The following is a 113,882-nucleotide window of genomic DNA, read 5'->3' as shown; positions in this document are numbered from 1 at the left end:
GGCGAACTGCGCTCCGAAGAGGAATTCCACGCGTCCGGCCAAGCGCACATCCCGCGCCCGCTGGACCCGAATGCCTGCACCGACGAGCAGTGGGGCGACTACATGTTCTTCCGCGATAACCCCCGTGGCCTGCACCACGAACTGTGGATTCACGCCGCCGGTTGCCGCCAGTACTTCAACGCGACCCGCGACACCGTGACCTACGAAATTCTTGAAACCTACAAGATCGGTGAGAAGCCTCAGTTCACCGCCAAGGCCTCTGGAGAGAAGGTATGAGCCAGATCAATCGCCTGTCCAACGGTGGCCGGATCGACCGTAACAAAGTCCTGACCTTCAGTTTCAATGGCCAGAGCTACAAAGGCTTCGAGGGCGACACCTTGGCCGCTGCTTTGCTGGCCAACGGCGTCGATATCATCGGCCGCAGCTTCAAGTACTCGCGCCCACGGGGCATCTTTGCCGCCGGCGCCGAAGAGCCAAACGCCGTGCTGCAGATCGGCGCTACCGAAGCCACGCAAATCCCTAACGTGCGCGCCACGCAACAGGCGCTGTACCAGGGCCTGGTCGCCACCAGCACCAACGGCTGGCCGAGCGTCAACAACGACATGATGGGCATCCTCGGCAAGGTCGGCGGCAAGCTGATGCCGCCGGGCTTCTACTACAAAACCTTCATGTACCCGCAATCGTTCTGGATGACCTACGAGAAGTACATCCGCAAGGCCGCCGGCCTGGGGCGCTCGCCGACCGAGAACGATCCGGACACCTACGACAACTTCAACCGTCATTGCGACGTGCTGGTGGTCGGCGCCGGCCCTGCCGGCCTCGCCGCTGCACTGGCTGCAGCACGCAGTGGTGCGCGGGTGATCATTGCCGATGAGCAGGAAGAGTTCGGTGGTTCGCTGCTCGACTCCCGCGAAAGCCTCGACGGCAAGCCGGCCACCGAGTGGGTCGCCAGTGTCATCGCCGAACTGAAAGCCCTGCCGGACGTGGTGCTGCTGCCCCGCGCCACCGTCAACGGCTACCACGACCATAACTTCCTGACCATCCACGAGCGCCTTACCGACCACCTCGGTGACCGTGCGCCGATTGGCGTGGTGCGCCAGCGTATCCACCGTGTACGTGCCAAGCGGGTGGTGCTGGCCACCGGTGCGTGCGAGCGTCCGCTGGTGTACGGCAACAACGACGTGCCGGGCAACATGCTGGCCGGTGCGGTGTCTACCTACGTGCGCCGCTACGGCGTGGCACCGGGCAAGAAACTGGTGCTGTCGACCAACAACGACCATGCCTACCGCGTTGCATTGGACTGGCTGGATGCGGGCCTGCAAGTGGTGGCAGTGGCCGATGTGCGCCACAACCCACGCGGTGCATTGGTTGAAGAAGCCCGCGCCAAAGGTATTCGTATCCTCACCGGCAGCGCCGTGATCGAGGCCCGTGGCACCAAGCGCGTGACCGCTGCGCGTATCGCCGCGATCGACGTCAAGGCGCATAAAGTCACCAGCCCCGGCGAATGGCTGGACTGCGACCTGGTGGCCAGCTCCGGCGGCTACAGCCCGGTGGTCCACCTGGCCTCGCACCTGGGCGGCAAGCCGACCTGGCGCGAAGACATCCTCGGCTTTGTACCGGGTGAAGCCCCGCAGAAACGCGTGTGCGTCGGTGGCATCAACGGCGTCTACGGCCTTGGCGATTCCCTGGCCGATGGCTTTGAAGGCGGCGTGCGCGCCGCCAGCGACGCCGGTTTTGCCCCGGTGGAAGGTACGCTGCCAAAAGCCTTGAGTCGTCTGGAAGAGCCGACCCTGGCGCTGTTCCAGGTGCCTCACGAGAAAGCGACCGCACGGGCGCCGAAGCAATTTGTCGACCTGCAAAACGACGTCACCGCCGCCGCCATCGAACTGGCCACCCGCGAAGGTTTCGAGTCGGTGGAACACGTCAAGCGCTACACCGCGCTGGGCTTCGGCACCGACCAGGGCAAGCTCGGTAACGTCAACGGCCTGGCGATTGCCGCGCGCTCGCTGAACGTGACCATCCCGCAGATGGGCACCACCATGTTCCGCCCCAACTACACGCCGGTGACCTTCGGCGCGGTGGCGGGCCGGCACTGTGGGCACATCTTCGAGCCGGTGCGCTACACCGCCCTGCAAGCCTGGCACGTGCAAAACGGCGCCGAGTTCGAAGACGTCGGCCAATGGAAACGCCCATGGTACTTCCCACGCAACGGTGAAGACCTGCACGCTGCGGTAAAACGCGAATGCCTGGCCGTGCGCGACAGCGTCGGCCTGCTGGATGCGTCCACCCTCGGCAAGATCGATATCCAGGGCCCGGATGCCCGTGAGTTCCTCAACCGCATCTACACCAACGCCTGGACCAAGCTCGACGTGGGCAAGGCGCGCTACGGCCTGATGTGCAAGGAAGACGGCATGGTCTTCGACGACGGCGTTACCGCCTGCCTCGCCGACAACCACTTCCTGATGACCACCACCACCGGCGGCGCCGCCCGTGTGCTGCAGTGGCTGGAAATCTACCAACAGACCGAATGGCCGGACCTCAAGGTGTACTTCACCTCGGTCACCGACCATTGGGCGACCATGACCCTGTCCGGCCCCAACAGCCGCAAGCTGCTGGCGGAAGTCACCGACATCGACCTGGACAAGGACGGCTTCCCGTTCATGACCTGGAAAGAAGGCCTGGTGGGTGGCGTACCGGCGCGGGTGTTCCGTATCTCGTTTACCGGTGAGCTGTCGTACGAAGTCAACGTGCAGGCCGACTACGCCATGGGCGTGCTGGAACAGATCGTCGCGGCCGGCAAGAAGTACAACCTGACCCCGTACGGCACCGAAACCATGCACGTACTGCGGGCCGAGAAGGGCTTCATCATCGTCGGCCAGGACACTGACGGCTCGATGACCCCGGACGACCTGAACATGGGCTGGTGTGTCGGTCGCACCAAGCCGTTCTCGTGGATCGGCTGGCGCGGCATGAACCGGGAAGACTGTGTGCGTGAAGAGCGCAAGCAACTGGTGGGCTTGAAGCCGATCGACCCGAACGTGTGGCTGCCGGAAGGCGCGCAACTGGTGTTCGATCCGAAGCAGACGATCCCGATGAAGATGGTCGGTCACGTCACCTCCAGCTACGCGCACAACTCCCTGGGTTATTCGTTTGCCATGGGCGTGGTCAAGGGTGGCTTGAAGCGCATCGGTGAGCGGGTGTTCTCGCCCCAGGCGGATGGCAGCGTGATCGAGGCGGAGATTGTGTCTTCGGTGTTCTTTGATCCTAAGGGTGATCGGCAGAACATCTGATAGACCGCGGCGCGGCCATCGGGAGCAAGTCGAATCGTCGCACCGCCCCTCCCACATTTTGATGTGTGAATACTTTCAAATGTGGGAGAGGGCTTGCTCCCGATGAGGCCATCAGCCTCACAACAGAATTCAGGAAAGGTGCTCCATGACAGCAGCCAATGTTTACCAGCAACGCCCCACCTCCGGTGCCAAGGCCGAGTCGTCGCTGCACCATGCCGACCTCGCCAGCCTGGTCGGCAAGGGCCGCAAGAACGCCGGCGTGACCGTGCGCGAAAAGAAATTGCTTGGTCATCTCACGATCCGTGGCGACGGCCATGACGCGGCCTTCGCCGCCGGTGTGCACAAGGCCCTGGGCATCGAACTGCCCGGCGCCCTGCAGGTCATCGTCAAAGGTGAAACCAGCCTGCAATGGCTCGGCCCGGATGAGTGGTTGCTGATCGTGCCAGGCGGTGAGGAATTCGCCGCCGAACAAAACCTGCGCGCCGCCCTGGGTGACCTGCATATCCAAGTCGTCAACGTCAGCGGCGGCCAGCAGATCCTCGAACTCAGCGGCCCGAACGTGCGCGATGTGCTGATGAAGTCCACCAGCTATGACGTGCACCCCAACAACTTCCCGGTGGGCAAGGCGGTGGGCACGGTGTTCGCCAAGTCGCAGCTGGTGATTCGCCATACCGCTGAAGACACCTGGGAGCTGGTGATTCGTCGCAGCTTCTCGGATTACTGGTGGTTGTGGTTGCAGGACGCCTCGGCCGAATTTGGCCTGAGCGTTCAAGCCTGATATGACCCTGTAGGAGCGAGCTTGCTCGCGAAAAACGTCAACGATAACGCGCGCATCCTGAATGAACGCGGCGCCCTTGGATTTTTCGCGAGCAAGCTCGCTCCTACAGTAAGCAGCATCGCTGTATGAGGAGTTAACTGTAATGAGCCGCGCACCCGATACATGGATTTTGACCGCCGACTGCCCCAGCGTGCTCGGCACGGTGGACGCGGTCACCCGCTACCTGTTCGAGCAGGGCTGTTACGTCACCGAGCACCACTCGTTCGATGACCGCCTCTCGGGCCGGTTTTTTATTCGCGTGGAATTCCGTCAGCCGGATGGCTTCGATGAGCAGGCGTTCCGCGATGGCCTGGCCTCGCGGGGTGAAGCCTTTGGCATGATCTTCGAGCTGACGGCGCCGAACTACCGGCCAAAAGTGGTGATCATGGTCTCCAAGGCCGATCACTGCCTCAACGACCTGCTGTACCGCCAGCGTATCGGGCAACTGTCGATGGACGTGGTCGCGGTGGTGTCCAACCATCCCGATCTCAAACCTTTGGCCGACTGGCATCAAATTCCCTACTACCATTTCCCCCTCGACCCTAACGACAAACCGTCCCAGGAGCGTCAGGTGTGGCAAGTGGTGGAAGAGACCGGCGCCGAACTGGTGATCCTTGCGCGTTACATGCAAGTGCTGTCGCCGGAGCTGTGCCGCAAGCTGGACGGCAAGGCCATCAATATCCACCACTCGTTGCTGCCGGGGTTCAAGGGCGCCAAGCCGTATCACCAGGCGTACAACAAGGGGGTGAAACTGGTCGGTGCCACGGCGCATTACATCAACAACGACCTGGACGAAGGCCCGATCATCGCCCAAGGTGTGGAGGTGGTGGATCACAGTCACTATCCCGAGGATTTGATTGCGAAGGGGCGGGACATCGAAGGGTTGACCTTGGCCCGGGCCGTTGGGTATCACATTGAGCGACGGGTGTTTTTGAACGCCAATAGGACTGTGGTGCTCTGACTGCTCCCGATGAGGCCCTTACAAACAACGCAATAACAGCATCTGTACCCGAGCACTTAAACGCGCTGCCCACCCAAAAGGGCAACGCAGTTCCATAAAAACAACAGCGAGGTGAAAGCATGTCTGGTAATCGTGGTGTCGTGTATCTCGGCAACGGCCAGGTCGAAGTACAGAAAATCGACTATCCCAAAATGCAGGACCCCCGTGGCAGGAAGATTGAGCACGGCGTCATCCTGCGCGTGGTCTCCACCAACATCTGCGGCTCCGACCAACACATGGTGCGCGGCCGCACTACTGCCCAGACCGGACTGGTGCTCGGTCACGAGATCACCGGTGAAGTGATCGAGAAGGGCAGCGACGTCGAAAACCTGAAGATCGGCGACCTGGTTTCCGTGCCCTTCAACGTCGCCTGCGGCCGCTGCCGCTCGTGCAAAGAGCAACACACCGGCGTGTGCCTCACCGTTAACCCGGCCCGTGCCGGTGGTGCCTACGGCTACGTCGACATGGGCGACTGGACCGGCGGCCAGGCCGAATACGTGCTGGTGCCGTACGCCGACTTCAACCTGCTGAAACTGCCGGACCGTGACAAGGCCATGGAGAAAATCCGTGACCTGACCTGCCTCTCCGACATTCTCCCCACCGGCTACCACGGCGCCGTCACTGCCGGCGTTGGCCCTGGCAGCACCGTGTACATCGCCGGTGCCGGTCCGGTCGGCCTGGCGGCTGCCGCGTCTGCACGCCTGCTGGGTGCCGCGGTGGTGATCATCGGCGACGTCAACCCGATCCGCCTGGCCCACGCCAAGGCCCAGGGTTTTGAAATTGCCGACCTGTCCACCGACACCCCCCTGCACGAACAAATCGCCGCGCTGCTCGGCGAGCCCGAAGTGGACAGCGCCGTCGACTGCGTAGGCTTTGAAGCCCGCGGCCACGGCCACGACGGCGTCAAGGCCGAAGCCCCGGCCACAGTGCTCAACTCACTGATGGGCGTGGTGCGCGTGGCGGGCAAGATCGGTATCCCTGGCTTGTACGTCACCGAAGATCCAGGTGCTGTGGATGCCGCCGCGAAAATGGGCAGCCTGAGCATCCGCTTCGGCCTGGGCTGGGCAAAATCCCACAGCTTCCACACTGGGCAAACGCCGGTGATGAAGTACAACCGCCAACTGATGCAGGCGATCATGTGGGACCGTATCAACATTGCCGAGATCGTCGGCGTGCAGGTGATCAGCCTGGATGACGCGCCACGTGGGTATGGCGAGTTCGATGCGGGCGTGCCGAAGAAGTTTGTGATTGATCCGCATAAGTTGTTTAGTGCGGCGTAAATCCCAGGCATACGAAAACCCAAATGTGGGAGGGGGCTTGCTCCCGATAGCGTTCAGTCAGTTACCTATTTGCTGGCTGACTCAACGCCATCGGGAGCAAGCCCCCTCCCACAGTGGGTTGTGGTGTTTGGAACATCAGCGGTTGGCCAAAGCCCCCTGATAGACGGTCGGTCCCGTCGGTTGCTTGCTCACTGAGCCGCCTTTGCTCTCCGCACTCACCATCAATTCCACCGGTTTGCTGATCGAGGCCTGCTGCCTCGGGTTCAAGCCGATGATGCCCTCGCCATCCTTTGGTATCAGTCCAAGTGACACGGGCTTGCCGCCGTCGGGTATCGCCCACAGTTCCAGGCTCTGGTCCGGCGCGGGTGCGGTGATGGCGATGGGTTGCACTTCCAGGTAATCCTTGTGCGCCATGATCTGCGCCGCCGGCTGTTGGGTGGTGGTGATCAGGGTGGCGGCGGACTTGACGTTGTCCTGGGTGTAAAACGCGCCGCCGAGGCCGGCGACTATGGCCACGCACACACCGATAAACAGACGGGGGCGGCTCCAGAAGGGGGGCTTGGGCTCAATCACTTGGGGACGGGTCGCGCTCATAGGGCTGTTTCCTGGCAAGTTTTTGACGTTGTTTCATGGACTCTGACCTGGCCATTGGGTTCCTGGGGCGCCCGGAACAATGCGCCGGATACCCAGTCAAACGCCTGCTTTCACCCCCTACACCCAGAGGTTGTCTCGATGAAGATTTCACGCGGTTTCGCCCTTTCCTGCCTGATGAGCCTGGCCGCCACCCCGGTGTTTGCCGCAGGGTTCAGCCTTGGCGACGCGGCCAATGCCATTTCCGGCATGCAAGGGGGCAATAACAAGGCCGCAGCTGCTGCACCGTCGTCCGAGACGGCCGGCCTGCTCAGCGCCCTGACCTCGCAACTGAACATCACTCCCGAGCAGGCCGTCGGCGGTACCGGCGCGATGCTGGGCCTGGCCAAGAACAAACTCAGCGGCAACGACTATTCGCAGCTGGGCAACAGCGTGCCGGGCCTCGACCAACTGTCGGGTAACAATGCATTGGGCAGCCTCGGGGCCTTGAGCGGGATGCTCGGCCAGGCCGGCGGCAGCAAGACCAGCGGCCTGGACGGCCTGCTGGGTAACGTGAAGAACACCAGCGACCTGAACACCGCGTTCAGCGCGCTGGGGATGGACAGTGGCATGGTCGGCCAGTTTGCCCCGGTGATCCTGCAATACCTGGGCGGGCAGGGTGCCAACAGCTCGCTGCTGGGTAAACTGGCCCAGGCCTGGGGCACCGGTAGCTAAATACGCTCCGCGCGCAGTTGTTCGATGCGCGCATCCTTCTGCGTCCAGAGCTGGTTGACCCAGTTCTGGACGGTCTGGCGAAACGCCGGATCATTCTCGTAATCCCCCTGCCACAACGCCGGGTCCAGCTCACGGGTCTGGATGTCGATGATCACCTTGGGCACCGCGCCGCTGATCAAATCCCAGAACCCCGGAATCTTTTGCTGCGGATAGACCACGGTTACGTCGAGCACCGCGTCCAGCTGTTCGCCCATTGCCGCCAGCACAAACGCCACGCCGCCCGCCTTGGGCTTGAGCAAGTGAGTGAATGGCGAAGCCTGCTGCTTGCGCTTGGCCTCGCTGAACCGCGTGCCTTCGAGGTAATTGACCACGGTCACCGGCTGGCGCTTGAACAGCTCGCACGCCTCCTTGGTGATCTTTAAATCCTGCCCTGCCAGCTCCGGGTGTTTGGCCAGGAACACCTTGGTGTAGCGTTTCATGAATGGGTAATCCAGTGCCCACCAGGCCAGGCCCAGGAAGGGCACCCAGATCAGTTCTTTTTTCAGGAAGAATTTGAAGAACGGTGTGCGGCGGTTGAGGGCCTGGATCAGCGCCGGGATGTCCACCCAGGATTGGTGGTTGCTGATCACCAGGTAGCTGGTGTCGCCGCGCAGCTCGTCGCCGCCGCGAATGTCCCATTGGGTGGGGATGCACAAGGCGAAAATAAGCTTGTCGATCTCGGCCCAGGTCTCGGCAATCCACATCACCGCCCATGAGGCGTAGTCCCGATAGCGCCCGGGCGCCACCAGTTTGAGCAGGGCAAACACCAGCAGCGGCCCGATCAGGACCAGAGTGTTGAGCAACAGCAGCAGTGAAACCAAACAGCCGGTGAGCAGGCGGCGCATAAGTAACTCTTGGAATCTTGTGGGCGGGCCATCATAAGCAAGCTGAGTCTAGAGGCCAAATCGCAAATGGCCGTACGAATGTTTCACAATGTGCCAGTTATGGTGGGCGTGACTAACTAAGTGCTGTCTTTGCGGTCTAGAATCCGCCTACTTCTTTCCGAGGAAATCACTTCGTGAAACTGCTTCTTGCCTCTCTCGCCCTGGTTGCCCTGCCTGTCATGGCCGCCGAGCCGACCCTTTACGGTCGCTACGAATACATCCAGTTGCCGGAGATCGGCGAAACCTTCAAGGCCAAAATGGACACCGGCGCGCTGACCGCCTCGCTGTCGGCCCGTGACATCGAGACCTTCACCCGTGACGGTGACGACTGGGTGCGCTTCCGCCTCGGCGGCAAGGACGCTACCAACAAGGTCTACGAGCACAAGGTCTCGCGCATCAGCAAGATCAAGAGCCGCGCCGACGAAGACGACGAAAAAGACGAAGCCTCTGTGACCAAGCGCCCGGTGATCGACCTGGAAATGTGCCTGGGCAACGTCAAGCGTACCGTCGAGGTCAACCTCACCGACCGCAGCAGCTTCAATTACCCGTTGCTGATCGGCGCCAAGGCCTTGCGTGAATTTGGCGCAGCAGTAAACCCGGCCCGTCGCTACACTGCCGACAAACCGGACTGCTGATTTGAACCCATGCCCCACATCCTGATTGTCGAAGACGAAGCGGCGATAGCCGACACGCTGATATTCGCCCTGCAAGGCGAGGGCTTTACCACCACTTGGCTGAGCCTCGGCCAGGAGGCGTTGGCCCATCAGCGCCAGACCCCCGCCGACCTGATCATCCTCGACATCGGCCTGCCGGACATCAGCGGTTTTGAAACCTGCAAGCAATTGCGCCGTTTCAGTGAAGTGCCGGTGATGTTCCTCAGCGCGCGGGATGGCGAGATCGACCGCGTGGTGGGGCTGGAGATCGGCGCCGACGATTATGTGGTCAAGCCGTTCAGCCCACGGGAAGTGGCGGCGCGGGTACGGGCGATCCTCAAGCGCGTCGGCCCTGGTGTGGCGCCGGCGCTGTTCCAGGTCGATCTGGAGCGCATGCAAATCAGCTATCGCGGCCAACCCCTGAGCCTGACCCGGCATGAATTCCGCCTGCTGCAAAGCCTGCTGGAGCAACCCGAGCGGGTGTTCAGCCGCGAGCAGTTGCTGGACGCGGTGGGCGTGGCGGCCGACGCCGGTTACGAGCGCAATATCGACAGCCACATCAAGAGCCTGCGCAGCAAGTTACGCAGCGTGGCCGCCGATGCCGAGCCGATCCAGACCCATCGCGGCCTCGGCTACAGCTACAGCCCGAGCAACAGCTGATGCGCCTGGGGCTGCGGATTTTCCTGGTGTATGCGCTGTTTATCGGCCTCACCGGTTACTTCGTGCTCAGCACGGTGATGAAGGAAATCCGCCCCGGCGTGCGCCAGTCCACTGAAGAAACCCTGGTGGACACCGCCAACCTGCTGGCCGAAATCCTGCGCGATGACGTGAAGCACGGCACCCTCGGCCAGAGCCACTGGCCCGAATTACTCAAGGCCTATGGCAACCGCCAGCCCGGCGCGACCATCTGGGGGCTGGCGAAAAACCAGGTCAACCACCGTATCTACGTGACCGACGCCAAAGGCACCGTGCTGCTCGACTCCACGGGCGAAGCCGTGGGCCAGGACTACTCGAAGTGGAACGACGTCTACCTGACCCTGCGCGGCGAATACGGCGCGCGCTCCACCCGTAGCGCAGCGGATGACCCCACCTCATCGGTGATGCACGTCGGCGCACCGATCCGTGATAACGGGCAGATCATCGGCGTGGTCACCGTGGCCAAGCCCAACAGCTCGTTGCAGCCGTATGTCGACCGCACTGAGCGCCGCCTGCTGTGGTACGGCGCGGGCCTGGTCATCCTCGGCCTGTTGCTCGGTGCGTTGCTGTCGTGGTGGCTGAGCGTTGCACTGCGTCGCCTGACCGCCTACGCCGAAGCCGTCAGTGAAGGCCGAAGGGCAGAGCTGCCGCATTATCGCGGCGGCGAGCTGAAGCAGCTGTCCACCGCCGTCGAGCACATGCGCACGCAACTGGAGGGCAAGGCCTACGTCGAACATTACGTGCACACCCTGACCCATGAATTGAAAAGCCCGCTGGCAGCGATTCGCGGCGCGGCCGAGCTGTTGCAGGGCGAGATGAGCCGCGAACAGCAGCAGCGCTTCGTCGGCAATATCGACAGCGAAAGCGCGCGCCTGCAGCAGTTGATCGAACGTCTGCTGAACCTGGCGCAGGTGGAGCAACGCCAGGGGTTGGAGGCGCAGGCGAGTATCCCGCTGGCGGCCTTGGTCGATGACGTACTCAACGCCCAATGTGCGCGAATCGAAGGCGCCGGGCTGCACGTCGAGCAAGGGATTGCGGCGGATGTGAAGGTGTTTGGCGAGCCCTTCCTGTTGCGCCAGGCACTGGGCAACTTGCTGGACAACGCGCTGGACTTCACACCGCCCGGTGGCGTGTTGAGATTCAGCGCACAGACGCTGCACAACGACGTGCAGGTGAGCCTGTTCAATCAGGCCGCGCCTATCCCCGACTATGCCCTGCCGCGCCTCAGCGAGCGCTTCTATTCCTTGCCGCGTCCCGTAAGCGGACGCAAGAGCACCGGCCTGGGCCTCAACTTTGTCGAGGAAGTCATGAAGCTGCACGGCGGCACCTTGCAGATCGGCAATGTGCCGGGCGGCGTGCACGTGGTGCTGCATCTCCACACAGTCTCCACATTGCCCTCATAAATCCCCCACACGGGCTGCCCAGACTCTCCCCCATCAAAACAGGGAGAGACCCATGAACCGCAGCCTGCTTTTCAAACTTGGCGCGATTGCGCTGCTGATCCTGCTGTTGCTGATTCCATTGCTGATGATCAACGGCATCATCAGTGACCGCCAGCAACTGCGCGACGGCGTCCTGATGGACATCGCCCGAAGTTCCAGCTACGCCCAGCGCCTCACCGGCCCGGTGATGGTGGTGCCGTATCGCAAGACCGTGCGCGAGTGGAAGCTCAATGAAAAGCTCAACAAGCGCTACGAGGTCACCCGTGAAGAGCGGGGGCGCCTGTATTTCCTGCCGGACCGTTTTGAGCTCGACGGCAAGGTGCAGACCGAACTGCGCGCACGGGGGATTTACCAGGCGCGGCTGTTCCATGCCGACAACCGTATCAGTGGGCGTTTCGAGCTGCCGGCACAGTTGGGCATCACCGAAGACTTTGCCGATTACCGCTTCGAACCGGCGTTTCTGGCGGTGGGGATAAGCGATATTCGCGGCATCGAAAATGCGCTGAAGCTGGAGCTGGGCAGCCAGCGCCTGGAGTTCGAGCCGGGCTCCCAAGTGGACTGGCTGGGGGAGGGCGTGCATGTGGCATTGCCGGAGCAGGACAGCAAGAAACCGGCTGTAGTGGACTTCGCCTTCGACCTGCGCCTGCAAGGCACCGAGCAACTGCAAGTGGTGCCGGTGGGCAAGACCAGTCAGGTGTCCCTGGCCTCCAACTGGCCGCACCCCAGTTTTATCGGCAACTTCCTGCCGGCCCAGCGCGAAGTGACTGACAACGGCTTCACGGCCAACTGGCAGACCTCATTCTTTTCCACCAACCTCGAACAGGCCCTGCAAACGTGCCTGGACGGCCAGGGCTGCAACGACTTCAACAACCGCAGCTTCGGCGTGAACTTCATCGACCCGGTGGACCAGTACCTCAAGAGCGACCGCGCGATCAAATACGCGCTGCTGTTTATCGCCCTGACCTTTGCCGGTTTCTTCCTGTTCGAAGTGCTCAAGAGCCTGGCGGTGCACCCCGTCCAGTACGCATTGGTGGGCGTTGCCCTGGCGTTCTTCTACCTGCTGTTGTTGTCGTTGTCCGAGCACCTGGGCTTTGCCTTGGCCTACCTGATTTCGGCGAGTGCCTGCGTGCTGTTGATCGGGTTCTACGTGTGCCACGTGCTGCGCAGCGTTGCCCATGGCCTGGGGTTTTCGGCGGGGCTGGCGGCGCTGTATGGCTTGCTGTACGGGCTGTTGAGTGCCGAGGACTACGCGCTGCTGATGGGCTCGCTGCTGCTGTTCGGGCTGCTGGGGACGGTGATGGTGCTGACGCGTAAGCTGGATTGGTACGGCGTGGGCAAGCGCAAGGCGGCCGAGCCGCTGCAGTTCGACCTGGAGGCAGTGCAATGATCGGGTTGCGCGAGGATCAGCAGGCGCGGGTGCTGTTGGTGGGCAAAATCAATGCGCTATTTCCAGTGTGGCGAAGTGCTGTTGTGGTGAGCGGGCTTGCCCCGCGCTGGGGCGCGAAGCGGCCCCATTCCAGGCAATGAGTTTCTCCCGATGGACCGCCATTGCAGGTTTTGGGGCGGCTTCGCCACCCAGCGCGGGGCAAGCCCGCTCACTACAACAGGCCCGCTAGGGCGGCGGCTGGGTCTGCTGCATCGAAGGCCGCTGGCTGACCTCGAGGTACCAGGCGGCAAGCTTGGGGTTATCCAAGCGCCATTGCATGTCGGGATGACGAAAGTCGAGGTAACCCAGGGCGCAGGCCACGCTGATCGAAGCGATATCGAAGTGGCTGGTCAGTTCGGCAATGGCGTCCTGTTCCAGCTCGGCGAGGGCGCGGCGGATCTTGTTGCGCTGTTCGTCGAGCCACTGCGCCCAGTGTTTTTCCACCGGGCGCAGGGCGGTCTCGTAGCGCACCAGCACGGCGGCATCCATGATGCCGTCGGCCATCGAAGCCAGGGTCAGGCGGCGCCAGCGGGCCGAGCCATCGCGGGGGATCAGCGGGTTGCCGACGTGCTGGTGGTCGAAGTAATCGAGGATCACCCGGCTGTCGTGCAGCACGCTGCCGTCGGCCAGGCGCAGGGCCGGGATCTTGCCCACGGGGTTGTCTTGCACCAGCTGCGCATCGGGGTTGACCGGGGTCGGCATGCAGCCATGCAGGGCGACGCGGTCCTGCTGGCCGGTCTCGGCCAGCAGCACGCGGACTTTACGCACGAACGGTGACGCGGGGTTGTGGAACAAGGTCATGCTGGGCGCAGACATGGGCTTTCCTCTGTAGGAGCGAGCTTGCTCGCGAAGAACGTTAACGATAACGCAGCGCGTCTGCTTTGACGCGGTGCTCTCTGGTTTTTCGCCGGCAAGCCGGCTCCTACAGGAGGGCCCATGCGCCGATCAACGCGGGGATGCCCAACCCCACCCAACTCAACGAATCCCACAGCCCATCCCCCAGCAACGCCGCAAACAACCCGGCGGCGCTGAGCAGGCCAATCCCCAGGGGAATGCCAAATACCCTCCAGAAACTTGACTGCCTTGGCTTCATGCCTTGCCCGCCTTGCGCCGCACGATCCACAAGTAAATCCCGCTCACCAGCACGATGATGGTCAGCACATCCAGCGCCGCCCAGAGGATCTTCATCGGCATGCCGCCGTAGTCGCCGAAGTGCAGTGGTTGCGACATGCCCATGGCGTCCATGTACCACGGCCGTTCGGCGATGGCGGTGACGGCCAGGGTGCCGGCGTCGATCAGGACCGGCGTGAGCAGGTGCGAGGTCAGGTGTGTGCTGCCCTTCATGAACACTGCGTAATGGTGCTCGCTGGAAAAGCGTGTGCCGGGGAAGGCGATAAAGTCCGGCTGCATGCCGGGCGCGGCCTTGGCGGCGATGCTCAGCAGCTCGCTCGCGGGGGCGCGTTGGGTCAGGGGCGGGGCGTTTTTGTAGGGTTCGATCATCGCGCTGAGGCTGTCTGTGCGCCAGGCGGCGATGATCAAATCGGCACAGGCGCTGATCACGCCGGTCACGCCCACCACCAGCGCCCAGGTCAGGGTGACCACGCCGATCAGGTTATGCAGGTCGAGCCAGCGCAGGCGCCTGGACTTGTCCTGGCGCACCGTGGCGAACTTCAAGCGGCGCATGAATGGCAGGTACAGCACCGTGCCCGAGACAATCGCGAGCACAAACAGAATGCCCATGAACGCCAGCAGCAACTTGCCCGGCAGGCCGGCGAACATATCCACATGCAGGCGCAGCAGGAACAGGGTGAAGCCGCCATTGGCCGAAGGCATCTCGACCGCGTCGCCGGTGCGCGCATCGAGCATGAAGGTGTGGGACGAGTTGGGCTCGGTGCCCGCTGTGGCGGCCATGATCGCGATCACGCCGTTCTTGTCATCTTCATCCCACGCCAGGTATTGCATGGCCTCGCCCGGGCGATGGGCTTGGGCCTTGCTCACCAGTTGCTCGAGGTCGAGTTGTGGCGTATCGGCGGGCATCTGCGCCAGCTGGGGCTCGTTGCCCAGCAGGTGGTCGATCTCGTGGTGAAACACCAGCGGCAGGCCGGTGAGGGCGAGCAGCAGCAGGAACACCGTGCAGATCAGGCTGGTCCAGGTGTGGATGAAGGACCAGCGGCGGATGGTTTTGCTTTTCATTTTCTAGCCTTGTAGCAGCTGACGAGCGCAAGCGAGGCTGCGTTTGCGTTATGCCTGACACACCGCAAACGCAGCCTCGCCAAGGCTCGACAGCTGCTACGCATTAGCCTATTGAAGTTGTGTAGAGACTCATGCTTCAAACACGCCAAAGCCGCCCACATAAGCGGTCGATTACCACTGGTAGGTGGCGCTGGCGACGACGCTGCGCTGGTCGCCGAAGTAGCAGTAGTTGCCATCACAGGTCGACAGGTAGTCCTTGTTGAACAGGTTGGTGGCGTTCAACTTGACCGATGCACCCTTGAGGCTGTTGTCCAGGCGGCCCAGGTCGTAATGCACCGCACCGTCAAACACGGTATAGGCGTTGGCCTTTCCCAGCCAGGTGTTGGCCTGGTCGCCATAGGTGTTGCCGGTGTAACGGGCGCCAAAGCCGATGCCGAAACCGTCAAGCACACCGGTGTGCCAGGTGTAGTCGGTCCACAGCGAGGCTTGCTGGTTGGGCATCAGTGTCAGGCGGTTGCCTTTGTAGATGCCTTTCTGCACTTCGGATTTTGCCAAGGTATAGGCGGCGATGACCTTAAGGTTCTCGGTCACATCGGACACGGCTTCCAACTCCAGGCCCTTGACCTTCACTTCGCCGGTCTGGCTGTTGATCTGCTGGCCCCCAGCGCCGAGGGTGGTCACCTGCACATTCTTCTGGGTCAGGTCGTAGACCGCTGCACTGAGCAACGTATTGGAGCCGGGCGGCTGATACTTGACCCCCATTTCCCACTGCTTGCCTTCGGTGGGCTTGAACGTCTTGAGCGCGTTTGTATCGGCGTTGCTCGCCGGTTGAAACGACTCGGCGTAGGACAAGTAGGGTACGAAGCCCGAGTCGAATACATAGCTCAGCGCCGCGTTGCCGCTGAAGTGTTTGATGCGGTCAGTGTTGGTCGCATCGCTGTCGTTGAAGTAGGTGGTGCCCTGATGCACCCAATCTTCACGCCCGCCCAGGGTCAGGCGCCACTTGTCCAGGGCCATCTGGTCCTGCACGTAGAGACCGGTCTGCACGGTTTTCTGGTTGTAGTCGTAAAAAGGTCGGACATCGGTCGGGCGCAGTGTTGGCTGGGTATTGATCGGGTTGAAAATATTGGTGCCCGAGGCCGTCCCGAATATCGCGCGATAGGAGGTATCGGTGCGCTGGTGGTCCAGGCCGAGCAGCAGGGTGTGGATGACATCGCCAGTGACAAAGTCTGCCTGGAAGTTGTTATCCACTGCGAACTGGCCGATGTCCTCGTCGACGTTGGTGGTCGAGCGGCTGATATTGCCCGCTGCATCCGCGGGGGAGAACGCGTAGGAACCCACGGTCAGTTGCTGGAACGACAGATCCGACTTGGTATAGCGCAGGTTTTGCTTGAACTGCCAGGTGTCGTTGAAACGATGCTCGAAGGCATAGCCCAGCGCGTAGTAGGTGCGATCATAGAACTCGTAGTCCGGGTCGCCCAGGTTCTTGTGGTGGGAGACCTCGCCCAGCGGCGATTTGATCTTGGTGCCCTGGATCGGCATGAACTGGCTGGTGGTCCCGGTATCGTCACGGGTGAACTGCGAGAGCAGGGTCAGCTTGGTGTCGGTATCGATGTTCCAGGTCAGGCTCGGCGCAATGTTGTAGCGCTTGTTGTCGATGTGATCGACCTGGGTGCCGGCATCGCGTACCACGCCGCTGAGGCCATAGAGGAATTGGCCTTCATCATCGATCTTGCCGGTGCTGGCGAAGTTGATCTGGCGGTAGTTGTCGCTGCCGTATTGCACCTGGATGGCGTTGCTCGACTCTGCGCTGGGGCGTCGGCTGACCATGTCCAGCAGGCCGCCCGGTGGGGTCTGGCCGTACACCGACGAGGCCGGGCCACGCAGCAGGGCGAGGCGGTCGAGGTTCCAGGTTTCCGCTTTGGGGTTGGCGTACACGCCGCGCGGCAATGGCAGGCCGTCGAGGAACTGGGTGGGCTCGAAGCCGCGCACGCGCATCCAGTCGTAGCGGGTGTCGCTGCCATAGCTGGCGGACACGATGCCGGGCATGTATTTGACCGCGTCGTCCAGGTTCTGCACGTTGCGATCCTGCATTTGCTCGCGGGTGGCCACGGAGATCGAACGCGGGGCTTCCACCAGGGCGGTGTCGGTCTTGGTGCCGGCGGCGGTGCGTGTGGCCAGGTAGCCTTGGACCGGACCCCAGGCACTTTCCTGGTTGCCATCTTGCCCTGTGATGTTAGTCACCGGCAGCGCCATCACCCCCTCCGGAACCGCCACCAGCGTGTACGTGCCCGCGCTGCTCTGCTCCAGCTGCAACCCGGTGCCACGCAAGGCTTCACGCAGTGCACCCGGTGCATCGAACTGGCCCTGGACCGGGGCCGAGGTCTTGCCCGAGGCCAACGCTGGGTTGAGGGTCAGTGCCAGGCCGGCCTGGCTGGCGATCTGGTTCAGGGTGCTGGTCAAGGGCGCGGCCGGCAGGTTGTAGGCGCGCACGCTGGAGGCTTGTTCGGCGGCAATCAGCGCAGTGCTGGCCAGCGGGGTGCTGAGGGCAATGGCCACGGCTAACAGGCTGGGGCGCAACAAGGTGTCTAGCGTGCGGGACATAGGGCGGCTCCTGAATGGAAGTAATTCGCAATTGCCTATGTGCCGAGCGAGATTTCAAAAGTGATAGGGCCGGTGGAAAATATTTTTTATTTGGCCTCAGGTGTCTTGGCGACCACTGTCACCCACCACGGCGTGTGCTGTTCGATCTGCACCGGCAGGGTCGGCAGCAGCGCGTTGAGCGCCAGGGTGGTGTCGTGCAGCGGGAAGCTGCCGGTGATGCGCAGGTCGGCCACGTCTTTATCCACCCCGAGATGGCCTGTACGGTAGCGGCTGAGTTCCTGCACCACATCGCCCAGGCGGACGTTGTCGACCACCAGCATGCCGCGCGTCCAGGCATCGGTGGCGGGCGTGACGGCCAGGGCAGGGCCGAGGCCGTCGCTGCGCATCAGCACTTGCTGGCCTGCCTTGAACACCTGTTCCTGCGCCAGCGCTTCGGGCTGGGCGCCCACCGCCGATTGCAGCACGCTCAGGCGCGTGGCGTCGTCTTCGCGCTTGACGATAAACCGCGTGCCCAGCGCGCGCAGGCTGCCGTCGCGGGTTTGCACATAAAACGGGCGCGCATCGTTGTGGCCGGTTTCGACGAGGATTTCGCCTTCCTGCAACACGATCAGCCGGCGCTTCTCATCGAAGCGCACGTCGATGGCGCTGTGGGTGTTGAGGTTGATCAACGTACCGTCCGCCAGTTTCAGCGTGCGCTGCTCGCCGGTGGCGGTGCGCTGGTCGGCGAGCCAATAGTGGATCGGCACGTAGCGCTCGCCGGCAAACAACGCCAGGCCGCACACCAGCGCAATGCTCGCCAGGCCGCTGCCGAGCTTGCGCACGCGCTGGCGAATGCCCTCGCGCGACTGTAACAACGCCGCCCGCGCCGGGCCCGAGGCCACGCTGAAACGCTGGTCGAGCATGCCCAGTTGGCGCCAGGCACGGGCGTGCTCTTCATCGCTGGCCAGCCATTTGTTGAATTCTTCGCGCTCCACCGCGCTGCCATCACCCGAATCGAGGGACAACTGCCAGGCAATCGCCGCATCCAGGACACGGGCCGACACGGGCTTGGAGCTGATCACGTTCACAGCGGCTCGCCATACAGGGCGATGTAGCACTGGCGAATGCCCTGGGCCAGGTACTGGCGCACACGCGGCACCGACACGCCCAGGCGCTGGGCGATTTCGGCGTGGCCCAGGCCGTCGAGGCGGTTATAGAGGAAGGCGGCGCGGGCCTTGCTCGACAGCTTGCCGAGCAGGCGGTCGATGGCCTTGAGGTCTTCGAGGATCAGTTGCTGTTCTTCCGGCGACGGGTGTTCGCTTTCCGGGATCAGCATCAGTTCGCTGAGGTAGGCCTGTTCGAGGGCCGCGCGCCGGAAGTAGTCGAACAGCAAGCCCTTGGCGATGGCCACCAGAAACGCCCGTGGCTCGCGGGGCTCGCGCAACTCGTCACGGCCGAGCAGGCGCATGAAGGTGTCCTGGCTCAGGTCTTCGGCACGGCTCGGGCAGGCCACATTGCGCCGCAGCCAGGCCAGCAGCCAGCCACGATGGTCGCGGTACAACGCGCCAACAAGCTCACTGTGTGGGTTCTGGACCGACGACAAGGCATCACCGAATAAACAAGAGGTTTAAACTAACGAGAATTATTCGCGATTGTGTCAGAGGCGTGGGGCGGGCGCAATTGGCGTCTGTCGGGAGATCACATTAAAACGATGGCGCGTGTTTACGCCGTTTCCATTGGCTCAAGCGCTCTTGCAGCGCCTGAGGCGTATCGATCTGCTGCTGACGCGCGCGGCTGAACAGGATCAGCATCAGCTCCGCCGTGGCCAGGGCATCGGCGCTGGCGTGATGGCGTTCGCCCACGTGCAGGTTGAAGTGGTTGACCCAGTCGTCCAACCCGGCTTCGCGGATATGCGCCTCGGGGCACAACAGCGGGGCGATGTCGGCCACATCGAGGAAAGTGTGGGCCAGTCGATACCCCAGGCTGTCCTTGAGCGCGCGGCCCAGCATGTGTTGATCGAATGGGGCGTGGAAGGCGAGCAGCGGGCTGTCGCCGACGAACTCCATGAAGTCCAGCAGGGCCTCGGCCGGGTCGCTGCCCGCCGCGATGGCGCTGGGGCCGAGGCCGTGGATCAGCACACTGGGGCTGAGTTTGGTGTCGGCGCGGTGCAGGGTGCGCTCGAACAGTTGGGAAAAATCCACCGCGCCGTCCTCGATCACCACCGCGCCGATGGACAGCACCTGGTCACGGTTGAGATTCAGGCCGCTGGTCTCCAGGTCCACCACTACCCAGCGTTGGCTGCGCAACGTGCTGTCGCCCAACACCGCGGGCTTGGAGAGTTGTTCCAGGCGCTGTTGTTGCGCGGTATCCAGTCTGGGCTTGGCTGTGCGCAGCCAGTCAAACAAGCTCACAGCTGATACCGCAAGGTCAGGCTGCTTTGCAGGCGCTGGGCCTGGCGCAGGGATTCGCGCAGGATGCGGCGGTCCAGGTGGTTGAGGCTGTCGGGGTCGACGCGGTTGGAGTACGGCTGGTTCTCGCGGGTCTGCAACTGATGCTGCTGCATGCGGGTTTGCTGGATAAAGTGATAGGCCTCTTCATAGGCGGCGCCGTCCAGGGGCTCGATCACTTCCTTGACCACCAGCTGGCGCAGGCGCTCCAGGGTGTTATTGGCGTGGATGCCGTTGGCCAGGGCCAACAGGCGTGCGCCGTCGACAAAGGGGGTAAGCCCCTGCACCTTGAGGTCGAGGGTGGCCTTTTCCCCGCCTTTACGCGTCAGCACAAAATCGCGAAAGCGTCCTACGGGCGGGCGCTGGCGCAAGGCGTTCTCGGCCAGCATGCGCTGGAACAGCCGGTTATCCCCGACCTGGTCGAGAATGCCCTGGCGCAGTTGCTCGCAGCCGCGCTCATCGCCCCACACCACGCGCAGGTCAAAATAGATACTCGAGCCCAGCAGGTTTTCCGGCGTCGCCTCGCGAATAAACGCCGCAAACCGCCGCGCCCATTCCGCCCGCGAGAGGCACAGCTCGGGATTACCGGCCATGATGTTGCCCTTGCACAGGCTGAACCCGCACAGCGCCAGGCTCTGGTTGATCTGCTGCGCCAGAGGCAGCAGCCGCCCGCGAATCTCGGCGGCCTCCACGGCGTCCTTGGCCTCGAACAGGATGCCGTTGTCCTGGTCGGTGTACAGCGTCTGCTCGCGCCGGCCTTCGCTGCCGAAACACAGCCAACTGAACGGTACGCCGGGATCGCCTTTTTCGGCCAGGGTCAACTCGATCACCCGGCACACGGTGTGATCGTTGAGCAGGGTAATGATGTGGGTGATCTGGGTAGACGACGCCCCATGGGCGAGCATGCGCTCCACCAGTTGGCCGATCTCGCCACGCAGCGCTACCAGGTTCTCCACCCGTGGCGCATTGCGGATGGTGCGGGCCAGGTGCACCAGGTCGACCCGTTGCAGGGAAAACAGGTCGCGCTCGGACACCACCCCGCACAGGCGCTGGTCCTTGACCAGGCAGACGTGGGCGATATGCCGCTCGGTCATGGCGATGGCCGCGTCGAAGGCGCTGTGGTCCGGCGTTAAAAAGAACGGCGCCTGGGTCATATGGCCTTCAATACCCTGGCTGAAGTCGCCGGTACCGTCGGCCACCACTTGGCGCAGGTCGCGCAGGGTGAAAATGCCCAGGGGCGCCTTGTGTTCATCGACAATCACAATGCTGCCCACCTGCTGCTCATGCATCAGCGTTACCGCTTCGCGCAACGGTGTCTGCGGGCTGCAGGTGACCGGATGGCGCATGGCCAATTCGCCCAGGCGGGTATTCAGGGAATATTGGGTGCCGAGGGTTTCCACGGCTTTTTGCTGCACTTGCTGGTTGACCTGGTCGAGCAGGCTGCTGACACCGCGCAGGGCGAAGTCGCGGAACGGGCTGGACAGCGCGAACAGCTTGATAAAGGCCGGTTTGTTCAGTTGCAGGCAGAAGGTGTCTTCAGCGGCCTTGTGTTCGGTGCGGGTGGCGCGCTCACCCAACAGCGCCGCGAGGGGGAAACACTCGCCGGTGGTGATTTCGAAGGTGGCTTGCGTGGCGTCCGGCCGTTCACCCACGACGCGGCCCTGCTTGACGATGTAGAAGTGTTCCACCGGCCCGCCCGACGGCTTGAGGATGCTCTCGCCGGGGCCGAAGAAGCGCAGTTGGCACTGTTCCACCAGAAACGCCAGGTGCGCGTTTTCCATCTGGTTGAACGGTGGGAAGCGTTGCAGGAACTGCAGGGTGCCGTGGATGTTCTGCAATACAGCAGTTTTTCCCGCCTGGGCGAAGGCATCAGCTTTACTCATAACCATGACCGCAATTTTTTTGTCGTTATCGTCCTGCATGGTCGACTCCTGAGCGGCGGGTGCCCATTGGACGTAAGTCTAGGTCGATGAAAACGCCGCAGAACTAGGGAAAAACCTTACACGACTATCGTCCAAACCCCGTAGAACACCCACTAGGCAAACTTTCCGACGAAGTGCACATTGAACGCCCTTCCGCAGATGTCTGACGAGTGTGCTGGAAGATTGTCGAAAACCGCTGAGAAACGTATGTCCGACCACGATATTTTGAGTGATGCCGAGCGCGAGGCGCTGAGCGCCGTGATGCTGGAGCCTGATTTACCGCCACAACGCGTGTTGATTGTTGATGACGACAAGGACGCGCGTGAACTGTTGGCGGAGATCCTGGGCTTGGACGGTATTCGCTGCATGACGGCCGACAGTGGCGAGGCCGCGTGGGATTTATTGAAGTCCAGCAGTTCCATCGGCTTGCTGATCACCGATCTGCGCATGAAACCCAGCAATGGTCTGGAGTTGATCAAGCAAGTGCGCGAATCCACCCGCGCGGCGTTGCCGATCATCATCATGTCGGGGGATGCCGAAGCGCCGGATGTGATTGATGCGATGCATTTGAGCGTGGTGGATTTTTTGCTCAAGCCGATCGACAGCGTGAAGTTGGCGAAGTTGGTCAAGCGGGAGTTGGGGATGGCTTCCTGATTTTTGCAGTGTCTGTACGGGCCTCATCGGGAGCAAGCCCCCTCCCACAGTTGACCGGGTACATCCACACCACAGCCCCAAAGAAAAAGCCCTGATCTCACGATCAGGGCTTTTTCATTTACAGGCCGTTTTTAGCCTTGAACTCCCGACGCCTGCGGTGCAACACCGGCTCGGTATAGCCATTGGGCTGTTTGGTCCCTTCAATCACCAACTCCACCGCTGCCTGGAACGCGATATTGCTGTCGAAATCCGGCGCCAGCGGACGGTACAGCGCATCCCCGGCATTCTGGCGGTCCACCACCGGCGCCATGCGCTTGAGGCTTTCCATCACCTGGGTTTCGTTGACGATGCCGTGGCGCAGCCAGTTGGCAATGTGCTGGCTGGAGATGCGCAGGGTGGCGCGGTCTTCCATCAGGCCGACGTCGTTGATGTCCGGCACTTTCGAGCAGCCCACGCCCTGGTCGATCCAGCGGACCACATAGCCGAGGATGCCCTGGGCGTTGTTGTCCAGTTCGTTGCGGATTTCTTCGTCGGACCAATCGGTATTGCTGGCCACGGGAATGGTGAGGATGTCGTCCACCGACGCGCGTTCGCGCTTGGCCAGTTCGGCCTGGCGTGCGAACACGTCGACCTTGTGGTAGTGCAGCGCGTGCAGTGCGGCGGCCGTCGGCGATGGCACCCAGGCGGTGTTGGCGCCGGCCAGTGGGTGGGCGATTTTCTGTTCGAGCATCGCCGCCATCAGGTCGGGCATCGCCCACATGCCTTTACCGATCTGCGCACGGCCTTGCAGGCCGGTGCTCAAGCCGATATCGACGTTCCAGTTCTCGTAGGCGCCGATCCATTTTTCCGCCTTCATCGCCGCCTTACGCACCATCGCACCGGCTTCCATGGAGGTGTGGATCTCGTCGCCGGTGCGGTCGAGGAAGCCGGTGTTGATAAACACCACGCGCTCGCTGGCGGCCTTGATGCAGGCCTTGAGGTTGACCGTGGTGCGGCGCTCCTCGTCCATGATCCCGACCTTGAGGGTGTTGCGCGGCAGGTTCAGCACGTCTTCGATGCGGCCGAACAGCTCGTTGGTGAACGCGGCTTCTTCAGGGCCGTGCATCTTCGGCTTCACGATGTAGACCGAGCCGGTACGGCTGTTCTTGCGTGTGTTGTTGCCGTTGAGGCTGTGGATCGCGGCCAGGCTGGTGAGCAGGCCGTCGAGGATGCCTTCCGGTACTTCGTTGCCGTGTTTGTCGAGGATCGCGTCGATGGTCATCAGGTGGCCAACGTTGCGCACGAACAGCAGCGAACGGCCGTGCAGCGTCACGTCCTGGCCGTCGACGCCGGTGTAGACGCGGTCGGCATTCATGGTGCGGGTGAAGGTCTTGCCGCCCTTGGCCACTTCTTCGGCCAGGTCGCCCTTCATCAGGCCGAGCCAGTTGCGGTAGATCACCACCTTGTCATCGGCATCGACGGCGGCGACGGAGTCTTCGCAGTCCATGATGGTGGTGAGTGCGGCTTCCATCAGCACGTCTTTGACACCGGCGGCATCGGTCTGGCCAACCGGGGTGCTGGCGTCGATCTGGATTTCGAAGTGCAGGCCGTTGTGTTTCAGCAGGATCGCGATCGGCTCGGCCGCAGGGCCCTGGAAACCAATCAACTGGGCGTCGTCACGCAGGCCGCTGTTGCTGCCGCCCTTGAGGCTGACGATCAGCTTGCCGTCGACGATCTTGTAGCCGGTGGAATCGACGTGGCTGCCGGCGCTCAGCGGCGCGGCTTCGTCGAGGAAGGCGCGGGCGAAGGCAATCACCTTGTCGCCACGCACTTTGTTGTAGCCCTTGCCCTTTTCGGCGCCGTCGGCTTCGCTGATGGCGTCGGTGCCATACAGGGCGTCGTACAGCGAGCCCCAACGCGCGTTGGACGCGTTGAGGGCGAAGCGGGCGTTCATCACCGGCACCACCAGTTGCGGGCCGGCCATGCGGGCGATCTCGTCATCGACGTTTTGGGTCGAGGCCTGGAAGTCTGCGGCTTCTGGCAGCAGGTATCCGATGTCTTGCAGGAAGGCTTTGTAGGCCACCGGGTCGTGGGCCTGGCCGGCGTGAGTCTGGTGCCAGGTATCGATCCGCGCCTGGAAATCGTCGCGTTTGGCGAGCAGGGCTTTGTTCTTCGGTGCCAGGTCGTGGATGACCTTGTCGGCACCGGCCCAGAACTGGTCGGCAGTGATGCCGGTACCGGGAATGGCTTCGTTGTTCACGAAGTCGAACAGGACTTTGGCGACCTGCAGGCCACCGACTTGAACGTGTTCAGTCATTGCTTGCCTCACTCTGCGGAGCTAATGCGCTGTTTCGGATTTTCATTATGTAGTGCGCGGGAGGGCATACTACATGATGACTTGCGGTTGTGAAAATTAGACTAAATACGTCGTTTAGCGACCCACTTTGGTCGTACGGTCACAGCGGAGAACCGGATGTTCTCAAAAAACTATTGGATTGTTCCAGATAAATATAAAAATGGTACACGATTTGTTTTCGCGGGCCCCCGGGTCCACCTTGTAGATTGAATTCAGAGGGCTTCGCCATGGACCATCTTGTACTCACTATTATCGCCGCCGACAAACCCGGCCTGGTGGAACGCATCGCGCAGAACATTGCGGCCCACGGCGGCAATTGGCTGGAAAGCCGAATGGCGCATATGGCCGGGCAGTTCGCCGGGATCCTGCGGGTCAGCGTGCCTGCCGAGAGTCGTCAGGCCTTGGTGGGGGCTTTGGATGATTTATCCACACACGGTATTCGCGTGCTGGTGGGCGAGGGCAGCAGTGGCCAGGCATCGGCGTCCAAGTCGATTGTGATGACGCTGCTGGGCAACGACCGTTCGGGCATCGTGCGCGAGATCACGGCGCTGTTGAGCAAACAGGGTGTCAACCTGGAGCGCTTGAGCACCGATGTACGCCCGGCACCGATGAGCGGTGATCCGCTGTTCAGCGCCGAGGCGTTGTTGCAGGTGCCATCGAGCTTGTCCTTGGAGGCGTTGCAGGAATCCCTGGAAACCCTGGCGGATGATCTGATGGTGGAACTGCACAGCGAGGAATAACCACCCTCAAGGTTATGCATGGAAATCTTGCATGGACCTGTGGATAACCTGTAGAGACCCGGCGCCAGGCCACGTCCACCGGGCTTCTCCGCCAGCTGAGCAAAAAACGAGCAGTTTCAAGGGCTTGTGCACAAATGACGGGGACCAGGTTGTGGGTAACCTTGGGATGGATCTCTGCAAGCCAGGCCGGCTGGGGCTTGCAGAGGTTTGTACGTTATTTGATCAGCGTTTGCGCACGCTCAACCAGGCATCGACGCTGTAGACCACCAGCCCGGCCCAGATAAAGGCAAAGGCGATCAGCGTGCTCGATGCCAGGTGCTCACCGAACAGCAGCACCGCTTCCAGCAACACCAGGGTCGGTGCCACATACTGTAAAAAGCCCAAGGCGGTGTAAGGCAAATGCCGTGCGGCGGCGTTGAAGCACACCAACGGGATCAACGTCACCGGACCGGCCGCCACCAGCCACCAGGCTTCGGATGTGCTCCAGAACGCCAGTTGCGCACTGTGGGCCGACGGGTTGAACAACAACCAGGCCACCGCAATCGGCACCAGCATCCAAGTCTCCACCACCAGCCCCGGCAGCGCCTTGACCGGCGCCTGCTTGCGGATCAGGCCGTAGAAACCGAAGGTCAGCGCCAGTACCAACGATACCCACGGCAAGCTGCCCACCTGCCAGACCTGTTGCGCCACACCCACTGCGGCCAGCCCCACGGCCACCCATTGCAGGCGACGCAGGCGCTCGCCGAGCAACAGCATGCCCAGCAGCACATTCACCAGTGGGTTGATGTAGTAACCCAGGCTGGCTTCAAGCATTCGCCCGCTGTTCACCGACCACACATAGGTCAGCCAGTTACCGGCGATCAACGAACCGCTGAGGGCCAGGATTGCCAGGCGCTGGGGGTTGTCGCGCAGTTCGCGAAACCAGCCGGGGTGCTTCCACACCATCAGCAGCAAACCACCGAACAGCGCCGACCACAGCACCCGGTGCACGATGATTTCGGCGGCGGGCACACTGGCGATGGCTTTGAAGTAGAGCGGGAACAGACCCCAGATGACATAGGCGCTCAGGCCCAGGATGTACCCCTTGCGGGGGTTGGCGGCTTGCATGCGTAATCCTTGCTTAGGCAGCTAACAAAGCGCGATTGTAAGGATATTTGTCAACCAATGGGATTACCCTTCTGTAGGAGCGAGCTTGCTCGCGAAGATCGTTAACGATAACGCGGGCATCCTGACTGCACGCGGCGCCCTCAGGGTTTTCGCGAGCAAGCTCGCTCCTACAGGAGCGAGCGGCGATTTCAGAAGAGTTTGAGGGGTTCTTCGTTGAGCGCTGAGAGTTGCTCGCGCAGCGCCAGCACCTGGTCGCCCCAATACCGCTCGCTGCCGAACCACGGGAAGCTGTGGGGGAACGCCGGGTCATCCCAGCGCCGTGCCAGCCACGCGCTGTAGTGCATCAGGCGCAACGCGCGCAGCGGCTCGATCAGCGCCAGTTCACGCGGGTCGAAGTCGTGGAATTCCTGGTAGCCGTCCATCAGTTCCGACAGCTGGCCCAGGCATTCCTGGCGATCACCGGCGAGCATCATCCATAAGTCCTGCACCGCCGGGCCCATGCGGCAGTCGTCGAGGTCGACGATGTGGAACATCTCATCGCGGCACATCATGTTGCCGGGGTGGCAATCGCCGTGCATGCGGATGTTCTTGTGCGGCGTGGCTTTGTACACCTCTTCCACGCGCTTGAGCAGGTCGCGGGCCACGGACTCGTAGGCTGGCAGCAGGCTCTTGGGAATGAAATTGCCTTCGAGCAGGGTAGTGAGGGAGTCGTGGCCGAAGTTCTTCACACCCAAGGCTTCGCGGTGTTCGAACGGGCGGGTAGACCCCACGGCGTGCAAACGGCCGAGTAGCTGACCCAGACGATACAGCTGGTCAAGGTTGCCCGGCTCCGGCGCACGGCCGCCACGGCGGGGGAACAGGGTGAAGCGGAAACCTTCGTGTTCGAACAGGCTTTTGCCGTTATGAATCATCGGCGCGACGACCGGCACTTCGCATTCGGCCAGTTCGAAGGTGAAGCGGTGTTCTTCAAGGATCGCGTCGTTGGTCCAGCGCTGGGGGCGATAGAACTTGGCGATCAGCGGCTCGGAGTCTTCGATGCCCACCTGATACACGCGGTTTTCGTAGCTGTTGAGCGCCAGGACGCGAGCATCGCTGAGGAAACCGATGCTTTCGACGGCATCGAGCACCAGATCAGGGGTGAGGGTTTCAAACGGATGGGCCATGGGAACTCCTGCGGGCAGCAGGGCGCCGCTTCCGGCCGGGTATGGTAACGCTGTAGGAGCGAGCTTGCTCGCGAAAAACCTGAGCGCGCAGTGGAGTGTCAGGTTCCGCTGCGTTATCGCTGACGATCTTCGCGGGCAAGCCCGCTCCTACAGTGGGGCGGTCTATCAGGCACCGACAATCCCGCCATCATCCCGCCGAATCGCCATCACCGAGGAGCGCGGCTTGCCGTTAGGCAGATGTTCCGGCCAAGTCGAACCCCCGGTTTCCCCCGGATGCTGAATCCCTACAAACAGCGTCTTCTGATCCGGCGAAAAGCTGATCCCCGTCACTTCACAGGCCACCGGCCCAACCATGAAGCGGCGGATTTCGCCGGTCGCCGGGTCGGCGCAGAGCATCTGGTTGTTGCCCATGCCGGCGAAGTCGCCCGCGTTGCTGTAGTCGCCGTCGGTGAGGATCCACAGGCGCCCGGCCTTGTCGAAACCCAGGCCATCGGGGCTGTTGAACATGTTCTGCGGGTTGATGTTGGACGATCCGCCCTTGGGCTTGCCGGCGTGCACGCCAGGGTTGCCGGCCACCACAAACAGGTCCCAGCTGAAGTCCGCGGCGCCATGGTCATCGGCGTTGGCCTTCCAGCGCAGGATCTGGCCGTAGACGTTTTTCTCACGCGGGTTGGGCCCGCCCACCGGTTGGCCGTCTTCGCCGCGCTTGGCGTTGTTGGTCAGGGTGCAGTAGACCTGGCCGTCGGTGGGGCTGACCACGATCCATTCCGGGCGGTCCATGCGCGTGGCTTTGACCACACTGGCGGCCAGGCGCGCGTGGATCAGCACTTCGGCCTGGCTGGCGAAGCCGGTGCTGGCGTCGATGCCGTTTTTGCCATGGGTCAGCTCGACCCATTGCCCTTTGCCCTTCGGATGATCGGCGTTGCCATCGCCCGCATCGAAGATAGCCACGTACAAGGTGCCGTGGTCGAGCAGGTCTTTGTTGGCCTTGGGGCTCTTGTGGTTGATCTGGTCGCGGCTGACGAACTTGTAGATGAACTCGCCGCGCTCGTCGTCGCCCATGTACACCACGGCGCGGCCGTCACGGGTTTGCGCCAGGGCGGCGTTCTCGTGCTTGAAGCGGCCCAGGGCGGTGCGTTTTGCCGGGGTGGATTGCGGGTCGAACGGGTCGATTTCCACGACCCAGCCGTGGCGGTTGAGTTCATTGGGGTTCTTGGCCAGGTCGAAGCGCGGGTCGTGCAGGTGCCAGTTGATCTCTTTGCTGGCGGCCACCACGCCGTAGCGTTTCTGCCCGGCATCGAACGCTTGCTGGGGGTTGCTGCTGCCAAAGCAGTCGGTGAAGTTCTCTTCGCAGGTCAGGTAAGTGCCCCATGGGGTCTGGCCGTTGGCGCAGTTCTGGAAGGTGCCGAGGGCTTTTTTGCCGGACTTGTCGGCGCTGGTTTTCAACCATTCGTGGCCGGCGGCGGGGCCGCTCAGGCGGATCGGCGAGTTGCCGTGGATGCGCCGGTTGTAGCGCGAGTCCTGGACGAACTGCCAGGTATCGCCCTTGCGCCGTACTTCGATCACCGACACACCTTCACTGGCCTGGGCCTTGTGCACGTCTTCGGCCGATTGCGGCGCGCCGCCGTGGGCGAAGAGGTAGCGGTAGTTGGTGTATTCGTTGTTGATTGCCATCAGCGCGCGGTTGTCGTCGCCGGGGAAGGCGAACAGGCTCATGCCGTCGTTGTTGTCGCCGAACTGTTGTTCCTGGGCTTTGGCGGTGCCGTTGCCGGACGGGTCGAAGGCCGGCGCGCTCTTGTGCAGCGGCTGGCCCCAGCTGATCAGCACCGAAGCGCTGTAGCCCGGCGGCAGGGTGATGGTGTCGCTGGTGGCCGCAGCGATGCTGGTAAAGCCCAGCAGCGGGCTGGCGGAGGCGGCGTTGACGGCCAGGGCGCTGCGGCTCAGCAGGTTGCCACCGAGGAACATCGCGGCACCGCACAGGGCGCCGGCACCGATGAAGCGGCGGCGGGTGAGGCCGACCATCTGTTCGAGGTCGGTGGCTTGGTTTTCTTCTAATAGGTTCATGTCAGGCTCCCTGCGGTTTTTGCAGACACCATAAGGAGCGGGCGTGACGAAATTGTTGCAGTTTGAAGAGCTACTCGGCTCAGACCGGCGTGCCGAGCAGCACATTGCTGGCGGCAAATTGCACTTGGAGCGTCCTGCCAGCGGCGGCGCCCAGGGCCTCGAGCGCGGCGGGCTGCGCCAAGGCGCATAAAACCTGGCCATTGGGCAGGGCGATGCGCACTTCGCTGGGGCCGTCCTCGGCGGCGAGAATCGCGTCTACGGTCCCGCTCATGCAATTGTGTCCAGGTGTTGCAGGTTTGTCGGGCGCCAGCAATTCCAGCCAGCCGGCCTTGATCAGCGCAACGACTTCCACGCCGACTTCCAGCTCCAGCCGTTGCGTACTGTCATGGGTGATTTGCGCCGCCAGGGTCAGCCCTCCGGCGAGCTGCAAGTGAATCAGGTCGTTGCGGCCACGCTGTTCAATCGCAATGACCTGACCATGCAACTGGTTACGGGCGCTGGTGCGCAGCATCAAGCGGCCGAGCAGGTTGAAGTCGCTGGCGGCCTCGTCCGAGCCGAGCACTTCGGCCTGCAACACTTGCAGGCGCTGGTAGAGGCGCAACACCCGTTCACCCTCGGCCGTGAGTTTGGCGCCGCCGCCGCCCTTGCCGCCGACACTGCGTTCGACCAAGGGTTTTTGCGCCAGGTTGTTCAGCTCGTCGATGGCGTCCCAGGCGGCCTTGTAGCTCAAGCCCGCACTTTTGGCGGCGCGGGTGATGGAGCCCTGCTCGGCGATATGCCCCAGCAGGGCGATACGCTGGGGGCGGCGGACAATATGTTGGCTGAGCAGCGTCGGTAGGGACATGGGCATTCGCTGTGGTGGGATGAGCGGACGTTGCGGCCGCGAGGCATGAGAGTCAAGTGCCAGGCTTTGGCGTGCGGGCCAGGCAGTACACGTCTACCTGTCGCGCGCCGGCGTTGATCAATAACCGCGCCAGGCTGTGGGCGGTGGCGCCGGTGGTGAGCACGTCGTCCACCAGTGCCAGGTGGCGGCCGCGCACCTCGGCACCCGGGGCCAGGGCGAAGGCGTTGAGCAGGTTGCGCTTGCGCGTCTTGGCGTCGAGGGCTTGCTGCGCGACGGTTTCATAAGGGCGTAGCAATAGATGTTCATCGTGGGGAAGGTCGAGGTCGACGCTGAGCCAGCGCGCCAGCATCAGCGCCTGGTTATAGCCCCGTTCACGCAGGCGCCTGCGGGCCATGGGCACTGGCAGCAGCATGTCCGGGCGGGTGAGTGAGTGGTTGTCGAAGCGATGTTGCAAGTAGTGCCCCAGCAAGCGCCCCAGCATATGCCCGAGGGGCCAGCGTGCCTGGTGCTTGAAGCGACTGATCAGGGTGTCCACCGGAAAGCTGTAGGTCCAGGGGGCGATCACGTGTTTAAAGGCGGGCGGTTGTCTCAGGCACTGGCCGCAGACCAGGCCGTCCATCGCCAAAGGCAGGGCGCAGATTTCGCAATGCTCCATCAGCCAGGGCAGCTCGGTTTCGCAGACGTTGCAGACACAGTCGGCGGTTTCAGTCGTCTCGTCGCAGATTAAACATGTCTGTATGTTTTTTGACCAGATGTAAACTTCGTGTTTGTAGCTTGGTTGACAGTGCATGAATCTTCCTTAAATATGCCGAGCATCCGTGTCGTGCCTGTGGATATCGCCCCTTCCCGCAGCGCTTGCCAAAGCATAATCAAGGAATCGCCCATGAGCGCCAGCACCACCGCCACCTTGCGTCACGATTGGTCCTTAGCCGAAGTCAAAGCGTTGTTCGTGCAGCCGTTCAATGACCTGTTGTTCCAGGCGCAGACCGTGCACCGCGCGCATTTCGATGCCAACCGTGTACAGGTGTCGACCCTGCTGTCGATCAAGACCGGTGCCTGCCCGGAAGATTGCAAATATTGTCCGCAGTCGGGCCACTACAACACGGGCCTGGAAAAAGAAAAGCTGATGGAGGTGCAGAAGGTCCTCGAAGAGGCCGCTCGCGCCAAGGCCATCGGTTCGACCCGTTTCTGCATGGGCGCCGCCTGGAAACACCCGTCGGCCAAAGACATGCCTTATGTGCTGCAGATGGTCAAAGGCGTGAAGGCCATGGGCCTGGAAACCTGCATGACCCTCGGCCGTCTCGACCAGGACCAGACGGCAGCCCTGGCCCAGGCCGGCCTGGATTACTACAACCACAACCTGGATACGTCGCCGGAGTTCTACGGCAGTATCATCACCACCCGTACCTACAGCGAGCGCCTGCAAACCCTGGCCTATGTGCGTGAGTCGGGGATGAAGATCTGCTCCGGCGGCATCCTTGGCATGGGCGAGTCCCTTGATGACCGCGCCAACCTGCTGATCCAGTTGGCCAACCTGCCGGAGCATCCGGAGTCGGTGCCGATCAACATGCTGGTGAAAGTCGCCGGCACACCGTTGGAAAATGCCGAGGACATCGACCCGTTCGATTTCATCCGCATGCTGGCCGTGGCGCGCATCCTGATGCCGCAATCCCATGTGCGCCTGTCGGCGGGGCGCGAAGCGATGAACGAGCAGATGCAGGCCCTGGCGTTCTTTGCCGGTGCCAACTCGATCTTCTACGGCGACAAACTGCTGACCACCGCCAACCCTCAGGCCGACAAGGACATGCAACTGTTCTCGCGCCTGGGCATCCTGCCGGAAGCCCGTGAAGAGCATGCGGATGAAGTGCACCAGGCGGCCATCGAACAGGCGTTGGTGGAGCAGAAGAGCAGCGAGCAGTTCTATAACGCCGTTGTTTGATTCCCATATGTTTTGACCGAGTTGCACCTGCCACCCCGAGGCCTGCATGTCTTTTGATCTCTCCGCGCGCCTCGCTGCCCGCCGTGCCGAACACCTTTACCGTCAACGCCCGCTGCTCCAGAGCCCCCAAGGCCCGGCGGTGGTGGTTGACGGTCAACCCCTCCTGGCATTCTGCAATAACGATTACCTGGGCCTGGCCAATCACCCGCAAGTGATCGAGGCCTGGCGCGCCGGGGCGTCCCATTGGGGCGTGGGCGGCGGTGCCTCGCACTTGGTGGTGGGCCATTCCACGCCGCACCATGAACTGGAGGAGGCGCTGGCCGATCTCACTGGCCGCCCGCGTGCGCTGCTGTTTACCACCGGCTACATGGCCAACCTCGGTGCGGTCACGGCGTTGGTGGGGCAGGGCGATACGGTGCTGGAAGACCGTCTCAACCATGCCTCGCTGCTGGATGCCGGCTTGCTGTCCGGTGCGCGCTTCAATCGCTACCTGCACAACGACGCGATCAGCCTGGCCAAGCGCCTGGAGAAAGCCACCGGTAATACGCTGGTGGTCACCGATGGTGTGTTCAGCATGGACGGCGACCTGGCCGACCTGCCGGCACTGGCCCGTGCAGCCAGGGCCAAAGGCGCCTGGTTGATGGTGGATGATGCCCATGGCTTTGGTCCGCTCGGCGCTAATGGCGGCGGGATCGTCGAGCATTTCGGCTTGAGCCAGGACGACGTGCCGGTATTGGTCGGCACCCTGGGCAAAGCGTTCGGCACGGCGGGCGCGTTTGTCGCGGGCAGTGAGGACCTGATCGAAAGCCTGATCCAGTTTGCCCGGCCGTATATCTACACCACCAGCCAACCGCCGGCGCTGGCCTGCGCCACCCTGAAAAGCCTGGAGCTGCTACGCACCGAACATTGGCGGCGCGAGCACCTCGACCGCCTGATTCGTCAGTTTCGCCAGGGCGCCGAGCAGCTTGGCCTGGACTTGATGGACAGCTTTACACCGATCCAGCCGATCCTGATCGGCGACAGTGCCAAGGCCGTGCGACTGTCGCAGATGCTGCGTGAGCGGGGCCTGATGGTCACGGCGATCCGCCCGCCCACCGTACCCGCCGGCAGCGCGCGTTTGCGCGTGACCTTGACCGCAGCCCACAGCGAGGCGCAGGTACAGCTATTGTTAAACGCATTGGAAGAGTGTTTCCGCTTGTCTGGTGCCACGGAGCCCGACCATGCGTGATCGACTGATCCTGCTGCCCGGCTGGGGTCTCGGCGTATCGCCGCTGGAGCCTTTGGCCGCCGCCTTGCGTGGCCTGGACGCACACCTGCAGGTGCAGGTCGAGCCATTGCCGGCGCTTGCTTCCAGCGACCTCGATGAATGGCTCGACGAACTCGACGCTACCCTGCCCGACAACGCCTGGCTGGGCGGCTGGTCCCTGGGCGGCATGCTCGCTGCCGAACTGGCGGCGCGGCGCGGCGAGCGTTGCTGCGGCTTGCTGACCCTGGCGAGCAACCCGTGCTTCGTCGCACACGACGGCTGGCCCCATGGGATGCCCGCCGCGACCTTCGATGCGTTCCTGGCCGGCTGCCATGCCGACTCCCAAGTCACCCTCAAGCGCTTCGGCCTGTTGTGCGCCAAGGGCGCCGAGGACCCGCGGGGGCTGTCGCGCCTGCTGGTCAGTGGCGCGCCGCATTCAGCGTCCAGCGTGTTGATGCCCGGTCTGGAACTGCTGGCCCAACTGGATACCCGCGAAGCCTTGCTGGCTTATCGCGGCCCACAGTTGCACCTGTTCGCCGGCATGGACGGATTGGTGCCCGCCGAAGCCGCCAGCGACCTGCTGAGGCTGCTGCCGGATGTGGAAATCGGCCTGATTGAACAGGCTGGTCACGCTTTTCTTCTGGAAGACCCCCACGGTGTGGCGGGGGCCATCCAGGCTTTTTTGCATGAGTGCGTCGATGACTGATTTATCCCATCCCTCCCTGCCGGGCGCCTTGCCGGACAAACGTCAGGTGGCGGCGTCGTTTTCCCGTGCGGCGGCCAGTTACGACAGCGTCGCCGAGTTGCAGCGCGCCGTAGGGCATGGGCTGCTGGCCCGCCTGCCATCAGCGTGTGCGCCACGGCACTGGCTGGATATGGGCTGCGGCACGGGTTATTTCAGCCGTGTGCTGGGCGAGTTGTTGCCCGCCAGCCAAGGTGTGGCGCTGGATATTGCCGAGGGCATGCTTAACCATGCCCGGCCTTTGGGTGGCGCACATCATTTTGTCGCGGGTGATGCAGAACGCTTGCCGCTGAAAGCCGAGAGCTTCGAGCTGCTCTTCTCCAGCCTGGCGGTGCAGTGGTGTGCGAACTTCGAGGCGGTGCTCAGCGAGGCCTATCGCGTGCTGCAGCCGGGTGGCGTGCTGGCGTTCGCCAGTTTGTGCGTCGGGACGCTGGATGAGTTGCGCGAAAGCTGGCGGGCGGCGGATGGCCTGGTGCACGTCAATCGCTTCCGCACTTTCGAGGCGTACCAGCAGTTGTGCGCGGCCAGCGGTTTGCGCGTGGTCAGCCTGGAGCGACGTGCCCATGTGCTGCATTATCCGGATGTGCGCAGCCTGACCCATGAGCTCAAGGCGCTCGGTGCGCACAATCTCAATCCGGGCCGCCCGGGAGGGTTGACGGGCCGTGCGCGGATTGTTGCACTGGTAGACGCCTACGAGCAGTTCCGTCAGGCCGAGGGACTGCCGGCCACTTATCAAGTGGTGTACGCCGTCCTGGAGAAGCCCCTATGAGCGCCGCCTATTTCATCACCGGCACCGATACGGATGTCGGCAAGACCACTATCGCCGCCGGCCTGTTGCACGCCGCTCGGCTAGCCGGCAAAAGTACTGCCGCGGGAAAACCCGTGGCTTCCGGCTGCCAGGTCACGGCCAAGGGCTTGCGCAACGCCGATGCCCTGGCGCTGCTGGCCGAATGTTCATTGCCGTTGAGTTATGCCGAGGTCAACCCGGTGGCGTTCGAACCCGCCATCGCGCCCCATCTGGCCGCGCGGGAGGCCGGCGTCGCGCTGACGGTGCAGTCGTTGTTGAAACCCATGCAGCAGATTCTGGCGCGTCAGGCGGATTTCACCCTCATCGAAGGCGCAGGCGGTTGGCGTGTGCCGTTGGCTGACCAGGACAACCTGTCGGACCTGGCCATGGCGCTGCAACTGCCGGTGATCCTGGTGGTGGGCGTGCGCCTGGGATGCATCAGCCATGCCTTGCTCACCGCCGAAGCCATCGCCCGGGACGGTTTGCCCTTGGCCGGTTGGGTGGCGAATATCATCGACCCCAAGACCTCTCGTCTGGAAGAAAACCTCGCCACCCTGGCCGAGCGTTTGCCCGCGCCATGCCTTGGACGAGTGCCCAAGCTCAAGCACGCCGGCGCCGAGGCGGTAGCTGAGTACCTGCAACTGGACCTGCTTGACTGATTCTGGCTATCGGCAAGGCATTATGCCATTAGTGTTTTTAACGGGCTTTTTGCCAGTATGTCTGCTTCAATTCAACTTCACGATTCTCTAAAGGCAGGTTGAAGCCATGGACATCTCTGGCAGCAGCGCGTTTTACTCGGGGCTGAGCACCATTCAGGCCGGGCAGAGCCGTGTCGACCAGGCCGCCGGCAGGATTGCCAGCGCCGCGACCACCCAGCCGTCGGACGCACAGCGCGACCGGTTGCAAGCCAATGACCGCGCCCAGCCGACGAACTCGGCGAGCAATATGGTTGAAATGGCCCAAGGCAAGTTTCAAGTGGAGTTGGGCGCCAAGGTCGCCAAGGCTTCAGACGAAATGCTCGGTACCCTGATCGACACCTTCGCTTAACCCCTCTTTCGTACGACCGGCTTCTTCCTGGGGCTGGTCGCCTTTGCGCAATCCTCCATTTTCTTCTGAACACCTTGTGGCATCCCGCCGCAGGCCTCGCCATGCCTGCCATTGACCCGCGTCATGACAAACGGTGTCTGGACGACGCTTGACATCCCTAGGTCGTAAACGTATGTTTCAAACACCTGTTTGACCGCCATAACAAATCCACGCGGTTGTTCATTCCAGATACATCAGCAGAGGTTTATCGCTATGCCTGACTACAAGGCCCCCTTGCGTGATATTCGCTTCGTTCGTGACGAACTGCTCGGCTATGAAGCGCACTATCAAAGCCTGCCGGCTTGCCAGGACGCTACCCCGGACATGGTTGACGCCATTCTCGAAGAAGGCGCCAAGTTTTGTGAGCAAGTGCTGGCACCGTTGAACCGCGTGGGTGACATCGAAGGGTGCACCTGGAGTGAGTCTGGCGTAAAAACCCCTGCTGGTTTCAAAGAAGCCTACAAGCAATTTGTCGAAGGCGGCTGGCCAAGCCTGGCCCACGACGTGGAGCACGGTGGCCAAGGCCTGCCGGAATCCCTGGGCCTGGCCGTGAGCGAAATGGTCGGCGAAGCCAACTGGTCGTGGGGCATGTACCCGGGCCTGTCCCATGGTGCGATGAACACCATTTCCGAGCATGGCACCCCCGAGCAGCAAGAGGCTTACCTGACCAAGCTGGTGTCGGGCGAGTGGACCGGCACCATGTGCCTGACCGAGCCACACTGCGGTACCGACCTGGGCATGCTGCGCACCAAGGCCGAGCCTCAGGCCGATGGTTCCTACAAAGTCTCCGGTACCAAGATCTTCATCTCGGCCGGTGAACACGACATGGCCGACAACATCGTCCACATCGTGCTGGCCCGCCTGCCGGACGCACCGGCGGGTACCAAAGGCATCTCGCTGTTCATCGTGCCCAAGTTCCTGCCCAACGCCGACGGCTCGATCGGTGCGCGCAACGCCGTGAGCTGTGGTTCCCTGGAACACAAGATGGGTATCCACGGTAACGCCACCTGTGTGATGAACTTCGACGCGGCCACCGGTTTCCTGATCGGCCCGGCGAACAAAGGCCTGAACTGCATGTTCACCTTTATGAACACCGCTCGCCTGGGCACCGCGCTGCAAGGCCTGGCCCACGCCGAGATCGGCTTCCAGGGCGGCCTGAAATACGCCCGCGATCGCTTGCAGATGCGTTCCCTGACTGGCCCGAAAGCGCCGGAAAAGGCCGCTGACCCGATCATCGTGCACCCTGACGTGCGCCGCATGCTGCTGACCATGAAAGCCTTCGCCGAAGGTAACCGTGCGATGGTGTACTTCACCGCCAAGCAAGTGGACATCGTCAAGTACGGCACCGACGACGAGGCCAAGAAACAGGCCGACGGCCTGCTGGCATTCATGACTCCGATTGCCAAGGCGTTCATGACCGAAGTCGGTTTTGAATCCGCCAACCACGGCGTGCAGATCTATGGCGGCCACGGCTTTATCGCCGAGTGGGGCATGGAGCAGAACGTTCGCGACAGCCGTATCTCCATGCTGTACGAAGGCACCACCGGCATCCAGGCACTGGACCTGCTCGGCCGTAAAGTGCTGATGACCCAGGGCGAAGCGCTCAAGGGCTTCACCAAGATCGTGCACAAGTTCTGCCAGGCCAACGAAGGCAACGACGCGGTCAAGGAATTCGTGGCACCGCTGGCTGCGCTGAACAAAGAGTGGGGCGAGTTGACCATGAAGGTCGGCATGGCCGCGATGAAAGACCGCGAAGAGGTGGGGGCCGCTTCGGTGGATTACCTGATGTACTCCGGTTACGCGTGCCTGGCTTACTTCTGGGCCGACATGGCGCGCCTGGCTGCCGAAAAACTCGCCGCCGGTACCAGCGAAGAAGCGTTCTACACCGCCAAGCTGCAAACCGCGCGCTTCTACTTCCAGCGCATCCTGCCGCGGACCCGTACCCACGTGGCCACCATGCTGTCGGGCGCCAGTAACCTGATGGACATGAAAGAAGAAGACTTCGGCCTGGCTTACTAAGCCTTACCGGGTTCATTTGAAACCGTCGCTTCCCTTGGGAGCGGCGGTTTTTTCATTGGGGGATAAAAAACACAGTGCAGCGCTCAGGGATTTTCTCCGGCTGCCGTTACAGTGATGGCAATGTGATACATGACGGGCAGGGTGTGCTTAACTGTTCGCATCAAGGCACAGTGCCACTACTTTTTGCGGGTCGGAGTTTTACCCTTGTCACGCGTGTCTGCTTTACGTTTCAGTCACTTTCTTCCTTCGTTGCTGCTGTTGCTGGCCGGGCTCTCGGCTGCGTACGTCAAGGACCTCAGCGTCTTCTTCACCTCGCTGTTCAATGTGTTGCCGACCCTGGTGCTGTTGCTGGGCGGTTCGTACTGCGCGGTTTATCGCCGTCAGCGTGAATTGTTCCTGATGATCACGGTGTACATCGCCTACTTCCTGCTCGATACCCAGACCGATTTCTATCGCGACAATGGCCGCGTGCGCGAAGACGCGGCCGTGGTGTTTCACCTGTGTTGCCTGTTATTGCCGTTGCTGTTCAGCATCTACGCGCTGTGGCAGGAGAAGACCCACCTGTTTCGCGACTTCGTTGCCCGTTGTGCGGTGCTGCTGGCAATCGGCAGCGTGGCGCTGGCCCTGGAGCAAAGTTATCCCCAGGCACTGCTGAACTGGCTGGCGGAGATCCGCTGGCCCGCTCTGCATGGGACCTGGATGAGCCTGATCCAGTTGTCTTACCCGATGTTCCTGGTCGGCTTCCTCGCCCTGGCGGCGCAATACTGGTACCAGCCGCGCCCGCTGCATGCAGCGCAACTGGTGGGCTTGCTGGGGATGTTCTGGATGTTGCCGCAGACCTTCATCCTGCCGTTCACGCTGAATATCATGTGCAGCCAGGTCATGCTGATGATCGCCGCCGGCGTGGCCCACGAGGCTTATCAAATGGCGTTCCGCGACGAACTGACCGGCCTGCCGGGGCGCCGTGCCCTGAACGAACGCATGCAGCGGCTGGGGCGCAACTATGTGCTGGCAATGACCGACGTCGATCACTTCAAGCGCTTCAATGACACCCATGGTCACGATGTGGGCGACCAGGTGCTGCGCCTGGTCGCGAGCAAGCTGTCCAAGGTCAATGGGGGTGGACGTGCCTACCGCTACGGCGGTGAAGAGTTCGCCGTGGTGTTCGCCGGCAAGACCCTGGATGAGTGCATGCCGCACCTGGAGGAAATCCGCGAGATCGTCGCCAACTATGACATTAAGCTGCGTAATTCGGACCGGCCCCAGGATGATCAACAAGGCCGTCAACGCCGGGCGGGCAGCGGCGCGTCGAGTGTGTCTGTGACGGTCAGCATCGGCGTGGCCGAACGCCAGATCGACCAGCGCACGGCGGAAGAAGTGCTCAAGTCCGCCGACCAGGCGCTGTACGCCGCCAAGGGCGCGGGGCGTAACTGTGTGGTTGCGGCCGGGCAGACCCGCCGTGGCGCGGTGCGCATGCAGAGCGCTGCCGGTTGAGTGATGGCGCTGTATTCAGCGGTTCTACAATGATTGTCCGAGGCGCTGGCCGGCAGTAGGTTGAAAGGATCTGCTGCCGGAGACATCGCCATGCCTGAGTACAAAGCTCCACTGCGCGACATGCGCTTTCTGATCGACAACGTGTTTGATTTCCACGGCCACTACGCTGCCCTGGGCGCCACGGACGCCAGTCCGGACATGGTCAGTGCAATCCTGGAAGAAGGTGCCAAATTCTGCGAGAACGTGCTTTCGCCACTCAACCGCAGTGGTGATGAGGAGGGCTGCCATTTCGACAACGGCGTGGTGACGACGCCCAAGGGCTTCAAGGAAGCCTTCGCCCAGTACGTCGAGGGCGGCTGGCACGGTGTGGCGGCAGACCCGGCCTACGGCGGCCAGGGCCTGCCGCAATCGTTGGGCCTGGTGCTCAGCGAGATGATCGGCTCCAGCAACACCTCGTGGGGCATGTATCCGGGCCTGACCCACGGCGCGATGTCGGCGATCCACGCCCACGGCACCGAAGAGCTGAAGGCCACGTTCCTGAGCAAACTCACCGCAGGCGAATGGACCGGCACCATGTGCCTGACCGAAGCCCATTGCGGCACCGACCTGGGCCTGATCAAGACCCGTGCCGTGCCCCAGGCGGATGGCAGCTACGCGATCACCGGGAGCAAGATCTTCATCTCGGCCGGTGAGCACGACATGAGCGCCAATATCATCCATCTGGTGCTGGCCAAGCTGCCGGATGCGCCGGCGGGCACCAAGGGTATCTCGCTGTTTATCGTGCCCAAGTTCCATGTGGATTCGGCTGAGCGCAATGCGGTGCACTGCGGCTCTATCGAGCACAAGATGGGCATCAAGGCCTCGGCCACGTGCGTGCTCAACTTCGACGGCGCCAAGGGCTTTTTGATTGGCGAGGCGAACAAGGGCCTCAACTGCATGTTCACCATGATGAACCACGCCCGCCTGGGCACCGGCATGCAGGGCCTGTGCAATGGCGAGGCGAGCTTCCAGGGCGCGATCAAGTACGCCAACGACCGCCTGCAAATGCGCGCGCTGACCGGCGCCAAGGCCCCGGAGAAAGCCGCCGACCCGATCATCGTGCATCCCGATGTGCGCCGTATGCTGCTGACCATGAAAGCCTTCAACGAAGGCAACCGCGCACTGACCTATTTCACCGCGCAGTTGCTCGACACCGCGCACCTTTGCAGCGACGCCGGCCAGCGCCAGGAGGCCGAAGACCTGTTGGCGTTCCTCACTCCCATCTGCAAAGCCTTTATGACCGACACCGGGCTGGAGGTGACCAACCACGGCATGCAGATATTCGGCGGCCATGGCTACATTCGTGAGTGGGGCATGGAACAACTGGCGCGCGATGCGCGGATTGCGCCGATCTACGAAGGCACCAACGGCATCCAGGCCCTCGACCTGCTGGGGCGCAAGGTGTTGGGCAGCCAGGGCAAGCTGCTGCGCGGCTTTACCAAAATCGTGCATAAGTTTTGCGCGGCGAATGCCGAACATGCGCAGCTCAAGGGCTATGTGGTGCAGCTTAATCAACTGAATCAGGAATGGGGCGAGCTGACTACCCAGGTCGGTATGGCCGCGATGAAAAACCCGGATGAGGTGGGCGCAGCGGCGGTGGATTACTTGATGTACAGCGGTTACATCATCCTCGCCTACCTGTGGCTTCGGATGGCCATTGCAGCGCTGGCGCACGATGACACTGACTTCGCCAAGGCCAAGCTGGCGACCTGCGACTTTTACTTCAAGCGCCTGTTGCCACGTACCGCAACCCACCGCGCCGCCGTGGAAGCGGGCAGCGAATGCCTGATGAGTCTGCCTGCGGAGTCGTTTGCGCTGTGATGACTTAAAAATACCAGTCAGTCACAAGTGGACCCTATGTGTCTGAAAAGTTGTTCGGGTACACTCGGAGCCTGTAAAACCGATCCTATCGAATCACTTTTCACGTTCTCACGAGGTTTGCCATGGCTGATTACAAAGCGCCGCTGCGTGATATGCGCTTCGTCCTCAACGAAGTCTTTGAGGTCGCCACCACTTGGGCCCAATTGCCGGCATTGGCAGACAGCGTTGACGCCGAAACCGTAGAGGCCATCCTCGAAGAAGCCGGCAAGGTCACCGCCAAATCCATCGCCCCGCTCAGCCGTGGCGGCGATGAACAGGGCTGCCGCTGGGATAACACGGCGGTGTTTACTCCGGATGGTTATCCACAGGCCTACAAGACCTACGCTGAAGGTGGCTGGGTCGGCGTAGGCGGCGACCCCGTGTTTGGCGGCATGGGCATGCCCAAGGCGGTATCGGCCCAGGTCGAGGAGATGATCAACTCGTCAAGCCTGGCGTTCGGCCTGTACCCGATGCTGACCTCCGGCGCCTGCGTGTCGATCAACACCCATGCCAGCGAGGAACTCAAGGCCATCTACCTGCCGAAGATGTATTCCGGCGAGTGGGCAGGCTCCATGTGCCTGACGGAAGCACACGCGGGTACCGACCTGGGGATTATCCGCACCAAGGCCGAGCCGCAGGCAGACGGTTCCTACAGGATCAGCGGAACCAAGATCTTTATCACTGGCGGTGAACACGACCTCACCGAGAACATCATTCACCTGGTGCTGGCCAAACTGCCGGACGCACCGGCCGGTCCCAAGGGGATTTCGCTGTTCCTGGTGCCGAAGTTCATGGTCAACGCCGACGGCAGCCTGGGCGCGCGCAACCCGGTGAGCTGCGGCTCCATCGAACACAAGATGGGTATCCAGGCATCCGCCACCTGCGTGATGAACTTCGACGAAGCCGTTGGCTACCTGGTGGGCGAACCCAACCGTGGGTTGGCGGCGATGTTCACCATGATGAACTATGAGCGCCTTGGCGTGGGTATCCAGGGCCTGGCGTCCGGCGAGCGCTCCTACCAGAACGCGATTGAATATGCGCGGGACCGCCTGCAAAGCCGTGCGCCGACCGGTGCCCAGGCCAAAGACAAAGTGGCCGACCCGATCATCGTCCACCCCGACGTGCGCCGTATGCTGTTGACCATGAAAGCCTCCAACGAAGGCGGACGCGCGTTTTCCACCTATGTGGCGACGCAGCTGGACATCGCCAAGTTCAGTGAAGATGCCGCTGCCCGCGAGCGGGCCGATAACCTGGTGGCCTTGTTGACGCCGGTCGCCAAGGCGTTCCTCAGCGACCTGGGCCTGGAAACCACCGTGCTCGGCCAGCAAGTGTTTGGTGGCCACGGTTACATTCGTGAGTGGGGCCAGGAGCAACTGGTGCGTGATGTACGTATCACCCAGATCTACGAAGGCACCAACGGCATCCAGGCACTGGATTTGATGGGACGCAAGATCGTCGGCAGCGGCGGTGCGTTCTACACCTTGTTCGCCGACGAGATTCGCCAGTTCATCGCCTCGGCGGGGCCCGAATTGGCGGAGTTCACCCAGCCACTGGGCGCAGCGGTGGATAACCTGGACGAATTGACCGCCTGGGTGCTGGATCGTGCCAGGACCAATCCGAACGAGATCGGCGCAGCCTCGGTGGAGTATTTGCATGCATTTGGTTACATGGCCTACGCCTATATGTGGGCGCGCATGGCCAAGGCCGCGTTGGGCAAAGAGACTGAGGAAGACTTCTACGCCAGCAAGCTGGGCACCGCGCGCTTCTACTTTGCGCGTCTGTTGCCACGTATTCACTCGCTGAGTGCGTCGGTAAAAGCCGGTAGCGAATCACTGTTTTTGCTGGATGAGGCACTGTTCTAACGGCTTGGAGGGCGTGTAAGCATTCTCTTACATGACGTACTGCTAATCGTCCTCTATCGCCAAATTGGATCCACGGATAATCTACTTCACATGGACGTCGCGCAGGAAGCGCAAAGCAACAACACGGACACGTAGGATTCTGCCAGGATGGCGGAGTGAAATGGATGTCAGGGAAACAGTCTGCAAAGCCCCGCTTCGGCGGGGTTTTCTTTTGCCCGCGAAAAAGTCAGGCGCCGAATTTCAGGGCAGGGCCTGCGGCGCATTCATCACGTCTTCCAGCAAGGTGCGCAGCAGCGCCATGGTTGCCTGCTGGCGCTGTACATCGCGACACACCAAACCTACCTTTAACGGCACCCTGGGTTCACTCAAGGGTTTCCAGAGCAGCGACTGGCTGTTGTGTTCGTCCTGGGAGCGTCCCGGCAGCACCGTGGCCAATTTGGTGTTAGGCAAGCTGTCGAGAATCCCCACCATGGTATTCAACTCCGCCTGTACCTGCGGCCGGCGTCCGAGGTTGGATAACTGACCCTGCCAGATCTGTCGAACCTGGAACTCTTCCCCCAGCAACAACATCGGCAGTTCGGCGGCCTGTTTCAGCGAGACTTTCTTGAATTCGCGCAGGGAATGGCCCTCGGGGATGACTATCTTCAATTCATCTTCGTACAACAACACACCGTGCAGCCCCGGCTGGCGTGGTGGCAGATAGCTGATGCCGATGTCCAGCGAGCCGTTAAGCAACCGCCGTTCAATCTCGATCCCGGTCAATTCGTAGATCTGCACCACCAGGTGCGGCTGGGCCTTGCGCACGCGCTCGAGCATTTGCGGGACCAGGCTGGTGTGCACGGTTTGCAGCACGCCGATGGCCAGGGTGCGCATGGCCTGGCCCTTGAAGTTACGCAAGGCTTCGACGGCTTGCTGCATGCCATCGATCAGCGGCAAGGCATGGTTGTACAGCGTATGGGCGGCCAGGGTGGGCAGCAGGCGTTTGCTGCTGCGTTCGAACAGGCTCACATCGAGGTTGCGCTCCAACTGGCGGATCTGTTGTGAGAGCGCTGGCTGTGAGATCGACAGGCGTTCAGCGGCACGGCCCACATGGCCTTCTTCATACACCGCGACGAAATAACGCAGTTGCTTAAAATCCATAAGGTTTGCTTATCGAAAAAGCTGGAAAAACGAAATGGCCGGTGGCCCCCGAGGCGCCTAGTCTAGCGCCTATTCGCAGGGCTTACAGGGCCGGATCGGGCAATGAACAGCGTTTATGTTGATGGCGTTTACATAGGCAAGGCAACACACCCTCAGACAGTGATTGCAGGGAAAACCGACCAAGGTCCGGTTGCCACTGGGGGCAAGCTGTGAATCTCTTCAATATGCGTCGCCCCGTGCCCAGCCTGGACGACCTGGTGCTGGAGGCTTCACCCGATACGCTGTCCAGTGAGGCGCTGATGCCCACCGTGGCGAGGCCGCCTCAGGTTTTCGTTCGTGGCCAGGGCTCGTGGCTGTGGGACAGCGACGAGCGTGCCTACCTGGATTTCAGCCAGGGCAACGCTGCCAACAGCCTCGGCCACAGCCCGCAGGTCTTGATCAAAGCCCTTGCCGACCAGACCCAGGCCCTGATCAATCCAGGCCTGGGGCTGCATAACCGCGCTCAACTCAATCTTGTCGACCGCCTGTGCCATCGTACCGGCAGCGACCAGGCCTACCTGCTCAACAGTGGCGCCGAGGCCTGCGAAGCGGCGATCAAGCTGGCGCGCAAGTGGGGCCAACTGCATCGCGGCGAGGCCTACCGCATTATCAGTGCGAGCAATGGTTGCCATGGTCGCAGTTTCGCGGCACTGGCGGCGTCGGCCGGCAATCTGGAAAACCGCTTTGAACCGCAATTGCCCGGCTTCAGCCATGTGCCCTTCAACGACCTTCCGGCCCTGCATGCTGCGGTCGATGCACAGACAGTCGCCATCCTGCTGGAGCCGGTCCAGAGCGAAGCCGGTGTGATCCCCGCGACGGAACATTACCTCAAGGGGGTTGAACGGCTGTGCCGCGAGCTGGGGATCCTGCTGATCCTCGACGAAGTGCAAACCGGCCTCGGCCGTTGCGGCACCTTGCTTGCCGAACAGCAATACGGTGTGCGAGCCGACATCATCACCCTCGGCAAAGGCCTGGGCGGCGGCGTGCCGTTGGCTGCGCTGCTGGCGCGAGGCAACGCCTGTTGCTTTGAAGTGGGTGAGCTGGAAGGCACCCATCATGGCAACGCATTGATGGCAGCGGCCGGGCTGGCGGTACTCGATACGGTGCTGGAGCACGGCTTCCTGGAACACGTACGTGAATCCGGCCTTTACCTGGGCGAAGGCCTTGCCCGACTGGCCTACCGCTACGACCAGGGCCCATTGCGCGGCCACGGCCTGATGTGGGGCCTGACGCTGTCGGATGATTCTGCAGATGCAGTGGTAAAAGCCGCCCTGCACGAAGGCCTGATCCTCAACGCCCCGCAACCTGACTGCCTGCGCTTCACCCCGGCGCTTACGGTGAGCAAAAGCAACATCGACGAAATGCTCCTGCGCCTGGCCCGCGCTTTTTCCCGGGTGCGCACCGCCCAGTTGCAATGCCGCAAGGGCATCGCCGTTTAACCCACATTCCTGAACCGTCTCGCGGTATACGCGGCGCCTCCAGCCTGATTTTTTCGGCTGGGGGCGTTTTTTTGCGTGTGAAATTTTTGGATTGAAAGCGTTGATTGATCGCCTGTGAAAACAATGGCTTTTTAGCGTGCGTCGATAAGGACTGTCGACGGAGCATTGGTTGCTCCACTTCTAATCTATGCCACTGGGTGGTATGTTTATGGGAAGGGATATCCCTGAGGCTTAGGTTGTTTAAAACCAGGAATTTTGCTGAGGCGGCCAGAAAGGCGTGGATCTGTGATTCGGAGTTGAGGGAGGCGTTCGGCCAATTGCTCAGGGGGCAAGCTGACAATTTGGGAGGTGGTGTCTGGAAGAAACGCCTCAAAGAGAACCGACATCGATCTATTGTCTTGGCCAAGGGCAGGCATTACTGGGTTTATAACTCTCTTTTTGACAAGTAGAGGCGAAGCAATATCAGCCATAAGGAACTCAGCGCGTTGCGAGCACTGGCTAAGGTTTATGAAGGGTTAAACGAGGTACAGGTTCAACACCTTCTGGATAGTGGGGAATTTGTGGAGATGCACCATGACCAAAAAATATGAAAGCGAAATTCTTGAGTCTGTTCACCAATCTGCCAAAGCGCTTTATGCAATTGGCGCCATCAACAAAACTACTCTTCGTGAGTTCGACGAGGCATGCCTTGCAAAGATCCCGGCGCAAATCCCTGCCGAACAGATCAAGCAGCTACGTGAAAGTAGCCATGTCAGCCAACCGGTGTTTGCTCGTTACCTGAATACCAGCGCCTCCACGGTGAAGAAATGGGAATCTGGCGAGAAGCAACCCAGCGGCATGGCGCTCAAACTTCTTAGCATCGTGCAAAAGCATGGGTTAGAAATTCTGGCCTGAAGGATGGCCCGGTGCCAGATCCCACTGAACCCTCACGAACGCCCAAGGTCGATTAGCTACACGGCTCACACGAGCCGATTTTCTGGAGCTGACCCATGGACATCATTCGTATCATCATCGCCATTCTGCTGCCGCCACTGGGTGTGTTCCTGCAAGTGGGTTTCGCCGGCGCGTTCTGGCTGAATATTCTGCTGACCTTGTGCGGTTACTTCCCAGGCATCATTCACGCCGTGTACATCATCGCCAAGCGCTGAGCCCGTCAGCCTTTTGCGATGATCCGTGAATTGCGCTCATTGCGAAAGGCCAGTTGCTCGATGGTCTGGGTAGCGTGCTCGGCTTCTTCACGCGCCTTGAGGATGATGCCGTGCTGCTCGGACTTACTGCACACCGGGTCGGCATTGCTCGCATCCCCCGTGAGCATGAAGGCCTGGCAACGGCAGCCACCGAAATCCTTTTCCTTTTCATCGCACGAACGACACGGCTCGGGCATCCAGTCGTAGCCGCGAAAGCGGTTGAACCCGAAAGAGTCGTACCAGATGTGCTGCATGCTGTGGTCGCGCACATTGGGAAACTGCACCGGCATTTGTCGGGCACCGTGGCAGGGCAGGGCGGTGCCGTCCGGCGTCACGGTCAGAAAGATACTGCCCCAGCCGTTCATACAGGCCTTCGGGCGCTCCTCGTAGTAGTCCGGTGTCACGAAGATCAGCTTGCACGGATGGCCTTCGGCTTCGAGCTTGGCACGGTATTCGTTGGTGATGCGTTCGGCGCGCACCAGTTGTTCCTTCGTCGGCAATAAACCCACGCGATTGAGTTGTGCCCAGCCATAGAACTGGCAGGTGGCAAGCTCGACAAAATCCGCCTCCAGCGCAATACACAGCTCGATGATGCGGTCGATCTTGTCGATATTGTGCCGATGGGTGACGAAGTTCAGCACCATCGGGTAGCCATGCGCCTTCACGGCGCGGGCCATTTCCAGTTTTTGCGCAAAGGCTTTTTTCGAACCGGCCAGCAGGTTGTTCACCTGTTCGTCGCTGGCCTGGAAGCTGATCTGGATATGGTCCAGGCCGGCTTTCTTGAAGTCGCTGATCTTCTGCTCGGTCAGGCCGATGCCTGAGGTGATCAGGTTGGTGTAGAACCCCAGCTTGCGCGCCTCGGCGATCAACTCGGCGAGGTCCTGGCGCACCAGCGGCTCACCGCCGGAAAACCCCAGTTGCGCCGCGCCCATCTCGCGGGCCTCGCGAAATACCTTGATCCACTGCTCGGTGCTCAGCTCCTTGCCCTGCTCGGCAAAGTCCAGCGGGTTGGAGCAATACGGGCATTGCAGCGGGCAGCGATAGGTCAGCTCGGCGAGCAACCACAGCGGCAGGCCGATGGCGGGTTTTTCAGGCAAGGGTGATCCAGTGCTCAGCACGGGCGACCTCCATGAATTGCTCGATGTCGTCACCCAGCTCAGGTACGCCGGGGAACTGTTCTTCGAGGGCGGTAATGATCGCCGCCACGTCGCGCTCACCGTCAATCAGGCCACCAATCAGCGCGGCGCTGTCGTTGAGCTTGATCATGCCTTCGGGGTAGAGCAACACATGGCCTTTTTGCGCGGGTTCGTACTGGTAACGGTAGCCCTGGCGCCAGGTCGGTTTTCTGCTGCGATCAAAGCTCATAGGGTGATCCCTTTATGCCACACCCGCTGCTCGGTCACGCTGTGATACGGCGGGCGTTTCAGTTCGTAGGCCATGCTCATGGCATCCAGCATGCTCCACAGGATGTCGAGTTTGAACTGGAGGATTTCCAGCATGCGCTCCTGGCCTTCTCGGGTGGTGTAGTGCTGCAAGGTGATTGCCAGCCCATGCTCCACGTCGCGCCGCGCCTGGCCCAGGCGGGTGCGGAAATATTCGTAGCCGGTGGGGTCGATCCACGGGTAGTGCTGCGGCCAGCTGTCGAGGCGCGATTGGTGGATCTGCGGCGCGAACAGCTCGGTGAGCGAGCTGCTGGCGGCTTCCTGCCAGCTGGCGCGGCGCGCAAAGTTGACGTAGGCGTCTACCGCAAAGCGTACGCCGGGCAATACCAATTCCTGGGAGCGCAACTGGTCGGGGTCGAGGCCGACCGCTTGGCCCAAACGCAGCCAGGCTTCGATACCGCCGTCCTCACCCGGTGCGCCATCGTGGTCGAGCAGGCGCTGAATCCACTCGCGACGGATCTCGCGGTCCGGGCAGTTGGCCAGGATCGCCGCGTCTTTCAGCGGGATGTTCACCTGGTAATAGAAACGGTTGGCGACCCAGCCCTGGATCTGCTCGCGGGTGGCACGGCCTTCATACATCGCCACGTGGTACGGGTGATGGATATGGTAGAAGGCGCCTTTGGCCCGCAAGGCGGCTTCGAATTCGGCGGTGTTCATCGGTCTATCAGTCATAAGAGGTCTCCTGTAGGAGCGAGCTTGCTCGCGAAGGTCGTTAACGATGACGTGGGCGTTCTGAATGAGCACGGTGCCCTTGGGTTTTTCGCGGGCAAGCCCGCTCCTACAGTTCGATGCTCATGCCGTCGTAAGCGACTTCGACATTGCGCCGCACCAGTTCCGCGCGCTCGGGAGAATCTTCATCGAGGATCGGGTTGGTGTTGTTGATGTGGATAAGCACCTTGCGCTGCTTGGGCAACTGCTCCAGCACTTCGAGCATGCCGCCGGGGCCATTTTGCGCCAGGTGGCCCATCTCGCGGCCGGTGCGGGTGCCGACGCCACGGCGCTGCATTTCATCGTCGTCCCACATCGTACCGTCCACCAGCAGGCAATCGCTGCCGGCCATGATCTCCAGCAACGGCGCGTCGACCTTGCCCAGGCCCGGGGCGTAGAACAGTTTGCCGCCGGTGCGCAGGTCTTCGACGATCAGGCCGATGTTATCGCCTGGGTGCGGGTCGAAGCGGTGCGGCGAGTACGGTGGGGCGGCGCTACGCAGGGGCAACGGGGTGAAGCGCAGGTTGGGGCAGGCCGGGATGGTGAAGCTGGCATCCAGCTCGATGCGGTTCCAGGCCAGGCCGCCGTTCCAGTGGGTGAGCATGGTGAACAGCGGGAAGCCGGTGCTCAGGTCTTCATGGACCATGTCGGTGCACCACACCTGGTGCGGGCAACCTTCGCGCAGGCTCAACAGGCCGGTGGTGTGGTCGATCTGGCTGTCCATCAGGATGATGGCACTGATGCCGGTGTCGCGCAGTGCGCGGCCGGGCTGCATCGGCGCAAAACCCTGGAGTTGCGCGCGGATATCCGGTGAGGCATTGCACAGTACCCAGTTCACGCCATCGTCGGAAATGGCGATGGACGACTGGGTCCGCGCCTGCGCCCGCAGGCTGCCGTCACGAAAACCTGCGCAGTTCACGCAGTTGCAGTTCCACTGCGGGAAGCCGCCGCCAGCGGCGGAACCTAGAATCTGGACAAACATGGCCGCTCCATCAAGCAAAGCTCAAAACAAAAACGCCCCGGGCGAACCGAGGCGTTGTATTACCCAGCGGCTTAGCGGCTGGCGAAGTACATGGTGACTTCGAAGCCGATACGCAGATCAGTGTAAGCAGGTTTGGACCAGGTCATATTCTTACTCCTACGAAGGGATGGGACGTTTACTACCAAGTAATACATATAGTCCACCTCCAGTCGGAGATGTTCAGATGTGTGCGTGGGAATGTTACGCAATTCTTCTCAAGTTAGCGCTGTCTTGGTGGAAAAAGCCTGTTGCAGGGTTGGCAATGATCAGCTCGCCGGTTGCCAGCTCTCGTCGACAGGTGGGCCGTTGGCGATGCAGCGCCAGCCGCCGGTCGCGTCCTGCAGCTGTTGGGCCGCGTGTTGCAGGTCCTCCCGTGTGCGGGCCTGGATCAGCTGTTGAAGCCGGTACAGATAATCCGACGGATGGCCCGCCAGGCGCGCGTGCCAAAGCAGTTCGGCGCTTTGGGTGATCGGTAACGTCGCGGCGCAGAACTGCTGTGCCAAGGCGTGATTGCCCACGTCAACGCTGCCGTCGATCAACACCGGTAGGTGTTTCAGGAAGGTTTGCAGGTGATCGACGATACCTGCCAGTGAAACGCTGGGTGATTGCACACCCAACAGCAGGCCGGTTTGCCCGTTGATCTGTCGGACACCGCTGAATACGGCGTAGCCCAATTGCAACTCGACCCTCAGGCGTTGGTAGAACGGCCCTTGGAGCAGGTGCCCAAGCAGCCGCCATGAGGCTTCATCGGCCAGGGATTGGCTGGGTGCCGGGCAAAACAGCAGCACCGCGGCTTCGGTTGAGGCAGTTTTAACCGTATGCCACACACGTTGACCACCGAGGTGTTGAAGAGACGGTTCGAAGTGTGCAGGTTGCCCGGGCAGACGGGCGGCGGCGGCCTTTATCAACGTTTCACATGCGGCGGGCAGACTCAGCCCCAGGCCGAGCCAGCGTGCAGTGGCCCAGGATCCAGGCTGTTCGCTGGCGTCGGCATGGCCGGTGGCGCAGCACGCGGGCAGGGCCTGGAGCAGTTCCCGGATAGCGATCATGGGCGCAGGTGCCGGGGCAGTTTCCTGCGGCAGGTTCAGGCGCTGCCCCAACGCCTCCAGCACGGCCGGCATCGGCTCGTGCAGCCCGGTTATCTTCACCAACCAATCATGGCCGGTGGCTTCGAGAGATAATTCGACGCCCGCCTGGCGCGCATGTTCACGCAACGGCTGCAAGGTGTTTTCCAGCCCGGCAGGCGCTGGCGCGTCGAAGCGCCACTGCACGTACAGCGCGCCTTCATCGCCGTCATCCGCCAAGGCCTGGCTGAAGGTCAGCGCCGATACGTCCCTTCGCCCCCGTGAACGATCCTGGGCAAACGTGCGCAAGCCTCGGTGAGCGCTGGTTTGGCCACGGATCAGGCCGGCGCGTTCTTCTTTGGCCGGTGGGCGCAGGAACGGGTTGTTCGGCGGCAGTTGCCAACGGTGTTCGGCGGGCGGCAAGTGCAGTGAATCAAGCAGGGCCTTGAGCGCGGCGACGCCCTGTTCACTGAGGTCTTCGCTGTCGTTTCGAGCCAATGCCAGGGCGCCCTGGACCTGTTGTTGGCGAGCGTTCAGCAGGGCGAACTCTTCGCGCAGTGGCGTCCAATCGCTGTGGGCGAAAAAGCTCAGCCAGTCGTGCAGCAGCGTCTCAATGTGTGTGGGCGGTTCGTCCTTGCTGTCGAGTGTAAAGTCGATGTCCAGCACGGCTTGACCGGCGAAGTGGTACAGCACCGATGCCTGCAGGACGCTGGCCAAGTGTCGGGTTTTCAACTCGGCGAGCAGCCCGCCCGGCGCAGAGGCATTGAGCCAGGTGCAGAGGAAATCCAGGGCTTCACGGGGCGCGTCACAGGTGATGACGTGGTGCAAGTGGTTGTTGTCGATGTGTTGATAGCGCCGAGCCTGGCCTTGCATCAAGGCCGGTGGTGAGGCCTGCGGATGCAAGGGGCCAGCGATCAGTTGCGCGCTGAAACGCTGCGCCAGGGCTTCCAGTTCTTGCAGCGGCTCCGGGCCGGCGAGGCTCAGCGTCATCTGTCCGCTTTGATAGAAATGCGTGTGGAATTCCCGCAGTGCTTGCTGAAACGCCTCGCGCTCCACCGGCAGGCTGTCGCGGTTGCCCGCGTGAAAGCCGCGCAGTGGATGATCCGCTGCCAAGCCTTCTAGCAGCGCCACCTGCTGCTGTGCCTTGGCATCCTGGGACCAGGCGACGTACTCGGCGTGCAGCACTTCGCGCTCGCGCCGTTGATCTTTCAGGGTCAGGCGCGGATGGGTCAGCATGTCCGCCAGTCGCTCCAGCCCGTGCGCATAGACTGAAACCGGTAGTTCAAAGAAGAAGTCCGTGGTGCGTTCGCGGGTGCTTGCATTCACTTGGCCGCCGTGGCGCTGTACGTAGGCCATCAGCCCTTCGCCTGCAGGAAATCGCTCGGTTCCCAGAAACAACAAATGCTCAAGAAAATGCGCCAGCCCCGGCCAGGCCAACGGCACGTCGTGGCTACCGGCAGCCACCCGCAGCGCCGCCGCGCAACGTTTTAAGCGCGGTGCATGGCGCAGGGAAACCCGCAGGCCATTGGCCAGGGTCAGGTGAACGGGATAAAGGTGGGCCGGGGCGGGCATGGGCACTTCCAGAACGGGCAAGTGCCTATGCTAACAAACCCATTCAGTCAGGGCTTGTACAGCGGGCCGTAAAGCTCGGGACGCCGGTCTTGCAGGTAATGGTTGGCGGCGCGGGCGTCGAGGATCGATTGCCGGTCCACTGTCCCGACAATCAAGGCTTCATCCAGGCCGGCCTGGGCGATTCGCTGACCATCTGGTGCGGCAATGCTGCTTTGCCCGCAGTACTGGATATCGCCTTCGTGCCCGCAGTAATTGGCGTGGGCCACGTAGCACTGGTTCTCGAAGGCCCGCGCCCGCACGGTGACATCGGCGACGAAGTCGAACGGCACCATATTGGCGGTGGGCACCAGGATCAGCTCGGCACCGGCCAGGGCCAGGCGTCGGGTGTTTTCCGGGAACTCCAGGTCATAGCAGATCAGGAACCCCAACTTCCATCCGTTGAGTTCCACCAGCGGGAAATCATCGTCGCCGGCACTGAACATCGAGTGATCCAGATCGCCGAACAGATGGGTCTTGCGGTAGTTGCACAGGCGCTGGCCGTGGGCGTCGATCAACTGCACGGCGTTGTAGATCTGCCCGTCTTCGGCCCGCTCCGGGTAGCCGTACAGAATCGCCAGCCCGGCGCTCTGCGCGATTTCGGCAACGGCTTGGGCAGACTCCCCGTCCTGGGCTTCGGCCAAGGCACCCACGGCTTCGGCACCGATGTTGTAACCGGTGAGGAACATCTCCGGCAGCACCAGCACATCGGCACCGGATGCTTCATGCGCCAGTTGGTGCAGACGCTTGAGGTTGCCTGCGACATCCAGCGGCAGCGGTGGGCATTGGTACAGGGCGACGCGCATGTTCAACTCCTTAGTCAGCCAGGGCAATCGGCCCGATCTCATCGAACACATCACCCGGCCCCGGGTTCTCGGGGTGAGTGCTGCCGCCAAAGTGGGTCATGATGCCCCACACCGCGTTCAATGAGGTTTGTACCGCGCCCTCCACCCATGCTGGAGTCCAGGACACGTCGTCACCGGCGATAAAAATCCCACGCTGTTCAGCGGGCATGTCCTTCTGCATGAAGTGCGCATACATACGTTGGTTGTAGCGGTAGTGACCCGGCAGCGCGCCTTTGAAGGCCCCGAGGAAATGCGGGTCGGCTTCCCAGGACACGGTGATCGGGTCGCCGATGATGCGCGCCTTGATGTCGACTTTCGGGTAGATCTTGTTCAAGGCGTCCAGCGCCAGTTTCACCCGTTTGTCGATGGGCTGCGGGAGCATTTTCAGCGCGTCGCTCATCCACGAGTACGACAGGCAGATCACCCCTGGCTTGTCGTCGCCGTTGTCGAAAAGGTAAGTGCCGCGCGTGAGGCGATCGGTGAGGGTCATGCTCATCAGGTCGCGGCCGGTCTCCGGGTCTTTGTCTTTCCAGAACGGGCGGTCGACCATCACGAAGGTCTTTGACGATTGCATGTAGCGCGTGCGGTCGAGGGCCATCCACATCTTTTGCGAGAACAGTGTTTCATCGCACTCGATCTGGGTAGTCAGCAGCCAGCTTTGGCAGGTGGTGAGCACGGCCGCGTATTCGCGGGTATCGCCGTAGTTGTCGGTCACCGCGAAACGGCCATCGGCAGCATGGGCGATGCGTTTTACCCCGGCCCGTGGTGCACCGCGGTGCAGCGAGCTCAGGCTGGTACCGGCGGGCCAATGGGCGCAACGCTCCGGCACATGGCGCCAGATGCCCATCGGCACCTGGGCTACGCCGCCGACCACCAGGTGCTGGTGATCGTCACAGTTGGTCATGACCACGCGGAATATTTCCAGCATGGAGTTGGGGAAATCCGAGTCCCAGCCACCGGTGCCGAAACCTACCTGGCCAAACACCTCGCGGTGGTGGAACGACAACTTGGCGAAGGCCTTGGAGGTGGCTACGAAGTCGTAGAAGGTGCGGTCGTCCCACAAGGGCACCAACTTGTTCCACAGCGCTTTGAGGCGCGGCACATCACGGTCGCGGATGGCTTGCTGGATATCGCCGAACTGCGAGCCGGCTTCCAGGGCGTCGGCCCAGGCGTCAGCCACTTCCTGGAACAGCGCAGGCAGATCGGACAGCTTTTGTGCGTAGTGGGTCTGGCCTTCGAGATCGATCACCGTACTGCCGGAAGCCGGCGTCAGCGGGTTGGGGAAGGGTTTGGTTTCCAGACCCAGCTTGTCGACGTAGTGATAGAACGCGGTAGAGGACACCGGAAAACGCATGCCGCCCAACTCGGCGATGATGCCTTCGGCGCCTTCGAAGGCCTGGGAACGCAAACGGCCGCCCATCTTCGAGGCCTCATACACCACGGGCTTGAGGCCCAGCTTCATCAGCTCGTAGGCGGCGACCAGCCCGGCGATACCGGCGCCGACGATGGCCACTTCGGCGCCATGATTGGCGGCGGGGATACTGCCGAGTCCGGCGGGGTGTTCGATCCAGTCATCGAAGGCGAACGGGAAATCCGGGCCAAAGATGGTGATGGGTTTTTTACCGTCGGCAGGGTGGCGATGGGTCTTGCTGATAGTGCTGGACGGAATGCTCATGGCGGGCCCTTGCTGACGACTCGGCGGGAAGTGACCCGCTGAGTATAGGAAAAGATGGCAGCCAGTTTAGGGAGCGTTGCGTTCGTTAATAAGACGCAAAGTGTCGTCGGAATGAATTGTTTTTAGTCATAGTGACGAATTAGGTGGTCAGATTGGTTGGCCGCGATCCAATTTGTTACTGAGGATGATCGATGTGGTGGTTTTCTCCACGCCATCGACACTGCCGATCTGGTCCAGTAACTGATCGAGCTGTTCCGGCGAATCGGTGCGCAACCAGGCCACGTAATCGAACTCGCCGCTGACCGCGCACAATTGTTGAACCTGGGCCATGGCGCTCAGCCTGCGCAGCACTTCTTTGCCCGAGCGCGGTTGCACGGTGATCCCCACATAGGCCTGCAAGCCGCCATCTGCCACGCGTTGACCCAGGCGCACACCATAACCGGTGATCACCTGGGTTTTCTCCAGGCGCGCAAGGCGCGACGTCACCGTGGTGCGCGCAATGCCCAACTGCCGGGCAAGCATGGCCACGCTTTCGCGGGCGTTGATCTGCAAGGCGGCGATCAACTGGCGATCGATTTCATCTAGAACAGGCACGTGGGGCTCCGTGACGGGCGGCAATGGGAACGCATGTTACAGGCTTGGATCGGCCAGCAGGCAGCGGGCAAACAGTTGTGGTACCGGCAGGTGACGTTGGCTGTAGCGGCCCAGCAGGATGATCTCGCGGAAAAAAGTCAGCTTGCCCAGCGGGATTATTCTTACTTGGGGCGAGCGCTCCAGCCACAAGCCTGCCTTTGGAATCAACGATACGCCCAGGCCACACTCCACCATCCTGACGATGGCTTCGAGTTCATCCAGCTCCAGCGCCACTTGCACCTCAAGCTTCTGCTCGCGCAGAAACCGGCTTACGAGTCGGCCGCCAAACGAAGCACGGTCATAGCGCACATGGGGCTGGGTGTTGAGTAGGTGCAAAGGGTCGTCGCCCACCAATGTGTTCGGCACGACCAACACGAACGGCTCCTTGCGCAGCACCTGCACATACAACTCCTTGGGCAGGTCGAAGGGCGGTCGAATGATGATTGCCGAATCCAACTCTCCAGCGTCGACCTGGTTCAACAGTTCCAGGGAGACACCAGGCACCAACTTGCACTCAACCGTTGGCGCGGCCTGGCGCAAGCGCACCAGCGCCTGGGGCAGCAAACCGGTTTGAGCCGTAGTGATAGCACCGACTTTCAACTCACCCCGGTATTCATTGGTATTCACCGGCACCGCCATGCGGTTGAAGGTCTCCAGAATCTCCTTGGCCAAGGGTAATGCGCGCAAACCGGCGGCATTCAGGGTGGCCTGGCGGCCGGTGCGGTCGAACAGCTGCACGCCCAGCGCTTGCTCCAACTGACGAATCTGGGCACTCACCGCTGACTGCGTCAGCCCGATATGCATGCCCGCTGACGCAAACGTCCCGTGGCGCGTTACCGCAATAAAGGTCTTCAATTCACGCAGCATCGATGTCTCGATTCATCAAAAATTTTTGAGCTCGACGCAAAAACTATCGTCTTTTCATCGTTGGGAGCAAGGCTAAACTCGGGTTACTAACGCCCATAGAGGTTTGAACTGATGACACTCGCGCCCTTTCACCTGGCAATTCCGGTATTCGATCTCGCCGCTGCACGGCACTTCTACGGCGACGTCTTTGGGTTGGAGGAGGGCCGCTCCAGCGAACACTGGGTCGACTTCAACTTCTTCGGCCATCAACTGGTGATCCACGAACACCCGAAAACCGCCTCCCAGGAAGCCGCCCACACCAACGCCGTCGACGGCCACGACGTGCCCGTGCCGCATTTTGGCGTGGTGCTGGGCTGGGAAGATTGGCACGCCCTGGCAGACCGTTTACAGGCGCGGCAGACGACGTTTGTGTTGGAACCGCATATTCGGTTCAAGGGACAGGTGGGTGAGCAGGCGACCTTGTTCCTGTTCGACCCGTGCGGCAATGCGTTGGAGTTCAAGGCATTCAGGGATATTGGGCAGTTGTTTGCGAAGTAAGGTTGTACGCAGCCCCCCACGCAAAACGTCTGTGCCAGACACACAAAAGCCGCGCAATGCGCGGCTTTCGAATTGGTGGGCCCACACGGACTTGAACCGTGGACCAAAGGATTATGAGTCCTCTGCTCTGACCAACTGAGCTATAGGCCCTCAGTAGGTCGCGGATTATAACGATGGTTTCTCCACTGTGCTATCCGAAAAATCCTCAATGCTCCTGCGAAGGAAGGTAGCCGCAAAAAGCTCGGGCGGTAGCGGCAGGCTGACGATGTAGCCCTGCATCTGTTCGCAGCCTTCAGCGGCCAGGAAGGCTTGCTGTGCGGGGTTCTCCACGCCTTCTGCGATGATGGTGAATTGCATGCTGTGGCCCAGGGCGATGATGGCGCGCACGATGGCGACGTCGTGGGGGTCGTCAGGCAGGCCGCGGACGAAGGACTGGTCGATCTTCAGGAAATCCAGTGGCAGGCGCTTGAGATAGCTGAGGGACGAATAGCCGGTGCCGAAATCGTCGATCGCCAGCTGTACGCCCAGGCGCTTGAGTTGGTGCAGGACTGCCAGCGCTTCTTCGGCCTGGCTCATGATGAAGTTTTCAGTGATCTCCAGTTGCAGGCAGCCCGGTTCGAGGCTGTAGTCGCGTAGTAGCTGTTCGATACGAGCCAGTAAACCAGGGTGGCGCAGTTGCGCGCCGGCGAGGTTGACCGATAGCGGGCCAAAACCATCGAAAGTGCTTTGCCAGGTGTGCATTTGCAGGCAGGCGTGCTCCAGCACCCAGTCGCCAATCTGCAGGATCATGCCGTTCTCTTCGGCCAGGGCAATGAAGTGTTCGGGCGAGACGTCGCCAAAGGTGGGGTGGTGCCAGCGGATCAAGGCTTCGGCGCCGATCAATTCTTGTGTCAGCAGGCTCAGTTTTGGCTGGTAATACAGGACCAACTCATCACGTTCGATGGCTCGCCGCAGTTCGTGCTCCAGTGCCACGCGCTCGTTGGCCTGAGCTGTCAGGTCGCGGGTGTAACTTTCGACCCGGTTACGCCCCTTGGCCTTGGAGCGGTACATCGCGGCGTCGGCGTTCTTGACCAGGGTGGCCACGTCGGTGCCGTCCTGGGGGTACAGGCTGGTGCCGATGCTGGCGCTGATGAAGAACTCGTGTTCGCCGGCCTGGAACGGTGGGGTGAAGCAGGCCAGCAGCTTATTGGCCAGTTGCTCGGCGTCGCTGGCGTGTTGCAGGCCGGGCAGCAGGATGATGAATTCATCGCCGCCCAGGCGCGCGACGGTGTCGATGTCACGCAGTTGCTCCTTGAGGCGTACGGCGATGTCTTTGAGCAGCAGGTCGCCGATCGGGTGGCCGAGGCTGTCATTGATGTGTTTGAAACGATCCAGGTCGAGAAACAGCACCGCGCCTTGTTTGCCGGTTTCCTGATGGCCGTTGAGGGCCGCCTGCAGCCGACTTTCAAACAGTGTGCGGTTCGGCAGGCCGGTCAGCGGGTCGTGGTGCGCCTGATAGTCGAGGCGCGCCTGGGCCAGCTTGAGGCTGGAGATGTCGGCAAACACCGCGACAAAATGCGTGATCAACTGGTCGCGATTGCGCACGGCGCTGATGGTCAGCCAGCTGGGGTACAACTCGCCGTTCTTGCGGCGGTTGGAGATTTCGCCCTGCCAATGACCTTGGGCCGTCAACTGGTGCCACATGGCGGCGTAGAAGGCGCTGTCATGCAGGCCGGAGGCGAGCAGGCGCGGTGTCTGGCCAAGGGCTTCGGCTTCGCTGTAGCCGGTGATCTCGCTGAAGGCGCGGTTGACGGCGCTGATGTTCTGGCGCGTGTCGGTGATCAATACGCCCTCGGCGGTACTCTCGAATACCGTGGCGGCCTGTTGCAGTTTTTCCTGCATCAGCTGGCGCTCGGTGATGTCCCGGGCGATGGTGAGCATGCAGTCTTCACCGGCAATTGGCAGTGGTCGGCTGGAGACTTCGCACAGCCGGATCTGCCCGTCGCTGCGGCGTATATGGCAGATGAAGTCACGCACGTATCCATCTTGATGCATCAACTCCAGCATGTGCTTGCGTTCGTTAAGATCGACCCAGATGCCCAGGTCAAGGGTCGATTGGTCGAGGGATGTCGTGCTGTTGAAGCCGGTGATGCGACTGAAACCATCGTTCACTTCAATCAGCAGGCCATCCCGCTGGCGGCTCAGCAGCAAGCCATCGGGAGAGGCGTGGAAGGCCTTGGCGAATTTCTCTTCGGAGATTTGCAGTTGTTGCTGGGTTTCCTTGAGCTGGGTGATGTCGCGGACCACCACCACAATGGCTTCAGTGGTGTCGAGTTGAAACGGCTCGGCGGAAATCAGCCCGATAAAGGCCTGGCCATTGCTGCGCAGAAAGGGCATTTCCAGGTTGCGAATGCTGGTGGTTTGCACGCGTTTCAACAGATCGGGGCCGATACCGGGGATGCCCCAGATATTCAGGGCGGTCGCGGTTTTTCCGATCACCTGCGCGGCTTTCAGGCCCACTTGGTCCTCAAATGCTTTGTTGACCTCAAGCAGGCAGCCATCGGACAGTCGCGCGATCACCAGGATGTCCGGGCATTGCTGAAACACGGAAGCAAATTTTTGCTCGGAAAGCTGCAGCGCCTCTTCAGTACGTTTGGCTTCGCTGATGTCGATCATCAAGCCCCGCAACACTGGCTCATGGCCGTGTTCGATCAGGCTCACAATGTCGCGCACCCAAAGGCAGCGGCCGTCCGCCGTGATCACCCGATAGTCGATGCTGTGGTCGCGGTTGGCGCGGGTTTCCCGGTAGCAATAGGCTTCGGCGCGGATGAGGTCGGCGGGGTGAATGATATTGCGCCAGAAGCCCGGAATCAGCCAATGGGCGCGCGGGTAACCGAGCAGATCCTCGGCGTGGGGTGACACATAGCTGTAGGTGAAATCGCTAACGCTGGCTTCCCAGGCGATGGCAGACAGGCTCTCCACCAGGCCGCGATAGTGGTATTCGCTGCTGCGCAGTTCCTGTTCGAGGGCGACGCGGCGGGAAATTTCCGAGCTCAGTCGGCGATTGATCCGAATGACGATGGCCAATACGGTGCTCAACAACAGCACGGCGGGCAGGCCGTACATCAGCAGGTCGGTCCAGAACGTACGGTGGTCGGTGAGGCTGCCCACCCAGTGTTGCTGGATGGCTTCGGTTTCGGCCGGGCTGAGGTCAGCGAGAACCTTGTCCAGGATGCCCACCAGTATTTTGTTGTCCCGTGGTACACCCATCGCCAATTGATAGCGGTACGGCGTTTCACCACTTACGTACAGGCCATCGAGCTTGAGCTGGCGCAGACTCCAGACGCTTGACGCGAGGTCGCCCACCACGGCGTCGACTTCGTCGGTGGCCAACGCCTGCAGCGTCGAACTGACATTGGGCAGGGCCACCAGGTTGAGGTCTGGATGGTGGGTGCGTAGCAGTTCATGGGGGGCATAATTTTCCACCACAGCAATCTTCAGCCCATAAAGGTCATTGAGGTTGCGTGGTCGGGCGCCGCCTTCATGGGCAAGGATGACAATGGGAAAGTCCAGGTAAGGGCGTGTGAATGCCATGAAGTCCTGGCGCTCGGGGGTAGACATGATGCCCGGCAGCAGGTCGAGTTGGTTGTGGCGTGCCCGCTCCAGCAAGGCACTCCAATTGACCGGCTCAATCAGTTTGATCCTGACCCCCAGGCGTTCCTGGATCAGGCGTACGTAGTCCGCCGCCAGGCCTTGGTAGCGGCCCTCTTCATCACGGTATTCGAAAGGTGGCCAGGAGGCGTCCACCCCCACGCGCAACTCCTGATGGTCCGCCAGCCAGCCACGCTCATCATCGCTAAGAGTCAACGCGCCAGCCGTTGCGGTCCAGGTCAGCAGCGACAGCAGTAACACAGTCGGCAATCTGGGCATAACGGTCTCGTTATGGCACGGGGAATGTTTCGAGTGTAGACGGGCATTGCGGGGGAGGGGATTTGCGCGGGATTTTATCTGTACAAAGCAAAACCCCCGGCCTGGGCCGGGGGTTCTGGTGTCACTCGTCGAGGAAGGAGCGCAGATGCTCGCTCCGCGTCGGGTGGCGCAACTTGCGCAACGCCTTGGCTTCGATCTGGCGGATCCGCTCGCGGGTCACGTCAAACTGCTTACCGACTTCCTCAAGGGTGTGGTCGGTATTCATGTCGATGCCGAAACGCATGCGCAGTACCTTGGCTTCACGGGCAGTGAGGCCGGACAGTACGTCGCGGGTCGCTTCTTTAAGGCTCTCAACAGTGGCGACATCGATTGGCGACTGCATGGTCGAGTCTTCGATGAAGTCACCCAGGTGGGAGTCTTCGTCATCACCGATCGGGGTTTCCATGGAGATCGGCTCTTTAGCGATCTTCAATACCTTGCGGATTTTATCCTCAGGCATTTCCATGCGTTCGCCCAGCTCTTCCGGGGTCGGTTCGCGACCCATTTCCTGCAACATCTGCCGGGAAATACGGTTGAGCTTGTTGATCGTCTCGATCATGTGCACCGGAATACGGATGGTGCGGGCCTGGTCGGCGATCGAGCGAGTGATCGCCTGACGGATCCACCAGGTGGCATAAGTCGAGAACTTGTAGCCGCGACGGTATTCGAACTTGTCCACAGCCTTCATCAAGCCGATGTTGCCTTCCTGGATCAGATCGAGGAATTGCAGGCCACGGTTGGTGTACTTCTTGGCGATGGAGATCACCAGGCGCAAGTTCGCTTCAACCATCTCTTTCTTCGCGCGGCGGGCCTTGGCCTCACCGATCGACATGCGACGGTTGATGTCCTTGATCTCGGCAATCGTCAGACCGGTTTCGGTCTCAAGCGCGGTCAGCTTCTGCTGGCAACGGATGATGTCCGGCTGCAGGCGACCAATGGCTTCAGCGTACTTCGCCTTACCTTTGGCCAGGGCGTCGCTCCAGCTTTCGTCAACTTCGTGGCCCGGGAACTGGCGCAGGAAGTCGGTACGCGGCATGCGCGCATCACGGACACAGAGCTGCATGATCGCACGCTCTTGTGCACGCAGACGCTCAAGGGCGCTACGAACGCGTTCAACCAGGCCTTCGAATTGCTTCGGGACCAGCTTGATCGGCATGAACAGCTCAGCCAGCGCCAGCAGCTCGGCAATTGCCAGCTTGTTGGAGCGACCGTGCTTTTTCAGGGCCTTGCGGGTGATTTCCATTTGATCGGAAACCGCGCCGAAACGCTGGGCAGCAATGATCGGGTCTGGGCCGCTTTCGACTTCGTCTTCGTCGTCGGTGCTGGCTTCAGCCTCGTCGTCTTCGGTGTCATCGTCCGCTTTCGCGGCTTTGGCATCGACAGGCGGCGGTACTTCGGCAGCAGGCGGCGCGATGCCGTCGTCCGGGTCGATATAACCGCTCAGGACGTCGGACAGGCGGCCACCTTCGGTGGTGACGCGAGTGTACTCGGAGAGAATGTGGTCAACCGTGCCAGGGAAGTGCGCGATTGCGCCCATCACTTCACGGATACCCTCTTCGATACGCTTGGCGATTTCGATCTCGCCTTCGCGCGTCAGCAACTCGACGGTACCCATTTCACGCATATACATGCGCACAGGGTCAGTCGTGCGACCGATGTCGGTCTCCACCGCGGCCAACGCGGCAGCGGCTTCTTCAGCGGCTGCCTCGTCGGTATCGGCGTCGGCCAACATAAGGGCGTCCGCATCCGGAGCACTCTCGTGTACGGGGATCCCCATGTCATTAATCATGCGGATGATGTCTTCCACCTGCTCTGGATCTGAAATATCCTCAGGCAGGTGATCGTTGACCTCTGCGTAAGTCAGATACTTCTGCTCACGACCAAGGGTGATCAACTCTTTGATACGAGACTGCTGTTGCGCTTTTCCGGACATAACACCCTATCCACTGAAGGTCTTGGCGGGCAAAAAACAAGCCGAGGATTATACCCGAGCTATGACCTCACACGCCAGCTGAGGTCGGGTTTGATGCGGAAACATTCTGTTTTAAGAGGTCGCGCATCTGTTTTGCTATCTGAATTTGCTCTTCAGCCGATAATCCCGGCTGTCTTGCTCTCTTGATCAGTTCATCGAGGGTCTGCGTGTGCTGGCCCGCGGATAACCTAGTAATGGTGTCTAAAAACTGTTGTTCAAGGTTATCGCCGTCAATTAGCCACTCCTTTTCCGCGAGTGCCTTCAACAAACGACCCTGTTCCGTGCCATGCCAGCGAGCCATCAGCTGAATGGAGTTTAGCTTAGGATTTTTCTGCACGGCCTCGATCAGTGCGATCAGCACCTGAGCGTAGGTATTGCTCGCGTTGGCAAAATGGTCGGCGCTTTCAACCTTGCTCGCTAATTGCGGGTGGTGGATAAGCGTGCGCAGGGCAATCAATGTGGGCGCTTCTACGGCGACCGGCGTGCGAGGTGCGTAGGCTTCATCGCGATCGCCGCGCTTGCCGTTTTTGCTCCAGGGTTTCTTGTCCCATTTCTTGCCGCCGGCACCGGGCTTCTTCGGCGTCCATTCCTGCTGGGGGGCATACGCCTCCTGGGGTTGATGGAAGTCGGCATAGTCCGGCATGGCGTCATAATCCATGCCTGGGTCGTAGGCAGGCGGCGCGTCCTGCGGCGCGCTGTGCACCAGCTGGCTGACGGCCTCGCCACTCAGTCCTGTAATTTCCAGCAGGCGTTGGCGCATCAGGGTGCGCAGGTTCGCGCCTGGAACCTTGTCGATCAAGGGTGCCGCGAGGGTGGCCATATGGGCCTTGCCTTCGAGGGAGCGTGGGTCGGCTTCTTCGGTCAGTTGCTGGAAGAAATAATCCGCCAACGGCTGCGCATGTTGATTGATGCGGGCGCGGAATGCGTCGGTGCCTTCGGAGCGCACCAGGGTATCCGGGTCTTCCCCTTCGGGCAGGAACAGGAAGCGCGCGCGGCGCCCATCCTGCAGGCTCGACAGGGTGGCTTCGAGCGCGCGCCAGGCGGCGTTGCGGCCGGCCTGGTCGCCGTCGAAGCAGAACAGCACGCTTGGCACGACGCGAAACAGGCGCTTCAAGTGTTCTTCGCTGGTGGCGGTGCCGAGGGTGGCCACGGCGTTGCGCAAACCTTGCTGGGCCAGGGCGATCACGTCCATATAGCCTTCGACCACGATGATTTCATCGAGGTTTCGATTGTTCTTGCGCGCTTCGAACAGGCCGTAGAGTTCCTGGCCCTTGTGGAATACCGGGGTTTCCGGGGAGTTCAGGTACTTGGGCTTGTCATCCCCCAGCACTCGGCCGCCGAAGGCGATGATGCGGCCACGGCTGTCGCGGATCGGGAACATTACGCGGTCGCGGAAGCGGTCGTAGCGCTTGCCGGTCTCGGCGTTCTCAACCAGAAGGCCGGCGTCGATCATGGCTTTTTGCTGCAGGGTATCGCTGCTCAGGTGTTTGTACAGGTTGTCCCAGCCAGGTGGAGCAAAGCCGAGGCCGAAGTCGCGGGCGATTTCGCCGGTCAGGCCGCGCCCCTTCAGGTAGTCGACGGCGGCCTTGCGCTGTGGATGGCTTTTAAGGGCCTGACGGTAGAAGTCGGCAGCGGCAGTCAGCAGCGGGTACAGAGGCGAGTCGGTGGGTTGCCGTGGTTTATGCGGGCGGCCACTTTCTTCGCGGGGGACTTCCATGCCGGCGGCTTTCGCCAGGTCCTCGATCGCCTGGGGGAAGTCCAGGTTGTCGTGGTCCATCAGGAAGCCGAGGGCGTTGCCGCCTGCGCCGCAGCCGAAGCAGTAGTAGAACTGCTTGTCGGGGCTGACGCTGAATGACGGGGTTTTTTCCTTGTGGAACGGGCAGCAGGCTGTGTAGTTTTTGCCGGCCTTCTTCAATTGCAGGCGCGAGCTGACAACATCGACAATGTCGGTGCGGTTCAGAAGGTCGTCAATAAAGCTCTGGGGAATCAGCCCGGCCATGGCGTTCTCGTCATCACTGCGTGTAAATGAGTGCCCGTGAAGTGCTCAAGCGCACGTATCGAATGGCTTGACCATCAATCGTCTGCTTGGGCTGTCAGGAAGTGTATCTGCCGAACATTCACTGACGTTAGTTTCAATCAGTGTGTCGGCCTGGAAATGTTGCCCTCGAGTCCGGCGCCGGCCAATCGTGGCCTCGGATGCTCGTCGCTGGGCACAGCCGATACAGTTGATCGCCTGCTTATAAAATGAGTGTGCTCGTCAATAGCCTTGTTAGGCTCGTCAGAAGAGACGTGCACCGCTGGCAAAAGAGCCAGTCCTGACGTTTGAAGCAGGTGTATCAGTCGCGTGTGCGGCGTCAACGATGAAGCATCAAGCGATATCCGCAAATGCCAACAGCCCGGCTGAGGGCCGGGCTTGGCAGAAGCTTGCTACGAACGTCCGTGTATTAGTACAGACGAACGGCGCGGCGCTGTTCGCGCTGAACTTTCTTGGCGTGACGCTTAACAGCGGCTGCTGCTTTACGCTTACGCTCAGAAGTTGGCTTCTCATAAAATTCGCGGCTACGAACTTCAGCCAGAACACCGGCTTTTTCGCAGGAGCGCTTGAAACGACGCAGAGCTACGTCGAAGGGTTCGTTCTCTTTTACTTTGACGGCTGGCATCCAGAGCTACCTTCTTTCATTACCGGGAATCAACGTTCTCGTCGCAAAAAATTCGCGGCTGAGGTCGTCGGTTTTTAAGGGTTGCGGATGTTAACCCCTCATTGGCAGGAATGCAAAGCCTCTGATCGAAAACCGCTAGTCGGGAGGGGGAGTGGCGACTATTATGCGCGCCTTCGAATTCAGCCTCTACAAGGCGCAAACCCATGCTAGTACTGGGACTTGAAACCTCCTGCGACGAAACCGGTGTCGCACTTTACGACAGTGAACGCGGGCTCTTGGCCGATGCACTGTTCAGTCAGATCGACTTGCATCGGGCCTATGGCGGCGTTGTGCCGGAGCTGGCCAGTCGTGATCACGTCAAACGTATGCTGCCGTTGATTCGCCAGGTGTTGGACGAGGCCGGTTGCGTGCCGACCGAGATCGATGCGATTGCCTATACGGCGGGCCCTGGATTGGTCGGAGCCCTTCTGGTTGGCGCCTCTTGTGCCCAGGCGCTGGCTTTTGCATGGGGCATTCCGGCCCTCGGCGTGCACCATATGGAAGGCCATTTACTGGCGCCGATGCTGGAAGAAAACCCGCCGCAGTTCCCGTTCGTCGCTTTGTTGGTTTCGGGCGGGCATACGCAGCTGGTCCAGGTCGACGGAATCGGTCAATACACGCTGTTGGGCGAGTCCTTGGACGACGCCGCCGGCGAAGCTTTCGACAAGACCGCGAAGATGATGGGCCTCAATTACCCGGGTGGGCCGGAAATCGCCCGCCTGGCCGAAAAAGGCGTTGTCGGTCGCTACACCTTCCCGCGCCCGATGTGCGATCGCCCTGGTCTGATGTTCAGCTTCAGCGGCTTGAAAACCTCCGCGTTGAATACCTGGCAGCACAGTGTCAGCGCCGGGGACGACAGTGAGCAAGCCCGTTGCGACATCGCGCTGGCGTTCCAGCAGGCCGTGGTGGAGACTTTGACCATCAAGTGCAAGCGCGCCCTGAAACAGGCCGGCATGAAGCGCCTGGTGATCGCCGGTGGCGTCAGCGCCAACAAGGCGTTGCGCAGTTCATTGGAAAAGATGCTTGGTGATATGAAGGGGGATGTGTTCTACGCCCGCCCTGAGTTCTGCACCGACAACGGCGCGATGATCGCCTATGCCGGTTGTCAGCGCCTGCAGGCGGGGCAGCACGAAAGCCTGGCGATCAGCGTGCAGGCGCGCTGGCCGATGGAGCAACTGCCGCCCTTGTAAGGGGGCAACGTGAGTCGGGCTCATTGGCGGTATTTAAAAATGCCGTTCGCGCCCGGCAAACAGGTCGCGTAGATTGCCCCGGTGTCGCCAGACGATCAGCAGTGTCAGCACGCTCATCGGCAGCAGCGCCGCCGGTTCCTGCCAGGCCAGCAACGGCAGGGTGAGCGGTGTGGCGATCAGAGCTGCCAGCGAGCTGGTGCGGGTCAGGTAGAACGTCAGCAGCCAGGCGAGCACGGCCAGCAACGCCGCTGGCGGGTAGATCCCCAGCAGCATGCCGGCTGCCGTGGCGACACCTTTACCGCCGCGAAAACGGAAGTACAGGGGAAACAGATGGCCGAGGACGGCGCACACGCCCACCCAGGCCTGCTGCTGCAGGGTCAGGCCGGCGAGGCTGGCGATCAGTACGGGCAACAGGCCCTTGCATACGTCGCCCAGCAGCGTCAGTACGGCGAGCTTCTTGCCGGCCAGGCGCAACATATTGGTGGCGCCGGCATTGCCTGAACCACTCATTCGCGGGTCGGGATTTCCCGTCAGGCGGCTGAGCAAAATGGCGAAGGACAGCGAGCCGAGCAGGTAGGCGAGAATCGCCAGTGACCAAAACATGCTAACTATTCCGGGCGAGGATGCCCTGATTCTAACGGGGCATCGCGCCCTTGTCGTGCTGCGGAGAAGAGCTTGGACAGAGTGTTTATCGAAGGCCTGGAAGTCGACACCGTGATCGGGGCCTACGACTGGGAGCGCGGGATCCGCCAATGCCTGCGCCTGGACCTGAGCTTCGCTTGGGATAACCGCCCGGCTGCGGCTGGCGACGACCTGGCCCTGGCACTGGATTACGCCAGTGTGTCCGCGCGGATCCAGGCCTTTGCCGAGCAGTCCCAGTACCAGCTGGTCGAGACCTTTGCCGAACGCCTGGCCGAACTGCTGATGAGCGAGTTCCAGATTCCCTGGCTGCACCTCAAGCTGACCAAGCCCGGCGCAGTGCCGGCTGCCAAGGGTGTAGGCGTGGAGATTGAGCGCGGATGTCGCTGACTCAGGTTTACCTTGGCCTCGGTAGTAATATCGAGCGCGAGCCCCACCTGCGCGCCGGTCTCGACGCGTTGGCGAGTTTCCTTACGGATATGCGCTGCTCGGCGGTGTTCGAGAGCCAGCCGGTGGGCATCAAAAGCGGGCCATTCTTCAATCTGGTGGTGTCGGCCTATACCGACCTGTCATTGATGGAGTTGGATCGTCGGTTGAAATCCATCGAGGCTGACAATGGCCGCTATGCGCCGGATCGCAAAGGCCTGCCGCTGGATATCGACGTGCTGCTGTACGGCGAGTTGGTGGGTGACTTCGATGGTTTGATCCTGCCGCGGGCGGAGATCCTGAAAAATGCCTTTGTGCTGTGGCCGCTGTCGATGATGGCGCCGGACCGGGTGCACCCTGAAGCGGGCAAGACGATGGCTGCGTTGTGGCGTGATGCTCAGATTGATCAGGTGCTGGCGCCTGTCGGGTTTGAATGGCAGGGCCAGCAACTCACCCCGGACTCGCTCCTACAAGGGTTTGTGTAGTTCCTTGTAGGCTTTGAGTGCCCTGAGTCGTTCACGCTTGAGTGCCTCGCCCAACTCCGGCCCCTTGAATCCCCGCTCAAGCAGTGGCGCAACTGCAACCTCGCGCGCTGCTTTCGCCGCGCCGCGTAAGTAATCCGCCTGTGGATAACTTCTTCGCTCCAGCCCCTTGCGGCCCCGGGCATCCATTTCGCAGGCGACCACAAACTCCTCAAAGCGCTGTGGCCTGCGGTATACGTCAAAACTTTGCAGCAACTCCAGCAACGTCGAGGCTTTCAGCTCCAGCGCGCGATGACCGTGGGTGTGATACTGGCCCACCAACAGCGCCAATTCCTGGCAATCCCTTGGCACTTTGAAGCGCTCATTGGCGGCCTTGATCAGCTTCAAGCCTCGATGCTCATGAGCGATGTGCTGCGGTAACTTATCCACAGGCGTCAGGCCCTTGCCCAGGTCATGCAGCAGGCAGGCCCAGCGTACGGTCAGGGGCTGTTTGTGCTCGGCAGCTTGTTCCAGCACGCTCAAGGTGTGCACACCCGTGTCGATCTCGGGGTGATGGGCCTCGGGTTGTGGCACGCCAAAGAGTGCGTCCACTTCCGGCATCAAGGTTTTCAGCGCATTACAGTCCCGAAGTACCTGGATAAACACCTGGGGCTGATCTTCCATCAACGCCCTGGAGATTTCTTTCCAACTGCGCTCTGGGGTCAGGGCTTCCAATTCACCGGACTCGCTGAGTTGACGCATCAGCTCCAGTGTCTCCGGTGCTACCGTAAAACCCAGGTGTGCGTAGCGCGCGGCAAAACGGGCGACACGCAGAACTCTGAGTGGATCTTCGGCGAATGCGGGGGAAACGTGACGAAGTATGCGGGACTCAAGGTCGCGCTGGCCGTGATACGGATCAGTCAGGTTGCCGTCGTCGTCTTCGGCGATGGCGTTGATGGTCAGGTCGCGACGGATCAGGTCTTCTTCCAGCGTCACCTCGGGGCTGGCGTGAAACACAAAACCACCGTAACCCCGACCACTCTTGCGCTCGGTGCGGGCCAGGGCGTACTCATCGCCGTTTTTCGGGTCCAGGAACACCGGGAAGTCCGAACCCACTGGCTTGAAGCCCTTGGCGAGCATCTCTTCGGTGCTCGCGCCGACGACCACGCGGTCGACATCGGTGACCTTGATGCCCAGCAGGCGGTCACGCACGGCGCCGCCGACTTTGTAGATTTTCATGAAAAAGCCTCCATTAGCGGCACAGGATACCGCCTGTGCCTGGCCAATGGAGGCTTTGCTGTTTCAGAGATGAACGACGGCCAGGTCCAGGCGGCCGTAGTCGTTGTCGTTGTGATCGTTGCGCGGTGGTACATGGTGGGTCTTCATCACTTGGTCGCCCTGCAGGGTTTCCAGGTGGATGTCGAAGCCCCAGAGCCGATGCAGGTGCTTGAGCACTTCTTCGGTGGATTCGCCCAGGGGTTTGCGGTCGTGCTGCTGGTGGCGCAGGGTCAGCGAGCGGTCGCCGCGCACATCGATACTGTAGATCTGCACGTTGGGCTCACGGTTGCCCAGGTTGTATTGTGCCGCCAGGGTTTCACGGATGGTGCGGTAGCCGGGTTCATCGTGGATGGCCGGCACCACCAGGTCATCCTTGAGGTCATCATCCAGGATGCTGAACAGTTTGAGGTCGCGGATCACCTGGGGTGAGAGGTACTGCAGGATAAAGCTCTCATCCTTGAAGCTGCTCATGGCGAACTTGATCGTCGACAGCCAGTCACTGCCGGCGATTTCCGGGAACCAGCGGCGGTCCTCATCGGTGGGGTGTTCGCACATGCGCCGAATATCGCGGTACATGGCAAAACCCAGCGCGTAAGGGTTGATCCCGCTGTAATACGGGCTGTCGAAGCCGGGTTGGAACACCACGCTGGTGTGGGACGTCAGGAACTCCATCATGAAGCCGTCGGTGACCAGGCCTTCGTCGTACAGGTCGTTCATCAGCGTGTAGTGCCAGAACGTCGCCCAACCTTCGTTCATCACCTGGGTCTGGCGCTGTGGGTAAAAGTACTGGGCGATCTTGCGTACGATACGCACGATTTCCCGTTGCCACGGCTCCAGCAGCGGTGCGTGCTTTTCCAGGAAGTACAGGATGTTTTCCTGTGGTTCGGAGGGGAATCGCGCGTTGTCCTTGTCGCTGTTCTTGCCGGCGCGTTTGGGAATGGTGCGCCACAGGTCGTTGATCTGCTTCTGCAGGTGCTCTTCGCGCTCCTTCTGGCGCAGGCGCTCTTCCTCGGCAGAAATAGGGTACGGGCGCTTGTAGCGGTCGACGCCATAGTTCATCAGGGCATGGCAGGAGTCGAGCAAGTCCTCCACGGCGTCGATACCGTGGCGCTCCTCGCACTGCATGATGTACTGCTTGGCAAACACCAGGTAATCGATGATCGAGCTGGCGTCGGTCCAGGTGCGGAACAGGTAGTTGCCCTTGAAGAAGCTGTTGTGCCCATAGCAGGCATGGGCCACCACCAGCGCCTGCATGCAGATGGTGTTTTCTTCCATCAGGTAGGCGATGCACGGGTCGGAGTTGATCACGATCTCGTAGGCCAGCCCCATCTGCCCCCGGGTGTACGACTTTTCGGTACTGAGGAAGTGTTTGCCGTACGACCAGTGGTGGTAACCCAGGGGCATGCCGACGGAAGCATAGGCATCCATCATCTGTTCGGCCGTGATCACTTCGATCTGGTTGGGGTAGGTGTCCAGGGCATAACCCGCCGCGATGCGGCTGATTTCCCGGTCATAGGCCTGGATCAGTTCAAAGGTCCACTCGGAGCCGGTGGAAATGGGTTGGCGCTTAGTCTCTTTTTTGGCGGTCATGTCACTAACCTGCGCTGGAAGAGTTCACGGAAGACCGGATAGATATCGCCGGCCGAGACCAGTTGCTGCTGGGCGAACGTGTCGGCAAAGGCTTCGCCGATGCGCTCGTATTCAAACCACAGGGCCTGGTGCTCACGGGGGGTGATTTCGACGTAAGTGTAGTACTGCACAAACGGCATGATGTGGTTGATCAGGATGTCGCGGCAGATCGGCGAATCGTCGTTCCAGTTGTCGCCGTCGGAGGCCTGGGCCGCGTAGATATTCCACTCGTTGGCCGGGTAGCGCTCGGCCATGATCTCCTGCATCAGCTTCAAGGCGCTGGACACGATGGTGCCGCCGGTTTCCCTCGAGTAGAAGAACTCCTCCTCATCCACTTCCCGTGCGCTGGTGTGATGGCGGATGAACACCACGTCGATCTTGTCGTAGTTCCGCTTCAGGAACAGGTACAGCAGGATAAAGAAACGCTTGGCGATGTCCTTGGTCGCCTGGGTCATTGAGCCTGACACGTCCATCAGGCAGAACATCACGGCTTTTGAGCTGGGGTTGGGCTGCTTGACCAGCAGGTTGTACTTGAGGTCAAAGGTATCGAGGAACGGCACGCGGTGGATACGCGCGCTGAGTTTCTCTATTTCCGCCTCGATTTCCTGGATATCGCCGAAGTTGTCTGGCTCTTCGCGCTTTAAACGCGCCAACTCTTCCTTTGCCGTCCTCAATTTGGCGCGGCTGCTGCCCGACAGGGCGATACGCCGTGCATGGGCCGAGCGCAGCGTGCGGATGATGTTGATTCGAGAGGGGTTGCCTTCGTTGCTGATCCCGGCGCGTACGGTCTTGAAGGTATCGGTGCCGGTCAGGTTACGCTTCACCAGGTTGGGCAGTTCCAGGTCTTCGAACATGAACTCGAGGAATTCTTCCTGGGTGATCTGGAACACGAACTCGTCCATGCCTTCGCCGGAGTTACCGGCCTTGCCCGGGCCTTTGCCACCGCCACCGCCCTGCGGGCGCTGGATATGCTCGCCGGTGGTGAACTCTTTATTGCCGGGGTGTACGACGGTCTGCTTGCCGCCCCGGCCGTGGTGCAGCACCGGTTCGTCGATGTCGCGTCCGGGAATGCTGATTTGTTCGCCATGCTCCATGTCTGTAATGGAGCGGCGGCTGACGGCCTCTTCAACGGCCTTTTTGATGTGGTCACGGTAACGCCGCAGGAAACGCTGGCGGTTTACCGTGCTCTTGTTCTTGCCATTAAGGCGTCGGTCGATCACATAGCTCATGAGGAGCCCTCCGGGCAGCTTCACGTTACAAGCTTCAAGCGGCGAGCTGGAAGCTTAGAGACAAGCGGTCAACTGCCAGGCCCATGACCTGGCAGTTGACGCCCATCGCTGCCTTACTGCGATTTGCGTACCCGCAGGTACCACTCGGAGAGCAGTCGTACCTGTTTGTCGGTGTAGCCGCGCTCGACCATTCGTGTGACGAAGTCGTTGTGTTTTTGCTGGTCCTCCTTGCTGGCCTTGGCATTGAAGCTGATGACCGGCAGCAGATCCTCGGTGTTGGAGAACATTTTCTTCTCGATGACCACCCGCAGCTTCTCGTAGCTGAGCCAGGTAGGGTTCTTGCCGTTGTTGTTGGCGCGGGCACGCAGTACGAAGTTGACGATTTCGTTGCGGAAATCCTTCGGATTGCTGATGCCGGCGGGTTTCTCGATCTTCTCCAATTCTTCGTTGAGGGCTACGCGGTTGAGGATTTCGCCGGTTTCCGGGTCGCGGTATTCCTGGTCCTGGATCCAGAAGTCCGCATACAGCACGTAGCGGTCGAAGATGTTCTGGCCGTACTCGCTGTAGGACTCCAGGTACGCGGTCTGAATTTCCTTGCCGATAAACTCGATGTAGCGCGGCGCGAGGTATTCCTTGAGGAAGCGCAGGTAGCGTTCGCGGGTTTCGGCCTGGAATTGTTCCTGTTCGATCTGCTGCTCCAGCACATACAGCAGGTGCACCGGGTTGGCGGCGATCTCATGGGGGTCGAAATTGAAGACCTTGGACAGGATCTTGAACGCAAAGCGCGTCGACAGGCCGTTCATGCCTTCATCCACGCCCGCTGTGTCGCGATATTCCTGGATCGACTTGGCCTTGGGATCGGTGTCCTTGAGGTTCTCGCCGTCGTACACGCGCATCTTCGAATAGATATTCGAGTTTTCCGGCTCCTTGAGACGCGACAGCACGGTGAACTGGGCGAGCATCTTCAGTGTGTCGGGTGCGCAGTGGGCCTTGGCCAGGGAGCTGTTGAACAGCAGCTTGTCGTAGATCTTGATTTCATCGCTGACCCGCAGGCAGTACGGCACCTTGACGATGTAGATCCGGTCGATGAAGGCTTCATTGTTCTTGTTGTTGCGGAAGGTGTGCCATTCCGATTCGTTGGAGTGGGCCAGCAGGATCCCGGTGAACGGAATCGCGCCCAGGCCTTCGGTACTGTTGTAGTTGCCTTCCTGGGTGGCGGTGAGCAGTGGGTGCAGCACCTTGATCGGCGCCTTGAACATTTCCACGAATTCCATCAGGCCCTGGTTGGCCCGGCACAACGCGCCCGAGTAGCTGTAGGCGTCGGCGTCGTTCTGCGGGAATTCCTCCAGCTTGCGGATATCGACCTTGCCCACCAGCGCCGAGATGTCCTGGTTGTTCTCATCGCCCGGTTCGGTCTTGGCCACGCCGATTTGGTTGAGGATCGACGGGTAGAGTTTCACCACGCGGAACTGGCTGATGTCGCCGCCGAACTCGGCCAGGCGCTTGGTGGCCCAGGGCGACATGATGGTGTTGAGGTAGCGTCGTGGGATACCGAAGTCTTCTTCGAGGATCGCGCCATCTTCCGTGGCGTTGAACAGGCCCAGGGGCGATTCGAAGACCGGCGAGCCCTTGATGGCGTAGAAGGGCACCTTCTCGATCAGTTGCTTGAGTTTTTCGGCCAGGGACGATTTACCACCGCCAACGGGGCCGAGCAGGTAGAGGATCTGTTTCTTCTCTTCCAGGCCTTGGGCGGCGTGGCGGAAGTAGGAGACGATCTGGTCGATGCATTCTTCCATCCCATGGAAGTCTTCAAAGGCCGGATAGCGGCGGATCACCTTGTTGGAAAATATTCGCGACAGGCGCGAATTATTGGCGGTTTCCACCAGCTCCGGCTCGCCAATCGCCAATAACAGGCGTTCGGCGGCAGATGCGTAGGTGCTGCGGTCCTGCTTGCACAGCTCGAGATACTCTTGCAGCGTGAGTTCTTCCTGCTGTGTGGACGCGAAGCGTTGTTGGAAGTGGCTGAAAATACTCATGACGTCGTCACCTCGCTCGATACGTGGAGCCGACGCCGGATCTATCAGTCGATGCTGGCAGTCATTGGCGAACGCCAATGGCTGTTTTCCCCCCAGAACACCCTGAAACGCTACCGATGACCCGTACGCCGGTGTACCGGCTCTCCCCTGATTCGGATGGCCTGCGCTTAAGGATAGTCGGAATCGGAGAGGGCAAGGGATGATGAGCAATTAGTTTGGCTGCGCCGTTCGTCAGAAACGGCGCGAGCCCAAGCGTCACGCGGGGTAGCGGGGTGTGAAAAAAATTATTGCGAATCGCCGGAGGCAATTTCTGCAGGATACGTCGTACGCCACAGCTCAAAGCCGCCGTCCAGGCTGTAGACGTCGGAGAAGCCCTGGCTGACCAGGTAGGCGGCTGCGCTCTGGCTGGAATTGCCGTGGTAGCAGGCCACGATCAGCGGTGCATCAAGGTCGGCGGCACGGATGAAATCAGCGATGTTGACGTTGTCAAGATGCTGGGCGCCAGCGATATGGGCGGCGGCGTAAGTAGGCTGGTCGCGGATATCGACCACCACTGCACCTTGCTCGCGCAGGGCCTGGGCTTGTTCGGGAGGGATACGTTTGAATTCGCTCATGGCGGGCTCCTATGGCTTGGCTGCAGCCGGCAGGGTAACGGGAAGAGTGGGTTGGCACTGGCAGCCGTGGCGCTCGCCGGTGTCGATGTTCATCAGGGTCATGGCGCCGCCCCACACGCAGCCGGTGTCGAGGGCAAACACGCCAGGTTCGTCGCACTTGCCTTCAAGGGCGGCCCAGTGACCAAAGATGATCCTGGTGTCGCGGGTCTTGCGTTCCTTGTGGGCAAACCATGGTTTGTAGCCGGGCAGCGCCGTGTCGGCGCCTTCCTTGCTCTTGAGGTCCAGCTTGCCCTCGGCGGTGCAGAAGCGCATGCGTGTGAAATAGTTGGTAATCACCCGCAGGCGGGCGACGCCGGTAAGGTCGTTGTCCCACTTCACTGGCTCGTTGCCATACATGCCGTCGAGGTAGGCGGTGTACAGGCTGTCATCGGCCAGGGCGTTTTCGACTTCGGCGGCGCACTTGAGGGCTTTTTTCAGCGTCCACTGCGGCGGGATACCGGCATGGACCAAGGCCATATTGCGGCTTTCGTCGTAATGCATGATCTTTTGCCGACGCAGCCAGTCAAGCAGTTGTGCGCGATCTGGCGCTTCGAGGATTTCGCGCAGGGTATCGCCCTTTTTCAGGCGCTCGATGTTATTGCCGGCCGCCAGCAGGTGCAGGTCATGGTTGCCCAGTACGCACACCAGGGAATCCCGCAGGCTATACAGGTAACGTAGCGTTTCCAGGGACTCGGGGCCGCGATTGACCAGGTCGCCTACCAGCCACAGGCGATCGTTGGCCGGGTCGAAGGCCACCCGTTCAAGCAGGCACTTGAGAGGCTCCAGACAGCCTTGCAGGTCGCCGACCGCGTACGTTGCCATCAGTGCAGGGCGCCTGGTACGGCGAGGCGGAAAGGCTTGATGATGGCGTCGAACAGTTTGCCATCAGTGGCTTTCATCTGATACGAGCCTTGCATGGTGCCGACCTTGGAGGTCATTACCGTGCCGCTGCTGTAAGTGTGGCTGGCGCCAATGTCGATCAACGGTTGCTGGCCGACAACGCCTGCGCCGCGAACTTCCTCGACCTGACCGTCACCGTCGGTGATCACCCAGTGGCGTGACAGCAGCTTGGCCGGCACCTGCCCGTTGTTTTTCACCGTGATGGTGTAGGCAAAGGCGAAGCGGTTCTGTTCAGGTTGCGATTGGTCCGCGAGGAAGCGGGTGACGACGCTGACGTCGATCTGGTAGCGAGGATCGGACATGCAAGAGGCCTTAAAAGCAAAAGCGGAGGACAGCAGATGCGGATCAGTCTAGGCCAAGAGGTGGGCACTAGGCCAGACATGTGTCTGGCCATGCCTGGGGGTTTCAGTCGGCGACTGGCGCAGGCTGGATGGCAAGTTGGTCGGCCAGGCGCACGAACGCGGCGAGGTCCAGTTGCTCGGGACGCAGGCTGCCGTCGACGCCGGCTGCTTCGATCTCGGCGTTGCTCAGCAGGGCCTTGAGTGTGTTGCGCAGGGTCTTGCGGCGCTGGTTGAACGCCTCACGCACCACGCGTTCCAGCAATTTGTGATCCTTGGCCGGGTGTGGCAGCACGGCGTGAGGCACCAGGCGCACGATGGCCGAATCGACCTTCGGCGGCGGGTTGAATGCGCCCGGGCCGACATTGAACAGGTGTTCGACGCGGCAGTGGTACTGAACCATGATCGACAATCGGCCCCAATCACCACCACCAGGGCCGGCAGCCAGGCGTTCCACCACTTCTTTTTGCAGCATGAAGTGCATGTCGCGGATGATCCCGGCGTTGTTCAGCAGGTGGAAAATCAGCGGTGTGGAGATGTTGTACGGCAGGTTACCCACCACACGCAGGCTATTAGGCGCGGCGTTGAGGGTATTGAAGTCGAACTTCAGTGCATCGCCCTGATGCAGGTTGAAGTTGGGCTTGCCGGCGAACTGCTGGTTGAGGATCGGGATCAGGTCCTTGTCCAGTTCCACCACGTCCAGTTGGCCGCCACTGGCGAGCAAGCCTTGGGTCAGCGCGCCCTGGCCCGGGCCGATTTCCAGCAGGCGGTCTTCTGGCTTGGCATGGATGGAGCGCAGGATACGGTCGATCACGCCTGCGTCGTGCAGGAAGTTTTGCCCGAAGCGCTTGCGCGCCCGGTGTTGGTAATGCTCGGTCATATACGGGTCTCGGCCATCTGATAGGCGGTTTCCAGGGCCACGTGCAGGCTGCCGGTATCGATCTTGCCGCTGCCTGCCAGGTCCAGGGCGGTGCCATGGTCGACGGAGGTGCGGATGATCGGCAGGCCCAGTGTCACGTTGACTGCGGCGCCGAAGCCTTTGTACTTCAGCACGGGCAGCCCCTGGTCATGGTACATCGCCAGCACTGCGTCGCAGTGCTCCAGATATTTGGGGGTAAACAGAGTGTCTGCTGGCAGTGGGCCACGCAGGTCCATGCCTTCCAGGCGCAGACGCTCCAGGGTTGGTTCAATGATGTCGATTTCTTCATGGCCCAAGTGTCCGCCTTCGCCGGCGTGGGGGTTGAGCCCGCAGACCAGGATGCGCGGTTGGGCGATGCCGAATTTTTGTTGCAGGTCGGCATGCAGGATGCGCGTAACGCGCTCCAAACGCTCGGCGGTGATGGCGTCGGCAATGTCGCGCAATGGCAGGTGCGTGGTCACCAGGGCGACCCGCAGGCCGCGTGTGGCCAGCATCATGACGACTTGAGCGGTGTTGGTCAGCTCGGCCAGGAACTCGGTGTGGCCGGAAAACGCAATGCCCGATTCGTTGATCACGCCCTTGTGGACCGGCGCGGTGATCATGCCGGCGAAGTCGCCGTCGATGCAGCCTTGCCCCGCGCGGGTCAGGGTTTCCAGGACGAACGCCGCATTGGCCTTGTCGAGTTGACCGGCAACGACCTTGGCTTGCAGCGGGGTGTTCCACACATACAAGCTGCCGGCGGGCGCCGGCAGGTCGGGCCAGTTGCCCGGTGCCACGTCCAGCAGACTGACGACCACACCCAGCTGCGCGGCCCGCTCAAGGAGCAGGTCGCGGCTGGTAATGGCAATCAGGGGGTGCGGCTGGGGGTGCGAGGCGAGCAGCAGGCACAGGTCTGGACCAATGCCGGCCGGCTCGCCGGGTGTCACGGCGAAACGCTGGGGTTTCACGGAGCTGCCTGGTCGGTGCCTGTTTGCTCGGCGCCTGGCAGCTTGTTTTCCACGTAGGCTTCGTCACGGATCTGACGCAGCCAGGTCTGCAGCTCTTCGTCGTATTTGCGGTTACGCAGTACGTTCAACGCCTGCTGCTCGCGGGCCTGGCTGGTGTTGTCGGTGGCGCGACGACCAAGGACTTCCAGTACATGCCAGCCATATTGGGTCTTGAACGGCTTGGACAGTACGCCTTGCGGAGTATCGGCCATTACCTGCTGGAACTCAGGCACCAGGGCTTTCGGGTCGATCCAGTTCAGGTCGCCGCCGTTGAGGGCGGAACCTGGGTCTTCCGAGAAGCTCTTGGCCAGGGTGGCGAAGTCTTCACCGCTTTCGATGCGGTCATAGATCTTCTGGGCCAGTTCCTTGGTTTGGGCCTCGGTGCGGATTTCGCTTGGTTTGACCAGGATATGACGAACATGCACTTCGTCTTTCAGCGAGGTCTCGCCACCGCGACGTTCCAGCAACTTCAGGATGATGAAGCCGCCTGGGGTGCGGGCTGGCTGGGTGATGCCACCCACTTCCATGGCACTCAGTTCACGGTCGAACGGAGGTGGCAGTTGAGCAGCTTTACGCCAGCCCATATCACCACCTTCAAGGGCGTTGTCGCTGCCGGACTGGGCAATGGCCATCTGGGCAAAGTCAGCGCCGGCTTTCAGGCGATCATAGATAGCCTGGGTTTTCGCCGCCGCCGCATTCAGTTGCTCGGAGTTGGCACTGTCCGGCGTCGGAATCAGGATATTGGCCAGGTGCAGTTCTTCGGAAAGCTGCATCTTGCCCAGGTCCGAGGCCAGGAAGTTCTTCACTTCCTGCTCGGATACCTGGACCCGCTCGGCAACGCGACGCTGGCGCACACGGCTGATGATCATTTCGCGGCGGATCTGGTCACGGGCGTCTTCATACGAAAGACCATCGTGGGCCAGGGCCGCGCGGAATTGATCAATGCTCATATTGTTGCGCTGAGCGATGGTGCCGACCGCCTGGTTCAGTTCTTCGTCCGAAATGCGGATGCCGGAACGCTCGCCGATCTGCAGTTGCAGGTTTTCGACGATCAGGCGTTCCAGTACCTGCTGGTCCAGCACGCTGGTCGGTGGCACGCCACCGCCACGCTTGGCGATGGTTTGCTGCACTTCCTTGACGCGCTGGTCCAGTTGGCTTTGCATGATCACGTCGTTATCGACGATGGCCACTACTTTATCCAGTTGCTGAACCGCAGCGTGAGCCGATACGGTGCCCAGGAACAGCGCGCCCAGCACTAGCGGGCGCAGACAATCAGAAAGCTTGGTCTTCACGTTCACGATAACCTTCAATGCCTTTGTCGAGGAAGCTCTCTACCTTGGCGCCGGTCAGGCCGCCGAGTCCTTTGAGGACGATCTGCAGGAAGAGCCCGTGGTCACCCTTTTCGTTAAGCGGGGCGATCTGGCTGTATTCGTCGTTGGAAACCCAGTAACGGTTGATGACGCGCAGTTTCCAGCAGCAGTTGTCGTACTCGAAACCACCGAAGGCTTCCAGGGTACGGTTGCGAGCGTAGTCATACTGCCAGCGGGTGATCAGGTTCCACTGGGGAATGATCGGCCACATCATCGAGAAGTCGTGTTGTTGGATTTTGTAGTAATCCTTCACGTAGTTCGGATCGCCTGGTTGACCGTAGTCGCCACCGAACTGCCATTTGCCGGTCAACTGGTTGTAGACGACCTGGTCGTTACGATAGCGATAACCGACGTTGATGATCTTGTTCGGGTTGTCTTCCGGCTGGTAGTGAAGCATCGCGCTACCGGAACGAGGGCTGTGCTCCTCGGTGTCCCAGTTGTAGTCGGCAGTGGCGCGCCAGTCGCGGTTGAAGCGGAACTCGTAGTCCAGGGCAACGGGCGATACGTCGGACTGTGCATCGGCACGGTCGGCCGCCAGGATACCAGGCAGTTGTACTTCACGATCCTTGAAGTACAAAGCCTGTCCCACGGATACGCGTTGACGCTCGAAACCGTTTTCTTCGATCCACCGGCTGGTCAAGCCCAAGGACAGCTTGTTCTCGTCGCCGATACGGTCGGAGCCGCTGAAGCGGTTGTCGCGGAACAGTGACGCGTAGCTGAACGAGTATTCGCTGGTGTCGAAGACCGGGATATCGGCCTGGTCCTTGTTCGGCACGTACAGGTAGAACGCGCGCGGCTCGAGTGTCTGGCGATAATCCTTGCCAAACCAGTTGGTGTTGCGATCGAAATACAGGCCGCTGTCGACGCTGGCCACCGGAACCGCACGGTCCTGGGAGCTCTTGAAGGTGCCGCCCGCGTACTGGGTACCGGCTGCCACTGCTGCAGCCTGATCAACAAGGATCTGGTTCTTGCCGATGTTATCCAGGTCCAGGTCGTACTTGGTGTACACGTACTTGAGCTTCGGCGTTACAAAGCCGTAGGTCCAGTTCATCGGGTACTCGACAGCCGGCGCTACGTTCAGGCGCGTGCCATTGGCACGGGTAAGACCGCGGACATAAGTGTCGAGGCGGCGCTCGATGTCCCCGTTCTCATTGCTGAAATTGCCGTTTTCCAGGTCGCGATCAAAGCGTACGGCTTCGGTCTCATAACTGAAGTTCAAGCCACCCGGATGATAAGGCAGGGTACCGTTGAAGGTGATCTGCGGCAGGCGGTTATACGGCGTGACCTGGGAGATCGTTGCCAACTGGTAAGCCTGCAGGTTCAGGCGTGCCTGGAAGGTGTCACCGCGATAAGCCACGGAGCCCTGCTGGTTGACGTAGTCGCGGCTCTCGACACCTTCCTGGTAGGACTTGAGGTCCTGGAAGTAGTAAGGGTCACTGATCGTGGTGTAGTCGACCTGGGTCAGTACACGCGAATCCAGCCCGCCCTTGTGCTGCCAATTGAGCATGTAGCGGGTTTTTTCGTAGTCGGTCTGCTTCTTGCGTTCGTCGTTGTCGTCGTTCAGGTACGCGCCGCCGAACTGGCCTTCGCTGGACTTGGTGAGGTAGCGGAATTCGCCTTCCATCATCATGCCGCGCTTGGTCATGTATTGCGGGTACAACGTGGCGTCGTAGTTTGGCGCCAGGTTGAAGTAGTACGGCGTGACCAGGGTAAAGCCGGTTTCGCCGCCGGTGCTGAAGCTCGGAGGCAGGAAGCCGGACTGACGACGGTCGTCGATCGGGAAGTAGATGTAAGGGGTGTACAGGATCGGAATGTTCTTGATCCGCAGCGTCGCGTTGGTGGCCGTACCGAAACCGGTGGCCGGGTTCAACGTGATGTTGTTGCCCCTGAGCTGCCAGGCATTGCTGTCCGGCTCGCAGGTGGTGTACGTACCATCCTTGAGGCGGATGATCGCGTTTTCGGCGCGCTTGGCATACAGCGCGTTACCGCGGATACGCGACTTGTGCAGCACGTATTCGGCGTTGTCGATCTGCGCAGCGCCGGTATCCAGTTGAACCTGGGCGTGGTCGCCGACGATCAATGCACCGTTGTCGCGCAGTCGCACGTTACCGTTCAGCTCGCCACGGTTCTCGGCCTGGTACAGGCTGGCTTCTTCCGACTCCAGCTGCATGCTGCCCTGGCGCATGACGACGTCACCGGCCAGGGTTGCGACTTGTTGTTCCTGCTCGTAACGAGAGGCCTTGGCACCGATGAAGGTGGGCGCATCGCTCTTGTTCGTCTTGTCGTTCATGCCAGGACGAGTTGGCTCGATGTACGCGCCGCCGCAGTAAGGACCGGTTTCCGCCAGCTGGGCTGCGGTCAACTTTTCGCGAGGCACCCAGTCCAAGTGGCTGTAGTCGGCGCTGCGCGAACGCAGGCCACGGCCCTTGGACTCGGTGACCAGTGCGGTCTTCGGCTCGGCTTCGGCACTGCCGCCAGCGTCGGCCTGCGCCGTGCTGTTGGCCGAGCTGACGGCTGCGCCGTCATGCACCGGGCGCGGTGGCAATGGGGCTGCGGCGGTCTTCGGCGCGCAGTCCCAGGCACCCGAAGCAGAGACTGAGCAGTCATACTGTTCCGCGGCGACCACGAATGAGGTGGCGAAGGGTTGCATGACCAGCAGACTGCCGGTTACCAGCAACGGAAATTTTCTACGAAACGCGGGGGATTTCAATGCCATCTTATTAGTCCGGGCTTCCTGCGTGCCATCTGCCCGCGGTTTGGGCCGCACGCCTCTCGATGGTCTGAAAAAGATGCGTGATAATAAAGCATGACCCGCTTGACGGCTAGCGCCGTCGGAGACCCTTGTAATGCCCGAGCAAGATCTACGTTTACAGCAGCTGGAAGTCTGGCTGGATGAGCAGTTGCCGATCCTTTTCAACGCTCAAGGCTGGGGTGCCGTACCCCCGGCCACATTGACCGCGGCCAGCAGCGACGCGAGTTTCAGGCGCTATTTCCGTTGGGAAGGCGGCGGTCGGACTTTCGTGGTAATGGACGCGCCGCCGCCTCAGGAAAACTGCAAGCCTTTCGTCGATATCGCTTATTTGTTGTCGGCGTCGGGAATAAATGTTCCAAAAATTTATGCACAAGACTTGCCGCGAGGCTTTCTTTTGCTCAATGACCTGGGCAGAAAAACCTACCTGGACGTGATAAACGACGAAAACGCCGATCAATTGTTTGCCGATGCCATTGACGCCTTGCTGGCTTATCAGCAGTTGCCGATGGACGCACCACTGCCCAGCTATGACGTCGCCTTGCTGCGCCGTGAACTCGAATTGTTTCCCGAGTGGTACGTGCGCCGACACTTGGGTCTCGAGCTGGATACCCGGCAGCATGCACTTTGGCAGCGTGCCAGCGATCACTTGATCGACAGCGCCCTGGCGCAACCCAAAGTGCTGGTGCACCGCGACTATATGCCACGCAACCTGATGATCAGCGAGCCTAACCCTGGCGTGCTGGATTTCCAGGACGCGGTGTATGGTCCGGTCACCTACGACATCACCTGCCTGTTCAAGGACGCCTTTCTCAGTTGGCCCCAGGCCCGTGTGCGGGAATGGCAGCGCGACTACTGGGAGCGTGCGGGCCAGGCCGGCATTCCGGTACAACCGGATTTCGAAGACTTCCTGCGCGCCAGCGACCTGATGGGCGTGCAGCGCCACCTCAAGGTTATCGGCATCTTTGCGCGCATCTGCCATCGCGACGGCAAGCCACGCTACCTGGCCGACGTACCGCGCTTCTTTGCTTATATAGAGGCGGTGCTGGACGATCGCCCGGAGTTGAGCGAACTGGCTGAGTTACTGACCAGCCTGCGCCAGCCCGCAGAGGCCGGCGTATGAAGGCCATGATCCTGGCCGCCGGCAAAGGCGAGCGGATGCGTCCGCTCACCTTGCACACCCCCAAGCCGCTGGTGCAGGCCGGCGGCAAGCGCCTGATCGAGTACCACCTGGAGGCGCTGGCCAAGGCCGGCTTTACCGATGTGGTGATCAACCATGCCTGGCTCGGCCAGCAGATCGAGCGCTACCTGGGGGATGGCGCGCAGTTCGGCTTGCGTATCCGCTACTCCCCGGAGGGCGAACCGCTGGAAACCGGCGGCGGGATTTTCCAGGCGCTGCCGTTGCTGGGGGATGAGCCATTCCTGGTGGTCAACGGCGATATCTGGACCGACTACGACTTCACCCGACTCAAGCAGCCGCTTAAGGGCCTGGCTCATCTGGTGATGGTCGACAACCCGGCACATCACCCCTCGGGCGGTGATTTCTACCTTGATCAGGGCTTGCTTCATGATGCGGCGCCCGGTGCCGATAACCTGACCTTCAGTGGCATTTCAGTGCTCGACCCCCGGCTGTTCGAGGGTTGCAACGCCGGTGCCTTCAAGCTGGCGCCGCTGCTGCGTGCGGCCATGGCGAAAGGTTTGGTAACGGGGGAACACATGGCGGGACGCTGGATTGATGTCGGCACGCTGGAGCGCCTGGCGCACGTCGAAACCCTGCTGACAGCGGGGCAGTAGCATGTTGTGGCCAGGGACGCTGATCGGCGCCGGGGCTGGCTTTGCCATTGCCAGTATTCCGGGGGCCTTGTTGGGTGCGCTGTTGGGGCAGGCGCTGGATCGCCGCCTGCAACTGCACAGTTGGGCACAGTTGCGCGAGCGCTTGGGCGGGCGTCCGGCGTTACGCAATGACGAGTTATTGTTTGTGTTGCTCGGGCGCCTGGCCAAAAGCAACGGGCGTGTGGTGGACGGGCATATCCAGCAGGCGCGGCAGGAAATGCGCTCACTGGACATGACCGAATCGGCCCAGCGCCGCGCGATTGCGGCGTTCAACCGCGGCAAATCCGGTTCCGACCGGGTACGCCGCTACCTGCGTGTGCTCAAGGCCCAGCCCCATGCGGCGGAAGGGGTGTTGCGGGCGTGCTGGCGGATGGTCTGGGCGGACGGCAAGGCGGATGCCGCCGAGCGCGACTTGATCGACCTGTGGGGGAAGTGGTTGGGCTGGACACCGCAACAGCTCCAGGCGCTGGCGGCCGACTACACACCTGAGCGCAAGCCGCTGGTCAATCGTGGCACGACCTACCAGGAAGCGTTGCGCTTGCTCGGCGTGACAGCTACCACCGAGCCGTCGGTCATCAAGCGTGCCTATCGCCGCCTGCTGAGCCGTCACCACCCGGACAAGGTGGCCGGCAGTGGCGCCACCCCCGCGCAAGTGCGTGAAGCGACCGAGCGCACCCGTGAATTGCACAATGCCTATTCGTTGATTCGCGAGCGCCGGGATTTTCGTTAGAGGCCACTATTTCACGGATAACCACATTGGTTCTGTGCTGATCCTCAGTCGGCGCTGGCCTGCGGGCTCAACCAGCCGCGAACCCGGCGATACAACTGTTCCTGCTCGGCGGCGCTGTTGCCGGGCAGGGTCTTCAATGACACCTGCTTATAGCCGTCATTCTTCAAGCGCTTCGCGGCCTGGGCGCGCGCCAGGGCGTTTTTGCGTGCTTGAGCGTTGTCTTGATAGAAGACGTCGGCCGTCGGCAGTTTCAGCGCCGGCGCCAGTTGCTGCACGTCGGGATGACGCCCGGCAGGCGTCTGGGCGGCAACCATCACGAGCTTCTGCACCTGGGAGGGTTGTTTTTCAGTCAGGTAACGCGCCGCCCACCAGGCGCCAGTGCCATGGCCCACCAGCACCACCGTGCGTGCGCTCTGGGTCTGGGCAAAAGCCACGGCGGCATCGATGCGCGCAAAGATGCGCGAGGCGTCGGTCTTGTCCTGTTCGTCTGCACCCGGGACCACCGCCGGGTCGGTGCCTTCCGCCTCGGCGCTGGCGGCTTGCTCGATCGGCTTGTCGGCGGTGCTCGCGTCTTTACTGCTGGTGTCGACGGTGGCGTTGGGGGCTTCCATGACGCGCGGTGGCAGGGTGTCCATGCTCACGTCCGGTAACGACAGGCTGAGGCTGCCCCAATTGGCATCCGGCAATTTACGTCGCAACGGGCCGATTGCTTGCGGCCAGTCAGCATTTTCGCCGGCGCCCGGTACGATAATCACCACGCCTTCGGGTTCGGCGCTGTTGGCCGGTTTCCACAGGGCAAGGAATGAATCACTGCCGGCCTGCAACTGTTGCTGTTCCTGCTGCGGGATTTTGCGTTCCAGGGCGCTGGCCTCTTCCTGGCTACGCTCGGGCAGGGGTTGGCGTTCGACGGGTTTTTCGGCAGCCGGTGCCGGTGCGTCTTCAGCCTGCACAGAAAAGGCACTGGTAAACAGCAGTGACAGGCACAATGCTGGCAGTGCCGAACGGTTTCGATAGGACATCGTTGATTTCCGGCCAGAAGTGATTCCAGCAGCCTAATGGGTTGGTCAGTATTTGTCAGTGATGTGAGACGTGGATCATGGGTTTTCGCTGTCTGCTGGTTATCGGCTGTTTGTGCCTTGCCTTGATGGCAAACGCTTCCCCCGCGCCCGCCACACCGCAGGCGCAGCTGAATGCGCCGCAGCGCGAATGGCTGGCCCGGCACCCTGAGCTGCGGGTGGGCGTGGTCTTGCAGGCGCCTTACGCGCAATACGACCGACGCCTGCAGCGCTTGTCCGGGGCGAATGTCGAGTTGATGCAGTGGCTGGCCAAGGCACTGAATATCGAGCTGACCTGGCGCAACTTCCCTGATCAGGAGCAGTTGGAGGCGGCCGTACGCGACGACGAGGTGGACATTGCCCCTGGCCTGCAGCAAACCCCGGCCGGTTTGCGCCTGTGGCAGTTCACCGACCCGTATATGCGTGTGCCTCAACACATTGTCGGCATCCGCGAGGGTGGTGGTGCCGTGGAGTTGGAGAAGCTCGACGATCAATCCCGTGTTGCCGTGCGCATGCCCAGTGCTGTGGCCGATTACCTGCGTAGTACCTATCCCGGCCTCAACCTGCAAGGCGTGCCCATGGAGCGCCAGGCCTTGCAGTTGTTGGTCAGCCAGCAGGCGCGTTATGCCGTGGTGGATGAAGCGCAATTAAGCCGCTTGTCTGCAGAGGCGGAGTTCAGCGGGCTGGCGGTGGTCGGGGACATCGGCCTGCCGCAATTGCTGCGGGTCGCCACGCGGCGGGACTGGCCGGAACTGGCCGGCATCATGGAAAGTGCCCTGAGCGCGATCCCGGCCCGCGACCTGGATCAACTGCACAGTCGCTGGCTGCAACCCAAATACCCACGTTTATCCGAATCCAAAGGCCTTTGGCAGAACCTCAGCCTGCTGCTCGGCCTGTTGCTGCTCGCCAGCCTGGCCGTGGTGTTCTGGCAGCGCCGCCAGCAACGCGTGCTGGAGCACGACCTGCTGGCCGCCCGCGAAGAAAGCGCCGCCCGTGCCGCCGGTGCCGAAGCGTTGCGCTTGACGCAGTTTTCCATCGACCAGAGCACCGTCGGCATCCTCTGGGTCAACTGGGACAGCCACGTGCGCTACGCCAATCGTGCGGCCGAGAGCATGCTGGGTTACGAGCCCGGTGCACTGATCGAACGGCCGCTGGTCGACCTCGACCCGACCCTGGATATGGACCGCTGGCTCAACCTGTGGAAGCGCGCACGGGCCAGCGAAGAGGGGCCGCAGAACTTCGCCACCGATTGTTTGCGCGCCGATGGCAGCATCCTGCCGGCCAACGTGTCCTTGAGCTTTCTGCGATTTGCCGAGGCGGAATACCTGGTTGTCTACCTGAACGATGTCACCGAACTGCGCCGCACCCTGGCCGCCTTGATGCAGAGTGAAGCGCAACTGCGCGAGTTGTCCGCCCACCTGGAAACCGTGCGCGAAGAAGAAAAGGCCCGCATCGCCCGGGAAGTGCACGACGAACTCGGGCAAATGCTCACGGTGCTCAAGCTGGAAACCTCCATGTGCGAGCTGTCCTACGCGCAACTGGATCCTGGCCTGCACGAGCGCTTGAACAGCATGAAGCGCCTGATCGCCCAACTGTTCCAGTTGGTGCGGGACGTGGCGACGGCGCTGCGCCCGCCGATTCTCGATGCCGGGATTGCCTCGGCCATCGAATGGCAGGCGCGGCGTTTCGAAGCGCGCACGCAGATTCCCTGCCTGGTGCAAGTGCCGGATAACCTGCCGGCCTTGAGCGATGCCAAGGCCATCGGCCTGTTCCGTATCCTGCAAGAGGCGCTGACCAATGTGATGCGCCATGCCCAGGCGCATACTGTCGAACTGACCCTGGCGGTGGAAGGCACCGACCTGCGGCTGACCATCAGCGACGATGGCGTCGGTTTCGTCGAGGCCCAGGGGCGCCCGGTGTCGTTTGGCCTGGTGGGGATGCGCGAGCGGGTGCTGATCATGGGCGGGCAACTGAGCCTGGACAGTCAATTGGGCGAGGGCACCACCCTGAGTGTCACGGTGCCTTTGGATGCATAACGATAAGAGGAAGCCCTTGTGATCCGTGTACTGGTAGCCGAAGACCACACCATCGTTCGTGAAGGCATCAAGCAATTGATCGGCCTGGCCAAGGACCTGCTGGTGGTGGGGGAGGCGAGTAATGGCGAGCAGTTGCTCGAGACCTTGCGCCATGTGCCTTGCGAGGTGGTGTTGCTGGACATCTCGATGCCAGGCGTGAATGGCCTGGAAGCGATTGCGCGCATTCGTGCGCTGAGCAATCCGCCGGCGATCCTGGTGCTGTCGATGCACGATGAGGCGCAAATGGCCGCTCGCGCCCTCAAGGTGGGTGCTGCGGGTTACGCCACCAAGGACAGCGACCCCGCGCTGCTGCTGATGGCGATTCGCAAGGTCGCGGCCGGCGGGCGCTACATCGACCCGGACCTGGCGGACCGCATGGTCTTCGAGGTCGGCCTGACGGATTCAAGGCCTTTGCATTCGCTGCTGTCCGAGCGTGAATTCTCAGTGTTCGAGCGCCTGGCCCAGGGCGCCAACGTCAATGACATCGCCCAGCAACTGGCGTTGAGCAGCAAGACCATCAGCACTCACAAGGCGCGGCTGATGCAAAAGCTGAATATCACCTCCCTGGCCGAGCTGGTGAAGTACGCCATGGAGCACAAGCTCCTCTAACCACATATCCAATAACGACAACCCCAAAACACCGCCGAACCCATTCTTGCCGCTTGCAGCTCGCCTCTTGCCGCTGCCCTGTCCCATCCCCGCCATCCGTGTAGGGCGATCCCTACCCCAAACCTTCCATCCGGCTGATGCCATTCTCTCCTGGCCCCCGATTTCCGGGGTCTCGCGCCTGGACTACGCTTGTGCCACAGCAGTCCAAAACACAAAGGTGCGGGTATGAGCGAGGTGGATTCAAATGATGTGCTGGTCAGCTTTCGTGGCGTGCAGAAGAGCTACGACGGCGAGAACCTGATCGTCAAAGACCTCAACCTGGAGATTCGCAAGGGCGAGTTCCTCACCCTGCTCGGGCCTTCCGGTTCGGGCAAGACCACCAGCCTGATGATGCTGGCCGGCTTCGAAACGCCGACCGCCGGCGAAATCCAGCTGGCCGGGCGCTCGATCAACAACGTGCCGCCGCACAAGCGCGACATTGGCATGGTGTTCCAGAACTACGCGCTGTTCCCGCACATGACCGTTGCGGAGAACCTCGCGTTCCCGCTGTCGGTGCGGGGCTTGAGCAAGACCGATATCAGCGAGCGGGTCAAACGCGTGCTAAGCATGGTCCAGCTCGATGCCTTTGCCCAGCGTTACCCGGCGCAACTGTCCGGCGGCCAGCAACAGCGTGTGGCCTTGGCCCGGGCGTTGGTGTTTGAACCGCAACTGGTGTTGATGGACGAACCCCTCGGTGCCCTCGACAAGCAACTGCGCGAACACATGCAGATGGAGATCAAGCACCTGCACCAGCGCCTCGGCGTGACCGTGGTGTACGTGACCCACGACCAGGGCGAAGCCTTGACCATGTCCGACCGCGTGGCGGTGTTCCACCAGGGCGAGATCCAGCAGATCGCTGCGCCACGCACCTTGTATGAAGAGCCGAAGAACACCTTCGTCGCCAACTTCATCGGTGAAAACAACCGCCTCAATGGTCGCCTGCACAGCCATACCGGCGAGCGTTGCGTGGTGGAGCTGGCGCGCGGCGAGAAGGTCGAGGCGCTGGCGGTGAACGTCGGCCAGATCGGCGGTCCGGTGACCCTGTCGGTGCGCCCTGAGCGTGTCAGCCTCAATGGCTCCAGCGAAAGCTGCGTCAACCGTTTCTCCGGGCGGGTGGCGGAATTCATCTACCTGGGCGACCACGTGCGCGTGCGCCTGGAAGTCTGCGGCAAGGCCGATTTTTTTGTGAAACAACCGATCGCCGAGCTGGACCCGGCGTTGGCGGTCGGCGACGTGGTACCGATTGGCTGGCAAGTCGAGCACGTTCGCGCACTCGACCCACTTCTAGAGGCGAATTGATCGCCCCATGGCTTCACCAACCCTGCACGTGGAGAGAACAACAATGTTGAGATCCCTGAAATATTCCGTCCTGGCCCTGAGCTTGATGGGCGCGACACAGGCCATGGCTGGCCCGGACCTGACCGTCGTGTCCTTTGGCGGTGCGAACAAGGCTGCACAGGTCAAGGCTTTCTATGCGCCTTGGGAAAGCGCGGGCAACGGCAAGATCGTCGCCGGCGAGTACAACGGTGAGATGGCCAAGGTGAAAGCCATGGTCGACACCAAGAGCGTGTCCTGGGACCTGGTGGAGGTGGAGTCGCCGGAGTTGTCCCGTGGCTGTGACGAAGACATGTTCGAGCCGCTGGACCCGAAACTGTTTGGCAACAGCGCCGACTACGTGAAGGGCGCGATCCAGCCGTGCGGCGTGGGCTTCTTCGTATGGTCGACCGTTCTGGCCTACAACGCGGACAAACTGGCTTCTGCGCCAACCAGTTGGGCTGATTTCTGGGACACCAAGAAATTCCCGGGCAAGCGCGGCCTGCGCAAGGGCGCCAAGTACACCCTGGAATTCGCCTTGATGGCCGACGGTGTTGCACCGAAGGACGTGTACAAAGTGCTGGCCGGCAAAGATGGCCAGGACCGTGCATTCAAGAAACTCGACGAACTCAAGCCGTCGATCCAGTGGTGGGAAGCCGGCGCACAACCGCCGCAATACCTGGCCTCGGGTGACGTGGTGATGAGTTCGGCCTACAACGGCCGCATCGCCGCGGTGCAAAAAGAAAGCAACCTGAAAGTGGTGTGGAACGGCGGCATCTACGACTTCGATGCTTGGGCCATCCCTAAAGGCCTGTCCAAGGAGCGTGCCGAAGCGGCGAAGAAATTCATCGCCTTCTCGGTGCAGCCGCAGCAGCAGAAGACCTACTCGGAAAACATCGCCTACGGCCCGGCCAACACCCAAGCCGTACCGTTGCTGGCCAAGGACATCCTCAAGGATATGCCGACTACGCCGGAAAACATCGCCAACCAGGTGCAGATCGACGTGAGCTTCTGGGCGGATAACGGTGAACAGCTCGAGCAGCGTTTCAACTCCTGGGCTGCTAAATAACACCGCCTAACCCTTGTGGGAGGGGGCTTGCTCCCGATGACGGTGTGTCAGGCGACACATGTGCTGACTGACCCACCGTCATCGGGAGCAAGCCCCCTCCCACAGGTTATTGCATTCATTTTCTGAATCGGAGTTTGCCATGGATATCGCCATTCCTGGCCCCACCCTCAAGCAGCGCCTGGCGCGTGCCGAGCGGCTCAATCGCTGGAAGGCCCAGGCCTTGATTGCGCCGCTGGTGCTGTTTTTGCTGCTGGTGTTCCTGGTGCCGATTGTTGCGCTGCTGTTTAAAAGCGTCGGCAACCCGGAAGTGGTGGGCGGTCTGCCGCGTACCGTAGTGGCGGTGACGGCCTGGGACGGTCGTGGTCTGCCGGGTGAGCCGGTGTACCAGGCCCTCAGTGAGGACTTGGGCGAGGCACGCAAAAACCAGACCCTGGGCGACCTGTCCAAACGCTTGAACATGGAACTGGCCGGCTATCGCAGCCTGCTGACCAAAACCGCGCGGGCGCTGCCGTTTACCGAGGCGCCTGGCTCTTATAAAGAAGCGCTGGAAAACCTCGACGAACGCTGGGGCGACCCGGCGTACTGGCAGGCGATCCGGCGTAATACCAGCAGCCTGACACCGTTTTACCTGCTGGCGGCCGTCGATCATCGCATCGACGACCTTGGCGAAGTGGCCCCGGCCACCCCGGACCAGGCGATCTACCTGGACATCTTCGCCCGCACCTTCTGGATGGGCCTGGTGATCACCGCCATCTGCCTGCTGCTGGCTTATCCGCTGGCGTATTTGCTGGCCAACCTGCCGGCGCGCAAAAGCAACCTGCTGATGATTCTGGTGTTGCTGCCGTTCTGGACCTCGATCCTGGTGCGGGTGGCGGCATGGATCGTGTTGCTGCAATCCGGCGGGCTGATCAACAGTGCGCTGATGGGCATGGGCCTGATCGACAAACCCCTGGAGCTGGTGTTCAACCGCACCGGGGTCTACATCTCCATGGTGCATATCCTGCTGCCGTTCATGATTTTGCCGATCTACAGCGTGATGAAAGGCATCTCGCCCACCTACATGCGTGCGGCGATCTCCCTGGGCTGTCACCCGTTCGCCAGCTTCTGGCGCGTGTACTTCCCACAGACGTATGCCGGTGTCGGCGCCGGCTGCCTGCTGGTGTTCATCCTGGCGATTGGTTACTACATCACCCCGGCACTGCTGGGCAGCCCGAACGACCAGATGGTCAGCTACTTCGTGGCCTTCTACACCAACACCAGCATCAACTGGGGCATGGCGACGGCGTTGGGCGGCTTGCTGCTGCTGGCGACCGTGGTGCTGTACCTGATCTACAACCGGCTGGTGGGCGCCAGCCGCCTGCGCCTGAGCTGAGGAGACCTTGCGATGCTGAGCCCTTATATGTCACCAGTGGAACGGGTGTGGTTCTACAGCTTGCGGATCCTCTGCGGCTTGATCCTGTTGTTCCTGATCTTGCCTGTGCTGGTGATCATCCCGCTGTCGTTCAACAGCGGCAGTTTCCTGGTGTATCCGCTGCAAGGCTTCTCGCTGCATTGGTACCAGGATTTCTTCGCCTCGGCGGAATGGATGCGTGCGCTGAAGAACAGCATCATTGTGGCCCCGGCCGCCACGGTATTGGCCATGGTGTTCGGCACCCTGGCGGCGATCGGCCTGACCCGTGGGAATTTCCCCGGCAAGGCGTTGGTGATGGCCTTGGTGATTTCGCCGATGGTGGTGCCGGTGGTGATTATCGGTGTGGCCAGCTACCTGTTTTTTGCGCCACTGGGCCTGGGCAACAGTTTCTTCTCGCTGATCGTGGTGCATGCGGTGCTTGGGGTGCCGTTTGTGATCATCACCGTGTCGGCGACCTTGCAGGGTTTCAACCATAACCTGGTACGGGCCGCGGCCAGCCTGGGTGCCTCGCCTTTGACGGCGTTTCGCCGGGTAACCTTGCCGTTGATTGCACCGGGGGTGATCTCCGGCGCGCTGTTTGCCTTCGCGACCTCGTTCGATGAGGTGGTGGTGACCCTGTTTCTCGCCGGCCCCGAGCAAGCGACCCTGCCGCGCCAGATGTTCAGCGGCATCCGCGAAAACCTCAGCCCGACGATTGCGGCGGCGGCGACCTTGCTGATTGCCTTCTCGGTGTTGCTGTTGCTGACCCTGGAGTGGCTGCGTGGGCGTAGCGAGAAACTGCGCACGGCCCAGGTCTAAAGCCCACACAGCCGCCTCCCACAGGGGGGCTGTGACCATTCAGCGCCTGAATGGAAGACAACCCGATCCAGTCAGCTACTCTTGTGCCAGCCCATCACCGATAAGAGGCCGCGCACATGAGTACTTCCTCATTCAAGATCGCCCACAAACTGCTGACTGGCGCTGGCGCCATTGAGCAACTCGCCGCCGAGCTGACGCGCCTGGATGTGGATAACCCGTTGATTGTTACCGACGCGGCGCTGGTCAAGTCAGGCACGGTGGCGCTGGCACTCGAACACCTGGGTGAGCGCCCTTACGAGATTTTCGACCGCGTGCTGCCTGACCCGGAAATCTCCATCGTCGAAGACTGCATGCAGGCGTACCGCGACGGTGGCCACGACGGCCTGATCGGCCTGGGCGGCGGCAGTGCCATCGATATTGCCAAGAGCGTTGCCGCCTATGCCGGTTACCACGGCGCCCTGGCGGACTTATTTGGCGTCGACCAGGTGCCGCGCAAGGGCCCGCCGCTGATCGCCATCCCGACCACCGCCGGCACCGGCTCGGAAGTGACCAATGTGGCGATCCTCTCCGACAAGGTCGCGCAGTTGAAGAAGGGCATCGTCAGCGACTACCTGCTGCCGGACGTCGCGCTGATCAGCCCGCAAATGACCCTGACCTGCCCGCGCAGTGTCACCGCCGCCAGTGGCGTGGATGCGCTGGTGCATGCCATTGAGTCCTACCTTTCCCTGAATGCCTCGCCGATCACGGATGCCTTGGCCATCGGTGCGATCAAGCTGATCGCCAAGGCGCTGCCCAAGGCCTACGCCAACCCGGCCAACCTGCAGGCCCGCGACGATATGGCCACCGCCAGCCTGATGGCCGGCATGGCCTTCGGTAATGCCGGGGTGGGCGCAGTGCATGCGTTGGCCTACCCGCTGGGCGGGCGGTTCAATATCGCCCATGGCGTCAGCAATGCGCTGTTGCTGCCCTATGTGATGCACTGGAACAAACTGGCCTGTGTCGAGCGCATGCAGGACATTGCCCAGGCCATGGGCGTGAATGTCAGCGGCCTGAGCGTCAACGATGCCGCCGACCAGGCCGTCGAAGCGATGACAAGATTGTGTGCCGCCGTGGAGATTCCTTCCGGCCTGCGCAGTTTCGGGGTTCCCGAAGACGCCATCCCGGCCATGGCCACGGAAGCGGCGGGTATCGAGCGCCTGATGCGTAACAACCCGCGCAAGCTCAGCGCGGCCGATATCGAGAAAATCTATCGGGCGGCGTACTAGCCGTTGAGTTAGGTCACGGTGCGCAGGGCAAAGCATGAGGTATACAATGCGCGCCATCGTGATTTAGCTCAAAAAAGGTGCGTCATGCAGCCCTTCGTTATTGCTCCATCGATTCTCTCCGCCGATTTCGCCCGCCTGGGTGAGGAAGTGGACAAGGTGTTGGCCGCCGGTGCCGACTTCGTGCACTTCGATGTCATGGACAACCACTACGTGCCCAACCTGACCATCGGTCCGATGGTCTGTGCGGCGCTGCGCAAGTACGGCATCACCGCGCCGATCGATGCGCACCTGATGGTCAGCCCGGTGGATCGCATCATCGGTGACTTCGTTGACGCCGGCGCGACCTATATCACCTTCCACCCGGAAGCCTCTCTGCACGTCGACCGCACCTTGCAACTGATCCGCGAGGGCGGTTGCAAAGCCGGCCTGGTGTTCAACCCGGCCACCCCGCTGGACGTGCTCAAGTACGTGATGGACAAGGTCGACATGGTGCTGCTGATGAGCGTCAACCCGGGCTTCGGCGGGCAGAAGTTCATCCCCGGTACCCTCGACAAGCTGCGCGAAGCCCGTGCGCTGATCGATGCGTCGGGCCGCGACATCCGCCTGGAAATCGACGGTGGGGTCAACGTCAACAATATCCGTGAAATCGCGGCCGCCGGCGCCGACACCTTCGTGGCCGGCTCGGCGATCTTCAACGCCCCGGACTATCAGGAAGTCATCGCCAAGATGCGCGCCGAACTGGCGCTGGCGCGTTCATGAGCGGCTTTGAGCAGCTGTTCCCCGGCAAACTGCCACGGCTGGTGATGTTCGATCTGGACGGTACCTTGATCGACTCGGTGCCAGACCTGGCGGCGGCTGTGGACGAAATGCTGCTCAAGCTGGGGCGCAAGCCGGCGGGGCTTGCGTCGGTACGCGAGTGGGTCGGCAATGGCGCACCGATGCTGGTGCGCCGGGCCCTGGCCAATCACATCGATGCCGAAGGTGTCGATGAGGTTGAGGCCGAGCACGCCCTGGAACTGTTCAACGCAGCCTATGAACGCAGCCACGAACTGACCGTGGTCTACCCCGGCGTACGCGACACCCTCAAATGGCTGAGCAAGCAGGGCGTGGAAATGGCCCTGATCACCAACAAGCCGGAGCGCTTTGTCGCGCCGCTGTTGGACCAGATGAAAATTGGCCGTTATTTCCGCTGGATCATTGGTGGCGATACCTTGCCGCAGAAGAAACCCGACCCGGCGGCGCTGTTTTTCGTGATGAAAATGGCCAATATTCCGGCGTCCCAGTCGCTGTTTGTCGGCGATTCACGCAGTGACGTGCTGGCGGCGAAAGCGGCCGGCGTGCAGTGCGTGGCCCTGAGTTACGGCTACAACCATGGTCGTCCGATCGCCGAAGAGTCGCCGTCGCTGGTGATTGATGACCTGAGACTGCTAATCCCCGGTTGCTTGGGAGCTGGCGCTGAGATAACGTTGCCCGACATCGATCCGTCCCCTTCTGGAAATTCCATCGTGGTGGTCACTCGCAAACTCTGGATGAAAGTCATCAAGGCCCTGGCCCGCTGGCGTTGGCGCGCCTGACTGATCCTGGCCGCGCCATGCGGCACGTTTGCATACCTGACTGTTAGACCCTCACGCCACGAGGCACCTCATGATCCGCGAAGAATTCCTGCGTTTGGCCGCTGCCGGCTATAACCGTATCCCCCTGGCCTGCGAAACCCTGGCCGACTTCGACACGCCACTGTCGATCTACCTGAAGCTGGCCGACCAGCCCAACTCCTACCTGCTGGAGTCGGTACAGGGCGGCGAGAAATGGGGCCGTTACTCGATCATCGGCCTGCCATGCCGCACTGTGCTGCGGGTGCACGACCATCATGTGAGCATCACCCATGATGGTGTCGAGATCGAAAGTCATGAGGTCGAAGACCCGCTGGCCTTCGTCGAAGCCTTCAAGGCGCGCTACAACGTGCCGACCATCCCTGGCCTGCCGCGCTTCAACGGCGGCCTGGTGGGGTACTTCGGCTATGACTGCGTGCGCTATGTGGAAAAACGCCTGGGCAAATGCCCGAACCCGGACCCGCTGGGCGTGCCGGACATTCTGCTGATGGTCTCCGACGCGGTGGTGGTGTTCGACAACCTCGCCGGCAAGATGCACGCGATCGTGCTCGCCGACCCGTCCCAGGCCGACGCCTTCGAGCAAGGCCAGGCCAGCCTCGAAGCGCTGCTGGAAAAGCTGCGCCAGCCGATCACCCCGCGTCGCGGCCTGGACCTCAGCCGTCCGCCGGCGGCTGATCCGGTGTTCCGCTCCAGCTTTACCCAGGATGACTATGAGCGCGCGGTCGATACCATCAAGGAATACATCCTCGCCGGTGACTGCATGCAGGTGGTGCCGTCGCAACGCATGTCCATCGACTTCAAGGCGGCGCCCATCGACCTGTACCGGGCGCTGCGCTGCTTCAACCCGACGCCGTACATGTACTTCTTCAACTTTGGCGACTTCCACGTAGTGGGCAGCTCGCCGGAGGTGCTGGTGCGTGTCGAGGACAACCTGATCACCGTGCGCCCGATTGCCGGCACACGCCCGCGTGGCGCGACCGAAGAAGCGGATCTGGCGCTCGAAGAAGACCTGCTCAGCGACGACAAGGAAATCGCCGAACACCTGATGCTGATCGACCTGGGTCGTAACGACACCGGGCGTGTCTCGGAAATCGGCTCGGTGAAGTTGACCGAGAAGATGGTCATTGAGCGTTATTCCAACGTGATGCACATCGTGTCCAACGTCACCGGCGAGTTAAAAGCCGGGCTGACTGCGATGGACGCGTTGCGGGCGATTCTGCCGGCGGGCACCTTGTCGGGGGCGCCGAAGATCCGCGCGATGGAAATCATCGACGAACTGGAACCGGTCAAGCGCGGTGTCTATGGCGGCGCCGTGGGGTATTTCGCCTGGAACGGCAACATGGACACCGCCATTGCGATTCGCACGGCGGTGATCAAGGACGGGGAGCTGCACGTGCAGGCCGGTGGTGGGATTGTCGCCGACTCGGTGCCGGCCCTCGAATGGGAAGAAACCCTGAACAAGCGCCGCGCGATGTTCCGCGCCGTAGCGCTGGCTGAACAGACCCCCAATTCTTGAGGTTTCCCCCATGTTGCTGATGATTGATAACTACGATTCCTTTACCTACAACGTTGTGCAGTACCTGGGGGAGCTGGGCGCCGAGGTCAAGGTGGTTCGCAATGACGAACTGACCGTGGCCGAAATCGCTGCCCTGAACCCGGAGCGCATCGTGGTTTCTCCGGGCCCCTGCACGCCGACCGAGGCGGGTGTCTCCCTCGAGGCCATCAAGTACTTCGCCGGCAAGCTGCCGATCCTGGGCGTTTGCCTGGGCCATCAATCCATCGGCCAGGCCTTTGGCGGTGATGTGGTGCGCGCGCGCCAGGTGATGCACGGCAAGACCAGCCCGGTATTCCATAAAGACCTGGGCGTATTCCAGGCACTCAACAACCCGGTGACCGTGACCCGCTACCACTCGCTGGTGGTCAAGCGCGAAACCCTGCCGGAATGCCTGGAGCTGACCGCCTGGACCCAACTGGAAGACGGCTCCGTCGACGAGATCATGGGCCTGCGTCACAAGACACTGAATATCGAAGGGGTGCAGTTTCATCCTGAATCGATCCTGACCGAGCAGGGCTACGAGCTGTTCGCCAACTTTCTCAAGCAGAGCGGCGGCACGCGCTAAGGACTTTCCATGGATATCAAGACTGCCCTGAGCCGTATCGTCGGCCATCTGGACCTGAGCACCGCTGAAATGAGCGATGTGATGCGCGAAATCATGACCGGTCAATGCACCGATGCGCAGATTGGCGCCTTCATGATGGCGATGCGCATGAAGAGCGAAAGCATCGACGAGATCGTCGGCGCTGTATCGGTGATGCGTGAGCTGGCGGACAAGGTCGAGCTCAAGACCCTCGACGGCGTGGTCGACGTGGTCGGCACCGGCGGTGACGGTGCGAACATCTTCAACGTCTCGACGGCCTCTTCCTTTGTGGTGGCGGCGGCGGGTTGCACCGTGGCCAAGCACGGTAACCGCGCGGTGTCCGGCAAGAGCGGCAGTGCCGATCTGCTGGAAGCGGCCGGCATCTACCTGAACCTCACGCCGGTACAAGTGGCGCGCTGCATCGACAACGTCGGCATCGGCTTTATGTTTGCCCAGTCCCATCATGGTGCAATGAAGCACGCCGCCGGCCCGCGCAAAGACCTGGGCCTGCGTACCCTGTTCAACATGCTCGGCCCGCTTACGAATCCGGCCGGTGTGAAGCACCAAGTGGTGGGCGTGTTCAGCCAGGCACTGTGCCGGCCATTGGCTGAAGTGCTGCAACGCATGGGCAGCAAGCATGTGCTGGTGGTGCACTCCAAAGACGGCCTGGACGAGTTCAGCCTGGCCGCGCCAACGTTTGTGGCGGAGCTGAAGGATGACCAAATCACCGAATACTGGGTCGAACCGGAAGACTTGGGCATGAAGAGCCAGAGCCTGCACGGCCTGGCGGTGGAAAGCCCGGCGGCGTCCCTGGAGCTGATTCGCGATGCCCTGGGGCGTCGTAAGACCGAGAACGGTCAAAAAGCTGCGGAAATGATTGTTCTGAATGCTGGCGCGGCACTTTACGCAGCCGATCATGCCTATAGTCTTAAGGAAGGTGTCGAATTGGCCCACGATGCGCTGCACACCGGTCTGGCTCGTGAAAAGCTCGAAGAGCTGGGAGCATTCACCGCTGTATTCAAGATGGAGAATGAAGGATGAGTGTGCCGACCGTTCTGGAAAAAATCCTGGCCCGCAAGGCTGAAGAAGTCGCCGAACGCCGTTCCCGTGTGAGCCTGGCCGAGTTGGAGGCCCAAGCGAAAGCCGCTGATGCGCCACGTGGATTTGCCAAGGCACTGATTGCCCAGGCCAAGCTCAAGCAGCCGGCCGTGATCGCCGAGATCAAGAAAGCTTCGCCGAGCAAGGGCGTGATTCGCGAAAACTTTGTACCGGCGGAAATCGCCGTCAGCTACGAGAAGGGCGGGGCGACTTGCCTGTCGGTACTCACTGACATCGATTTTTTCCAGGGTTCCGACCTGTTCCTGCAGCAGGCCCGCGCGGCCTGCAAGTTGCCGGTGATCCGCAAGGATTTCATGGTCGATCCGTACCAGATCGTTGAAGCCCGTGCCTTGGGCGCCGACTGTGTGTTGTTGATCGTCTCCGCATTGGATGACGTGAAGATGGCCGAGCTGGCGGCCGTGGCCAAAAGCGTTGGCCTGGATGTGCTGGTGGAAGTGCACGACGGCGATGAGCTGGAGCGCGCGCTGAAAACCCTCGACACACCGCTGGTGGGGGTCAACAACCGTAACCTGCACACCTTCGAAGTCAGCCTGGAAAACACCCTCGACCTGCTGCCGCGTATTCCGCGCGATCGCCTGGTGATTACCGAAAGTGGCATCGTCAACCGTGCCGATGTGGAGCTGATGGAAATCAGTGACGTTTATTCGTTCCTGGTGGGTGAGACCTTCATGCGTGCCGAGAACCCGGGGGCGGAACTGCAGCGTCTGTTCTTCCCGGAGCGTGGCGTGGCGGTCAGTGGTTCCACTCTCGATTGATTTGAAATGCGATCAACGTGTGGGAGGGGGCTTGCCCCGATGGCGGCGATTCAGTTGGAGCATCCTTGACTGACATACCGCTATCGGGGCAAGCCCCCTCCCACATTTGGGTTTGTATTTATTCAGATAGGTAGGTGCCCATTGATCCAGCCAGTGTCGATGCGTGTTGAAGCAGGCCTTGCCGCCGAGCAAGCCTTGCTGGCCGCCGTTTGCGCGGGTGAGCAGGCGTTTGGGTTGTTGTTCTGGCAGCCCAGCGATCAGGCATTGGTGATGCCACGCCGCTTGAGCCGATTGCCTGCTTTCGATGTCGCCAGCCGCGTGTCTGCGGATGCCGGTTGGCCGGTGCTCTTGCGCGAAACCGGCGGCGAACCGGTGCCGCAGTCCAGCGCCACGGTCAATATCGCCCTGGTCTACGCTCCGCCGCGCAGTGAGGGTGATCAAGGTCGCATCGAAACCGGTTACCAGCGTCTATGCCAGCCGATCTGCGATTTACTTATCGAGTTGGGCGGCGATGCCTCCGTCGGGGAAATCGATGGTGCATTCTGCGACGGTCGTTACAACGTCAACCTCAACGGGCGCAAAATGGTCGGCACTGCCCAGCGCTGGCGGCAAGGCGGGGGCCGCCCGGTGGGGTTGGTGCACGGTGCGTTGTTGCTGGATAACGATCGTGAAGAACTCATCGCGGCGGTCAACCGCTTCAACCAAGCCTGCGGCCTGGAGCAACGGGTTCGCGCCGACAGCCATATTGCCCTGCACGAAGCCTTCCCCGCGCCGGACGCAATCAGCCGGCTGGACAGCTTGTACCGTCAAATGCTGGCCAGTTTCCTGCCGGCTTAACGGGTACCGAACACCACCATCGTCTTGCCTTTGACGTGCACCAGGTTGCGCTCTTCAAGATCCTTGAGCACGCGGCCGACCATCTCCCGTGAACAACCGACAATGCGCCCGATTTCCTGGCGGGTGATCTTGATCTGCATGCCGTCGGGGTGAGTCATTGCATCGGGCTGCTTGCACAGTTCCAGCAGGCAACGGGCCACACGCCCGGTGACATCGAAGAACGCCAGGTCGCCAACCTTACGCGTAGTGTCTCGCAGGCGCTGGGCGATCTGACCACTGAGGGCGTAGAGAATATCGGGGTCCTGCTGGGCGAGTTCGCGAAACTTTGTGTAACTGATCTCGGCCACTTCGCACTCGACCTTGGTCCGCACCCAGGCGCTGCGCTCCTGCTCCTTGCCTGCTTGTTCAAACAGCCCCAGCTCGCCGAAAAAATCCCCTGTGTTCAGGTAGGCGATGATCATTTCGCGGCCGTCTTCATCCTCGATCAGGATGGTGACTGAGCCCTTGATAATGAAAAACAGGGTTTCGGAGCGCTCACCGGCGCAGATGATGTTGTGCTTGGCGGGGTGGCGCCGGCGCTGGCAGTGCATCAGCAACTTGTCGAGATTCTTGATCTTGGGTATGGGCGTAAGAGCAACCATGGTTGTATCCCGAAAGGCAGCGCGAGGTGGTTGGAGTTGTTGTACTCAGCGGTATCGGCATTGATACACGTTGTATGAAGGGTGGCAATACGCCACTCCTTTGGCGCCAGCTTAACAGACACATTCTGACTCGATTAGCGAATTTTCCGAGTCAGCTCCGTTATTGATCGCTTTGATGGGAAGCGCGGTTGCGCCCGGGCCCTGTGCTAAGCTGGCGACCCTTTTTTAGCAGTGGAGTCTGGGCGATGAAGGCACGCATCCAATGGGCGGGCGAAGCCATGTTCCTCGGTGAGTCGGGCAGTGGCCATGTTGTGGTCATGGATGGCCCGCCGGAAGCCGGTGGCCGTAACCTGGGCGTACGCCCGATGGAAATGCTCCTGCTTGGCGTGGGCGGTTGCAGCAATTTCGACGTGGTCAGCATCCTGAAAAAATCCCGCCAGGCCGTGGAAAGTTGTGAAGCCTTCCTGGAAGCCGAGCGCGCCACTGAAGATCCCAAGGTGTTTACCAAGATCCACATGCATTTCGTGGTGAAGGGCCGGGCGTTGAAAGAAGCCCAGGTCAAGCGCGCCATCGAGCTGTCGGCCGAGAAGTATTGCTCAGCGTCGATCATGCTCGGCGCGGCCGGTGTGGCCATCACCCATGATTACGAGATCATCGAGTTGGGTTGACCGCCAATCTGCAAAAGAAAAGGGCGCTTCGATAGCGCCCTTTTTTGCAGCCGCAGGTTTCGTCAGATGCGGTAAGTGCTTTTGGTCATGACCTTGGCCAGCAGGCTCATGCCGAATCGCACTGGCGCCGGGAAGCGGAAACCGCCGGCATCCAATGCACTTTCGGCGTGGTGCGCTTCATCGATACGCATCTGCTCAAGAATTGCGCGGGACTTTTCGTCGTCGGCCGGCAATTGTTCCAGGTGTTCATCCAGGTGCTTGCACACTTGATGCTCAGTCGCGGCGACAAAACCGAGGCTGACCTTGTCGCTGATCAGGCCGGCAGCCGCGCCGATGCCGAATGACAAACCGTAAAACAGCGGGTTGAGCACGCTGGGATGGCTCCCCAACTGGCGAATACGTTGCTCGCACCAGGCCAGGTGATCGATTTCTTCCTCGGCCGCATGCTCCATGGCTGCGCGCACCTGCGGCAGCTTGGCGGTCAGGGCCTGGCCTTGGTACAGCGCCTGGGCGCAGACCTCGCCGGTATGGTTGATGCGCATCAGGCCGGCCACATGACGGGTTTCGGTCTCGCTCATCTGCGCATCAGGCTGCACGATGGCGGGCGACGGGCGGTAAGGTTGGCCGCTGAAGGGCAGCAACGTGCGCATGGCCGTGTCGGCTTGCAGCAACAGACGGTCTATCGGCGAGTAGTGACGTTGGGTAGTCATGCTGACCTCCGGGAGGAATCTCGGCGGCCAGTTTACCGCAAGAGAGAGGAACGCGTTTGCCCTGAGTCAAGGGCGTGGGGTCGCAGCCTCGGACTGCGCCCCTTGTTGCGGGCTGGTTCAGCCCGGTGGCCAATTCATCTGGCGCTGACCCAGTACATGCATATGGATGTGGTAAACAGTCTGCCCGCCGTCTTCATTGCAGTTCATCACCACACGGAAACCTTTCTCACAGCCTTGTTCCACCGCCAAACGCTGGGCAGTGAACAGAATATGGCCGGCCAGGGCCTTATCGTCCTCGGTCAAGTCATTCAATGTGCGGATAGGCTTCTTCGGGATAACCAGAAAATGTACCGGCGCCTGTGGGGCAATATCGTGGAAGGCGAGGACTTGATCATCTTCGTAGATAATCTTCGCGGGTATTTCTCTGTTGATGATCTTGGTGAACAGAGTATCCACAGCTGTTTCTCCATTATGAAAGTGCAAGGTGAGTGAGTGTACTCAGGCGATCAGCGTGGGCAATAGGCCTTGTTGATGGCGCCGGCGATCTTGCGGGTCAGCCAGCGCGGGCTGAAACGCGGGCTGAAGGCCAGCCAGCGATTACGTCGACCAGGAATGATGATGGCTTTGTTTTTTTCCAATGCGCGCACGGTATAGAGCGCCACTTCTTCCGGGCTCATCAATTGCTCGCTGCGGTCGAGTCTGGCGGTGTCCATTTGCGCTGTACGGAAGAATGCGGTGCGCGTAGGACCGGGGCAAAGCACCGAGACCTTAATGCCACAGGTCTTGAGTTCTTCGCGCAAGCCTTCGGAGAAATGCAGCACATAGGCCTTGCTGGCGTAGTAGCTGCTCATCCACGGGCCGGGTTGGAACGCGGCGACCGAGGCAACGTTGAGAATCTGCCCGCCACCGTGCAGCGCCATGCTATTGCCCAAGGCGTGACACATGCGGGTGAGGGCAAGGATGTTGACTTCGATGAGGTCCTGCTCGGTCATCCAGTCCTGGGCCAGGAATGGCCCGCTGGTGCCAATGCCGGCGCAGTTCACCAGCAAGTCGATCTGCCGCTCGCCTTCTTCCAGCTCCAGCAGGAACCCGGACAAGCGCAATGGCTCGCCCAGGTCGCATGCCCGAAACAGCACCTCGACGCCGAAGCGTTGGGTCAATTCGATTGCAATGCTTTCCAACTGATCACGCTGGCGGGCCACCAGAATCAAGCTGCGGCCGCGACGGGCCAGGGCTTCGGCCAAAGCCAGGCCGATGCCGCTGGAGGCACCGGTGATCAGAGCGTAACGGGTCATGCCTTTCTCCATCGCAACGCGCCGCGCCTGGGATGGAGGCATCACAGGCGCGGCGCGTTTCTTTACTGTTCTGGAGAGTCTACAGGTTCGGCTGCGTCGTCAGCACTTTGCGCATCTTCTTCATCGACGATCACGCTTTGATCGGCGTCTTCATCGGAGGTGATGGAGCTGCTTTCGTAGCTGCTGTCCACGTTGGTTTCGAGTTGATCCAGGTAGCCGTTCATGCCCAGCGACACCACGATGATGAGCATCAGCGGGATGAATGCCAGCCACAGTGAGGCCAGGACCTTCACCGCGGTGGAGTTGCGCGGTGGCGGTGCGCCGTACTGGTTGGCGCCGGTGTTACCTGGCATTACCAACAGCAGCAGCGGGAAAATACTGTTCACCAGCGGTACCAGGTTCAGCAGGTACAACCAGCCGGACCAGCCCAGATCGTGCAGGCGCTGCACGCCGATCTGCACGCTGACGACCACAACCGCGACGAACAGCGCGAAGCCCAGCAGCGAGCCGAGGATAATGGCTATGGTCGGTGACGCGGTCGCGATGGCAAAGCCCACAGTACTGAGGATGCCGGCTGCGACGAGCATGGCGACGGTCAGTACCAGCGTCCATGCCAGGTACCGCAGACGACCAATACGGCCATTGATGGTGAAGACCTTGAGGGTGGCGTATTCCGGCAGGCTTTCACCTACGGCGGCACGCGGTGGTGCGTACGGCGAAGCCGCAGGACGGGAGAAGTCCGCTGCGCCGGAATCTGTTTCGTGGGTTTCGGCAAGGCTGAAGGCTACGGGCTGTTCGGCCTCGATACGCGCGTCCACCCCGGCGTTTTTCAGCGCGGTGAGGTAGGTTTCGGCGTCGGGGCGGGACAGGTCGCGTTTCAGTGCAACAACGCGGCCGGTGAAGAGTTTCTCGATGTCCTCGACCGTGCTCTTGAACAGTTCAGCCAGGTTCAGCTTGGCTGTGGTGCTTTCGACACCCGGGAGCAAGGCCCCATCAAACACAATCTTGAAACGGTTATCGCTCATGCGGGCATCCTTGTCACTGAATCAGTGGAGTAGTGCAGGCCTGCTCGATCGGCAGGCCTTGCGGTTGGGTCAGCGTGGCCAGCGCAACTGTGTCGCCTGTTCGCGCGCCTTGCGGTATTCGGCATCCAGGCGGGCAACGAGTTCATCGACGCCGGGTAAATCATTAATCTCACCGACACCTTGGCCTGCAGACCATACGGTCTTCCAGGCCTTGGCTTCGTCGCTCAGCGGCTTGAGCTTGGAGCCGAAGTTTACTTCGCCTTTGCCCTGCAGGGCAGCGAGGTCGAAACCGGCATTTTCCAGGCTCTGGCGCATAAAGCTTGCGGGCACGCCGGAGACCGCGGGAGTGTGCACGATGTCGGCGGCGCGTGATGTGAGCAGCATCTCTTTATACGCATCCGGGGCGTGGCTTTCGGTGGTACCGATAAAACGTGTGCCGAAATACGCCAGGTCTGCCCCCAGTAACTGGGCGGCGAGTATCTCATGGCCGTGGTTCAGGCAGCCGGCCAGCAGCAGGGTCTTGTCGAAGAATTGGCGAATTTCTGCGATCAGCGAAAACGGGCTCCAGGTACCGGCATGGCCACCGGCGCCTGCGGCCACGGCGATCAGGCCGTCGACACCGGCTTCAGCGGCCTTTTCGGCATGGCGCCGGGTAGTGACGTCATGAAACACCAGGCCGCCGTAGCTGTGCACGGCATCTACCAGTTCTTTCACTGCGCCCAGGCTGGTGATCACGATTGGCACCTTGTGCTCGACGCAGATCGCCAGGTCCGCCTGCAGGCGAGGGTTGCTGTTATGCACGATCAGATTGACGGCGTAGGGCGCAGGATTGTCCAACTGCGCCAGGCCCGCTTCGATTTCCTCCAGCCAGGCCTTGAAGCCACTGCTCTCGCGCTGGTTGAGCGCCGGGAAACTGCCGACTACCCCATTGCGGCAGCAGGCCAGCACCAATTGCGGATTGGAAATCAGGAACATCGGCGCAGCCACCACTGGCAGGCGCAGACGTTGTTCAAGCAGAGCGGGCAGCGACATTGGAGGTACCCCGAGTAATTGAAGTTAGAACGGTTTGACCACGACCAAAATTACGATAGCCAGCAATATCAGAACCGGGACTTCATTGAACCAGCGATAAAAGACATGGCTGCGGGTGTTTTCGCCACGGGCGAAATGTTTTACCTGCGCGCCGCACATATGGTGGTAGCCAATCAGGAACACTACCAAGGTCAACTTGGCGTGGATCCAGGCGCCCGATTGAAAGATGCCGGGGTTAAGGGCTATCAGCCAGATACCGAACACCAGGCTGGCCAGCATCGCCGGGCCCATGATGCCGCGGTAGAGCTTGCGCTCCATGACGCTGAAGCGTTCCTTGCTGACAGTGTCCTCGCTTTGAGCGTGGTAGACGAACAGGCGCGGCAGGTAGAACAGCCCGGCAAACCAGCAGACGATGCTGACGATATGGAAGGCTTTGACCCATAGATAAAGCATTTTTAGTTATTCCCAGGTTCACGGTAGCGCAGATAGTAGTGGCTCATGCGCCCATACGTCACGTTGACGGTTGTCGCAGGACGATACGGCCCCTATTATCGACGGCTTTCCAGTGGGTTCGTTGAGGGCAGGTTTATGGTCAAGGTCGGTATCGTCGGCGGCACGGGTTACACCGGTGTCGAATTGCTGCGTCTGTTGGCTCAGCATCCGCAAGCTGAGGTGGTGGTCATTACCTCTCGATCCGAGGCCGGCCTGGCCGTGGCCGATATGTACCCGAACCTGCGAGGCCACTACGACGGCCTGGCGTTCAGCGTTCCGGACATCAATACCCTTGGCGCCTGCGATGTGGTGTTCTTTGCCACTCCCCATGGCGTTGCCCATGCGTTGGCTGGCGAACTGCTGGCCGCTGGCACCAAGGTCATCGACCTGTCGGCGGACTTCCGCCTGCAAGACGCCGACGAATGGGCCAAGTGGTACGGCCAGCCTCACGGTGCACCGGAACTGTTGGAAGAGGCGGTGTACGGCCTGCCGGAAGTCAATCGGGAGCAGATCAAGCAGGCGCGCCTGATCGCCGTGCCGGGTTGCTATCCGACGGCGACGCAACTGGGCTTTCTGCCGTTGCTCGAGGCCGGGCTGGCGGATGCTTCGCGCCTGATCGCAGACTGTAAGTCGGGTGTCAGCGGCGCCGGTCGTGGAGCAGCGGTAGGTTCCCTGTACTCCGAGACGTCGGAAAGCATGAAGGCTTACGCAGTAAAAGGGCATCGCCATCTGCCAGAGATTCGTCAGGGGCTGCGTCGCGCCGCTGGCAAAGACGTGGGCCTGACCTTCGTGCCACACCTGACGCCGATGATTCGTGGCATTCATTCCACGTTGTACGCCACAGTGGTCGATCGTTCGGTAGACCTGCAGGCGCTGTTTGAAAAGCGTTATGCCAACGAGCCGTTCGTCGATGTAATGCCTGCTGGCAGCCATCCGGAAACCCGCAGCGTGCGAGGCGCTAATGTGTGCCGGATTGCAGTGCATCGTCCGCAGGATGGTGACCTGGTGGTGGTGTTGTCGGTGATCGATAACCTCGTCAAGGGCGCGTCGGGCCAGGCGGTGCAGAACATGAACATCCTGTTTGGCCTGGATGAAAAGCTGGGTCTGTCCCACGCCGGCATGCTGCCTTAAAACGATTTATGGACTGCGCAAAAGGCCCGTTGATCGGGCCTTTTGTGTTTCTAATGGCGGCGATGCAGATTGATATACCGTAACAATAGTTGACCGCTTTTCTAGGAGAAGCGGATAATGCCTGCCATTACGCATATGACGGCGCTACGCCGGGAGATTATCAGCATGAGCGTTGAATCCTTCACCCCCACGGCTTTGCAATTTACCCACGGTGCTGCGCACAAGGTAAAGAGCCTGGTCGATGAAGAGGGTAATGATCGCTTGAAGCTGCGCGTATTCGTTACGGGCGGCGGTTGTTCAGGGTTTCAGTACGGTTTCACCTTCGATGAAGATGTGGCTGACGATGACACCATCGTTGAGCGCGAGGGCGTTAGCCTGGTCGTGGACCCGATGAGCTTCCAATACTTGGCAGGCGCCGAGGTGGATTACCAGGAGGGTTTGGAGGGTTCGCGTTTCGTGATCAAGAACCCTAACGCGACCACCACCTGTGGTTGCGGCTCTTCGTTCTCGATCTGATCTACAACGAATAAAAACGCCGCTTGGCTTTGATCGGCCAAGCGGCGTTTTGCTGTCTGCGGTTCTGGCGAGGTGTTCGTCAGGCGGGGTAGATCGCGCCAAGTACCCTTAGCCCGCGTGCGCCGGTGACACTGGGCCGGTTGGCGGCAATGCCTTCCAGGCAGCAGTGAGCCAGCCACGCGAAAGCCATGGCTTCGACCCAGTCCGGGTCTACGCCGTAGGTGGCGGTGCTACTGACTTGAGTGGATGGCAACAACGCGGCCAGACGATTCATCATTGTGGTGTTATGGGCGCCGCCGCCACAGACGAGTAACGTTTCTGTCTCGGGCTGCGCGGTTTGCAGGGCCTCGACGATGGTCAGGACGCTCAGTTCCAGCAGGCTGGCCTGTACGTCCTGGGGGGCAAAGGCGGGCAGACGGCCAAGATGCCGGTGCAGCCACTCGAGGTTGAACACTTCACGGCCGGTGCTTTTCGGGCCTTTGGTCAGGAAGAATGGATCGCTGAGTAGGGCCGTGAGTAGTTGAGGTTCGACCTTGCCACTACCCGCCCACAGCCCATCACGGTCAAAATGTTCGCCGCGCTGCTGTTGAATCCAGGCGTCCAGCAGCACATTGCCTGGGCCGCAGTCGAAGCCGGCTACGGGCCTCCCGGTTTCGATCAGGCTGAGATTGCTGAAGCCCCCAATATTCAATACTGCACGGCTGCCAGTGCTTTCGCCAAACAACGCTTCATGAAAGGCGGGCACCAGAGGCGCGCCCTGGCCGCCAGCGGCAACGTCGCGGCTGCGGAAGTCGCTGACTACGCTGATGCCCGTCAGCTCCGCAAGCAATGCCGGGTTGCCGATCTGCACGGTAAAGCCTCGGGCGGGTTCATGACGGATGGTCTGGCCATGGCTGCCGATCGCGCGTATGTCTTGAGGCTTGAGGTTGTGCTGGTCGAGCACCGTGTGAATGCCGTGGGCGGCGAGTGTGACCCAATGCTGCTGGGCTATCGCTGAGCGGGCAATCTCATCCGGGCCGCTGGCGCACAGGCTTAACAGCTCTGCGCGCAGGGTGTCCGGCATCGGTGTGTAGTGGGTGGCGATCAGATTGACCGCCGAATCTTGTTCGATCAGGGCGATATCCAGGCCATCGAGGCTGGTCCCGGACATTACACCTATATAGAGCGGCATACCCTAACGCTTCGCCGAAGCAAGCAGGGTGGAGCGCTCCTGGTCCATGCGCGCCATCAGCGGCTGGCTCTGTTGCATAAAGCGTGCGCGCTCGGCCTTGGCAATCGGGTCGGCCATCGGCAGTTTCTGGCCCAATGGGTCAACGTGCACACCATTGACCTGGAACTCATAGTGCAAGTGCGGGCCGGTGGACAGGCCGGTGGTGCCGATATAACCGATTACTTGGCCTTGCTTCACATTGCCGCCGGTTTTCACGCCCTTGGCGAAACCTTGCATATGGCCATACAGGGTGCGGTAGGTGTTGCCGTGCTGGATGATCACCGTGTTGCCGTAGCCACCGCGGCGCCCTGCGAGCAGGACCTTGCCATCGCCGGCCGCCTTGATAGGCGTACCGCGTGGGGCGGCATAGTCGACGCCTTTGTGGGCGCGGATTTTGTTCAGAATTGGATGCTTGCGACCCATGGAGAAACGCGAGCTAATACGAGCGAAATCCACCGGAGTTCGGATGAAGGCCTTGCGCATGCTGTTGCCGTCGGCGGTGTAGTAGCTGCTGTTGCCTTGCTTGTTGGTGTAACGCACTGCGGTGTAGGTCTTGCCACGGTTGGTGAAGCGTGCGGAGAGAATGTTGCCGGTGCCGACTACTTTGCCGTTGGCGACTTTCTGCTCGTAGATCACGTCGAATTCATCACCCTGGCGGATGTCCTGGGCGAAGTCGATGTCGTAGCCAAACACGCTGGCCATGTCCATGGTCATGCTATGGGACAAGCCAGCGCGCGCGGCAGATTGCGACAGTGAGCTGTTGATCACGCCGTGAACGTAGGCAGAGCGCATGACTGGCTTGGTGGTAATACGGTTGAAGGCAAAGCCTTTGGCGCCCTTGGTCAGGGAGATGCTCTCGAGGTCACTGACGCTGGTGTGCAGGTTGTTCAACTGACCGTCTGGTGTCAGTTCGAATTCCAGTTTCTGGCCGTGTTTGAGCTGGGTGAATTGCTTGGCTTGCTTATCGCTGGCCAGTACATCGTTAACGGTGGCTGCGGGAAGGCCTACCTTCTCGAACAGGGTCGAAAGCGTATCGCCTTTCGCCACGATCACTTCGCGGTGTTGAGGGTTCTTAGCAGCGTCTACTACGGTTTTTTTCTGTTCTTGAACGGCTTGCTGGGTATCTTCCGGCGTGTTTTCGATCTGGGCAAACGGCGATTCAGTGGGAGCATTTGTGGCTTGTTGGGCGTCGGAAGCGTCTTGATCTTGTGTCAGTTGTTCAACCGGACTCTCCAAGTCAAGGCTCAGGGATGTTCGTTTGGCTTCTACGTCACTGGAAGGGAATACCAGGAGTGCCAGGCTGAGAAGAGCGGCGATACCACTTGCTGCAAGCAGGTGGGTCTTCGGGTAAAGCGGCGGCGCTTTAGACGGTTCAGTGGTCATAGGTAATTTTGACTTTGAAGATGAAATGGAAAAGATGAATGACATGATGAAGATGAAATAACTGTATAAAATATAACCAAATCATCTGTGGCGCAAGCTCGCGAACGCTGGGCTTGCTGAACGGTGTCCGTGCGCAGGGCAAAACTTGTAATTAGTCCCTGATCTTGTATGGTTGGTTCCCTTTTGAATCTGAGCCTTGCGGGTCTGTTATGAAGTCGGTTGAAGAACAGCTAGCGCTGATAAAACGTGGTGCGGAAGAACTGTTGGTCGAGGCCGAGCTGATCGAAAAGCTCAAGCGTGGCCAACCCCTGCGTATTAAGGCTGGCTTCGATCCGACGGCGCCGGACCTGCACCTGGGTCATACCGTGCTTATTAATAAGCTGCGTCAGTTCCAGGAGCTGGGGCATCAGGTGATCTTCCTTATAGGTGATTTCACCGGGATGATCGGCGATCCGAGCGGTAAGAGTGCAACACGCCCGCCGCTGACCCGTGAGCAGGTTCTCGATAATGCCGAGACCTATAAGACTCAGGTGTTCAAGATTCTTGATCCGGCCAAGACCGAGGTGGCGTTTAACTCCACCTGGATGGATCAGATGGGGCCGGCGGACTTCATTCGCCTCACTTCCCAGTACACCGTGGCGCGCATGCTTGAGCGCGATGACTTCGACAAGCGCTATTCAACCAATCAACCGATCGCGATTCATGAGTTCCTGTATCCGCTGGTTCAGGGTTATGACTCGGTAGCGCTGCGCGCGGATGTTGAATTGGGTGGTACCGATCAGAAATTCAACCTGCTGATGGGGCGTGAGTTGCAGCGTGCTTATGGTCAGGAGGCTCAGTGCATCCTGACCATGCCGTTGTTGGAAGGGTTGGATGGCGTCAAGAAAATGTCCAAGTCCCTGGGCAACTATGTAGGCATCCAGGAGGCTCCGGGTGTGATGTACGGCAAGCTGGTCTCTATCCCGGATGCCTTGATGTGGCGCTACTTCGAACTGTTGAGCTTCCGCTCGATGGATGAGATCGATGCGCTGCGTGCGGATGTAGAGGCGGGCGCTAATCCGCGTGACGTGAAGATCAAGCTGGCGGAAGAGATCGTTGCGCGTTTCCATGGTGAAGAGGCTGCGGCCAGTGCTCACCGTGCAACGGGTAACCGCATGAGAGATGGCGAGCTGCCGGATGATCTACCTGAGATTGAATTGACGGCTACTGAGGCCATGCCGATTGCGGCAGTCCTTAATAAGGCGGGTTTGGTGAAGAACTCGGCGGTCGCGCGTGACCTTCTGGGGTCTGGCGGTGTGCGTATAGATGGTGAGGTGGTGGATCGCACCTTTATATACGAACTGGGTGCTACCCACGTTTGTCAGGCGGGGAAGAAGGCATTTGCGCGTATTACGCTCAAATCCGAATAAACCTGAAATTAAGTGTTGACGGCGAATTGTATCTGTCTATAATTCGCCCCACTTCCGGCGCAGTCGAAACGCAAAACTCCTTGGTAAACAAAGAGTTATGCAGAATAAGGCAGCGGATTGCTTCAGTT

General features: G+C 61.2%; 103 protein-coding genes, 1 tRNA gene and 1 pseudogene (1 of these 105 running past the window's edge). 51 read left to right on the top strand and 54 right to left on the bottom strand.

Annotated features, from left to right (window positions below; translation table 11 throughout):
• The 5 genes from BFQ01_RS12010 to fdhA form a co-directional block, all read left to right on the top strand.
• Window positions 1-276, top strand: partial view of a sarcosine oxidase subunit delta gene (locus BFQ01_RS12010; RefSeq protein WP_003194855.1) — the 3' portion only. It extends 27 nt beyond the left edge of the window; 276 of the gene's 303 nt are visible here — the last part of the coding sequence; its start codon lies off the left edge, out of view; it ends in the stop codon at window positions 274-276.
• Window positions 273-3,290: a sarcosine oxidase subunit alpha gene (locus BFQ01_RS12005; RefSeq protein WP_065925439.1), complete on the top strand. Its 3,018-nt coding sequence runs from the start codon at window positions 273-275 to the stop codon at window positions 3,288-3,290. Before BFQ01_RS12010 ends, BFQ01_RS12005 begins: the two co-directional genes overlap by 4 nt.
• A 145-nt stretch (window positions 3,291-3,435) precedes the next feature.
• Window positions 3,436-4,068: a sarcosine oxidase subunit gamma gene (locus tag BFQ01_RS12000; RefSeq protein WP_027605977.1), complete on the top strand. Its 633-nt coding sequence runs from the start codon at window positions 3,436-3,438 to the stop codon at window positions 4,066-4,068.
• A 142-nt stretch (window positions 4,069-4,210) separates the two neighbouring features.
• Window positions 4,211-5,068 (top strand): formyltetrahydrofolate deformylase, encoded by an 858-nt coding sequence (gene purU, locus BFQ01_RS11995; RefSeq protein ID WP_065925438.1) that lies wholly within the window; start codon window positions 4,211-4,213, stop codon window positions 5,066-5,068.
• Window positions 5,069-5,187: 119 nt separating this feature from the next.
• The gene (fdhA, locus tag BFQ01_RS11990; RefSeq protein ID WP_053130983.1) at window positions 5,188-6,387 is read left to right on the top strand and encodes a formaldehyde dehydrogenase, glutathione-independent; all 1,200 of its coding nucleotides are present in this window, start codon (window positions 5,188-5,190) and stop codon (window positions 6,385-6,387) included.
• 135 nt (window positions 6,388-6,522) lie between these two features.
• Here fdhA and BFQ01_RS11985 read toward each other — a convergent pair whose 3' ends face one another.
• On the bottom strand, window positions 6,523-6,981 hold the full coding sequence (locus tag BFQ01_RS11985) for an anti-sigma factor (protein ID WP_065925437.1): 459 nt from the start codon (window positions 6,979-6,981) through the stop codon (window positions 6,523-6,525).
• A 138-nt stretch (window positions 6,982-7,119) separates the two neighbouring features.
• Here BFQ01_RS11985 and BFQ01_RS11980 point away from each other — a divergent pair, with 138 nt between their 5' ends.
• Window positions 7,120-7,692: a DUF2780 domain-containing protein gene (locus BFQ01_RS11980; RefSeq protein ID WP_065925436.1), complete on the top strand. Its 573-nt coding sequence runs from the start codon at window positions 7,120-7,122 to the stop codon at window positions 7,690-7,692.
• Here BFQ01_RS11980 and BFQ01_RS11975 read toward each other — a convergent pair.
• Entirely contained in the window at window positions 7,689-8,576 is an 888-nt protein-coding gene (locus tag BFQ01_RS11975) for an acyltransferase (protein ID WP_065925435.1), read from the bottom strand. The genes BFQ01_RS11980 and BFQ01_RS11975 overlap by 4 nt on opposite strands.
• Window positions 8,577-8,749: 173 nt before the next feature.
• On the opposite strand from BFQ01_RS11975, the gene BFQ01_RS11970 reads away from it, so the two are divergent.
• Genes BFQ01_RS11970 through creD form a run of 4 tightly spaced genes read left to right on the top strand, consistent with a single transcriptional unit; the run spans window position 8,750 to window position 12,793 of the window.
• Entirely contained in the window at window positions 8,750-9,250 is a 501-nt protein-coding gene (locus BFQ01_RS11970; protein ID WP_065925434.1) for a retropepsin-like aspartic peptidase RloA2, read from the top strand.
• A gap of 9 nt (window positions 9,251-9,259) precedes the next feature.
• A complete protein-coding gene (creB, locus tag BFQ01_RS11965; protein WP_027605971.1) occupies window positions 9,260-9,928 on the top strand; it encodes a two-component system response regulator CreB in 669 nt (222 codons plus the stop codon).
• On the top strand, window positions 9,928-11,367 hold the full coding sequence (gene creC, locus BFQ01_RS11960; protein WP_065925433.1) for a two-component system sensor histidine kinase CreC: 1,440 nt from the start codon (window positions 9,928-9,930) through the stop codon (window positions 11,365-11,367). Before creB ends, creC begins: the two co-directional genes overlap by 1 nt.
• Before the next feature lie 52 nt (window positions 11,368-11,419).
• Window positions 11,420-12,793, top strand: a complete 1,374-nt coding sequence (creD, locus tag BFQ01_RS11955; protein WP_065925432.1) for a cell envelope integrity protein CreD — start codon at window positions 11,420-11,422, stop codon at window positions 12,791-12,793.
• Window positions 12,794-13,018: 225 nt separating this feature from the next.
• Here creD and BFQ01_RS11950 read toward each other — a convergent pair whose 3' ends face one another.
• The 8 genes from BFQ01_RS11950 to BFQ01_RS11920 all read right to left on the bottom strand — a co-directional run bounded on the left by BFQ01_RS11950 (window position 13,019) and on the right by BFQ01_RS11920 (window position 21,938).
• Window positions 13,019-13,648 carry a glutathione S-transferase gene (locus BFQ01_RS11950; protein WP_065925431.1) on the bottom strand — a complete coding sequence of 210 codons (630 nt, stop codon included), beginning with the start codon at window positions 13,646-13,648 and terminating at the stop codon, window positions 13,019-13,021.
• Window positions 13,649-13,754: 106 nt separating this feature from the next.
• Complete coding sequence (locus tag BFQ01_RS32250) at window positions 13,755-13,925, bottom strand: DUF4175 domain-containing protein (RefSeq protein ID WP_137212390.1); 171 nt, start codon at window positions 13,923-13,925, stop codon at window positions 13,755-13,757.
• On the bottom strand, window positions 13,922-15,025 hold the full coding sequence (locus BFQ01_RS11945; protein WP_065925430.1) for a PepSY-associated TM helix domain-containing protein: 1,104 nt from the start codon (window positions 15,023-15,025) through the stop codon (window positions 13,922-13,924). The genes BFQ01_RS32250 and BFQ01_RS11945 overlap by 4 nt, the downstream gene beginning before the upstream one ends.
• A 171-nt stretch (window positions 15,026-15,196) precedes the next feature.
• A complete protein-coding gene (locus tag BFQ01_RS11940) occupies window positions 15,197-17,629 on the bottom strand; it encodes a TonB-dependent siderophore receptor (protein ID WP_065925429.1) in 2,433 nt (810 codons plus the stop codon).
• A gap of 86 nt (window positions 17,630-17,715) precedes the next feature.
• A complete protein-coding gene (locus tag BFQ01_RS11935) occupies window positions 17,716-18,696 on the bottom strand; it encodes a FecR domain-containing protein (protein WP_065925428.1) in 981 nt (326 codons plus the stop codon).
• Window positions 18,693-19,211, bottom strand: coding sequence for an RNA polymerase sigma factor (locus BFQ01_RS11930; protein ID WP_027605963.1), 519 nt, complete (start codon window positions 19,209-19,211; stop codon window positions 18,693-18,695). The genes BFQ01_RS11935 and BFQ01_RS11930 overlap by 4 nt, the downstream gene beginning before the upstream one ends.
• 100 nt (window positions 19,212-19,311) lie before the next feature.
• Window positions 19,312-20,019 carry a 3'-5' exonuclease gene (locus BFQ01_RS11925; protein ID WP_065925427.1) on the bottom strand — a complete coding sequence of 236 codons (708 nt, stop codon included), beginning with the start codon at window positions 20,017-20,019 and terminating at the stop codon, window positions 19,312-19,314.
• Complete coding sequence (locus BFQ01_RS11920) at window positions 20,016-21,938, bottom strand: putative nucleotidyltransferase substrate binding domain-containing protein (protein ID WP_176718749.1); 1,923 nt, start codon at window positions 21,936-21,938, stop codon at window positions 20,016-20,018. The genes BFQ01_RS11925 and BFQ01_RS11920 overlap by 4 nt, the downstream gene beginning before the upstream one ends.
• Window positions 21,939-22,184: 246 nt before the next feature.
• Between BFQ01_RS11920 and BFQ01_RS11915 the strand changes: the two genes are divergently transcribed.
• Window positions 22,185-22,631, top strand: coding sequence for a response regulator (locus BFQ01_RS11915; RefSeq protein WP_065925425.1), 447 nt, complete (start codon window positions 22,185-22,187; stop codon window positions 22,629-22,631).
• A gap of 118 nt (window positions 22,632-22,749) precedes the next feature.
• Here BFQ01_RS11915 and BFQ01_RS11910 read toward each other — a convergent pair whose 3' ends face one another.
• Window positions 22,750-24,927 carry a malate synthase G gene (locus BFQ01_RS11910; RefSeq protein ID WP_065925424.1) on the bottom strand — a complete coding sequence of 726 codons (2,178 nt, stop codon included), beginning with the start codon at window positions 24,925-24,927 and terminating at the stop codon, window positions 22,750-22,752.
• A 266-nt stretch (window positions 24,928-25,193) separates the two neighbouring features.
• Between BFQ01_RS11910 and BFQ01_RS11905 the strand changes: the two genes are divergently transcribed.
• Window positions 25,194-25,706 (top strand): glycine cleavage system protein R, encoded by a 513-nt coding sequence (locus BFQ01_RS11905; protein ID WP_065925423.1) that lies wholly within the window; start codon window positions 25,194-25,196, stop codon window positions 25,704-25,706.
• Window positions 25,707-25,928: 222 nt separating this feature from the next.
• Here the strand turns inward: BFQ01_RS11905 and rarD are convergent, their stop codons facing one another.
• The 5 genes from rarD to BFQ01_RS11880 all read right to left on the bottom strand — a co-directional run bounded on the left by rarD (window position 25,929) and on the right by BFQ01_RS11880 (window position 31,674).
• The gene (gene rarD, locus BFQ01_RS11900; RefSeq protein WP_065925422.1) at window positions 25,929-26,813 is read right to left on the bottom strand and encodes an EamA family transporter RarD; all 885 of its coding nucleotides are present in this window, start codon (window positions 26,811-26,813) and stop codon (window positions 25,929-25,931) included.
• A gap of 188 nt (window positions 26,814-27,001) precedes the next feature.
• Window positions 27,002-27,976, bottom strand: a complete 975-nt coding sequence (locus tag BFQ01_RS11895) for a serine/threonine protein kinase (protein ID WP_065925421.1) — start codon at window positions 27,974-27,976, stop codon at window positions 27,002-27,004.
• Window positions 27,977-28,141: 165 nt separating this feature from the next.
• Window positions 28,142-30,040 (bottom strand): PhoX family protein, encoded by a 1,899-nt coding sequence (locus BFQ01_RS11890; protein ID WP_065925420.1) that lies wholly within the window; start codon window positions 30,038-30,040, stop codon window positions 28,142-28,144.
• A 79-nt stretch (window positions 30,041-30,119) separates the two neighbouring features.
• Window positions 30,120-30,884 (bottom strand): TOBE domain-containing protein, encoded by a 765-nt coding sequence (locus BFQ01_RS11885; protein ID WP_065925419.1) that lies wholly within the window; start codon window positions 30,882-30,884, stop codon window positions 30,120-30,122.
• 52 nt (window positions 30,885-30,936) lie between these two features.
• Window positions 30,937-31,674 (bottom strand): ComF family protein, encoded by a 738-nt coding sequence (locus tag BFQ01_RS11880; RefSeq protein ID WP_065925418.1) that lies wholly within the window; start codon window positions 31,672-31,674, stop codon window positions 30,937-30,939.
• Between the two features lie 93 nt (window positions 31,675-31,767).
• Between BFQ01_RS11880 and bioB the strand changes: the two genes are divergently transcribed.
• The 10 genes from bioB to BFQ01_RS11825 all read left to right on the top strand — a co-directional run bounded on the left by bioB (window position 31,768) and on the right by BFQ01_RS11825 (window position 43,958).
• A complete protein-coding gene (gene bioB / locus BFQ01_RS11875; RefSeq protein WP_065925417.1) occupies window positions 31,768-32,823 on the top strand; it encodes a biotin synthase BioB in 1,056 nt (351 codons plus the stop codon).
• A gap of 46 nt (window positions 32,824-32,869) precedes the next feature.
• The gene (bioF, locus tag BFQ01_RS11870) at window positions 32,870-34,051 is read left to right on the top strand and encodes an 8-amino-7-oxononanoate synthase (RefSeq protein ID WP_065925416.1); all 1,182 of its coding nucleotides are present in this window, start codon (window positions 32,870-32,872) and stop codon (window positions 34,049-34,051) included.
• Complete coding sequence (locus tag BFQ01_RS11865; RefSeq protein ID WP_065925415.1) at window positions 34,044-34,775, top strand: alpha/beta fold hydrolase; 732 nt, start codon at window positions 34,044-34,046, stop codon at window positions 34,773-34,775. The genes bioF and BFQ01_RS11865 overlap by 8 nt, the downstream gene beginning before the upstream one ends.
• Entirely contained in the window at window positions 34,768-35,580 is an 813-nt protein-coding gene (bioC, locus tag BFQ01_RS11860) for a malonyl-ACP O-methyltransferase BioC (RefSeq protein ID WP_065925414.1), read from the top strand. Before BFQ01_RS11865 ends, bioC begins: the two co-directional genes overlap by 8 nt.
• The gene (gene bioD, locus BFQ01_RS11855; RefSeq protein WP_065925413.1) at window positions 35,577-36,257 is read left to right on the top strand and encodes a dethiobiotin synthase; all 681 of its coding nucleotides are present in this window, start codon (window positions 35,577-35,579) and stop codon (window positions 36,255-36,257) included. The genes bioC and bioD overlap by 4 nt, the downstream gene beginning before the upstream one ends.
• Before the next feature lie 106 nt (window positions 36,258-36,363).
• Window positions 36,364-36,645 (top strand): pyrroloquinoline quinone biosynthesis protein PqqE, encoded by a 282-nt coding sequence (locus BFQ01_RS11850; protein ID WP_065925412.1) that lies wholly within the window; start codon window positions 36,364-36,366, stop codon window positions 36,643-36,645.
• Window positions 36,646-36,897: 252 nt separating this feature from the next.
• A complete protein-coding gene (locus tag BFQ01_RS11840) occupies window positions 36,898-38,703 on the top strand; it encodes a phenylacyl-CoA dehydrogenase (protein ID WP_027605944.1) in 1,806 nt (601 codons plus the stop codon).
• A gap of 204 nt (window positions 38,704-38,907) precedes the next feature.
• On the top strand, window positions 38,908-40,197 hold the full coding sequence (locus BFQ01_RS11835) for a GGDEF domain-containing protein (protein ID WP_065925411.1): 1,290 nt from the start codon (window positions 38,908-38,910) through the stop codon (window positions 40,195-40,197).
• A 90-nt stretch (window positions 40,198-40,287) separates the two neighbouring features.
• Entirely contained in the window at window positions 40,288-42,057 is a 1,770-nt protein-coding gene (locus tag BFQ01_RS11830; RefSeq protein WP_065925410.1) for an acyl-CoA dehydrogenase C-terminal domain-containing protein, read from the top strand.
• Window positions 42,058-42,179: 122 nt separating this feature from the next.
• Window positions 42,180-43,958, top strand: a complete 1,779-nt coding sequence (locus BFQ01_RS11825) for an acyl-CoA dehydrogenase C-terminal domain-containing protein (protein WP_065925409.1) — start codon at window positions 42,180-42,182, stop codon at window positions 43,956-43,958.
• 240 nt (window positions 43,959-44,198) lie between these two features.
• Here BFQ01_RS11825 and BFQ01_RS11820 read toward each other — a convergent pair whose 3' ends face one another.
• Window positions 44,199-45,098 carry a LysR family transcriptional regulator gene (locus BFQ01_RS11820; protein WP_065925408.1) on the bottom strand — a complete coding sequence of 300 codons (900 nt, stop codon included), beginning with the start codon at window positions 45,096-45,098 and terminating at the stop codon, window positions 44,199-44,201.
• Between the two features lie 209 nt (window positions 45,099-45,307).
• On the opposite strand from BFQ01_RS11820, the gene BFQ01_RS11815 reads away from it, so the two are divergent.
• The 4 genes and pseudogenes from BFQ01_RS11815 (at window position 45,308) to BFQ01_RS11800 (ending at window position 47,724) form a co-directional block, all read left to right on the top strand.
• Window positions 45,308-46,576, top strand: a complete 1,269-nt coding sequence (locus tag BFQ01_RS11815; RefSeq protein ID WP_065925407.1) for an aspartate aminotransferase family protein — start codon at window positions 45,308-45,310, stop codon at window positions 46,574-46,576.
• Window positions 46,577-46,800: 224 nt separating this feature from the next.
• A pseudogene (locus BFQ01_RS11810) lies at window positions 46,801-47,166 on the top strand (type II toxin-antitoxin system RelE/ParE family toxin).
• A complete protein-coding gene (locus BFQ01_RS11805) occupies window positions 47,150-47,470 on the top strand; it encodes a helix-turn-helix domain-containing protein (protein ID WP_065925406.1) in 321 nt (106 codons plus the stop codon). The pseudogene BFQ01_RS11810 and the gene BFQ01_RS11805 overlap by 17 nt, the downstream one beginning before the upstream one ends.
• A gap of 95 nt (window positions 47,471-47,565) precedes the next feature.
• Complete coding sequence (locus BFQ01_RS11800; protein ID WP_010207008.1) at window positions 47,566-47,724, top strand: YqaE/Pmp3 family membrane protein; 159 nt, start codon at window positions 47,566-47,568, stop codon at window positions 47,722-47,724.
• 5 nt (window positions 47,725-47,729) lie between these two features.
• Here the strand turns inward: BFQ01_RS11800 and pqqE are convergent, their stop codons facing one another.
• The 10 genes from pqqE to BFQ01_RS11755 form a co-directional block, all read right to left on the bottom strand.
• Window positions 47,730-48,860, bottom strand: a complete 1,131-nt coding sequence (gene pqqE, locus BFQ01_RS11795; RefSeq protein WP_065925405.1) for a pyrroloquinoline quinone biosynthesis protein PqqE — start codon at window positions 48,858-48,860, stop codon at window positions 47,730-47,732.
• The gene (gene pqqD / locus BFQ01_RS11790) at window positions 48,853-49,128 is read right to left on the bottom strand and encodes a pyrroloquinoline quinone biosynthesis peptide chaperone PqqD (RefSeq protein WP_065925404.1); all 276 of its coding nucleotides are present in this window, start codon (window positions 49,126-49,128) and stop codon (window positions 48,853-48,855) included. Before pqqD ends, pqqE begins: the two co-directional genes overlap by 8 nt.
• Complete coding sequence (pqqC, locus tag BFQ01_RS11785) at window positions 49,125-49,877, bottom strand: pyrroloquinoline-quinone synthase PqqC (RefSeq protein ID WP_065925403.1); 753 nt, start codon at window positions 49,875-49,877, stop codon at window positions 49,125-49,127. The genes pqqD and pqqC overlap by 4 nt, the downstream gene beginning before the upstream one ends.
• A gap of 106 nt (window positions 49,878-49,983) precedes the next feature.
• A complete protein-coding gene (gene pqqB, locus BFQ01_RS11780) occupies window positions 49,984-50,895 on the bottom strand; it encodes a pyrroloquinoline quinone biosynthesis protein PqqB (RefSeq protein ID WP_010207003.1) in 912 nt (303 codons plus the stop codon).
• Between the two features lie 71 nt (window positions 50,896-50,966).
• Window positions 50,967-51,041 (bottom strand): pyrroloquinoline quinone precursor peptide PqqA, encoded by a 75-nt coding sequence (gene pqqA, locus BFQ01_RS31410; protein WP_003194766.1) that lies wholly within the window; start codon window positions 51,039-51,041, stop codon window positions 50,967-50,969.
• Window positions 51,042-51,200: 159 nt separating this feature from the next.
• On the bottom strand, window positions 51,201-53,570 hold the full coding sequence (gene pqqF / locus BFQ01_RS11775) for a pyrroloquinoline quinone biosynthesis protein PqqF (RefSeq protein ID WP_065925402.1): 2,370 nt from the start codon (window positions 53,568-53,570) through the stop codon (window positions 51,201-51,203).
• 47 nt (window positions 53,571-53,617) lie between these two features.
• On the bottom strand, window positions 53,618-54,412 hold the full coding sequence (locus BFQ01_RS11770; protein ID WP_065925401.1) for a carbon-nitrogen hydrolase family protein: 795 nt from the start codon (window positions 54,410-54,412) through the stop codon (window positions 53,618-53,620).
• A 10-nt stretch (window positions 54,413-54,422) separates the two neighbouring features.
• Window positions 54,423-56,105 (bottom strand): flavin monoamine oxidase family protein, encoded by a 1,683-nt coding sequence (locus BFQ01_RS11765; RefSeq protein ID WP_065925505.1) that lies wholly within the window; start codon window positions 56,103-56,105, stop codon window positions 54,423-54,425.
• Between the two features lie 168 nt (window positions 56,106-56,273).
• Window positions 56,274-56,720, bottom strand: a complete 447-nt coding sequence (locus BFQ01_RS11760; protein WP_032883895.1) for an Lrp/AsnC family transcriptional regulator — start codon at window positions 56,718-56,720, stop codon at window positions 56,274-56,276.
• 36 nt (window positions 56,721-56,756) lie between these two features.
• On the bottom strand, window positions 56,757-57,626 hold the full coding sequence (locus BFQ01_RS11755; protein WP_065925400.1) for a LysR family transcriptional regulator: 870 nt from the start codon (window positions 57,624-57,626) through the stop codon (window positions 56,757-56,759).
• A 111-nt stretch (window positions 57,627-57,737) separates the two neighbouring features.
• Here BFQ01_RS11755 and BFQ01_RS11750 point away from each other — a divergent pair, with 111 nt between their 5' ends.
• Window positions 57,738-58,163 carry a VOC family protein gene (locus BFQ01_RS11750; RefSeq protein ID WP_027605927.1) on the top strand — a complete coding sequence of 142 codons (426 nt, stop codon included), beginning with the start codon at window positions 57,738-57,740 and terminating at the stop codon, window positions 58,161-58,163.
• A gap of 73 nt (window positions 58,164-58,236) precedes the next feature.
• On the opposite strand, the gene BFQ01_RS11745 is transcribed toward BFQ01_RS11750, so the two are convergent.
• The 5 genes from BFQ01_RS11745 to rpsU form a co-directional block, all read right to left on the bottom strand.
• A tRNA-Ile gene (locus BFQ01_RS11745) sits at window positions 58,237-58,313 on the bottom strand.
• A 15-nt stretch (window positions 58,314-58,328) separates the two neighbouring features.
• A complete protein-coding gene (locus tag BFQ01_RS11740; RefSeq protein WP_065925399.1) occupies window positions 58,329-62,072 on the bottom strand; it encodes a bifunctional diguanylate cyclase/phosphodiesterase in 3,744 nt (1,247 codons plus the stop codon).
• Between the two features lie 121 nt (window positions 62,073-62,193).
• Window positions 62,194-64,044: an RNA polymerase sigma factor RpoD gene (gene rpoD, locus BFQ01_RS11735; RefSeq protein ID WP_065925398.1), complete on the bottom strand. Its 1,851-nt coding sequence runs from the start codon at window positions 64,042-64,044 to the stop codon at window positions 62,194-62,196.
• Window positions 64,045-64,111: 67 nt separating this feature from the next.
• Window positions 64,112-66,082, bottom strand: coding sequence for a DNA primase (dnaG, locus tag BFQ01_RS11730; protein ID WP_027605924.1), 1,971 nt, complete (start codon window positions 66,080-66,082; stop codon window positions 64,112-64,114).
• 445 nt (window positions 66,083-66,527) lie between these two features.
• On the bottom strand, window positions 66,528-66,743 hold the full coding sequence (gene rpsU, locus BFQ01_RS31405; RefSeq protein WP_002551877.1) for a 30S ribosomal protein S21: 216 nt from the start codon (window positions 66,741-66,743) through the stop codon (window positions 66,528-66,530).
• A gap of 203 nt (window positions 66,744-66,946) precedes the next feature.
• On the opposite strand from rpsU, the gene tsaD reads away from it, so the two are divergent.
• On the top strand, window positions 66,947-67,972 hold the full coding sequence (gene tsaD / locus BFQ01_RS11720) for a tRNA (adenosine(37)-N6)-threonylcarbamoyltransferase complex transferase subunit TsaD (protein ID WP_027605922.1): 1,026 nt from the start codon (window positions 66,947-66,949) through the stop codon (window positions 67,970-67,972).
• A gap of 33 nt (window positions 67,973-68,005) precedes the next feature.
• Here the strand turns inward: tsaD and plsY are convergent, their stop codons facing one another.
• Window positions 68,006-68,575: a glycerol-3-phosphate 1-O-acyltransferase PlsY gene (gene plsY / locus BFQ01_RS11715; protein WP_065925396.1), complete on the bottom strand. Its 570-nt coding sequence runs from the start codon at window positions 68,573-68,575 to the stop codon at window positions 68,006-68,008.
• 72 nt (window positions 68,576-68,647) lie between these two features.
• Here plsY and folB point away from each other — a divergent pair, with 72 nt between their 5' ends.
• Window positions 68,648-69,001, top strand: coding sequence for a dihydroneopterin aldolase (gene folB / locus BFQ01_RS11710; protein ID WP_065925395.1), 354 nt, complete (start codon window positions 68,648-68,650; stop codon window positions 68,999-69,001).
• Complete coding sequence (gene folK, locus BFQ01_RS11705; protein WP_027605919.1) at window positions 68,992-69,522, top strand: 2-amino-4-hydroxy-6-hydroxymethyldihydropteridine diphosphokinase; 531 nt, start codon at window positions 68,992-68,994, stop codon at window positions 69,520-69,522. The genes folB and folK overlap by 10 nt, the downstream gene beginning before the upstream one ends.
• Here the strand turns inward: folK and BFQ01_RS11700 are convergent.
• The 11 genes from BFQ01_RS11700 to BFQ01_RS11650 all read right to left on the bottom strand — a co-directional run bounded on the left by BFQ01_RS11700 (window position 69,505) and on the right by BFQ01_RS11650 (window position 83,552).
• Complete coding sequence (locus BFQ01_RS11700; RefSeq protein ID WP_065925394.1) at window positions 69,505-70,737, bottom strand: multifunctional CCA addition/repair protein; 1,233 nt, start codon at window positions 70,735-70,737, stop codon at window positions 69,505-69,507. The genes folK and BFQ01_RS11700 overlap by 18 nt on opposite strands.
• Window positions 70,738-70,800: 63 nt before the next feature.
• A complete protein-coding gene (locus BFQ01_RS11695; protein ID WP_065925393.1) occupies window positions 70,801-72,366 on the bottom strand; it encodes a SpoVR family protein in 1,566 nt (521 codons plus the stop codon).
• Window positions 72,363-73,634, bottom strand: coding sequence for a YeaH/YhbH family protein (locus BFQ01_RS11690; RefSeq protein ID WP_065925392.1), 1,272 nt, complete (start codon window positions 73,632-73,634; stop codon window positions 72,363-72,365). The genes BFQ01_RS11695 and BFQ01_RS11690 overlap by 4 nt, the downstream gene beginning before the upstream one ends.
• 113 nt (window positions 73,635-73,747) lie before the next feature.
• Window positions 73,748-75,670, bottom strand: a complete 1,923-nt coding sequence (locus BFQ01_RS11685; protein ID WP_003194732.1) for a PrkA family serine protein kinase — start codon at window positions 75,668-75,670, stop codon at window positions 73,748-73,750.
• Between the two features lie 284 nt (window positions 75,671-75,954).
• Window positions 75,955-76,284: a thiosulfate sulfurtransferase GlpE gene (gene glpE / locus BFQ01_RS11680; protein WP_065925391.1), complete on the bottom strand. Its 330-nt coding sequence runs from the start codon at window positions 76,282-76,284 to the stop codon at window positions 75,955-75,957.
• A 9-nt stretch (window positions 76,285-76,293) separates the two neighbouring features.
• Complete coding sequence (locus BFQ01_RS11675) at window positions 76,294-77,145, bottom strand: symmetrical bis(5'-nucleosyl)-tetraphosphatase (protein WP_065925390.1); 852 nt, start codon at window positions 77,143-77,145, stop codon at window positions 76,294-76,296.
• Window positions 77,145-77,525: a Co2+/Mg2+ efflux protein ApaG gene (apaG, locus tag BFQ01_RS11670; protein ID WP_027605913.1), complete on the bottom strand. Its 381-nt coding sequence runs from the start codon at window positions 77,523-77,525 to the stop codon at window positions 77,145-77,147. Before apaG ends, BFQ01_RS11675 begins: the two co-directional genes overlap by 1 nt.
• 103 nt (window positions 77,526-77,628) lie before the next feature.
• Window positions 77,629-78,441, bottom strand: coding sequence for a 16S rRNA (adenine(1518)-N(6)/adenine(1519)-N(6))-dimethyltransferase RsmA (gene rsmA, locus BFQ01_RS11665; RefSeq protein WP_065925389.1), 813 nt, complete (start codon window positions 78,439-78,441; stop codon window positions 77,629-77,631).
• Window positions 78,438-79,427, bottom strand: coding sequence for a 4-hydroxythreonine-4-phosphate dehydrogenase PdxA (gene pdxA / locus BFQ01_RS11660; RefSeq protein WP_065925388.1), 990 nt, complete (start codon window positions 79,425-79,427; stop codon window positions 78,438-78,440). The genes rsmA and pdxA overlap by 4 nt, the downstream gene beginning before the upstream one ends.
• On the bottom strand, window positions 79,424-80,764 hold the full coding sequence (locus BFQ01_RS11655) for a peptidylprolyl isomerase (protein ID WP_027605910.1): 1,341 nt from the start codon (window positions 80,762-80,764) through the stop codon (window positions 79,424-79,426). The genes pdxA and BFQ01_RS11655 overlap by 4 nt, the downstream gene beginning before the upstream one ends.
• A complete protein-coding gene (locus BFQ01_RS11650; protein WP_065925387.1) occupies window positions 80,739-83,552 on the bottom strand; it encodes an LPS-assembly protein LptD in 2,814 nt (937 codons plus the stop codon). Before BFQ01_RS11650 ends, BFQ01_RS11655 begins: the two co-directional genes overlap by 26 nt.
• A 130-nt stretch (window positions 83,553-83,682) precedes the next feature.
• On the opposite strand from BFQ01_RS11650, the gene BFQ01_RS11645 reads away from it, so the two are divergent.
• The 3 genes from BFQ01_RS11645 to BFQ01_RS11635 are packed head-to-tail and all read left to right on the top strand — an operon-like array spanning window position 83,683 to window position 86,148.
• Entirely contained in the window at window positions 83,683-84,708 is a 1,026-nt protein-coding gene (locus BFQ01_RS11645; protein ID WP_065925386.1) for an aminoglycoside phosphotransferase family protein, read from the top strand.
• Window positions 84,705-85,379 (top strand): N-acetylmuramate alpha-1-phosphate uridylyltransferase MurU, encoded by a 675-nt coding sequence (murU, locus tag BFQ01_RS11640; RefSeq protein WP_065925385.1) that lies wholly within the window; start codon window positions 84,705-84,707, stop codon window positions 85,377-85,379. The genes BFQ01_RS11645 and murU overlap by 4 nt, the downstream gene beginning before the upstream one ends.
• Window position 85,380: 1 nt before the next feature.
• Window positions 85,381-86,148 carry a TerB family tellurite resistance protein gene (locus tag BFQ01_RS11635; protein ID WP_065925384.1) on the top strand — a complete coding sequence of 256 codons (768 nt, stop codon included), beginning with the start codon at window positions 85,381-85,383 and terminating at the stop codon, window positions 86,146-86,148.
• Window positions 86,149-86,192: 44 nt separating this feature from the next.
• Here BFQ01_RS11635 and BFQ01_RS11630 read toward each other — a convergent pair whose 3' ends face one another.
• On the bottom strand, window positions 86,193-87,167 hold the full coding sequence (locus BFQ01_RS11630; RefSeq protein ID WP_065925383.1) for an alpha/beta hydrolase family protein: 975 nt from the start codon (window positions 87,165-87,167) through the stop codon (window positions 86,193-86,195).
• A gap of 77 nt (window positions 87,168-87,244) precedes the next feature.
• Here BFQ01_RS11630 and BFQ01_RS11625 point away from each other — a divergent pair, with 77 nt between their 5' ends.
• The 14 genes from BFQ01_RS11625 to BFQ01_RS11560 all read left to right on the top strand — a co-directional run bounded on the left by BFQ01_RS11625 (window position 87,245) and on the right by BFQ01_RS11560 (window position 102,242).
• Window positions 87,245-89,239 carry a PAS domain-containing sensor histidine kinase gene (locus BFQ01_RS11625; protein WP_065925382.1) on the top strand — a complete coding sequence of 665 codons (1,995 nt, stop codon included), beginning with the start codon at window positions 87,245-87,247 and terminating at the stop codon, window positions 89,237-89,239.
• Between the two features lie 18 nt (window positions 89,240-89,257).
• Complete coding sequence (locus BFQ01_RS11620) at window positions 89,258-89,887, top strand: response regulator (protein ID WP_027605903.1); 630 nt, start codon at window positions 89,258-89,260, stop codon at window positions 89,885-89,887.
• A 225-nt stretch (window positions 89,888-90,112) separates the two neighbouring features.
• Window positions 90,113-91,225: an ABC transporter ATP-binding protein gene (locus BFQ01_RS11615; RefSeq protein ID WP_065871779.1), complete on the top strand. Its 1,113-nt coding sequence runs from the start codon at window positions 90,113-90,115 to the stop codon at window positions 91,223-91,225.
• Between the two features lie 43 nt (window positions 91,226-91,268).
• Window positions 91,269-92,309, top strand: a complete 1,041-nt coding sequence (locus BFQ01_RS11610; RefSeq protein WP_065925381.1) for an ABC transporter substrate-binding protein — start codon at window positions 91,269-91,271, stop codon at window positions 92,307-92,309.
• 139 nt (window positions 92,310-92,448) lie between these two features.
• Window positions 92,449-93,681 carry an ABC transporter permease gene (locus BFQ01_RS11605; RefSeq protein ID WP_065925380.1) on the top strand — a complete coding sequence of 411 codons (1,233 nt, stop codon included), beginning with the start codon at window positions 92,449-92,451 and terminating at the stop codon, window positions 93,679-93,681.
• Between the two features lie 12 nt (window positions 93,682-93,693).
• The gene (locus BFQ01_RS11600) at window positions 93,694-94,518 is read left to right on the top strand and encodes an ABC transporter permease (protein WP_017739612.1); all 825 of its coding nucleotides are present in this window, start codon (window positions 93,694-93,696) and stop codon (window positions 94,516-94,518) included.
• Between the two features lie 116 nt (window positions 94,519-94,634).
• Window positions 94,635-95,783, top strand: a complete 1,149-nt coding sequence (locus tag BFQ01_RS11595; RefSeq protein WP_065925379.1) for an iron-containing alcohol dehydrogenase — start codon at window positions 94,635-94,637, stop codon at window positions 95,781-95,783.
• Between the two features lie 84 nt (window positions 95,784-95,867).
• Window positions 95,868-96,542, top strand: coding sequence for a ribulose-phosphate 3-epimerase (gene rpe / locus BFQ01_RS11590; RefSeq protein WP_065925378.1), 675 nt, complete (start codon window positions 95,868-95,870; stop codon window positions 96,540-96,542).
• Window positions 96,539-97,357 carry a phosphoglycolate phosphatase gene (locus tag BFQ01_RS11585; protein ID WP_065925377.1) on the top strand — a complete coding sequence of 273 codons (819 nt, stop codon included), beginning with the start codon at window positions 96,539-96,541 and terminating at the stop codon, window positions 97,355-97,357. Before rpe ends, BFQ01_RS11585 begins: the two co-directional genes overlap by 4 nt.
• A gap of 70 nt (window positions 97,358-97,427) precedes the next feature.
• Complete coding sequence (gene trpE, locus BFQ01_RS11580) at window positions 97,428-98,909, top strand: anthranilate synthase component I (RefSeq protein ID WP_027605896.1); 1,482 nt, start codon at window positions 97,428-97,430, stop codon at window positions 98,907-98,909.
• A 10-nt stretch (window positions 98,910-98,919) separates the two neighbouring features.
• Entirely contained in the window at window positions 98,920-99,513 is a 594-nt protein-coding gene (locus tag BFQ01_RS11575; RefSeq protein WP_065925376.1) for an aminodeoxychorismate/anthranilate synthase component II, read from the top strand.
• 9 nt (window positions 99,514-99,522) lie between these two features.
• Window positions 99,523-100,572 (top strand): anthranilate phosphoribosyltransferase, encoded by a 1,050-nt coding sequence (gene trpD / locus BFQ01_RS11570; RefSeq protein ID WP_065925375.1) that lies wholly within the window; start codon window positions 99,523-99,525, stop codon window positions 100,570-100,572.
• On the top strand, window positions 100,569-101,405 hold the full coding sequence (trpC, locus tag BFQ01_RS11565) for an indole-3-glycerol phosphate synthase TrpC (RefSeq protein ID WP_065925374.1): 837 nt from the start codon (window positions 100,569-100,571) through the stop codon (window positions 101,403-101,405). The genes trpD and trpC overlap by 4 nt, the downstream gene beginning before the upstream one ends.
• Window positions 101,406-101,546: 141 nt before the next feature.
• The gene (locus BFQ01_RS11560) at window positions 101,547-102,242 is read left to right on the top strand and encodes a lipoate--protein ligase family protein (RefSeq protein ID WP_065925373.1); all 696 of its coding nucleotides are present in this window, start codon (window positions 101,547-101,549) and stop codon (window positions 102,240-102,242) included.
• Here BFQ01_RS11560 and crp read toward each other — a convergent pair.
• The gene (gene crp / locus BFQ01_RS11555; RefSeq protein ID WP_065925372.1) at window positions 102,239-102,883 is read right to left on the bottom strand and encodes a cAMP-activated global transcriptional regulator CRP; all 645 of its coding nucleotides are present in this window, start codon (window positions 102,881-102,883) and stop codon (window positions 102,239-102,241) included. The two genes, BFQ01_RS11560 and crp, sit on opposite strands and share 4 nt — an antisense overlap.
• A gap of 245 nt (window positions 102,884-103,128) precedes the next feature.
• On the opposite strand from crp, the gene BFQ01_RS11550 reads away from it, so the two are divergent.
• The gene (locus tag BFQ01_RS11550) at window positions 103,129-103,551 is read left to right on the top strand and encodes an OsmC family protein (protein WP_005792019.1); all 423 of its coding nucleotides are present in this window, start codon (window positions 103,129-103,131) and stop codon (window positions 103,549-103,551) included.
• Window positions 103,552-103,613: 62 nt separating this feature from the next.
• On the opposite strand, the gene coq7 is transcribed toward BFQ01_RS11550, so the two are convergent.
• The 6 genes from coq7 to hemJ all read right to left on the bottom strand — a co-directional run bounded on the left by coq7 (window position 103,614) and on the right by hemJ (window position 108,066).
• Window positions 103,614-104,261: a 2-polyprenyl-3-methyl-6-methoxy-1,4-benzoquinone monooxygenase gene (coq7, locus tag BFQ01_RS11545; RefSeq protein WP_065925371.1), complete on the bottom strand. Its 648-nt coding sequence runs from the start codon at window positions 104,259-104,261 to the stop codon at window positions 103,614-103,616.
• 117 nt (window positions 104,262-104,378) lie between these two features.
• Window positions 104,379-104,717: a histidine triad nucleotide-binding protein gene (locus tag BFQ01_RS11540; RefSeq protein ID WP_003194682.1), complete on the bottom strand. Its 339-nt coding sequence runs from the start codon at window positions 104,715-104,717 to the stop codon at window positions 104,379-104,381.
• 50 nt (window positions 104,718-104,767) lie between these two features.
• Window positions 104,768-105,556, bottom strand: a complete 789-nt coding sequence (locus tag BFQ01_RS11535) for an SDR family NAD(P)-dependent oxidoreductase (protein WP_065925370.1) — start codon at window positions 105,554-105,556, stop codon at window positions 104,768-104,770.
• 62 nt (window positions 105,557-105,618) lie between these two features.
• Window positions 105,619-106,581 carry a DUF805 domain-containing protein gene (locus BFQ01_RS11530; protein WP_065925369.1) on the bottom strand — a complete coding sequence of 321 codons (963 nt, stop codon included), beginning with the start codon at window positions 106,579-106,581 and terminating at the stop codon, window positions 105,619-105,621.
• A gap of 69 nt (window positions 106,582-106,650) precedes the next feature.
• Complete coding sequence (locus BFQ01_RS11525; protein ID WP_065925368.1) at window positions 106,651-107,613, bottom strand: NAD(P)H-dependent flavin oxidoreductase; 963 nt, start codon at window positions 107,611-107,613, stop codon at window positions 106,651-106,653.
• Window positions 107,614-107,637: 24 nt separating this feature from the next.
• Window positions 107,638-108,066, bottom strand: a complete 429-nt coding sequence (hemJ, locus tag BFQ01_RS11520) for a protoporphyrinogen oxidase HemJ (protein ID WP_065925367.1) — start codon at window positions 108,064-108,066, stop codon at window positions 107,638-107,640.
• 135 nt (window positions 108,067-108,201) lie between these two features.
• Here hemJ and argC point away from each other — a divergent pair, with 135 nt between their 5' ends.
• Window positions 108,202-109,236 carry an N-acetyl-gamma-glutamyl-phosphate reductase gene (argC, locus tag BFQ01_RS11515; RefSeq protein WP_027605886.1) on the top strand — a complete coding sequence of 345 codons (1,035 nt, stop codon included), beginning with the start codon at window positions 108,202-108,204 and terminating at the stop codon, window positions 109,234-109,236.
• Window positions 109,237-109,401: 165 nt separating this feature from the next.
• Entirely contained in the window at window positions 109,402-109,752 is a 351-nt protein-coding gene (gene erpA, locus BFQ01_RS11510; RefSeq protein WP_003176443.1) for an iron-sulfur cluster insertion protein ErpA, read from the top strand.
• Between the two features lie 79 nt (window positions 109,753-109,831).
• On the opposite strand, the gene BFQ01_RS11505 is transcribed toward erpA, so the two are convergent.
• On the bottom strand, window positions 109,832-110,923 hold the full coding sequence (locus tag BFQ01_RS11505) for an anhydro-N-acetylmuramic acid kinase (RefSeq protein WP_065925366.1): 1,092 nt from the start codon (window positions 110,921-110,923) through the stop codon (window positions 109,832-109,834).
• Between the two features lie 3 nt (window positions 110,924-110,926).
• A complete protein-coding gene (locus BFQ01_RS11500) occupies window positions 110,927-112,345 on the bottom strand; it encodes a peptidoglycan DD-metalloendopeptidase family protein (protein WP_065925365.1) in 1,419 nt (472 codons plus the stop codon).
• Window positions 112,346-112,554: 209 nt separating this feature from the next.
• On the opposite strand from BFQ01_RS11500, the gene tyrS reads away from it, so the two are divergent.
• Window positions 112,555-113,754 carry a tyrosine--tRNA ligase gene (gene tyrS, locus BFQ01_RS11495; protein ID WP_065925364.1) on the top strand — a complete coding sequence of 400 codons (1,200 nt, stop codon included), beginning with the start codon at window positions 112,555-112,557 and terminating at the stop codon, window positions 113,752-113,754.
• Window positions 113,755-113,882: the final 128 nt, after the last annotated feature.

It is taken from the genome of Pseudomonas sp. 8 R 14 (genome assembly GCF_900005955.1).
GTDB lineage: Bacteria > Pseudomonadota > Gammaproteobacteria > Pseudomonadales > Pseudomonadaceae > Aquipseudomonas > Aquipseudomonas marginalis.
Note: the sequence above shows the minus strand (reverse complement) of the source record. Positions and strands in the feature narration are given on the sequence as shown.

Excerpts from the sequence above, each read along its gene's own strand:
- BFQ01_RS11690 (WP_065925392.1), bottom strand. The coding sequence starts at position 73,634 with ATGAGCTATGTGATCGACCGACGCCTTAATGGCAAGAACAAGAGCACG.
- BFQ01_RS11820 (WP_065925408.1), bottom strand. The coding sequence starts at position 45,098 with ATGGATTTTAAGCAACTGCGTTATTTCGTCGCGGTGTATGAAGAAGGC.
- trpE (WP_027605896.1), top strand. The coding sequence starts at position 97,428 with ATGATCCGCGAAGAATTCCTGCGTTTGGCCGCTGCCGGCTATAACCGT.
- BFQ01_RS11600 (WP_017739612.1), top strand. The coding sequence starts at position 93,694 with ATGCTGAGCCCTTATATGTCACCAGTGGAACGGGTGTGGTTCTACAGC.
- BFQ01_RS11645 (WP_065925386.1), top strand. The coding sequence starts at position 83,683 with ATGCCCGAGCAAGATCTACGTTTACAGCAGCTGGAAGTCTGGCTGGAT.
- BFQ01_RS11850 (WP_065925412.1), top strand. The coding sequence starts at position 36,364 with ATGGACATCTCTGGCAGCAGCGCGTTTTACTCGGGGCTGAGCACCATT.
- BFQ01_RS11530 (WP_065925369.1), bottom strand. The coding sequence starts at position 106,581 with ATGAGCGATAACCGTTTCAAGATTGTGTTTGATGGGGCCTTGCTCCCG.
- BFQ01_RS11630 (WP_065925383.1), bottom strand. The coding sequence starts at position 87,167 with ATGTCCTATCGAAACCGTTCGGCACTGCCAGCATTGTGCCTGTCACTG.
- rpoD (WP_065925398.1), bottom strand. The coding sequence starts at position 64,044 with ATGTCCGGAAAAGCGCAACAGCAGTCTCGTATCAAAGAGTTGATCACC.
- tsaD (WP_027605922.1), top strand. The coding sequence starts at position 66,947 with ATGCTAGTACTGGGACTTGAAACCTCCTGCGACGAAACCGGTGTCGCA.
- creD (WP_065925432.1), top strand. The coding sequence starts at position 11,420 with ATGAACCGCAGCCTGCTTTTCAAACTTGGCGCGATTGCGCTGCTGATC.
- BFQ01_RS11740 (WP_065925399.1), bottom strand. The coding sequence starts at position 62,072 with ATGCCCAGATTGCCGACTGTGTTACTGCTGTCGCTGCTGACCTGGACC.
- BFQ01_RS11885 (WP_065925419.1), bottom strand. The coding sequence starts at position 30,884 with ATGTCCCTACCGACGCTGCTCAGCCAACATATTGTCCGCCGCCCCCAG.
- trpD (WP_065925375.1), top strand. The coding sequence starts at position 99,523 with ATGGATATCAAGACTGCCCTGAGCCGTATCGTCGGCCATCTGGACCTG.
- argC (WP_027605886.1), top strand. The coding sequence starts at position 108,202 with ATGGTCAAGGTCGGTATCGTCGGCGGCACGGGTTACACCGGTGTCGAA.
- bioB (WP_065925417.1), top strand. The coding sequence starts at position 31,768 with ATGAGCGCCAGCACCACCGCCACCTTGCGTCACGATTGGTCCTTAGCC.
- BFQ01_RS11525 (WP_065925368.1), bottom strand. The coding sequence starts at position 107,613 with ATGTCGCTGCCCGCTCTGCTTGAACAACGTCTGCGCCTGCCAGTGGTG.
- BFQ01_RS11595 (WP_065925379.1), top strand. The coding sequence starts at position 94,635 with ATGAGTACTTCCTCATTCAAGATCGCCCACAAACTGCTGACTGGCGCT.
- erpA (WP_003176443.1), top strand. The coding sequence starts at position 109,402 with ATGAGCGTTGAATCCTTCACCCCCACGGCTTTGCAATTTACCCACGGT.
- bioD (WP_065925413.1), top strand. The coding sequence starts at position 35,577 with ATGAGCGCCGCCTATTTCATCACCGGCACCGATACGGATGTCGGCAAG.
- creC (WP_065925433.1), top strand. The coding sequence starts at position 9,928 with ATGCGCCTGGGGCTGCGGATTTTCCTGGTGTATGCGCTGTTTATCGGC.
- BFQ01_RS11750 (WP_027605927.1), top strand. The coding sequence starts at position 57,738 with ATGACACTCGCGCCCTTTCACCTGGCAATTCCGGTATTCGATCTCGCC.
- BFQ01_RS11605 (WP_065925380.1), top strand. The coding sequence starts at position 92,449 with ATGGATATCGCCATTCCTGGCCCCACCCTCAAGCAGCGCCTGGCGCGT.
- BFQ01_RS11865 (WP_065925415.1), top strand. The coding sequence starts at position 34,044 with ATGCGTGATCGACTGATCCTGCTGCCCGGCTGGGGTCTCGGCGTATCG.
- tyrS (WP_065925364.1), top strand. The coding sequence starts at position 112,555 with ATGAAGTCGGTTGAAGAACAGCTAGCGCTGATAAAACGTGGTGCGGAA.
- rarD (WP_065925422.1), bottom strand. The coding sequence starts at position 26,813 with ATGCAAGCCGCCAACCCCCGCAAGGGGTACATCCTGGGCCTGAGCGCC.
- pqqD (WP_065925404.1), bottom strand. The coding sequence starts at position 49,128 with ATGAGCTTTGATCGCAGCAGAAAACCGACCTGGCGCCAGGGCTACCGT.
- BFQ01_RS11675 (WP_065925390.1), bottom strand. The coding sequence starts at position 77,145 with ATGGCAACGTACGCGGTCGGCGACCTGCAAGGCTGTCTGGAGCCTCTC.
- BFQ01_RS11940 (WP_065925429.1), bottom strand. The coding sequence starts at position 17,629 with ATGTCCCGCACGCTAGACACCTTGTTGCGCCCCAGCCTGTTAGCCGTG.
- BFQ01_RS11910 (WP_065925424.1), bottom strand. The coding sequence starts at position 24,927 with ATGACTGAACACGTTCAAGTCGGTGGCCTGCAGGTCGCCAAAGTCCTG.
- BFQ01_RS11890 (WP_065925420.1), bottom strand. The coding sequence starts at position 30,040 with ATGAACCTATTAGAAGAAAACCAAGCCACCGACCTCGAACAGATGGTC.
- rpe (WP_065925378.1), top strand. The coding sequence starts at position 95,868 with ATGCAGCCCTTCGTTATTGCTCCATCGATTCTCTCCGCCGATTTCGCC.
- BFQ01_RS11920 (WP_176718749.1), bottom strand. The coding sequence starts at position 21,938 with ATGAGTAAAGCTGATGCCTTCGCCCAGGCGGGAAAAACTGCTGTATTG.
- pqqF (WP_065925402.1), bottom strand. The coding sequence starts at position 53,570 with ATGCCCGCCCCGGCCCACCTTTATCCCGTTCACCTGACCCTGGCCAAT.
- BFQ01_RS11800 (WP_010207008.1), top strand. The coding sequence starts at position 47,566 with ATGGACATCATTCGTATCATCATCGCCATTCTGCTGCCGCCACTGGGT.
- coq7 (WP_065925371.1), bottom strand. The coding sequence starts at position 104,261 with ATGACTACCCAACGTCACTACTCGCCGATAGACCGTCTGTTGCTGCAA.
- folK (WP_027605919.1), top strand. The coding sequence starts at position 68,992 with ATGTCGCTGACTCAGGTTTACCTTGGCCTCGGTAGTAATATCGAGCGC.
- BFQ01_RS11505 (WP_065925366.1), bottom strand. The coding sequence starts at position 110,923 with ATGCCGCTCTATATAGGTGTAATGTCCGGGACCAGCCTCGATGGCCTG.
- BFQ01_RS11550 (WP_005792019.1), top strand. The coding sequence starts at position 103,129 with ATGAAGGCACGCATCCAATGGGCGGGCGAAGCCATGTTCCTCGGTGAG.
- creB (WP_027605971.1), top strand. The coding sequence starts at position 9,260 with ATGCCCCACATCCTGATTGTCGAAGACGAAGCGGCGATAGCCGACACG.
- apaG (WP_027605913.1), bottom strand. The coding sequence starts at position 77,525 with ATGTCCGATCCTCGCTACCAGATCGACGTCAGCGTCGTCACCCGCTTC.
- fdhA (WP_053130983.1), top strand. The coding sequence starts at position 5,188 with ATGTCTGGTAATCGTGGTGTCGTGTATCTCGGCAACGGCCAGGTCGAA.
- glpE (WP_065925391.1), bottom strand. The coding sequence starts at position 76,284 with ATGAGCGAATTCAAACGTATCCCTCCCGAACAAGCCCAGGCCCTGCGC.
- BFQ01_RS11915 (WP_065925425.1), top strand. The coding sequence starts at position 22,185 with ATGTCCGACCACGATATTTTGAGTGATGCCGAGCGCGAGGCGCTGAGC.
- BFQ01_RS11980 (WP_065925436.1), top strand. The coding sequence starts at position 7,120 with ATGAAGATTTCACGCGGTTTCGCCCTTTCCTGCCTGATGAGCCTGGCC.
- BFQ01_RS11585 (WP_065925377.1), top strand. The coding sequence starts at position 96,539 with ATGAGCGGCTTTGAGCAGCTGTTCCCCGGCAAACTGCCACGGCTGGTG.
- BFQ01_RS11610 (WP_065925381.1), top strand. The coding sequence starts at position 91,269 with ATGTTGAGATCCCTGAAATATTCCGTCCTGGCCCTGAGCTTGATGGGC.
- BFQ01_RS11985 (WP_065925437.1), bottom strand. The coding sequence starts at position 6,981 with ATGAGCGCGACCCGTCCCCAAGTGATTGAGCCCAAGCCCCCCTTCTGG.
- BFQ01_RS11770 (WP_065925401.1), bottom strand. The coding sequence starts at position 54,412 with ATGCGCGTCGCCCTGTACCAATGCCCACCGCTGCCGCTGGATGTCGCA.
- bioF (WP_065925416.1), top strand. The coding sequence starts at position 32,870 with ATGTCTTTTGATCTCTCCGCGCGCCTCGCTGCCCGCCGTGCCGAACAC.
- BFQ01_RS11895 (WP_065925421.1), bottom strand. The coding sequence starts at position 27,976 with ATGGCCCATCCGTTTGAAACCCTCACCCCTGATCTGGTGCTCGATGCC.
- BFQ01_RS11500 (WP_065925365.1), bottom strand. The coding sequence starts at position 112,345 with ATGACCACTGAACCGTCTAAAGCGCCGCCGCTTTACCCGAAGACCCAC.
- BFQ01_RS11685 (WP_003194732.1), bottom strand. The coding sequence starts at position 75,670 with ATGAGTATTTTCAGCCACTTCCAACAACGCTTCGCGTCCACACAGCAG.
- BFQ01_RS11975 (WP_065925435.1), bottom strand. The coding sequence starts at position 8,576 with ATGCGCCGCCTGCTCACCGGCTGTTTGGTTTCACTGCTGCTGTTGCTC.
- BFQ01_RS11880 (WP_065925418.1), bottom strand. The coding sequence starts at position 31,674 with ATGCACTGTCAACCAAGCTACAAACACGAAGTTTACATCTGGTCAAAA.
- BFQ01_RS11700 (WP_065925394.1), bottom strand. The coding sequence starts at position 70,737 with ATGAAAATCTACAAAGTCGGCGGCGCCGTGCGTGACCGCCTGCTGGGC.
- BFQ01_RS11805 (WP_065925406.1), top strand. The coding sequence starts at position 47,150 with ATGACCAAAAAATATGAAAGCGAAATTCTTGAGTCTGTTCACCAATCT.
- BFQ01_RS11905 (WP_065925423.1), top strand. The coding sequence starts at position 25,194 with ATGGACCATCTTGTACTCACTATTATCGCCGCCGACAAACCCGGCCTG.
- purU (WP_065925438.1), top strand. The coding sequence starts at position 4,211 with ATGAGCCGCGCACCCGATACATGGATTTTGACCGCCGACTGCCCCAGC.
- BFQ01_RS11945 (WP_065925430.1), bottom strand. The coding sequence starts at position 15,025 with ATGAAAAGCAAAACCATCCGCCGCTGGTCCTTCATCCACACCTGGACC.
- BFQ01_RS12005 (WP_065925439.1), top strand. The coding sequence starts at position 273 with ATGAGCCAGATCAATCGCCTGTCCAACGGTGGCCGGATCGACCGTAAC.
- BFQ01_RS11535 (WP_065925370.1), bottom strand. The coding sequence starts at position 105,556 with ATGACCCGTTACGCTCTGATCACCGGTGCCTCCAGCGGCATCGGCCTG.
- murU (WP_065925385.1), top strand. The coding sequence starts at position 84,705 with ATGAAGGCCATGATCCTGGCCGCCGGCAAAGGCGAGCGGATGCGTCCG.
- BFQ01_RS11840 (WP_027605944.1), top strand. The coding sequence starts at position 36,898 with ATGCCTGACTACAAGGCCCCCTTGCGTGATATTCGCTTCGTTCGTGAC.
- BFQ01_RS11635 (WP_065925384.1), top strand. The coding sequence starts at position 85,381 with ATGTTGTGGCCAGGGACGCTGATCGGCGCCGGGGCTGGCTTTGCCATT.
- bioC (WP_065925414.1), top strand. The coding sequence starts at position 34,768 with ATGACTGATTTATCCCATCCCTCCCTGCCGGGCGCCTTGCCGGACAAA.
- rpsU (WP_002551877.1), bottom strand. The coding sequence starts at position 66,743 with ATGCCAGCCGTCAAAGTAAAAGAGAACGAACCCTTCGACGTAGCTCTG.
- BFQ01_RS11825 (WP_065925409.1), top strand. The coding sequence starts at position 42,180 with ATGGCTGATTACAAAGCGCCGCTGCGTGATATGCGCTTCGTCCTCAAC.
- BFQ01_RS11755 (WP_065925400.1), bottom strand. The coding sequence starts at position 57,626 with ATGCTGCGTGAATTGAAGACCTTTATTGCGGTAACGCGCCACGGGACG.
- BFQ01_RS11950 (WP_065925431.1), bottom strand. The coding sequence starts at position 13,648 with ATGTCTGCGCCCAGCATGACCTTGTTCCACAACCCCGCGTCACCGTTC.
- BFQ01_RS11575 (WP_065925376.1), top strand. The coding sequence starts at position 98,920 with ATGTTGCTGATGATTGATAACTACGATTCCTTTACCTACAACGTTGTG.
- rsmA (WP_065925389.1), bottom strand. The coding sequence starts at position 78,441 with ATGACCGAGCATTACCAACACCGGGCGCGCAAGCGCTTCGGGCAAAAC.
- BFQ01_RS11615 (WP_065871779.1), top strand. The coding sequence starts at position 90,113 with ATGAGCGAGGTGGATTCAAATGATGTGCTGGTCAGCTTTCGTGGCGTG.
- pqqB (WP_010207003.1), bottom strand. The coding sequence starts at position 50,895 with ATGTTTGTCCAGATTCTAGGTTCCGCCGCTGGCGGCGGCTTCCCGCAG.
- dnaG (WP_027605924.1), bottom strand. The coding sequence starts at position 66,082 with ATGGCCGGGCTGATTCCCCAGAGCTTTATTGACGACCTTCTGAACCGC.
- crp (WP_065925372.1), bottom strand. The coding sequence starts at position 102,883 with ATGGTTGCTCTTACGCCCATACCCAAGATCAAGAATCTCGACAAGTTG.
- trpC (WP_065925374.1), top strand. The coding sequence starts at position 100,569 with ATGAGTGTGCCGACCGTTCTGGAAAAAATCCTGGCCCGCAAGGCTGAA.
- BFQ01_RS11650 (WP_065925387.1), bottom strand. The coding sequence starts at position 83,552 with ATGGCATTGAAATCCCCCGCGTTTCGTAGAAAATTTCCGTTGCTGGTA.
- BFQ01_RS11625 (WP_065925382.1), top strand. The coding sequence starts at position 87,245 with ATGGGTTTTCGCTGTCTGCTGGTTATCGGCTGTTTGTGCCTTGCCTTG.
- BFQ01_RS12000 (WP_027605977.1), top strand. The coding sequence starts at position 3,436 with ATGACAGCAGCCAATGTTTACCAGCAACGCCCCACCTCCGGTGCCAAG.
- pqqC (WP_065925403.1), bottom strand. The coding sequence starts at position 49,877 with ATGACTGATAGACCGATGAACACCGCCGAATTCGAAGCCGCCTTGCGG.
- plsY (WP_065925396.1), bottom strand. The coding sequence starts at position 68,575 with ATGTTTTGGTCACTGGCGATTCTCGCCTACCTGCTCGGCTCGCTGTCC.
- BFQ01_RS11695 (WP_065925393.1), bottom strand. The coding sequence starts at position 72,366 with ATGACCGCCAAAAAAGAGACTAAGCGCCAACCCATTTCCACCGGCTCC.
- hemJ (WP_065925367.1), bottom strand. The coding sequence starts at position 108,066 with ATGCTTTATCTATGGGTCAAAGCCTTCCATATCGTCAGCATCGTCTGC.
- BFQ01_RS11830 (WP_065925410.1), top strand. The coding sequence starts at position 40,288 with ATGCCTGAGTACAAAGCTCCACTGCGCGACATGCGCTTTCTGATCGAC.
- BFQ01_RS32250 (WP_137212390.1), bottom strand. The coding sequence starts at position 13,925 with ATGAAGCCAAGGCAGTCAAGTTTCTGGAGGGTATTTGGCATTCCCCTG.